This window comes from Amycolatopsis sp. NPDC000009, assembly GCF_055563465.1.
This window is the reverse complement of record NZ_JBVHDI010000007.1, coordinates 113384-224995: the sequence shown is the minus strand read 5'-3', so window position 1 is coordinate 224995 and position 111612 is coordinate 113384. Positions and strand designations below refer to the sequence as shown.

The 111612-nt window shown below is 69.0% G+C and carries 110 protein-coding genes and 1 pseudogene (2 of these 111 only partly in view); 46 read left to right on the top strand and 65 right to left on the bottom strand.

Translation table 11 applies throughout. From position 1 onward, the window contains the following. Positions 1–264, bottom strand: the start of a protein-coding gene (locus ACZ3HL_RS21315) for a zinc-dependent alcohol dehydrogenase family protein (protein WP_465533003.1). The gene continues 741 nt to the left of window position 1, outside the view; the window shows 264 of its 1005 coding nt (coding positions 1–264); it begins with the start codon at positions 262–264; its stop codon lies beyond the left edge, outside the window. A 144-nt stretch (positions 265–408) separates the two neighbouring features. Here ACZ3HL_RS21315 and ACZ3HL_RS21310 point away from each other — a divergent pair, with 144 nt between their 5' ends. After that, positions 409–1389: a sugar-binding transcriptional regulator gene (locus ACZ3HL_RS21310; RefSeq protein ID WP_465533001.1), complete on the top strand. Its 981-nt coding sequence runs from the start codon at positions 409–411 to the stop codon at positions 1387–1389. Between the two features lie 26 nt (positions 1390–1415). Here ACZ3HL_RS21310 and ACZ3HL_RS21305 read toward each other — a convergent pair whose 3' ends face one another. Beyond that, complete coding sequence (locus tag ACZ3HL_RS21305; RefSeq protein ID WP_465417322.1) at positions 1416–1781, bottom strand: winged helix-turn-helix transcriptional regulator; 366 nt, start codon at positions 1779–1781, stop codon at positions 1416–1418. Between the two features lie 69 nt (positions 1782–1850). Between ACZ3HL_RS21305 and ACZ3HL_RS21300 the strand changes: the two are divergent. Together ACZ3HL_RS21300 and ACZ3HL_RS21295 are read left to right on the top strand one after the other, a co-directional pair. Continuing rightward, positions 1851–2447: pseudogene (locus ACZ3HL_RS21300) on the top strand (NADPH-dependent F420 reductase); the annotation flags it as partial. Between the two features lie 54 nt (positions 2448–2501). Then, a complete protein-coding gene (locus tag ACZ3HL_RS21295; protein ID WP_465532999.1) occupies positions 2502–3128 on the top strand; it encodes a hypothetical protein in 627 nt (208 codons plus the stop codon). 25 nt (positions 3129–3153) lie between these two features. On the opposite strand, the gene ACZ3HL_RS21290 is transcribed toward ACZ3HL_RS21295, so the two are convergent. Next, positions 3154–5658: a DEAD/DEAH box helicase gene (locus ACZ3HL_RS21290; RefSeq protein ID WP_465415057.1), complete on the bottom strand. Its 2505-nt coding sequence runs from the start codon at positions 5656–5658 to the stop codon at positions 3154–3156. 151 nt (positions 5659–5809) lie between these two features. On the opposite strand from ACZ3HL_RS21290, the gene ACZ3HL_RS21285 reads away from it, so the two are divergent. Next, entirely contained in the window at positions 5810–7048 is a 1239-nt protein-coding gene (locus tag ACZ3HL_RS21285; RefSeq protein ID WP_465532997.1) for a primosomal protein, read from the top strand. Between the two features lie 21 nt (positions 7049–7069). Here the strand turns inward: ACZ3HL_RS21285 and ACZ3HL_RS21280 are convergent, their stop codons facing one another. Then, on the bottom strand, positions 7070–8278 hold the full coding sequence (locus ACZ3HL_RS21280; RefSeq protein ID WP_465533168.1) for an MFS transporter: 1209 nt from the start codon (positions 8276–8278) through the stop codon (positions 7070–7072). A gap of 27 nt (positions 8279–8305) precedes the next feature. Beyond that, positions 8306–9445: an adenosine deaminase gene (locus ACZ3HL_RS21275; protein WP_465532995.1), complete on the bottom strand. Its 1140-nt coding sequence runs from the start codon at positions 9443–9445 to the stop codon at positions 8306–8308. Between the two features lie 209 nt (positions 9446–9654). Between ACZ3HL_RS21275 and ACZ3HL_RS21270 the strand changes: the two genes are divergently transcribed. Further along, positions 9655–10743, top strand: coding sequence for a PA containing protein (locus tag ACZ3HL_RS21270; protein ID WP_465367547.1), 1089 nt, complete (start codon positions 9655–9657; stop codon positions 10741–10743). Positions 10744–11150: 407 nt separating this feature from the next. On the opposite strand, the gene ACZ3HL_RS21265 is transcribed toward ACZ3HL_RS21270, so the two are convergent. From ACZ3HL_RS21265 to ACZ3HL_RS21240, 6 genes are all read right to left on the bottom strand, one after another. Then, positions 11151–12434 carry a thymidine phosphorylase gene (locus ACZ3HL_RS21265; protein WP_465532993.1) on the bottom strand — a complete coding sequence of 428 codons (1284 nt, stop codon included), beginning with the start codon at positions 12432–12434 and terminating at the stop codon, positions 11151–11153. Beyond that, positions 12431–12820 (bottom strand): cytidine deaminase, encoded by a 390-nt coding sequence (locus ACZ3HL_RS21260; protein WP_465532991.1) that lies wholly within the window; start codon positions 12818–12820, stop codon positions 12431–12433. The genes ACZ3HL_RS21265 and ACZ3HL_RS21260 overlap by 4 nt, the downstream gene beginning before the upstream one ends. Before the next feature lies 1 nt (position 12821). Beyond that, on the bottom strand, positions 12822–14051 hold the full coding sequence (locus tag ACZ3HL_RS21255; RefSeq protein WP_465415881.1) for an ABC transporter permease: 1230 nt from the start codon (positions 14049–14051) through the stop codon (positions 12822–12824). A 38-nt stretch (positions 14052–14089) separates the two neighbouring features. Next, on the bottom strand, positions 14090–15187 hold the full coding sequence (locus ACZ3HL_RS21250; protein ID WP_465415067.1) for an ABC transporter permease: 1098 nt from the start codon (positions 15185–15187) through the stop codon (positions 14090–14092). Continuing rightward, positions 15184–16761 (bottom strand): ABC transporter ATP-binding protein, encoded by a 1578-nt coding sequence (locus ACZ3HL_RS21245; RefSeq protein WP_465532989.1) that lies wholly within the window; start codon positions 16759–16761, stop codon positions 15184–15186. The genes ACZ3HL_RS21250 and ACZ3HL_RS21245 overlap by 4 nt, the downstream gene beginning before the upstream one ends. Before the next feature lie 118 nt (positions 16762–16879). Further along, entirely contained in the window at positions 16880–18016 is a 1137-nt protein-coding gene (locus tag ACZ3HL_RS21240) for a BMP family lipoprotein (RefSeq protein ID WP_465415071.1), read from the bottom strand. Positions 18017–18561: 545 nt separating this feature from the next. Here ACZ3HL_RS21240 and sdhC point away from each other — a divergent pair. The 5 genes from sdhC to ACZ3HL_RS21215 all read left to right on the top strand — a co-directional run bounded on the left by sdhC (position 18562) and on the right by ACZ3HL_RS21215 (position 23107). After that, positions 18562–19011, top strand: coding sequence for a succinate dehydrogenase, cytochrome b556 subunit (gene sdhC, locus ACZ3HL_RS21235; protein ID WP_465415075.1), 450 nt, complete (start codon positions 18562–18564; stop codon positions 19009–19011). A gap of 2 nt (positions 19012–19013) precedes the next feature. Continuing rightward, complete coding sequence (locus tag ACZ3HL_RS21230; RefSeq protein ID WP_034304594.1) at positions 19014–19433, top strand: succinate dehydrogenase hydrophobic membrane anchor subunit; 420 nt, start codon at positions 19014–19016, stop codon at positions 19431–19433. Positions 19434–19465: 32 nt separating this feature from the next. Then, positions 19466–21220: a succinate dehydrogenase flavoprotein subunit gene (sdhA, locus tag ACZ3HL_RS21225; protein WP_395877767.1), complete on the top strand. Its 1755-nt coding sequence runs from the start codon at positions 19466–19468 to the stop codon at positions 21218–21220. Beyond that, complete coding sequence (locus tag ACZ3HL_RS21220; protein WP_125691319.1) at positions 21220–21990, top strand: succinate dehydrogenase iron-sulfur subunit; 771 nt, start codon at positions 21220–21222, stop codon at positions 21988–21990. The genes sdhA and ACZ3HL_RS21220 overlap by 1 nt, the downstream gene beginning before the upstream one ends. Positions 21991–22141: 151 nt before the next feature. Then, positions 22142–23107, top strand: a complete 966-nt coding sequence (locus ACZ3HL_RS21215; RefSeq protein ID WP_465532987.1) for a hypothetical protein — start codon at positions 22142–22144, stop codon at positions 23105–23107. A 64-nt stretch (positions 23108–23171) separates the two neighbouring features. Here the strand turns inward: ACZ3HL_RS21215 and ACZ3HL_RS21210 are convergent, their stop codons facing one another. The 3 genes from ACZ3HL_RS21210 to ACZ3HL_RS21200 form a co-directional block, all read right to left on the bottom strand. Next, complete coding sequence (locus ACZ3HL_RS21210) at positions 23172–24389, bottom strand: M14 family zinc carboxypeptidase (RefSeq protein WP_465532985.1); 1218 nt, start codon at positions 24387–24389, stop codon at positions 23172–23174. 132 nt (positions 24390–24521) lie between these two features. Continuing rightward, complete coding sequence (locus tag ACZ3HL_RS21205) at positions 24522–25934, bottom strand: S8 family peptidase (RefSeq protein WP_465532983.1); 1413 nt, start codon at positions 25932–25934, stop codon at positions 24522–24524. Positions 25935–26012: 78 nt separating this feature from the next. Continuing rightward, on the bottom strand, positions 26013–26267 hold the full coding sequence (locus ACZ3HL_RS21200) for an SCO4848 family membrane protein (protein ID WP_465415087.1): 255 nt from the start codon (positions 26265–26267) through the stop codon (positions 26013–26015). A gap of 43 nt (positions 26268–26310) precedes the next feature. Here ACZ3HL_RS21200 and ACZ3HL_RS21195 point away from each other — a divergent pair, with 43 nt between their 5' ends. Next, positions 26311–27549 (top strand): D-alanyl-D-alanine carboxypeptidase family protein, encoded by a 1239-nt coding sequence (locus ACZ3HL_RS21195; protein ID WP_465532981.1) that lies wholly within the window; start codon positions 26311–26313, stop codon positions 27547–27549. Positions 27550–27551: 2 nt separating this feature from the next. On the opposite strand, the gene ACZ3HL_RS21190 is transcribed toward ACZ3HL_RS21195, so the two are convergent. Both ACZ3HL_RS21190 and trpS read right to left on the bottom strand, forming a co-directional pair. Next, positions 27552–28580, bottom strand: coding sequence for a YhjD/YihY/BrkB family envelope integrity protein (locus ACZ3HL_RS21190; RefSeq protein ID WP_465415091.1), 1029 nt, complete (start codon positions 28578–28580; stop codon positions 27552–27554). A 35-nt stretch (positions 28581–28615) separates the two neighbouring features. Then, a complete protein-coding gene (trpS, locus tag ACZ3HL_RS21185) occupies positions 28616–29635 on the bottom strand; it encodes a tryptophan--tRNA ligase (RefSeq protein ID WP_034304577.1) in 1020 nt (339 codons plus the stop codon). Positions 29636–29798: 163 nt separating this feature from the next. Here trpS and ACZ3HL_RS21180 point away from each other — a divergent pair, with 163 nt between their 5' ends. Beyond that, positions 29799–30545, top strand: coding sequence for a S1 family peptidase (locus tag ACZ3HL_RS21180; RefSeq protein ID WP_465415095.1), 747 nt, complete (start codon positions 29799–29801; stop codon positions 30543–30545). 505 nt (positions 30546–31050) lie between these two features. Here the strand turns inward: ACZ3HL_RS21180 and ACZ3HL_RS21175 are convergent. Next, entirely contained in the window at positions 31051–31380 is a 330-nt protein-coding gene (locus ACZ3HL_RS21175; protein WP_465532979.1) for a hypothetical protein, read from the bottom strand. Positions 31381–31778: 398 nt separating this feature from the next. On the opposite strand from ACZ3HL_RS21175, the gene ACZ3HL_RS21170 reads away from it, so the two are divergent. Next, positions 31779–32666 carry a glycoside hydrolase family 19 protein gene (locus ACZ3HL_RS21170; RefSeq protein WP_465532977.1) on the top strand — a complete coding sequence of 296 codons (888 nt, stop codon included), beginning with the start codon at positions 31779–31781 and terminating at the stop codon, positions 32664–32666. Between the two features lie 55 nt (positions 32667–32721). Here the strand turns inward: ACZ3HL_RS21170 and ACZ3HL_RS21165 are convergent, their stop codons facing one another. Then, positions 32722–33222 carry a MarR family winged helix-turn-helix transcriptional regulator gene (locus ACZ3HL_RS21165; protein ID WP_465532975.1) on the bottom strand — a complete coding sequence of 167 codons (501 nt, stop codon included), beginning with the start codon at positions 33220–33222 and terminating at the stop codon, positions 32722–32724. A gap of 65 nt (positions 33223–33287) precedes the next feature. On the opposite strand from ACZ3HL_RS21165, the gene ACZ3HL_RS21160 reads away from it, so the two are divergent. Continuing rightward, a complete protein-coding gene (locus ACZ3HL_RS21160; RefSeq protein WP_465415102.1) occupies positions 33288–33788 on the top strand; it encodes a cupin domain-containing protein in 501 nt (166 codons plus the stop codon). Here the strand turns inward: ACZ3HL_RS21160 and ACZ3HL_RS21155 are convergent. Next, a complete protein-coding gene (locus tag ACZ3HL_RS21155) occupies positions 33782–34657 on the bottom strand; it encodes a hypothetical protein (protein WP_465532973.1) in 876 nt (291 codons plus the stop codon). The two genes, ACZ3HL_RS21160 and ACZ3HL_RS21155, sit on opposite strands and share 7 nt — an antisense overlap. A 12-nt stretch (positions 34658–34669) precedes the next feature. Next, positions 34670–35476, bottom strand: a complete 807-nt coding sequence (locus ACZ3HL_RS21150; protein ID WP_465415106.1) for an exodeoxyribonuclease III — start codon at positions 35474–35476, stop codon at positions 34670–34672. Positions 35477–35521: 45 nt separating this feature from the next. Between ACZ3HL_RS21150 and ACZ3HL_RS21145 the strand changes: the two genes are divergently transcribed. Continuing rightward, a complete protein-coding gene (locus tag ACZ3HL_RS21145; RefSeq protein ID WP_465532971.1) occupies positions 35522–36265 on the top strand; it encodes an MBL fold metallo-hydrolase in 744 nt (247 codons plus the stop codon). 15 nt (positions 36266–36280) lie between these two features. Here ACZ3HL_RS21145 and ACZ3HL_RS21140 read toward each other — a convergent pair whose 3' ends face one another. Continuing rightward, on the bottom strand, positions 36281–36586 hold the full coding sequence (locus ACZ3HL_RS21140; RefSeq protein WP_465415110.1) for an SH3 domain-containing protein: 306 nt from the start codon (positions 36584–36586) through the stop codon (positions 36281–36283). Positions 36587–36775: 189 nt separating this feature from the next. After that, a complete protein-coding gene (locus ACZ3HL_RS21135) occupies positions 36776–37999 on the bottom strand; it encodes an NADP-dependent isocitrate dehydrogenase (RefSeq protein WP_465367525.1) in 1224 nt (407 codons plus the stop codon). Positions 38000–38241: 242 nt separating this feature from the next. Between ACZ3HL_RS21135 and ACZ3HL_RS21130 the strand changes: the two genes are divergently transcribed. From ACZ3HL_RS21130 to ACZ3HL_RS21120, 3 genes are all read left to right on the top strand, one after another. Then, positions 38242–38742, top strand: a complete 501-nt coding sequence (locus ACZ3HL_RS21130) for a hypothetical protein (RefSeq protein WP_465532969.1) — start codon at positions 38242–38244, stop codon at positions 38740–38742. An 82-nt stretch (positions 38743–38824) separates the two neighbouring features. After that, complete coding sequence (locus tag ACZ3HL_RS21125; protein WP_465532967.1) at positions 38825–39409, top strand: hypothetical protein; 585 nt, start codon at positions 38825–38827, stop codon at positions 39407–39409. A gap of 21 nt (positions 39410–39430) precedes the next feature. Continuing rightward, the gene (locus ACZ3HL_RS21120) at positions 39431–40426 is read left to right on the top strand and encodes a DUF2203 family protein (RefSeq protein WP_465532965.1); all 996 of its coding nucleotides are present in this window, start codon (positions 39431–39433) and stop codon (positions 40424–40426) included. A gap of 13 nt (positions 40427–40439) precedes the next feature. Here ACZ3HL_RS21120 and ACZ3HL_RS21115 read toward each other — a convergent pair whose 3' ends face one another. After that, positions 40440–41294, bottom strand: coding sequence for an esterase/lipase family protein (locus ACZ3HL_RS21115; protein ID WP_465532963.1), 855 nt, complete (start codon positions 41292–41294; stop codon positions 40440–40442). 108 nt (positions 41295–41402) lie between these two features. Next, positions 41403–41837, bottom strand: a complete 435-nt coding sequence (locus ACZ3HL_RS21110; RefSeq protein WP_465415121.1) for an Lrp/AsnC family transcriptional regulator — start codon at positions 41835–41837, stop codon at positions 41403–41405. Between the two features lie 115 nt (positions 41838–41952). Between ACZ3HL_RS21110 and ACZ3HL_RS21105 the strand changes: the two genes are divergently transcribed. After that, positions 41953–42792: an NAD-dependent epimerase/dehydratase family protein gene (locus ACZ3HL_RS21105; protein ID WP_465532961.1), complete on the top strand. Its 840-nt coding sequence runs from the start codon at positions 41953–41955 to the stop codon at positions 42790–42792. After that, positions 42789–43622, top strand: a complete 834-nt coding sequence (locus ACZ3HL_RS21100; protein WP_465532959.1) for an aldo/keto reductase — start codon at positions 42789–42791, stop codon at positions 43620–43622. The genes ACZ3HL_RS21105 and ACZ3HL_RS21100 overlap by 4 nt, the downstream gene beginning before the upstream one ends. On the opposite strand, the gene ACZ3HL_RS21095 is transcribed toward ACZ3HL_RS21100, so the two are convergent. Further along, a complete protein-coding gene (locus ACZ3HL_RS21095) occupies positions 43623–44237 on the bottom strand; it encodes a LysE/ArgO family amino acid transporter (protein ID WP_125680071.1) in 615 nt (204 codons plus the stop codon). It abuts the gene before it with no gap. A 66-nt stretch (positions 44238–44303) separates the two neighbouring features. Between ACZ3HL_RS21095 and ACZ3HL_RS21090 the strand changes: the two genes are divergently transcribed. Together ACZ3HL_RS21090 and ACZ3HL_RS21085 are read left to right on the top strand one after the other, a co-directional pair. Beyond that, complete coding sequence (locus ACZ3HL_RS21090; RefSeq protein WP_465532957.1) at positions 44304–45182, top strand: LysR family transcriptional regulator ArgP; 879 nt, start codon at positions 44304–44306, stop codon at positions 45180–45182. A 38-nt stretch (positions 45183–45220) separates the two neighbouring features. Next, on the top strand, positions 45221–45808 hold the full coding sequence (locus tag ACZ3HL_RS21085) for an HhH-GPD-type base excision DNA repair protein (RefSeq protein ID WP_465415131.1): 588 nt from the start codon (positions 45221–45223) through the stop codon (positions 45806–45808). Here ACZ3HL_RS21085 and ACZ3HL_RS21080 read toward each other — a convergent pair whose 3' ends face one another. From ACZ3HL_RS21080 to ACZ3HL_RS21065, 4 genes are read right to left on the bottom strand one after another with little or no spacing between them, the layout of a single operon-like run. Further along, positions 45809–46387 (bottom strand): GNAT family N-acetyltransferase, encoded by a 579-nt coding sequence (locus tag ACZ3HL_RS21080; RefSeq protein ID WP_465532955.1) that lies wholly within the window; start codon positions 46385–46387, stop codon positions 45809–45811. A 7-nt stretch (positions 46388–46394) separates the two neighbouring features. Beyond that, positions 46395–46949 carry a hypothetical protein gene (locus ACZ3HL_RS21075; protein ID WP_465532953.1) on the bottom strand — a complete coding sequence of 185 codons (555 nt, stop codon included), beginning with the start codon at positions 46947–46949 and terminating at the stop codon, positions 46395–46397. An 8-nt stretch (positions 46950–46957) separates the two neighbouring features. Further along, positions 46958–47602 carry a spermine/spermidine synthase domain-containing protein gene (locus ACZ3HL_RS21070; RefSeq protein ID WP_465415137.1) on the bottom strand — a complete coding sequence of 215 codons (645 nt, stop codon included), beginning with the start codon at positions 47600–47602 and terminating at the stop codon, positions 46958–46960. A 22-nt stretch (positions 47603–47624) separates the two neighbouring features. Next, positions 47625–48167 carry a TrmH family RNA methyltransferase gene (locus ACZ3HL_RS21065; RefSeq protein WP_465532951.1) on the bottom strand — a complete coding sequence of 181 codons (543 nt, stop codon included), beginning with the start codon at positions 48165–48167 and terminating at the stop codon, positions 47625–47627. Between the two features lie 77 nt (positions 48168–48244). Between ACZ3HL_RS21065 and ACZ3HL_RS21060 the strand changes: the two genes are divergently transcribed. Next, complete coding sequence (locus tag ACZ3HL_RS21060; protein ID WP_126735321.1) at positions 48245–48433, top strand: DUF1918 domain-containing protein; 189 nt, start codon at positions 48245–48247, stop codon at positions 48431–48433. A gap of 3 nt (positions 48434–48436) precedes the next feature. On the opposite strand, the gene ACZ3HL_RS21055 is transcribed toward ACZ3HL_RS21060, so the two are convergent. After that, on the bottom strand, positions 48437–49606 hold the full coding sequence (locus ACZ3HL_RS21055) for an MFS transporter (protein WP_465532948.1): 1170 nt from the start codon (positions 49604–49606) through the stop codon (positions 48437–48439). A 224-nt stretch (positions 49607–49830) separates the two neighbouring features. On the opposite strand from ACZ3HL_RS21055, the gene ACZ3HL_RS21050 reads away from it, so the two are divergent. After that, entirely contained in the window at positions 49831–50145 is a 315-nt protein-coding gene (locus ACZ3HL_RS21050) for an ArsR/SmtB family transcription factor (protein ID WP_465415143.1), read from the top strand. Between the two features lie 184 nt (positions 50146–50329). Further along, entirely contained in the window at positions 50330–51502 is a 1173-nt protein-coding gene (locus tag ACZ3HL_RS21045; protein WP_465415145.1) for an MFS transporter, read from the top strand. 68 nt (positions 51503–51570) lie between these two features. Here the strand turns inward: ACZ3HL_RS21045 and ACZ3HL_RS21040 are convergent, their stop codons facing one another. After that, the gene (locus ACZ3HL_RS21040; protein ID WP_465532946.1) at positions 51571–51870 is read right to left on the bottom strand and encodes a DUF3017 domain-containing protein; all 300 of its coding nucleotides are present in this window, start codon (positions 51868–51870) and stop codon (positions 51571–51573) included. A 153-nt stretch (positions 51871–52023) separates the two neighbouring features. Here ACZ3HL_RS21040 and ACZ3HL_RS21035 point away from each other — a divergent pair, with 153 nt between their 5' ends. Further along, complete coding sequence (locus ACZ3HL_RS21035) at positions 52024–54636, top strand: TNT domain-containing protein (protein ID WP_465532944.1); 2613 nt, start codon at positions 52024–52026, stop codon at positions 54634–54636. 58 nt (positions 54637–54694) lie between these two features. Here the strand turns inward: ACZ3HL_RS21035 and ACZ3HL_RS21030 are convergent, their stop codons facing one another. From ACZ3HL_RS21030 to ACZ3HL_RS20995, 8 genes are all read right to left on the bottom strand, one after another. Further along, positions 54695–55282, bottom strand: a complete 588-nt coding sequence (locus ACZ3HL_RS21030) for a pentapeptide repeat-containing protein (protein ID WP_465532942.1) — start codon at positions 55280–55282, stop codon at positions 54695–54697. 22 nt (positions 55283–55304) lie between these two features. After that, on the bottom strand, positions 55305–56375 hold the full coding sequence (locus ACZ3HL_RS21025; protein ID WP_465532940.1) for a reverse transcriptase family protein: 1071 nt from the start codon (positions 56373–56375) through the stop codon (positions 55305–55307). A 139-nt stretch (positions 56376–56514) separates the two neighbouring features. Next, positions 56515–56997: a VOC family protein gene (locus tag ACZ3HL_RS21020; RefSeq protein WP_465532938.1), complete on the bottom strand. Its 483-nt coding sequence runs from the start codon at positions 56995–56997 to the stop codon at positions 56515–56517. 68 nt (positions 56998–57065) lie between these two features. After that, entirely contained in the window at positions 57066–57575 is a 510-nt protein-coding gene (locus ACZ3HL_RS21015; protein ID WP_465532937.1) for a hemerythrin domain-containing protein, read from the bottom strand. Positions 57576–57681: 106 nt separating this feature from the next. Beyond that, positions 57682–61038 (bottom strand): error-prone DNA polymerase, encoded by a 3357-nt coding sequence (locus tag ACZ3HL_RS21010; protein WP_465532935.1) that lies wholly within the window; start codon positions 61036–61038, stop codon positions 57682–57684. A gap of 3 nt (positions 61039–61041) precedes the next feature. Next, positions 61042–61194 (bottom strand): hypothetical protein, encoded by a 153-nt coding sequence (locus ACZ3HL_RS21005; RefSeq protein ID WP_465415161.1) that lies wholly within the window; start codon positions 61192–61194, stop codon positions 61042–61044. A gap of 2 nt (positions 61195–61196) precedes the next feature. Beyond that, the gene (locus ACZ3HL_RS21000) at positions 61197–62798 is read right to left on the bottom strand and encodes a DNA polymerase Y family protein (protein ID WP_465533166.1); all 1602 of its coding nucleotides are present in this window, start codon (positions 62796–62798) and stop codon (positions 61197–61199) included. Between the two features lie 14 nt (positions 62799–62812). Beyond that, positions 62813–63487 carry a hypothetical protein gene (locus tag ACZ3HL_RS20995; RefSeq protein WP_465415887.1) on the bottom strand — a complete coding sequence of 225 codons (675 nt, stop codon included), beginning with the start codon at positions 63485–63487 and terminating at the stop codon, positions 62813–62815. 229 nt (positions 63488–63716) lie between these two features. Between ACZ3HL_RS20995 and ACZ3HL_RS20990 the strand changes: the two genes are divergently transcribed. Together ACZ3HL_RS20990 and pip are read left to right on the top strand one after the other, a co-directional pair. Beyond that, the gene (locus ACZ3HL_RS20990) at positions 63717–64535 is read left to right on the top strand and encodes a hypothetical protein (RefSeq protein ID WP_465415163.1); all 819 of its coding nucleotides are present in this window, start codon (positions 63717–63719) and stop codon (positions 64533–64535) included. Between the two features lie 286 nt (positions 64536–64821). Next, complete coding sequence (gene pip / locus ACZ3HL_RS20985; RefSeq protein WP_465532933.1) at positions 64822–65769, top strand: prolyl aminopeptidase; 948 nt, start codon at positions 64822–64824, stop codon at positions 65767–65769. On the opposite strand, the gene ACZ3HL_RS20980 is transcribed toward pip, so the two are convergent. Genes ACZ3HL_RS20980 through ACZ3HL_RS20970 form a run of 3 tightly spaced genes read right to left on the bottom strand, consistent with a single transcriptional unit; the run spans position 65766 to position 68102 of the window. Further along, positions 65766–67106, bottom strand: a complete 1341-nt coding sequence (locus tag ACZ3HL_RS20980) for a hypothetical protein (protein ID WP_465532931.1) — start codon at positions 67104–67106, stop codon at positions 65766–65768. The two genes, pip and ACZ3HL_RS20980, sit on opposite strands and share 4 nt — an antisense overlap. 58 nt (positions 67107–67164) lie before the next feature. After that, positions 67165–67614, bottom strand: a complete 450-nt coding sequence (locus tag ACZ3HL_RS20975) for a VOC family protein (protein ID WP_465532929.1) — start codon at positions 67612–67614, stop codon at positions 67165–67167. 2 nt (positions 67615–67616) lie between these two features. After that, a complete protein-coding gene (locus ACZ3HL_RS20970; RefSeq protein ID WP_465415172.1) occupies positions 67617–68102 on the bottom strand; it encodes a pyridoxamine 5'-phosphate oxidase family protein in 486 nt (161 codons plus the stop codon). 182 nt (positions 68103–68284) lie between these two features. Between ACZ3HL_RS20970 and ACZ3HL_RS20965 the strand changes: the two genes are divergently transcribed. Continuing rightward, on the top strand, positions 68285–68989 hold the full coding sequence (locus ACZ3HL_RS20965; RefSeq protein WP_465532927.1) for an SRPBCC family protein: 705 nt from the start codon (positions 68285–68287) through the stop codon (positions 68987–68989). Here ACZ3HL_RS20965 and ACZ3HL_RS20960 read toward each other — a convergent pair. The 9 genes from ACZ3HL_RS20960 to ACZ3HL_RS20920 form a co-directional block, all read right to left on the bottom strand. Then, the gene (locus ACZ3HL_RS20960; protein WP_465532925.1) at positions 68986–69747 is read right to left on the bottom strand and encodes a hypothetical protein; all 762 of its coding nucleotides are present in this window, start codon (positions 69745–69747) and stop codon (positions 68986–68988) included. The two genes, ACZ3HL_RS20965 and ACZ3HL_RS20960, sit on opposite strands and share 4 nt — an antisense overlap. 233 nt (positions 69748–69980) lie before the next feature. Continuing rightward, positions 69981–71543 (bottom strand): bifunctional phosphoribosylaminoimidazolecarboxamide formyltransferase/IMP cyclohydrolase, encoded by a 1563-nt coding sequence (gene purH / locus ACZ3HL_RS20955; protein WP_465532923.1) that lies wholly within the window; start codon positions 71541–71543, stop codon positions 69981–69983. Next, positions 71540–72157 (bottom strand): phosphoribosylglycinamide formyltransferase, encoded by a 618-nt coding sequence (purN, locus tag ACZ3HL_RS20950; protein WP_465415179.1) that lies wholly within the window; start codon positions 72155–72157, stop codon positions 71540–71542. The genes purH and purN overlap by 4 nt, the downstream gene beginning before the upstream one ends. A 76-nt stretch (positions 72158–72233) precedes the next feature. Further along, positions 72234–73682, bottom strand: coding sequence for a cell division protein PerM (locus ACZ3HL_RS20945; RefSeq protein ID WP_465532921.1), 1449 nt, complete (start codon positions 73680–73682; stop codon positions 72234–72236). A gap of 142 nt (positions 73683–73824) precedes the next feature. After that, positions 73825–74640: a DUF5336 domain-containing protein gene (locus ACZ3HL_RS20940; protein WP_465532919.1), complete on the bottom strand. Its 816-nt coding sequence runs from the start codon at positions 74638–74640 to the stop codon at positions 73825–73827. A 297-nt stretch (positions 74641–74937) separates the two neighbouring features. After that, the gene (gene sucD / locus ACZ3HL_RS20935) at positions 74938–75825 is read right to left on the bottom strand and encodes a succinate--CoA ligase subunit alpha (RefSeq protein WP_005165134.1); all 888 of its coding nucleotides are present in this window, start codon (positions 75823–75825) and stop codon (positions 74938–74940) included. Position 75826: 1 nt separating this feature from the next. Beyond that, a complete protein-coding gene (gene sucC, locus ACZ3HL_RS20930; protein ID WP_125788902.1) occupies positions 75827–76996 on the bottom strand; it encodes an ADP-forming succinate--CoA ligase subunit beta in 1170 nt (389 codons plus the stop codon). Between the two features lie 117 nt (positions 76997–77113). Next, entirely contained in the window at positions 77114–77473 is a 360-nt protein-coding gene (locus ACZ3HL_RS20925; protein WP_465532917.1) for a hypothetical protein, read from the bottom strand. Beyond that, positions 77470–79305, bottom strand: coding sequence for a hypothetical protein (locus tag ACZ3HL_RS20920; RefSeq protein ID WP_465532915.1), 1836 nt, complete (start codon positions 79303–79305; stop codon positions 77470–77472). The genes ACZ3HL_RS20925 and ACZ3HL_RS20920 overlap by 4 nt, the downstream gene beginning before the upstream one ends. A gap of 587 nt (positions 79306–79892) precedes the next feature. Here ACZ3HL_RS20920 and ACZ3HL_RS20915 point away from each other — a divergent pair. Beyond that, complete coding sequence (locus ACZ3HL_RS20915) at positions 79893–80579, top strand: M23 family metallopeptidase (RefSeq protein ID WP_126736643.1); 687 nt, start codon at positions 79893–79895, stop codon at positions 80577–80579. A gap of 759 nt (positions 80580–81338) precedes the next feature. Here ACZ3HL_RS20915 and pcrA read toward each other — a convergent pair. Further along, positions 81339–83744, bottom strand: coding sequence for a DNA helicase PcrA (gene pcrA / locus ACZ3HL_RS20910; RefSeq protein WP_465415191.1), 2406 nt, complete (start codon positions 83742–83744; stop codon positions 81339–81341). A gap of 90 nt (positions 83745–83834) precedes the next feature. On the opposite strand from pcrA, the gene ACZ3HL_RS20905 reads away from it, so the two are divergent. From ACZ3HL_RS20905 to ACZ3HL_RS20875, 7 genes are all read left to right on the top strand, one after another. After that, positions 83835–84254: a DUF1707 SHOCT-like domain-containing protein gene (locus ACZ3HL_RS20905; RefSeq protein WP_465532913.1), complete on the top strand. Its 420-nt coding sequence runs from the start codon at positions 83835–83837 to the stop codon at positions 84252–84254. A gap of 171 nt (positions 84255–84425) precedes the next feature. Then, on the top strand, positions 84426–84713 hold the full coding sequence (locus ACZ3HL_RS20900) for a chorismate mutase (RefSeq protein WP_016331191.1): 288 nt from the start codon (positions 84426–84428) through the stop codon (positions 84711–84713). A 152-nt stretch (positions 84714–84865) separates the two neighbouring features. Further along, complete coding sequence (locus tag ACZ3HL_RS20895; RefSeq protein ID WP_126736640.1) at positions 84866–85171, top strand: hypothetical protein; 306 nt, start codon at positions 84866–84868, stop codon at positions 85169–85171. A 338-nt stretch (positions 85172–85509) separates the two neighbouring features. Next, positions 85510–86724, top strand: coding sequence for a hypothetical protein (locus tag ACZ3HL_RS20890; protein WP_465532911.1), 1215 nt, complete (start codon positions 85510–85512; stop codon positions 86722–86724). Between the two features lie 256 nt (positions 86725–86980). Further along, positions 86981–87826, top strand: a complete 846-nt coding sequence (locus ACZ3HL_RS20885) for a hypothetical protein (RefSeq protein ID WP_465415198.1) — start codon at positions 86981–86983, stop codon at positions 87824–87826. 219 nt (positions 87827–88045) lie between these two features. Continuing rightward, positions 88046–89659: a serine/threonine-protein kinase gene (locus ACZ3HL_RS20880; protein ID WP_465415200.1), complete on the top strand. Its 1614-nt coding sequence runs from the start codon at positions 88046–88048 to the stop codon at positions 89657–89659. Positions 89660–89672: 13 nt separating this feature from the next. Continuing rightward, positions 89673–90728, top strand: a complete 1056-nt coding sequence (locus ACZ3HL_RS20875) for a serine/threonine-protein kinase (RefSeq protein ID WP_465532909.1) — start codon at positions 89673–89675, stop codon at positions 90726–90728. On the opposite strand, the gene ACZ3HL_RS20870 is transcribed toward ACZ3HL_RS20875, so the two are convergent. Both ACZ3HL_RS20870 and ACZ3HL_RS20865 read right to left on the bottom strand, forming a co-directional pair. Beyond that, complete coding sequence (locus tag ACZ3HL_RS20870) at positions 90725–91393, bottom strand: alpha/beta fold hydrolase (protein ID WP_465415204.1); 669 nt, start codon at positions 91391–91393, stop codon at positions 90725–90727. The genes ACZ3HL_RS20875 and ACZ3HL_RS20870 overlap by 4 nt on opposite strands. Before the next feature lie 62 nt (positions 91394–91455). Continuing rightward, on the bottom strand, positions 91456–92388 hold the full coding sequence (locus tag ACZ3HL_RS20865; RefSeq protein ID WP_465415206.1) for a LysR family transcriptional regulator: 933 nt from the start codon (positions 92386–92388) through the stop codon (positions 91456–91458). Between the two features lie 102 nt (positions 92389–92490). Here ACZ3HL_RS20865 and ACZ3HL_RS20860 point away from each other — a divergent pair, with 102 nt between their 5' ends. Further along, positions 92491–93432: a DMT family transporter gene (locus tag ACZ3HL_RS20860; protein WP_465532907.1), complete on the top strand. Its 942-nt coding sequence runs from the start codon at positions 92491–92493 to the stop codon at positions 93430–93432. 86 nt (positions 93433–93518) lie between these two features. Here ACZ3HL_RS20860 and ACZ3HL_RS20855 read toward each other — a convergent pair whose 3' ends face one another. Genes ACZ3HL_RS20855 through ACZ3HL_RS20845 form a run of 3 tightly spaced genes read right to left on the bottom strand, consistent with a single transcriptional unit; the run spans position 93519 to position 95952 of the window. Continuing rightward, positions 93519–93887: a DUF4345 domain-containing protein gene (locus ACZ3HL_RS20855; RefSeq protein ID WP_465532905.1), complete on the bottom strand. Its 369-nt coding sequence runs from the start codon at positions 93885–93887 to the stop codon at positions 93519–93521. Continuing rightward, entirely contained in the window at positions 93888–94562 is a 675-nt protein-coding gene (locus tag ACZ3HL_RS20850) for a response regulator (protein ID WP_005165099.1), read from the bottom strand. A 40-nt stretch (positions 94563–94602) separates the two neighbouring features. Next, positions 94603–95952: a PspC domain-containing protein gene (locus ACZ3HL_RS20845; RefSeq protein WP_465532903.1), complete on the bottom strand. Its 1350-nt coding sequence runs from the start codon at positions 95950–95952 to the stop codon at positions 94603–94605. 117 nt (positions 95953–96069) lie between these two features. Between ACZ3HL_RS20845 and ACZ3HL_RS20840 the strand changes: the two genes are divergently transcribed. Further along, entirely contained in the window at positions 96070–97341 is a 1272-nt protein-coding gene (locus ACZ3HL_RS20840; protein WP_465532901.1) for a PspC domain-containing protein, read from the top strand. After that, a complete protein-coding gene (locus ACZ3HL_RS20835) occupies positions 97334–97567 on the top strand; it encodes a hypothetical protein (RefSeq protein WP_465532899.1) in 234 nt (77 codons plus the stop codon). The genes ACZ3HL_RS20840 and ACZ3HL_RS20835 overlap by 8 nt, the downstream gene beginning before the upstream one ends. A 236-nt stretch (positions 97568–97803) precedes the next feature. Here ACZ3HL_RS20835 and guaA read toward each other — a convergent pair whose 3' ends face one another. After that, complete coding sequence (gene guaA, locus ACZ3HL_RS20830; protein WP_465532897.1) at positions 97804–99360, bottom strand: glutamine-hydrolyzing GMP synthase; 1557 nt, start codon at positions 99358–99360, stop codon at positions 97804–97806. Between the two features lie 125 nt (positions 99361–99485). On the opposite strand from guaA, the gene ACZ3HL_RS20825 reads away from it, so the two are divergent. The 4 genes from ACZ3HL_RS20825 to ACZ3HL_RS20810 all read left to right on the top strand — a co-directional run bounded on the left by ACZ3HL_RS20825 (position 99486) and on the right by ACZ3HL_RS20810 (position 103039). Continuing rightward, on the top strand, positions 99486–100016 hold the full coding sequence (locus tag ACZ3HL_RS20825) for a DinB family protein (RefSeq protein WP_465532895.1): 531 nt from the start codon (positions 99486–99488) through the stop codon (positions 100014–100016). Between the two features lie 206 nt (positions 100017–100222). After that, entirely contained in the window at positions 100223–100729 is a 507-nt protein-coding gene (locus ACZ3HL_RS20820) for a hypothetical protein (protein WP_465532893.1), read from the top strand. 31 nt (positions 100730–100760) lie between these two features. Next, on the top strand, positions 100761–101549 hold the full coding sequence (locus ACZ3HL_RS20815; protein WP_465532891.1) for a hypothetical protein: 789 nt from the start codon (positions 100761–100763) through the stop codon (positions 101547–101549). A gap of 44 nt (positions 101550–101593) precedes the next feature. After that, a complete protein-coding gene (locus ACZ3HL_RS20810) occupies positions 101594–103039 on the top strand; it encodes an aldehyde dehydrogenase family protein (protein ID WP_465532889.1) in 1446 nt (481 codons plus the stop codon). Here ACZ3HL_RS20810 and ACZ3HL_RS20805 read toward each other — a convergent pair. Genes ACZ3HL_RS20805 through ACZ3HL_RS20790 form a run of 4 tightly spaced genes read right to left on the bottom strand, consistent with a single transcriptional unit; the run spans position 103036 to position 107369 of the window. Continuing rightward, positions 103036–104478, bottom strand: a complete 1443-nt coding sequence (locus ACZ3HL_RS20805) for an FAD-binding oxidoreductase (protein ID WP_465532887.1) — start codon at positions 104476–104478, stop codon at positions 103036–103038. The genes ACZ3HL_RS20810 and ACZ3HL_RS20805 overlap by 4 nt on opposite strands. 37 nt (positions 104479–104515) lie before the next feature. Then, the gene (locus ACZ3HL_RS20800; RefSeq protein ID WP_465532885.1) at positions 104516–105310 is read right to left on the bottom strand and encodes an ABC transporter ATP-binding protein; all 795 of its coding nucleotides are present in this window, start codon (positions 105308–105310) and stop codon (positions 104516–104518) included. After that, entirely contained in the window at positions 105307–106365 is a 1059-nt protein-coding gene (locus ACZ3HL_RS20795) for a FecCD family ABC transporter permease (protein WP_465415233.1), read from the bottom strand. Before ACZ3HL_RS20795 ends, ACZ3HL_RS20800 begins: the two co-directional genes overlap by 4 nt. Continuing rightward, positions 106362–107369: a FecCD family ABC transporter permease gene (locus ACZ3HL_RS20790; protein WP_465532883.1), complete on the bottom strand. Its 1008-nt coding sequence runs from the start codon at positions 107367–107369 to the stop codon at positions 106362–106364. The genes ACZ3HL_RS20795 and ACZ3HL_RS20790 overlap by 4 nt, the downstream gene beginning before the upstream one ends. A gap of 53 nt (positions 107370–107422) precedes the next feature. Here ACZ3HL_RS20790 and ACZ3HL_RS20785 point away from each other — a divergent pair, with 53 nt between their 5' ends. Next, on the top strand, positions 107423–108406 hold the full coding sequence (locus ACZ3HL_RS20785; protein WP_465532881.1) for an ABC transporter substrate-binding protein: 984 nt from the start codon (positions 107423–107425) through the stop codon (positions 108404–108406). Positions 108407–108425: 19 nt separating this feature from the next. On the opposite strand, the gene ACZ3HL_RS20780 is transcribed toward ACZ3HL_RS20785, so the two are convergent. Together ACZ3HL_RS20780 and ACZ3HL_RS20775 are read right to left on the bottom strand one after the other, a co-directional pair. Continuing rightward, on the bottom strand, positions 108426–109148 hold the full coding sequence (locus ACZ3HL_RS20780; RefSeq protein WP_465532879.1) for a maleylpyruvate isomerase N-terminal domain-containing protein: 723 nt from the start codon (positions 109146–109148) through the stop codon (positions 108426–108428). A gap of 10 nt (positions 109149–109158) precedes the next feature. Next, entirely contained in the window at positions 109159–110865 is a 1707-nt protein-coding gene (locus ACZ3HL_RS20775) for a GMC oxidoreductase (RefSeq protein ID WP_465532877.1), read from the bottom strand. 119 nt (positions 110866–110984) lie between these two features. On the opposite strand from ACZ3HL_RS20775, the gene ACZ3HL_RS20770 reads away from it, so the two are divergent. Then, positions 110985–111362 carry a hypothetical protein gene (locus tag ACZ3HL_RS20770; protein ID WP_465532875.1) on the top strand — a complete coding sequence of 126 codons (378 nt, stop codon included), beginning with the start codon at positions 110985–110987 and terminating at the stop codon, positions 111360–111362. A 111-nt stretch (positions 111363–111473) separates the two neighbouring features. On the opposite strand, the gene ACZ3HL_RS20765 is transcribed toward ACZ3HL_RS20770, so the two are convergent. Further along, positions 111474–111612, bottom strand: the 3' portion of a protein-coding gene (locus ACZ3HL_RS20765) for a GuaB3 family IMP dehydrogenase-related protein (protein WP_126736622.1). The gene runs 995 nt beyond the window's last position; the window shows 139 of its 1134 coding nt (coding positions 996–1134); the start codon falls outside the window, past its right edge; the stop codon is at positions 111474–111476.

Below are 111612 nucleotides of genomic sequence, written 5' to 3'. Positions count from 1 at the left end.
CAGCGACGGGTCGACGGCCACCCGGTCGCCGACCTTCCAGCCGCCCGGGACATCCGCGCCGAGTTCGACGATCTCGCCGGCGAACTCGTGGCCGGGGACGATCGGATAGGGCGTCGGCGGGAAGTGCCCGTCGGCGATGTGGAGGTCGGTCCCGCAGATCCCGCAGGCACCCACCTTGACGACGACCTGGCGATCCCCCGGTTTGGGATCGGGCACCTCGCCGACCCTGATCTCCCCGGGCTTGTCCACGATCGCGGCACGCATGCCAGCTCCTCTTCTCTCCGCTCAAATGAGCGGGACGGGCCTATGCTTCGGTCTGCATGTCACTGCTGTTGATGTCCCCGCATGGTGAACTTTTCCCTGGTGTTACGTCAACCTTTCGCGAAGATTTCGCGATATAGTGCTCAGATGAGCGGGAAGAAGCAGGGTCCCGGCCTGGTGGAGTCACTTCACCTGGCCGCGGTGGCCCGGCGGTTCTACGACCAGGGCGCCTCGAAACTCGAGATCGCCGAAGAGTTCGGGATCAGCCGGTTCAAGGTCGCGCGCATGCTGGACGCGGCCAGGGAAAGCGGCATCGTCCGGGTCGAGTTCCGCTTGCCGGCGCCGGTCGATCTCGTGCTGTCCGAGGAGATCCGCGCGGCGTACCGGCTCGACCGGGTACTGGTGCTCGAACGAGCGCCGGAACCGGAATCCCGCGAAGTGGCGCGGCGCAAGATCGGCACGCTCGCCGCCCGCCTGCTGGCCGAGATCGTCACTCCCGGCGACGTCCTCGGCCTGTCGTGGGCACGTTCGGTGAACGCGATGACCGACGCGATCGAGTCACTGCCGAAATGCCCGATCGTGCAACTGTGCGGCGTGCAGGCGGGGATGGACATGCGCGACCGGTCGGTGGAGACGGTCAGCCGTGTCGCGTCGGTGTCCGGCGGCCAGCCGTACCCGATCTTCGGCCCGCTCGTGCTCCCCGACCGCCGCACCACCGAGACCCTGCGCCGGCAGCCCGGGATCGCGGAAACCTTCGGGCAGTTCAAGAACCTGACCAAGGCCGTCGTCAGCATCGGCGCGTGGAAACCCGAGGAGTCGACGGTTTACGACGCGCTCGACGAAGCGGAGCGCGGCGCGATCGCGAAACGCGGCGCCAAGGCCGAGGTCTCCGCGCGCCTGTTCGACGCCGACGGGAACCCGATGTCCACCGGGCTGGCCCACCATGTGCTGGCCATCAGCGCCGAGGACCTGCTGGCCGTCCCCGAAGTGATCGCGCTGGGCTACACGGAACCGAAGGCCGAAGCGATCGATGCCGTCTTGCGCTCGGGCATGGTCTCGACGCTGATCACCGACGCCGCCGCCGCCGTCCCGCTGCTCAAGCTGGCCGAGGCGCGCCCACCCGCCTGACCACCTCGTGAGTGGTAAGGACTGTTCTAACCGTCCTTACCACTCACGAGACCCAGCGCCTCGTCCTGCGCCGCCATCACCTCGTCGCCGTGCCTGAACGCCCACTCCCCGAAGGCTTCGATCGGCCCCAGCAGCGTGGTGCCGAGGTCCGTCAGCGAGTACTCGACCTTCGCCGTCCGGCCACAGTCGCGCCTGCTGACGAGCCCGTTGAACTCCAGCCGCCGGACGGTCTCCGTGAGCACCTTCGTGCTGATCCCGCCGAGCCGTCGCCGCAGTTCGGCCGGGCGCAGCGGTCCTTCGCGCAGCGCCCACAACACGACCGGGTTCCACGTGTTCGCCATCAGGTCGAAGGCCAGCCGGGCACGGCAATCGGCGAGGAAGACGTCGTTCATCGCACCTCCGGTAACCAATCGGTACCCGCACGGCTTTCTACGGTCATGGGGTAACTAGATCTTAGGGAGCAGCACATGCGTATCGGTATCTTCGGCGCGGGCGGGATGGCGGAAGCGCTCGGCGGCCAGTGGGCCGAGGCCGGGCACGAGGTGATGGTCGCCGCCCGCGACCGGGTCAAGGCCGCCACGATCTCCCCGCGGGTGGGGACCTGGGAGGAGACCGCCCGCGCCAGTGACGTGATCCTGCTCGCCATTCCCGCCGCTTCGGTACCGGAAGTCCTTGCCGCGGCGGGGAATCTCACCGGGAAGGTCCTGATCGACTGCACCAACGCGGTCGGGCCCGGTGCCGAACTCACCGTCCCCGACCAGGCCGCGCGGATCGCCGCCGCCGCACCGGAAGCGCACGTGGTGAAGGCGTTCAACCTGTGCCACGTGGACGTCTGGCGGATGACTCCGCCGGTGTTCGGCGGCCGTCCGCTGGCGGTGCCGATCTGCGGCGACAGGGTCGGCGAAGTGAGCGAGCTGGTCCGCGCCATCGGGTGCGTTCCGCTCGTCGCGGGTGGTCTCGACCGGGCCGCGCTCATGGAGGCGACGATGGCGTTCGTGGTCGGGCTCTGGTTCGACGGCCACGACGCCCAGGCCTGTTTCCCACCCCTTCCGGTGTGATTTCAGGGTCGTCCCCGATGCGCCGCGCGAGGCGGTCACGCGAGCCTGTCCGGCATGGGGACGAAGACCTGGCGGCGACTGACCGTGTGGTTGCACGTCGTCACTTCGGTGGGCTGGATGGGGCAGGCCCTGGCGCTGTTCACCCTCCTGGTGATCAGCCGGACGAGCGAGGACGGCGCGATCCGCGTCGCGGCGACGTCGATGGCGCACGAAATCGACACCCTCCTGCTGGCGCCCCTTGCCAACGCTTCGGCCTTCACCGGGTTCATGCTCGCCGCGGGGACGGCATGGGGGTTCACCCGGCACTGGTGGGTGCTGGCGAAGTTCGCGATCACGCTGGTCCAGCTCTACGCCGGGATCTTCCTGCTGTCGGGGGCTTTGCGGGACTCCGTGGGCAGTGAACCACCGCCGGTGGCGCTGGTCGGCGGGACCGCGCTGATGGCGAGCGCGCTCGCGTTCCAGGCGTGGCTTTCGGTGGCGAAGCCGTGGGGCAAGGTCCGCTCGGGCGCGAAGCTGCCGACCGCGCCGACGTGGGTGTTCGTCGCCGCGGTCCTCGCGCCGCTCACCGACATCGCGGTGGGCCTGCTTCTGGGCTATCCCATGCCCGCGCTGTCGCTGGTGGTGCTGATAGGGCAGCTGGTGCGGCGCCGCTTGGGGCTCGTGAGTGGCAAGGACGGTTAGAACCGTCCTTGCCACTCACGAGGCGTCAGAGCTGGTCCACCGCCGTGATCCGGATGACCGCCGAACCCGCCTCGTCCGAAGCCGCCAGGTCGACCTCGGCGCTGATGCCCCAGTCGTGGTCGCCCGCCGGATCGTCGAAGATCTGCCGCACCCGCCAGATCTCCGCCTCCTGCTCGATGATCAGCAGCTTCGGCCCGCGCGCGTCCGGCCCGATGCCGAGCGTTTCGTGCTCGTCGAAGTAGTCCTCGATGGCGTCTTCCCACGCGTCCGCGTCCCAGCCCGACGCGGCGTCCAGCTCGCCGAGCGTGTCGTAGGCACGCCGCGACGCCAGCTCCACTCGCCGGAACAGCTCGTTCCGCACCAGCACGCGGAACGCCCGCTCGTTCCGCGTGACCGCGGGCGGCTCGGACGGCGGCCTCGTCGAAACCGGGCCTTCCTCTTCGGGATGCCGCAAGGCTTCCCACTCGTCCAGGAGGCTGGAGTCGACCTGGCGCACGAGTTCGCCGAGCCATTCGATGAGGTCCTGCAACCCCTCGTTCTTGGCCTCGTCCGGAACCGTGTGCCGCAGCGAATCGTAGGTGTCGGTGAGGTACCGCAGCACCAGCCCTTCCGAGCGGGCCAGCTGGTAGAAACCGATGTACTCCACGAAGTTCATCGCGCGCTCGTACATGTCGCGCACGACGGACTTCGGCTTGAGCTCGTAGTCCTCGACCCACGGATGCCCTTGCCGGTAGCGGGAATACGCCGCCTCCAGCAGTTCCTCCAGCGGCTTCGGGTACGTGACGTTCTCGAGCAGCTCCATCCGCTCGTCGTACTCGATGCCCTCGGCCTTCATCGCCTGCACGGCCTCGCCACGCGCCTTGAACTGCTGCTGCGACAGCACCGGACGCGGATTGTCCACAGTGGATTCCACAATGGACACGACGTCGAGCGGATAGGACGGCGACTCGACGTCGAGGAGCTCGATCGCCGCCAGCGCGAACGGCGAAAGCGGCTGGTTCAGCGCGAAGTCGAACTGCAGGTCCACCGTGAGCCGGACGATGCGGCCCTGCTCGTCGGGCTCGTCGAGCCGTTCCACGACGCCCGCCGCGAGCAGCGCGCGGTAGATCGCGATCGCGCGCAGGATCAGTTTCCGCTGGGCGGGACGGTCGGAATGGTTGTCCTCCAGCAGATGCCGCATCGAGTCGAACGCGTTGCCCGGCCGGGAGATCACGTTCAGCAGCATCGAGTGGCTGACGTGGAAACTCGACGTCAGCGGCTCCGGCTCGGCCGCGATCAGCCGGTCGAAGGTGCTCTCCGTCCAGTTGACGAACCCTTCTGGCGCCTTCTTGCGGACGATCTTCTTTTTCTTCTTGGGGTCGTCGCCCGCCTTCTCCAGCGCCTTGGCGTTTTCGACGACGTGGTCCGGCGCCTGCACGACGACGTAGCCGTCGGTGTCGTACCCGGCGCGGCCCGCGCGGCCGGCGATCTGATGGAACTCACGCGCCTTGAGATGCCGCTGCCGCACACCGTCGTACTTCGTCAGCGCGGAGAAGACCACTGTGCGGATTGGTACGTTGATGCCGACGCCGAGCGTGTCGGTCCCGCAGATCACCTTCAGCAGCCCGGCCTGCGCGAGCTGCTCGACCAGGCGCCGGTACTTCGGCAGCATGCCGGCGTGGTGCACGCCGATCCCGTGCCGGACCAGCCTCGACAGCGTCTTCCCGAACCCGGCCGAGAAGCGGAAGTCGCCGAGCATCTCGGCGATGGCCTCCTTCTCCGCCTTCGAGGTGACGTTGATGCTCATCAGCGTCTGCGCGCGCTCGATCGCGGCGGCCTGCGAGAAGTGCACGACGTAGACCGGCGACTGCCCGCCGTGGAGCAGCTCGGACATCGTCTCGTGCAACGGCGTCAGCGCGTAGCGGAAGGTGAGCGGCACCGGCCGCTGCGCCGAGGTGACCACCGCGGTCGGACGGCCGGTCCGGCGGGTGAGATCTTTTTCGAAGAACGAGACGTCGCCCAGCGTCGCCGACATCAGCACGAACTGCGCGCCTCCCAGCTCCAGCAGCGGCACCTGCCAGGCCCAGCCGCGATCCGGCTCCGAGTAGAAGTGGAACTCGTCCGCGACGACCTGGCCGACCGGCGCGTCGGCACCGAACCGCAACGCCATGTTCGCCAGGATTTCCGCCGTGCAGCAGATGATCGGCGCGTCGGCGTTCACCGCCGAGTCGCCGGTCATCATGCCGACGTTCTCCGGGCCGAAGATCTCGATCAGCTGGAAGAACTTCTCCGAGACGAGCGCCTTGATCGGGGCCGTGTAGTAGCTGCGGCGGCCGTGCGCGAGCGCGGTGAAGTGCGCCCCGACGGCGACCAGGCTCTTTCCCGAGCCCGTGGGCGTCGACAGGATCACGTTCGCCCCGGAGACCACCTCGATGATGGCCTCTTCCTGCGCGGGGTACAGCTCCAACCCGCGCTCGGCCGTCCAGGTGGAGAAGGCTTCGAACAGCGAGTCGGGGTCGGGATCCGCAGGCAGGAGGTCTGTAAGTGTCATCAGAGGACCTATCGTGCCATCCGTTGGTCGCTTCTTGCCCAGGGGTGATCGCGCCCTCCGCCGGAAACCCGTAGGCTTCGCGGTACCGCGCACCTTCCGGGCACCATCACCCGGCCGCGCACACAGGCGGTAATCCGAGAGGGCTATAGGAATGGCACAGGACATCATCCCGATCGAACTCGGCCTGCCACAGGGTGACGTCGTCACTCTCTGGGCGCCGCGCTGGCGGGAAGACGGCGAGGAATGGGAAGCCTTCCTCGGCGACGAGGAGGACCTGTACGCCTTCCCGGACGCCGCGCATCTCGCCGCCTTCGTGCGGACCTCCGAGCAGCACGACCTGCTCGACCACCCCGCGTGGGAGGTCGTCCCCGCGCTGAACGTGCCCGAGCTCATCCCGGACGACGACCACACCTACGACCTGGTGGGCGTCCCCGAGCTGGTCGCCGAGAAGCCGGACCAGTGGACGCTCGGCGAGCTGGCCGAGATCATCGGCATCGTGCGTTCGCTCGCGGACGTGTGCGAGCTGGACGAGGTCCACGAAGTCCTCGACGCGCACGAGAGCTTCTCGCTGCTGGATCAGGGCACACTGCCCTTCTCCGGCCGTGACGGCGAGCGCCTCTGGGCGGACCTGTCGCAGGCGGTCTCCGAGAAGTGGGACACCGTGCTCGACGCGATCGACAGTCTCGTGACCGTCCCCGACGTCGACGAGAAGGTGCTGGAGCAGACCGCGGAGGAGCTCGCGACCTTCCTCGCGGAGTCCGCCGAGGCCGAAGCGGCCGCCGTCGACGAGGATCTCGTGGACGACGAGGACGACGACGAAGACGACGAGCCCGTCGGCTTCTGGGGCGAGGTCGGCATCGACCCGATCAAGATCATCACCTCGGGCGCCGAGTACTACACGCTGCGCTGCTACCTCGACGACAAGCCGATCTTCCTCGGCAGCGAAGGCGAGATCGACGTCTTCACCTCCGAGAAGGCCCTGATCCGCGCGATCGCGGACGGGAAGGACCTGGCGGACAACGACCTCGCCCAAGTGTCCACTTGGGACGAGGTGACCACGAAGGCCACCGCGGGCGAGCTCGAAATCGACGTCGACGCCGAGAACACGTACGTGCTCAACGGTATCGCCGACGACATCGCCGAAGGTCCCGAGGCGATCGACCCGATCCAGCTGGAGCTGGCCGTCGAGCTGATCACCGACGCCGCCGAGTGGGCCGACGACGACAGCGTCGAAACCGCGCTGGCCGCCAACGAAAGCCTCGGCTGGCTGGTGTCGTTCGTGCTGCGGCCGGACCCGTCGCGCCTCGAGCCGAGCGCTCCGTTCGACGCCGAGCAGTCGGAGTGGCGCAAGCTCGTCGAGACCTTCGAGAACCGGCTCACGGTCATCTGATCCACCCCGTGAAAGGGCCCCTCAGGTTCGTCCTGAGGGGCTCTTTTCGTGCCGGACGGGCACCACTGCCACAGCGAGCATCGGGAAGACCGCGGCTACGCAGAACGCCAGCGCGTACCGCGAATCACCGATCACCAAGCCCAGCATCGGCGGGGTCAGCGCCGCGGCGATGTTCTGGCCGGTGTTCTGCGTGCCCATCGCCCGTCCCGCCCACGCGAGCCCGGCCATCTCCGCCGACGCGGTGAACCCGAGCCCGTTGTCGGACACGGTGATCACCGCGGCCAGGACGAGCGCGAGCATCACCAGCCACGGCCACGTCGCGTCGCCGAGCGCGACCAGCAGCATCACCGCGGCGCTCGCGATCGCCAGCTGCCGCATCGGCCGCAGCCTGCTGCCCGCGCGGTCGGACCAGTAACCCGACGCGATCCTGCCCAGCGCGCCGAGGATCTGGACGGCGCCGACGAACCAGCCCGCGGACGCCGCCGTCCAGCCGTGCACGGTCACCAGGTAGACGGGGGTGAACGCGGAGATCGCGAACTGCGGGACGACGAGCAGCGCGCTCGCGCCGTGGACCCGCCACAGCGCGGGCTTCCGGTACGGCGACGGCGGTTTCTCCGTCTTGCCCGCTTCGGCTTCCGGACGCGGCGGATCGACCAGGAGCCAGGCGACCAGGAGTGCGACACCGATCGCGGTCAGCGCGGGCAGCATGAGCGAGACCTGGAAACCCCAGCGGTCCGCGAGCGGCGGGAGCCCGAAGGCCGCGACGCCCACCCCGAGCGGCTGGGCCATCTGGCGGATGCCCATCGCGAGGCCGCGTTCGGCCGGGCCGAACCAGCCGAGGACGGCCCGGCCGCTCGCGGCGTTCACTGACGCGGTGCTCGCGCCGGCGAGCAGGAACACCCCAAAGAGGGTCACGAGCGAGTGGTCACCGATGGCCGCGTACACGAGGAGTAACCCCGAGACGCCGAGCCCGATGGCCATTACCAAACGCTCTCCGTAACGGTCCGCCGCCGCACCCCACAAGATCAAGGTGAACAACAGGCCAAGGCTCGGCGCCGCGACCACGGTCCCCGCCTCGGCGAGCGAGAGCCCCTCCGCGCGCTGCATCGACGGCACCAGGAACGGGATCCCGTAAAGGAACGAACAGCTCGCGGTCTGCGCGGCGAGACCGAGCGCGAGGATGAGCCAGCGCCGTTTGCCGCCGATCCTCACGTCCACGACCTGCGCCATCATCGCCACCATTTCACTATATGGGAATCAACTCCTACATAGTGAACAATAGTTGGCTATGCTAACGAACGCAAGGACGCATACCCCCGGCTTGATGACCGTGTTGATGATGTCGAGCCGCTGGTCGAAATCGAGGAAGGCGGATTTCATCGCATTGATCGTGAACCACTCGAGATCGGCCACCCCGTAGCCGAACGCGTCGCTCAGGGCCGCGAATTCGCTGGTCATCGAGCAGCCGCTCATCAGCCGGTTGTCGGTGTTGACGGTGACCCGGAACCGCAGCCTGGCGAGCAGGCCGAAGGGATGTTCGCCGATCGAACGCGCCGCTCCCGTCTGGACATTGGACGTGGGGCAGATCTCGAGGGGGATCCGCCGGTCGCGGACGTAGGCGGCCAACCGTCCCAAATGGACCGTGCCGTCGCTGTCGGTCTTGATGTCGTCGACGATGCGCACGCCGTGGCCGAGCCGCTCGGCGCCACAATGCTGAATCGCCTCCCAAATGGACGCGAGCCCGAACGCCTCGCCGGCATGAATGGTGAAATGCGCATTATTCGTCCGCAGGAACTCGAATGCGTCGAGATTTCTGGTAGGCGGAAATCCGTCTTCCGGTCCGGCGATGTCGAACCCGACCACACCGGCGTCGCGGTAGCGGACGGCGAGACCGGCGATCTCGAGCGCCCTGGCGTGCTGGCGCATCGCGCAGAGCAACGTCCCGACGCGGATCCGGCCGCCGTCGGCCGCCACTCTCCGTTCACCTTCGGCGAAGCCGGCCTGAATCGCCTCGACCACCGCATCGAGTGACAGTCCGCGTTCGACGAAGAGTTCGGGGGCGTAGCGCACCTCGGCGTAGACGACGCCGTCGGCCGCGAGGTCTTCCACCGCCTCGGCGGCCACTCTGACCAGCGCTTCCTCGGTCTGCATGACGCCGCACGTATGCGCGAACGTCTCAAGGTACGAGACGAGGGAGCCGGAATCGGCCGCATCGCGGAACCATCGGCCGAGTTCGACGGGATCGCTGGTCGGCAGGGCCCGATACCCGGTCTGCTCGGCGAGTTCGGCGACCGTGGCGGGCCGCAATCCGCCGTCCAGGTGGTCGTGGAGGAGAACCTTGGGAGCGCGGGCCAGTACCGCCTCCGGGATGCTGGGTCTGCTGCTTTCAGAGGACATACGTAACGGTAACCAGGCTGTCATTCCCCTACATGGCTGTAAGTCTCATGCTTGACTTAACCCTCGGCTTTGTGGATCACCGGCTGAATCGGCCATCAGGGCAGAGCTCGGCATTGTCCGATAGCCGGGGGCCATACGCAGAGCAATTTCGCAATGGATAAGCTTCACGTCACGTCCCTCCCATTTCCCCGCCCACGAAGGACACCGCAGTGACCACTGACAACCACATTGCCGCCCCGTCCTTCGACCGGATGCGCAACATGCTGGTGCGCGCGGCCGAAGTGCGTGAGAGCGAACAGCAGCAGATCTTCGACGCGCTCGACGACATCTACGCACGTCTGGCCCCCGTCGACTCGCTCGGCGCGGTGCGCAAGCGGCTCTCCGAGATGCCCGACCGCACCGAGACCAGCGTGCTCGCCGAGCGTCTCGACGAGACCATGTCGCGGCTCGAAGCGCAGGACACCGCGATCGCCGCGCTGACCCGCGCCGTCGAAAGCATCGTCGACAAGCTGGCCAAGCCGTTCGCTCAGCTCGACGGCCGCCTCGACGGCATGGCCGCGCGCCTGGAAGGCGTCGGGGGCCGGATGGACGGGCTCGAGGACAAGCTCCAGAACATCCACCGCCGTCTCGACGAGCTCGGCGCGCACCTCGACAAGCAGGACGTGAAGACCGACGCGCTGCCGCAGTCGGTGATCGGCCCGGTGCGCGAGCGCGTCGAGCAGGCCGAGTCCACCCTGCGGGACCGCGTCGACACCGTCGACCGCGAGCTGCGCACCCGCGTCGAGAACCTCGACAAGGCGACCAAGGAAAGCCTCACCGCGAACACCGAGGCGCTGAAGACCGCGCTGACCGAGACCGGCGAGATGATCGACGCCTCGGAGCGCCTCGACGGCCTCGGCGACCGCCTCGAGAAGGTCACCTCGCGGCTCGACGACCTGGCGGAGCGGCTCGACAAGGTCGAGGACGGCTTCACCGGGCGCCTCGGCGACCTCGACGGCTCGATCCGCTCCGGCCTGTCGAAGGTCGAGAGCACGCTGCAGAAGCAGCCGGACACCGACTCGGTCGACTCGCTGGTGCGCAAGAGCAACGACGAGTCCGTCCGCCGTATCGGCGGTCAGCTGGACGAGGCCATGGCGACCTTCGCGGAGCTGATGCTCGGCGGCGGCCCGGCCGTGCAGCAGATCTCCCCGCCGCCGCCCGCCCCGCGTCAGCCGCGCCGCAGCTCGCGCAACGGCCGGGCGCCCAAGGCGGCCGACGCCAAGGCGAAGGCCGACGGCGGCGACGAGTCCACGGACTGACGCTCTCTCCCCGCGTTTCGTCCTCTGAGTGCTGAAGTGCGTACTGCGAACTACCGCACTCAGAGGACGAAACGCGGCGGATGCGGGTGACGCTCTCTTAGCGCGTGAAGGCCCCCTTCCCTCGGCTGAGCCGAGGGAAGGGGGCCTTCACGCTGTTCCGGCCCGGTTGCCCGCGCCGACCTGCGTTTCGCGGGCTAAACGCGATCCGCCTGGCCTGCGCCGGGAGCTGGCATCGCGGACCTCCCGCCCCGGATCGCGTTTAGCCCGCTAAATGCAGGTCGGGACGCCAGCGGCCCCCAGCCGAACCCCGAAGTACATGAAGGCCCCCTTCCTTGCGCCTAGAGCAAGGAAGGGGGCCTTCATGTACTTCGCGACCTCCGGATCGCGTTTAGCCCGCGAAACGCAGGTCAGGGCCGCACGGTCTCCAGGACGAGCGGAGCGGAGGCCGGAGCCCCAGCGGAGCTGACCGCGTAGGCGTCTTCGAGCGCAGCGAGAGCCGAGGGGACAGCGTCCGGCGTATCGGTGTGCAGCTCCAGCAGCGGCTGCCCGGCCGACACGGCATCGCCCGGCTTCGCCAGGCACAGCACGCCGGCCGCGGCCTGCACCGGGTCCTCCTTGCGCGCCCGTCCGGCCCCGAGCCGCCAAGCGGCGACCCCGACCGCATAAGCGTCCAAACGCGACAAAATCCCATCGGCGGGCGCCGGAACCACGTGCACATGGCGAGGCCGCGGCAAAGCAGCCTCCGGATCCCCGCCCTGAGCGGCGATCATCCGGCACCAGGTCTCGTAAGCCCGACCAGAAGCCAGCACCGCCGCCGGGTCCACATCGGACAATCCGGCCAGCGCCAGCATCTCCCGCGCCAAGGCCACGGTCAGCTCGACGACGTCGGCCGGGCCGCCGCCGCGCAGCACCTCGACCGACTCCGCGACCTCGATCGCGTTCCCGACGGCGTTTCCCAGCGGCACGTTCATGTCCGTGATCAGCGCCGTCGTCGCGACGCCGTGCGCGGTCCCGATCTCCACCAGCGTCCGCGCGAGTTCCCTGGCCTGCGGAAGCGTCTTCATGAACGCGCCCGAACCCGTCTTCACGTCGAGCACCAGCCCGGCCGAACCCTCGGCGATCTTCTTGCTCATGATCGAGCTCGCGATCAGCGGGATCGACTCCACCGTCGAAGTCACGTCCCGCAGCGCGTACAGCTTCTTGTCCGCGGGAGCCAGCCCGGACGTCGCCGCGCAGACCACCGCGCCGACCTCGTCGAGCTGCCGGATGATCTCCGACGTCGACAAAGAGGCACGCCAGCCGGGGATCGACTCCAGTTTGTCCAGCGTCCCGCCGGTGTGCCCGAGCCCGCGCCCGGACAGCTGCGGCACGGCCGCGCCACAAGCCGCGACGAGCGGCGCCAGCGGAAGCGTGATCTTGTCGCCGACGCCGCCGGTCGAATGCTTGTCGATCGTCGGGCGGCTGACCTTCAGGTCCAGCCGCTCCCCCGACGAGATCATCGCGCCGGTCCAGCGCGCGATCTCGCCGGAGTCCATCCCCCGCAGGAAGATGGCCATCGCGAGTGCGGCCATCTGTTCCTCGGCGATGTCGCCGCGCGTGTACGCGTCGATCGTCCAGTCGATCTGTTCATCGGTGAGCCGTCCACCGTCCCGCTTCGCGCGGATGACGTCGACGGCGGCGAACGCGCTCACGGCAGATCGTCCGGCCCGAAAGCGTCCGGCAGCACCGAAGACATCGGCAGGATGCCGCTCGGGGTGTCCACCAGGCACTCCGCGCCACCGTGCTCGAACAGGATCTGACGGCAGCGCCCGCACGGCATCAGCAGGTCACCGGCGCCGCTGCGGCACGCGACGGCGACGAGTTTGCCGCCGCCGGTCAGCCGCAGCTGCCCCGCCATCGTGCATTCGGCGCACATCCCCAAGCCGTACGAAGCGTTCTCGACGTTGCAGCCGACGACGATCCGGCCGTCGTCCACCACAGCGGCGACGCCCACGTGCAGACCCGAGTACGGCGCGTACGCCGACTTCGCCGCCTCGACGGCTTGAGCCCGCAAGGCTTCCCAGTCGTACTCAGCCATGTCAGTCCTCACCTCGCCGATAGGTGGCGCCGATCGCCTTGGGCGGCCGCAGCCGCTGCGAAGCCACCGCCAGCACGATCAGCGTCACGAAGTGCGCGGTGTACGGGATGAGGTCGCTGGGCAGGTCGTCGTTGGTCCAGTAGATCGCGTACAGCGCGCCGGCGCCGACGACACCGAGCGCGGAAGCGATCCACTGACGGCGGAACAACTGCACCGCCACGATCACGGCCAGCAGGATCACCGCGCCGTACAGCAGCGCGAGCACCGCGGTGCCGCCACCGGCGAGCTGGAGGCCGTCCGCGTACCCGAACAGCGCCGCGCCGCCGAGCAGGCCACCCGGCCGCCAGTTGCCGAAGATCATCGCCGCGAGGCCGATGTACCCGCGGTTGTTGGTCTGGTTCTCCAGGTAGTCCGCACCGCCGGCGAGCAGCACGAGCGACGCGCCACCCATTCCGGCGAGCCCGCCGGAGATGATCATGGCGACGTACTTGTGCAGGTAGACCTTCACACCGAGGGACTCGGCCGCGACCGGGTTCTCGCCGCAGGACCGCAGCCGCAGGCCGAACCGCGTCCGCCACAGCACGAAGTAGCTGATCGGGACCAGCGCGATCGCGATCATCGTCAGCGGCGCGACCTCGGTGACCAGGCCGTTGAGGATGCCGGCCAGGTCGGAGATGAAGACGCGCTGCATCTTCTCCAGATCCGAGAGCCAGTCCGAGAGGAACGTCGCCGAATAGGTGTCGAACTTCGGCACCGGCGGCGACTGGCGCGGGTTCCCCGAAAGCGGGGTGAACACCAGGTTCGCCAGGTACTTCGCGACCCCGAGACCGAGCAGGTTGATCGCCACACCGGAGACGATGTGGTTGACGTTGAAGGTCACCGTCGCGACGGCGTGCAGCAGCCCGCCGAGCGCGCCGAACACGACCGCCGCGATCAGCCCGGCCCAGACACCGCCGTGGTACGCGCCCCAGGCGGCACCCCAGGTGCCGAGGATCATCATGCCTTCGAGGCCGATGTTGATCACGCCCGCGCGTTCGGCCCAGAGACCGCCGAGCGCGCACAGCAGGATCGGCAGCGCCAGCCGCAGCGCGGTATGCGCGGTGTTGGTCGAGGTGAGCGTGTTGACGCCGGTGGCGTACGACGCGATCGCGAGCACGCCGACCGCCAGCAGCCCCCAGATGGCGCCCTTGAGCCAGCCGGGGATGCGGCGCTTCGGCGACTTCACCGGCATGGTGGTCCCGCCCGTGTTGGGCGAAAGAACATCCGTGCTCACACCGCACCTCCCTCGGAAACGCTCGAACCCTTGCGGCCGTTGCCTGCCAGCGCGCGACCGACGCGACGCTGTTCGGCGGCCAGGTCCGCGCGGCGCACGATCTCGTACGCGATGACGACCGACAGCACGATCACGCCCTGCATGATCGTGGCGATCTCTTTGGACACGTTGATCTGTTCCAGCGAAACGGCGGACCGGTCGAGGAACGCCCACAGCAGGGCGCCCAGCGCGATCCCGGCCGGGTGGTTACGCCCGAGCAGGGCGACCGCGATACCGGTGAAGCCGTACATCTGGGTCGAGGTGATGCCGTAGCTGAAGTCGCGGCCGAGTAGTTCCGGCATCGCGACCAGGCCGGCGACACCGCCGGACAGCAGCATCGCGATCAGCGTCATCTTCTTGGCGTTGACGCCACCGGCGGCGGCCGCCGTGGTCGATTCACCGGAGGCCTTCAGCTCGAAACCGAACCGGGTGCGGTTGAGCATGAACCAGTAGGCCGCGCCGATCAGCGCCGCGATGACCACGAAGCCGAACAGTTCACCGGACCCGATCGGGATTCCGGGGATCCGGCCGGTTTCGGCGATCTCGCGGGTGGCGATGTTGTTGCCGGTCTGCACGCCGAACTGGTCCGCGTTGACCAGGAACGCCACGATGCCGCCGACGATCGCGTTCAACATGATCGTCGAGATGACCTCGGAAACACCGCGAGTCACCTTCAGCACGGCGGGGATAGCCGCGTAGAGCATGCCGCTGGCCACCGCGACGATCAGGATCGCGAGCACGTGGATCACCGGCGGCAGCTGCAGCGCCCCGCCGATGATGGCGGTCACGATGGCGGCGAACCGGTATTGGCCCTCGACACCGATGTTGAAGAGGTTCATCTGGAAGCCGATGGCCACCGCGAGCCCGGACAGGTAGTAGACCGTCGCGAGGTTCACCGTGTCGACGGCCGTCGAGCCCTTGAAGAGCTGGCCGATCATCGTGCCGTAGGCCTGGAGCGGATCCGCCCCCGAGATGATCAGCGCGATGGCCGTCAGGATGACCGCGAAAACGATCGCGAGCAGAGGCGGCAGCAGCCTCGTACGCCAGGAACTCACGATGCACCTTCTTCGGAGTCTTCGGAGGCACCCGTCATCGCGGAGCCCAGTTCCTGCGGGGTCACGGTCGCGGGGTCGGCCTCGCCGACCAGCCGTCCGCGCAGCATGACCTGGATGGTGTCGGAAAGCCCGATCAGCTCGTCGAGGTCGGCCGAAACCAGCAGGACGGCCAGCCCGGCGGCGCGCGCCTGACGGATCTGTTCCCAGATCAGCGCCTGCGCGCCGACGTCGACACCGCGCGTCGGATGCGACGCGATCAGCAGCACCGGATCGCCGGAAAGCTCGCGCCCCACGATCAGCTTCTGCTGGTTACCACCCGAAAGGGCGGCCGCGGGAACGTCGATGCCCGGCGTGCGGACGTCGTACTCCTCGACGATGCGGCGGGTGTCCTCACGCGCGCTGTCGATGTCGAGCAACTGTCCTTTCGCGACCGGCCGGCGGGTCTGGTAGCCGAGGATCCGGTTGACCCACAAGGGTTGCGTGAGCAGGAGGCTGTGCCGCGTGCGGTCTTCGGCGATGTACCCGATCCCGGCCTCGCGGCGGGCGAGCGTCCCCAGTTTGTGCAGTTCGACGACCTTGCCGTCGACCTCGGTCAGTTCGATCCGGCCGCCGCCCTTGCACATGCCCATGATCGTCTCGACGAGTTCGGTCTGGCCGTTGCCCTCGACGCCGGCGATCCCGAGCACCTCGCCCGCGTGCACGGTGAACGAGATGTGGTCGAGGACGTTCCGCTCGGAACCCTCGACGCTCAGGCAGACGTCGTCCAGGCGGAGGACGGCCCGATCGGTCACCGTGGACTCACGGGTCTCCGGGCTGGGCAGCTCCGAGCCGACCATCATCTCGGCCAGCTGACGTGACGTGATCGTCTTCGGATCCGCCGTGCCGACGGTGGTGCCACGGCGGATCACGGTGACCGTGTCGGCGATCGCGCGCACCTCGTCGAGCTTGTGCGAGATGAAGATGAAGGTGAAGCCGTCCTTCTGCATGGCGCGGACGGTCTCGAACAGCGCGTCGACCTCCTGCGGCACGAGCACCGCGGTGGGCTCGTCGAGGATGATGATCCGCGCGCCGCGGTAGAGCACTTTGACGATTTCCACGCGCTGGCGGTCGGCGACGCCGAGCTCTTCCAGCAGCGCGTCCGGGCGGGCGCGCAGGCCGACGCGATCGGCGAGTTCCGCCAGCTTCGCCCTCGCCGCGCGGCCGATGCCGTGCAGGTTCTCCGCGCCGAGGAAGACGTTCTCCCCGACGGTCAGGTTGTCGGCCAGCATGAAGTGCTGGTGGACCATCCCGATCCCGGTCTTGATGGCGTCCTGCGGGTTGCGCAGTTTCACCGGTTCGCCGTTGATCGCGATGTCGCCCTCGTCCGGCTGCTGCATGCCGTAGAGGATCTTCATCAGGGTCGATTTGCCCGCGCCGTTCTCGCCGCAGACGGCGTGCACCTCGCCCTTGGTGACGGTGAGGTTGACGTCGGAGTTGGCGACGACACCGGGGAACCGCTTCGTGATCCCGGTCAGCTGCACGGCCGGTTCACCCCGGTCGGGGGCGTCGGTGACCTCGGCCTGGGGAGCGCTCATGAAAAGCCATCCAGTTCTGGGTAAACAGGTTGGGGCTCGGAAGGGTGGTCAACCCTCCCGAGCCCCGCGGTCACAATTGGCCCTCAGCGGGAAAACGTACTTCGGGCCATGGTGAAGCTTACTTCTGCGGCTTGTCCGAGACGGTGATCGCCCCGGAGACGATCTGCGCCTTGTAGCCGTCGAGGACGTCCTTGATGTCGTCGACCTTGCCACCGGAGGTGGCGTAGCCGACACCGTCGACCTTGAGGTCGAAACGCTTCGGCAGCGACGACAGGTCACCCTTCGCCAGCGCGCGCAGGTAGTCGAACACCGCCACGTCGACGCGCTTCAGCATCGAGGTGATGATGACGTCCTTCGACGCCTCGACCGTCTTCTGGTTGTACTGGTCGGAGTCGACACCGATGGCGAGCGCGTTGCCCGACTTCGCGGCCTCGAACACGCCCTTACCGGAGGCGCCGGCGGCGTGGTAAAGCACGTCCGCACCCTTGGCGATCTGGGCAGCGGCCTTCACGTTGCCCTTCGCGGGGTCCTGGAACCCGGAGAAGTCACCGGCCGGGGTGAGGTACTCGTCCTCGATGACGGCCTTGGACGAAGCGGCCTTCACACCCTGGATGAAGCCGGCCTCGAACTTCTGGATCAGCGGCGTGTTGACGCCACCGACGAAACCGACGTGGCACTTCTTCGACTTGTACGCGGCGGCGACGCCTGCCAGGAACGAGCCCTGCTCCTCGGCGAAGACGAGCGAGGTGACGTTCGGGGCCTCGACGGACTCGTCGACGATCGCGAACTGGGTGTTCGGGTACTTCGGCGCGACGGCCTTGACGGCGTTGGCGTAAGCGAAGCCGACCGCGATGACCGGGTTGAAGCCCTGCGAGGCGAGCTGGTCGAGCCGCTGCGACTTGGCGGCCTCGTCCTCGGTCGCCGCGGCGGTGCTCTCGGTGACCGTGGTGACGCCGAGCTCGGCCTTGGCCTTGTCGGTACCGGCGGCGGCGGAGTCGTTGAACGACGCGTCGCCGCGGCCGCCGACGTCGAAGGCCAGCGCGACCTTCAGCTTGCTGCCGTCGACCTTCTCACCCGACTGCGCGGAGCTGCTCGACGCGGCCGGCGCGGCCGGCGGCTTCGGCGCCGTCACGCAGCTGGCGGACTGATCCCCAGAGCCCGCGTTGTTGTTGTTCCCCGCACCCGAATCCTTCGCGCACCCGGCCAGTACGAGTGCACCGGCCATGGCGGCGGCGGCCAGCGCGGTTCCACGCATGCGACGCAACGTGTGTCTCCCTCCCCGCTGATCCAGCGGATGGTCCGAAGAAAGCGACCCGGCGACGCTGCCGGGTTCGACCGAGAGACGGTACCTAACGGCCGCTTTGCTGCCATAGGAAAGGCACGCTACGTAACACAAACGTTTACTCATGAGTCTCAAGCGCGACGAACGGAGTACGCACGGTGATCGGAATGGAGTAATCGCAGGCAGTGCGCGGCCCTCGGACCGCGTGACGCGCCGAAGATCGTCACGCACCGTTCAGGCCCTCCGGCGGGGCCGTCCACGCGTCCACAGTGGACGAACCGGTGAGTTACCGGCCCTCGTCACTCGATCGTGCGACGGTCCCGATGTCTGGTCCATCACACAGAGGAACCCGGAGGTGAGCCCACCGTGAGGTGCGGGTCTAGCATCCTTTTCATCCACGCTCGATGACCATGATCTCGGCACCGTCGCCGGAGCCGTCCCCAGGTGGACGTCCCGGCGGCAGGCGCGGAAACCAGCGGTCAGCGGGCCCAAGCCATGACGTTGGAGGCCGTTCACCGATGTCCACCACGGCTACGCCTAGCACCGCCACTGAGGCGGGTGCGAGCGCCTCCGCGGGTGCCTCACGCCGGCAAGGGACGTTCTACCGGGGAGACCCCGGTATGTGGTCCTGGGTGCTGCACCGCATCACCGGCGTGCTGACATTCTTCTTCCTCTTCGTGCACGTGCTCGACACCGCGCTCGTGCGCGTGTCGCCCGACACGTACAACGAGGTCATCGAGACCTACAAGACCCCGCTGGTCAACCTCCTCGAGGTCGGCCTCGTCGGCGCGGTGCTGTTCCACGCGCTCAACGGCATCCGGGTCATGCTGGTCGACTTCTGGGAGAAGGGACCGAAGTTCCAGAAGCCGATGCTCTGGACCATCCTGGCCATCTGGGTCGTGGTGATGATTCCCGGTGCCTTCTTCATGATGAAGCGCACCGTCGAAGTTATGTTCGGGGGGCACTGACCATGGCGACCGAAGTTCTCGCACTCGACAAGCCGCGCTCGCCGAAGCGCCCCGCTGCCCGTCGCAGCAACTTCGAGCTCTACAGCTGGCTGTTCATGCGCATCTCGGGCCTCGCCCTGATCGTGCTGGTGCTCGGCCACCTGTTCATCATGAACATCCTCGACGGTGGCGTGCACCGCATCAACTGGGGCTTCGTCGCCGGCCGCTGGGCCTCGCCGTTCTGGCAGTTCTGGGACCTGTCGATGCTCTGGCTCGCCGAGATCCACGGCGGCAACGGGCTGCGGACGATCATCGACGACTACGCCCGCAAGGACAGCACCCGGTTCTGGCTGAAGATCGTGCTCTACGTCTCGATGGTGCTGATCCTCGCCGTCGGCACGATGGTGATCTTCACCTTCGATCCCGGCATCTCGGCCAACTGACGGCCCCACCACACACGTAAGCGGAGTTCTCAATGCAGTTCCACAAGTACGACGTGGTGATCGTCGGAGCCGGTGGCGCGGGCATGCGCGCGGCCATCGAATCCGGCCAGCGTGCCCGCACCGCGGTCCTCACCAAGCTCTACCCGACGCGTTCGCACACCGGCGCCGCCCAGGGCGGCATGTGCGCCGCGCTGGCGAACGTCGAAGAGGACAACTGGGAGTGGCACACCTTCGACACGATCAAGGGCGGCGACTACCTGGTCGACCAGGACGCCGCCGAGATCATGGCGAAGGAAGCCATCGACGCGGTCCTCGACCTCGAGAAGATGGGCCTGCCGTTCAACCGGACGCCCGAAGGCAAGATCGACCAGCGCCGCTTCGGCGGGCACACCCGTGACCACGGCAAGGCCGCGGTGCGCCGCGCCTGCTACGCCGCGGACCGCACGGGTCACATGATCCTGCAGACGCTGTACCAGAACTGCGTCAAGCACGGCACCGAGTTCTTCAACGAGTTCTACGTGCTCGACCTGGTGCTGACCCCGGACGAGAACGGCAACCCGGTCGCTTCCGGCGTCGTCGCCTACGAGCTGGCGACCGGCGAACTGCACGTCTTCCAGGCGAAGTCGATCGTGTTCGCCACCGGCGGCGCGGGCAAGATCTTCAAGACGACGTCGAACGCCCACACCCTCACCGGTGACGGCCTCGGCATCATCTTCCGGAAGGGCCTGCCGCTGGAGGACATGGAGTTCTTCCAGTTCCACCCGACAGGTCTGGCCGGGCTCGGCATCCTCATCTCCGAGGCCGTGCGCGGTGAGGGCGGCATCCTCCGCAACGCCGACGGCGAGCGGTTCATGGAGCGCTACGCCCCCACCATCAAGGACCTCGCGCCGCGCGACATCGTCGCCCGGTCGATGGTGCAGGAAGTGCTGCAGGGCCGCGGTTGCGGGCCGAACAAGGACTACGTCGTCCTCGACGTCACGCACATCCCGGAAGAGACGCTGAACGCGAAGCTCCCGGACATCATGGAGTTCTCGCGGACGTACCTGGGCGTCGACCCGGTCACCGAGCCGGTGCCCGTGTTCCCGACCTGCCACTACGTGATGGGCGGCATCCCGACCAACATCCACGGCGAGGCGTTGCGGGACAACGAGAACGTCATCCCCGGCCTGTACGCCGCGGGTGAGGTGGCGTGCGTGTCCGTGCACGGCTCGAACCGGCTCGGCACCAACTCGCTGCTCGACATCAACGTGTTCGGCCGTCGCGCCGGTATCGCCGCCGCCGAGTACGCGCTGGCGCACGAGCACATCGAGCTGCCGGAGAACCCGACTCGCGTGGTGGAAGACCAGCTCGCGCTGCTGCTTTCGGAGCACGGTGACGAGCGCGTCGCCGACATCCGCACCGAGCTGCAGCGGACGATGGACTCGCACGCTTCGGTGTACCGCACGGAGGACACGCTGAAGCAGGCGCTGACCGACGTGCAGGCGCTGAAGGAGCGGTACAGCCGGATCACCGTGTCGGACAAGGGGAAGCGGTACAACACCGACGTCCTCGAGGCCGTCGAGCTGGGCTTCCTGCTCGAACTGGCCGAAGTCCTCGTCGTCGGCGCCCTGGCGCGCAAGGAATCCCGCGGCGGGCACGCGCGCGAGGACTACCCGAACCGCGACGACACGAACTTCATGCGGCACACCATGGCCTACAAGGAGGGCGAAGGCCTCACCGCCGACGTCCGCCTGGACTACAAGCCGGTGACCTTCACCCGCTACGAACCGATGGAGCGGAAGTACTGATGACCACGGCAACTCCCGAGAAGTCGGAGGCCGTGTCCTCCGACCACACGCCGATCACCGTCACGCTGAAGATCCTCCGGTTCAACCCCGAGATCGACACCGAGCCGCACTGGGAGTCCTACGACGTCCCGGCGCAGCGCACCGACCGGCTGCTGAACCTGCTCTTCTACGTGAAGGACTACATCGACGGGACGTTCTCGTTCCGGCGCTCGTGCGCGCACGGCGTCTGCGGCTCCGACGCGATGCAGATCAACGGCATCAACCGGCTGGCGTGCAAGGTCCTGATGAAGGACCTGCTGTCGCAGGACGGCAAGAAGACGACCATCACCATCGCGCCGATCAAGGGTCTGACCACGCTCAAGGACCTTTACGTCGACATGGACCCGTTCTTCGAGGCGTACAAGGCCGTGAAGCCGTACCTGATCGCCTACGGGAACGAGCCCACTCGCGAGCGGATCCAGTCGCAGGCCGACCGCGACCGGTTCGACGACACGACCAAGTGCATCCTGTGCGCCTGCTGCACGTCCTCGTGCCCGGTGTACTGGAACGACGGCTCGTACTTCGGCCCGGCCGCGATCGTCAACGCGCACCGGTTCATCTTCGACTCGCGTGACGAAGGCGCCGAAGAGCGTCTCGACATCCTGAACGACTCCGAGGGTGTCTGGCGCTGCCGGACGACGTTCAACTGCACCGACGCGTGCCCGCGTGGCATCCAGGTCACGAAGGCCATTCAGGAGGTTAAGCGCGCTTTGCTCTTCAAGCGCGTCTAACGGAGCGGTCCGTGAAGGCCTCCTTCCCTACCCTCAAGGTAGGGAAGGAGGCCTTCACGGCGTTTCGGGAGTTATCCACAAGCACCCGGTTGTCCACAGGTTTGCGAAGTGAGGCTGTCGAGGACGGCCACCGGCGGACAGGCTGGGCCACGTGGTCAAGAGGGGAAGATGGGCACAGCATCCCGAACTGCTGCTAGCGCAAAGCCGAAATGGCGTCGTCCGGGTCGCCGACCTGGAATCACTGGAGATGCCCAGTAAGACGATCTACAGTCGATGTTTGCCTGGTGGGCCTTGGCAGCGGCTCCTTCCCGGGATCGTCCTCCTGCATGATCAGAAGCCGACCTCGTCGGAACTGGTGACCGCGGCCCTTCTCTACTCGGGCGCGAAGACAATGCTCACCGGCGTCGAAGCCTGCCGACTACACGGATTGCGTCCGTCCGCGCTGCCGGACGACCCGGGGCTGCATGTGCTGATACCGCACGATCGAAAGATCCGAAGCGTCGGCTTCGTGACCACGGAGAGAACACTGCGTCTGCCCGAACCGGTGATCCGGAACGATGTACCGCTCGCGCCGCTGATCCGAGCAACGACTGACACCGTCCGTCGGCTCGTTGATCCGCTGGTGTCGGAAGAGCTGCTCATCGAGGCGATCCAGCAGGGCAGATGCCATCCCAAGGCGCTGTTAGGGGAACTGAATCACGGAACTCAGCGAGGAACAGCGGTGCCTCGAAGGCTCTTGAACGAGTGGGTGGACATCCGCTCGATGGCCGAGTCACGGGCGAAGGCGCTCAGCCGGCAACTGGAGATGCCTCCCAGTCATTGGAATGCCGAACTCTTCGACGTTTCCGGCAAATATCTGGGTCGGCCGGACGCATGGTGGGACGACGTCGGACTCGTCTGGGAGATCGACTCGTTCGACTTCCATTTCCGCCGGGCGGGTTACCAGCGGACCGTGGACCGGAACACCAGGTATGCGACCGCCGGGGTCGTCGTCGTGCAAACGTTGCCTTCGCGACTGCTGGACGATCCGGCCGGCGTGATCTCGGATCTGGAAACCGCCTGGCAGGTCGCGGCCTCTCGTCCCCGTCCTCAGGTCCGCCTCGCCGTCGCCGCCTGATGGTCCGTGAAGGCCTCCTTCCCTACGCTCAAGGTAGGCAAGGAGGCCTTCACGGACAGACGCGCTACTCCAGGACGCGCGCGAGGTGCGAAGAGCCGGCGGTACCGGGCAGCCGGTCGAAAGCCTCCGGATCGATGTACCCGACAGCACCCGTGCTCACGTCCCGCAGCATGTTGTACAGCCCCGCCGTCACCGCGCGGGTGAAACGCTCCCGGTGCTGCTGCCCGAGCGTCTGCGTCTGCCCGCGCACCTCGAACAGCACCGTCCCGGTCCCGTTCAAAGCGAACGAACACCGCGCCTGCCCCGGCAGATCCCGGTCCGGGGCGTGCGGATACCGCGCCCCGACGAAACCGCGCGACGTCATCCCGTTGAAAGCGCTGATCGCCAGCTGCCGCGATTCGTCCTTTGTGTACGCGTCGCGGTACTTCGCGTACTTCTGGCCGGGCTCGAAGAACTTGTCGGGCAGCGGCGGGTAGTCGATGCCGACGTCGAGCAGCCGGTCGCTGCCCTCCTGCCGGACGCAGGCGCCTTGATGGTGCAGGTCGACGTAGACGTCGGGCACCTTCCCCCGCAGAGCTGTCAGCTCCAGGTACACCGAACGCAGCGCCCGTGCCTCTGGCGTGATGAACCAGCCCGGCTGATCCGGCGCACCAGGGAAGTCCTCCGCGCGTGGGACGTAGTTCAGCTCGGGATTGAAGTCGCGGTTGACGTCGAATCCCGGCCGCTTGCGGTAGTCGTCGCCCTGGAGGACGTCGCTGAGGTAGTTCCACGCGGGCGGCCGGTCCTTCAGCTGCGGGAACTTCCGCTGCACCTCGGCCCACGACAGGTCGTTGCCGCGCCGGTCGAGTTCGGCGCCGTCCGGGTTCAGTTTCGGCACCGCGACGAAGGTGATGGTCTTCCGCAAGCGCTCGGCGTCCCGCGACTCCGACGTGCCGAGGTAGTCGAGGATGCGCAGCAGGGCGTCGGTGCCGGTCTTCTCGTTCCCGTGGATCTCGCTGGAGACCACGAAGACCTTCGGCCCGGTCCCGACGGTCGCCTGGTGGATCACCCGGCCGCGGTTCGACCGCCCGACCTCCTTGACCGCCACCCGCCCGTGGCTCACCCGTTCGAGCCTGCCGAGTTCCCGCACCATCTCGCGATAGTCGGTGAACTCGTTGATGGGCAGCTCTCGTGGCTCGTCGCTGCAGGGTGCCACCGGAGCCGCCACCGCCGCGGGTGCGCTCAAGAGTGGGAGCATCGCCAGCCCCGCCACCACGGGAACCAACCGTCTGGACAACGACATCGTGAACTCCCCACTGTCGAAGGTGCTCACAACGGAGCGAAACGGACCCCGATCGCGGATCCGGCGAAAGTTCCCGAAAACGAAACCGGGGCCGGTCCACGAACGTGGACCGGCCCCGGTGATCGCAAAGAACTACTTCACCGCGTCCAGGGCGTTGACGCGGCCGTGGCCGTAGTACGAGTTGTCCTTCGCCGGACCTTCACAGACCGGCGCCGCGGTCCCGCAGGGCACCGTGTCCGCCTGGTGCTCCAGCAGCCAGGTCAGCAGCCGCGGCGAAGCGTGGCGGTAGCGGGACGCCAGCAGAGCGGCGACACCGGCGGCGTGCGGGGACGCCATCGAGGTGCCGCACTTGGCGCCGTAGCCGCCGTTGAAGATGGTCGACAGCGGACAGCCGACACCCTCGCCGGTGGGCGGAAGCTGGGCGCGGTCGCCGCCGGGGGCGGTGACCGAAACGTCGTCACCGTAGTTGCTGTACGACGACTTCGTGCCCGCGTAGCCGATGGCCGAGACGTTGACGACACCGTCGATGGCCTTGGGCAGGATGCCGCAGCTCGTGTCGACCGGGTGCGGGCGGTTCGGGTCGGTGGTCTGCTTGTCCGGGTCGAAGCCGCTGTTGCCGGCGGCGGCGACGTTGAGCACGCCGCGGCCGGTCGAGTAGGTCACAGCGCGGCGGACGGCCTCGAACGCGGCCGCGTCGCCCGGCTCCTTGGAGCAGTAGAACATGCCCGGGTCGATGTAGTAGCTGTTGTTCGTGACCGGGAAGCGGTGCTTCGCCGCCCACATGAACCCGCACACCGCGGCCTCGGGGAGGATCAGGCCGTCGTCGTTCACGACCTTCACCGACGCCAGCTTGACGCCGGGCGCGACGCCCGTGAAGCCGCGTGCGGCGTCCTTGCCCGCGATCGTGCCGGCGACGTGCGTGCCGTGGTCGGAGTTCGTGGGCGCCCAGGCGGCGGGCGTGGTGTCGGGCGCGCCGCTGTTGCAGCCTGCCGACACCTTCGGGTCGAGGGCCGCCTTCAGCGCGGGGTGGGTGGGCTCGATGCCCGAGTCCAGCACGCCGACGGTCACCGAGCGGCTGCCGCCGGAGATCTTGTTCGCCTCGGGAGCCTGGATCGCCCGCATGTCCCACTGCTGGGCCGACAGGTCCTCTTCGACGGCGACGCTGGTGGTCTCTTCGTTCTCCTTGGTGTCGACCACGGCGGAGCGGGTCGAGCGGGTGGTGGCCGCCGGCGGGAACGCGACGTCACGGCCGCCCGAGTAGGCGCGGAAGACGCCGATCCTGGCCTGGAAGTCGGCGTTGCGCGAGGTCGCCACCGCGACCCCGATCTCCGGGTAGTACGCGACCTTCTCGCCGCACTTGGCGCGCAGCTCGTTGTCGACCTTGCGCTCCGGGGTGCGCGGGTCGTAGAGCACCACGTAGTTGAACGGGGCGCTCGCGGTGTCGCACTCGGGCGCGGGCGCGGCGCTCGCCGACGGGGCCGCGAACACGCTTCCCGCCGCCGCCGCGACGAGCGCGGGGACGAGCAGGCGTCTGATCCGGGACATTCCACCTCCATGATTCGGTGGAGTGAACCTAAGCGAGCCGGAGCCTGCCCGACACCGTCAAAAGGACGACAAACCCGATCAGGCGTCAGTCTTTTCCCCGTCCCGTGACTTGGCGCCACGAAGCGTGCGCAGACCGATGAGCCCGATGATGGTGCCGAGCACGAACGAGACCACCGTCAGCACCGCGTGCACGATGAAGTAGGCGGTGGGCGAGCCGTCCGCGGCCCAAGCGCGGTCGCTGTCCCAGAGGTTCTTGGCGAACGTGATCCAGATGATCCACGACCACACGCCGAAACCCAGCAGGAACATCGAAGTACCTCGCGAAATGCGCATGCCCCTGAGTATGCAGCGAGCCCGGCGACGCTACATTGCTCGGGTGCACAGCGCTATCTCCCGGTCGCTCCTGGTCCTCGTTTCCGGTGTGCTCGCCCTCGCGGTGACGCCGGTGGCCACAGCCGCCCCGAAGCCACCAGTCCAGGCGCAGCCGTGCGCGAACAAGGTCACGCCTCCCCCGCCCGTCGACACCTCCGAGAAGCCGCGCCCCGGCGAAGCCGCTCCGGCGCCGCTGCCGGTGCCGCCGGTTCCGGTGGGCGGCGACCGGATGGCCGAATGCGGGCTCGTGCTCCCGAAGCGCGCGCTGAACCCGCCCGAGGGGAACACCTCGGCGTCGTGGGTGCTGCAGGATCTCGACACCGGTGACGTCATCGCGGCGAAGGATCCACACGCCCGTCAGCGGCCCGCGTCGCTGATCAAGGTCCTGCTCGGGCTGGTCGTGGTCACCGAACTCCCGCCGGGCAGGATCGTCGTGCCGACCAAGGAGGACGCCGAGCAGGAGTGCACCTGCATGGGCATCGCCGCGGGCGGTCAGTACACAGTGGACCAGCTACTGCACGGACTGCTGATGCACTCGGGCAACGACGCGGCGCACGCGCTGTCCACCGTGCTCGGCGGCCTGGACGCGACACTCGCGAAGATGAACGCGCTGGCCACCCGCATCGGCGCCACGGACACCCGGGCCGCGACACCGTCCGGGCTCGACGGCCCCGGTATGTCGACCTCCGCCTACGACATGAGCCTGATCTTCCACTACGCGATGAAGAACCCCGAATTCGCCAACGTGGTCAAGACCAAGAGCTTCGAAGTCCCGGCCACCGCGGGAAAACCGGTCGTCACGATCTACAACGACAACAAGCTTCTCGGTAACTACCCCGGGTTCACCGGCGGGAAGACCGGCTTCACCGACGACGCGCGCCACACCTACGCCGGCAGCGCGGTCCGGAACGGTCACCGAGTCGGGGTCGTGATGCTGCGCGCCGAGCAGCGTCCGACCCGGGTCACCGAGCAGGCCGCGAAGCTCCTCGACTACGGCATCGCGCTGCGCGAGTCCAAGGCCGAATCGGTGGGGCGCATCGAATACCGGTCACCGGAAGCCGTGAACGCGGACCCGGCCACCGCCGCGCCGAACGCCGACGGCGCGTCGAACAGCGGAGCCGCGGCCGCGGCGGAAGACCCGTTCGGCGTGACGGGCTGGATCATCACGCTGGTCGTCTTCCTGATCATCGTGGCGTCGTTCGTCGTCGGCCACCAGCGCAAGAAGGCCATGGCCGGCGAATAACGTCAGGACCTGCGGCGGCCGAGCCAGCCCAGCAGCGCGCCGGTCGCGAAAGCCCCGCCGACGGCGCCGAGTCCCGGCCCCTGCTGAACGGTCACCCTCGGGTGGATCAGCACCGGGGCGGGCGGCTCGATGACCGTCTTCAGGTTCTCCTTCGCCGTCGCCGTCCACGCGGTGACGAACAGCAGGAACCGCGAAACGAGGTTCGCGAACACGAGCAGGCCGATCACCGGGCCGAACAACGTGAACGCCGGTGATTTCGTGACACTGCCGAGGTAAAGGGTCGCGGCCTGCTGGAGCACGATGAACCCGACCGCGGCGAAGATCGCGCCCTTGACGGCGCTGCGCAGCGCGACGTGCTCACGAGGCAGCCTCGCGATGACCCACAGGAAGACCAGGGTGTTCGCGAGCAGGCCGAGCACGATCGTCGCGACCTTCAACAGGAACACGGCCCAGCCCTGGTTCTCGAGGCCGACCAGTTCGAGCAGGAACCGCCCGACGCCGCTGCCCGCCGCGGTGAGGCCGAACGAGACCACCAGCGCGAGGCCGAGCCCCACCAGAGACAGCAGGTCTTTGATGGTCGTCGAAACCAGCGGGAGCTTCTGCTTTTCCTGGCCCCATTGAGCGGTCAGCGCGTCACGCAGGTTCGACATCCAGCCGATGCCCGAGTACAGGGCGAGCAGCAGACCGAACACCCCGATACCGCCGCCGGAATCCAGCGCCGCCTTGATGATGCTGCCGACGAGATCGCTCAGCCCTTCGGGGACGGACTTCTTGATGCCGTCGACGAGCTGGTTCGTCACCACCTGGTCGCCGGCGAGCACGATCTTGATGATCGCGAAGGCGACCATCAAGATCGGGATCACCGAAAGCACGCTGAAGTAGGTGATGGCGGCGGCATAGTGATTGCCGTAGCGCTCGGTGAAGGCGTCGTTCGCCCGGATGAGGTGATCGAGCCAGCCGTATTTCCGCCTCAGGCGCGGTAACAGCTTGTCCTGTTCCGGCTTCGCGCCGTCATCATTCGCCACCGTCAAACGCTAACCACACCGCGACGACATCGCAGCGCGAATCAGCCCGCCGGGGGAAGGAACCCGATGTTCTCGTAGACGTTCCGCAACGTCACCGAAGCGACTTCCCTGGCCCGCTGCGCACCGAGCGCCAAGGCCTTGTCGAGCTCGGCGACGTCATCCAGATAGGACTGGACACGTTCCTGCACCGGCGTCACCCAGTCGACGAAAGCCTCGGCGACACCCTTCTTCAGATCGCCGTAACCCTTGCCCTCGTACGAGTTCTCGAGTTCGGCGACCGGCTGATCGGTCAGCGCGGAGAGGATCGTCAGCAGGTTCGAAACGCCCGGCTTGTTCTCGGCGTCGAAGACGATCTCGCGGCCGGTGTCCGTGACCGCCGAGCGCACCTTCTTCGCCGACTTCTTCGGGTCTTCGAGCAGTTCGATGAGGCCGTTGCCGGTCGACGAGGACTTGCTCATCTTCGCGGTCGGGTCCTGCAGGTCGTAGATCTTCGCCGTGTCCTTGACGATATGGGGCTCCGGCACGGTGAACGTCTTGCCGTAGCGGTTGTTGAACCGCTGCGCGAGGTTGCGCGTCAGCTCCAGGTGCTGCCGCTGATCCTCGCCGACGGGGACCTCGTTCGCCTGGTACAGCAGGATGTCGGCGGCCTGCAGGACCGGGTACGTGAACAGGCCGACACTGGCGCGATCCGTGCCCTGCTTCGCGGCCTTGTCCTTGAACTGCGTCATCCGGCTCGCTTCGCCGAACCCCGTCTGGCACTCGAGCACCCAGCCCAGCTGGGCGTGCTCGGGCACGTGGCTCTGGACGAACAGCGCGCTACGGGCCGGATCGACGCCGAGCGCGAGCAACTGCGCGGCCGAGCGGCGGGTGCGGTCCAGCAGCACCTTCGGATCCTGCTCGACGGTGATCGCGTGCAGATCGACGACCATGTAGAAGGTGTCGTGGGTGTCCTGCAGCCGCACCCATTGCCGCAGCGCACCCAGGTAGTTGCCGAGGTGGAACGAGTCGGCAGTGGGCTGGATCCCGGAGAGCACGCGCGGGCGCTTCTGTTCGTCGGACACGCCCGGATTCTCTCAGGCCACGCCACGGCGGGTCACTCGGCCTCGCCCCGGCCGAACGGTCTAAACGGTTAAACGCCACATACTTCCGACGGTTCTGGCCAGAGTGCCCGATTCCTAGCGTTCATGGCACCGGATCTTCCGGCCACACCGAAGGAGAACCCAGATGAAGGCACGATCCCTACTGATGGGCTTGGCCATGGCGGCCGCGGCCGTCTTCTCGCTTTCCGGCGTCGCGGCTGCGGCCGAGCCCACCGGAGGCGTCCAGCCGAACATCGTCGGCGGCGGCAACGCGACCCAGGTCTACTCGTTCATGGTGTCCCAGCAGTCGAGCTCCGGCGGCCACCAGTGTGGTGGCTCACTGATCAGCTCGACCTGGGTGGTCACCGCGGCGCACTGTGGCACGCCGTACCAGGTGCGCGTCGGCACCACGAACCGCACCAGCGGCGGCACGGTCGCCCGCGTCGCCCAGCGCATCGCCCACCCGAGCGCCGACCTGGCGCTGCTGCGCCTCTCGACGGCGGTGTCGCAGGCGCCGGTCACGATCGCCGCTTCGTCCGGGGCCGTTGGCACCTCGACGCGGATCATCGGCTGGGGCCAGACCTGCCCCGTCCGCGGTGGTTGTGGCGCCCCGATCAACCTCCAGGAGCTGAACACCTCGATCGTCGCCGACACCCGGTGCAGCGGCATCAGGGCCGCCAGTGAGATCTGCACCAACAACCCCAACGGCAACTCGGGTGCCTGCTACGGCGACTCGGGCGGCCCGCAGGTGAAGCAGGTCAGCGGTGTCTGGCAGCTGGTCGGCGCCACCAGCCGCGCCGGGAACAACAGCAGCACCTGCGCGACCGGGCCGTCGATCTACGTGGACGTCCCCTACTTCCGCAGCTGGATCCGCACCAACTCCGGCGTCTGATCCGGTTCCCGCGTCGCCCCACCGCCCCCGGGGGCGACGCGGGCCCAGCCGGTTCAGCAAGGAACCGTGTGGAAGTTCGAAGAGCCGCTCCAGCAGCGCGACCGCCTTCAGGGAGTCGCACCGCTCGGGGCGGCTTCTTCCTGTCCGCCAGTAGCTCAAGGTCGCGACGCTGACCCGGACGCCCTCCAGGGCGAGCCGGTGCCGGATCCGGTCGAGGCCGAGGCCGCTGTCCGTGATCGCCCGGTCCAGGGCGCGGGGGAAGGGGTCACCGGGCCGGCTGCGACGCCGTGTCACCGTCATGGACCCGAGCGTGGCGATCAGCGCGCGGCTAAACAATCCGGGCGGGACTAGGTGTACCTACCCAAAAATCCGCCGACCTGCGTTTCGCGGGCTAAACGCGATCCGCCCGGCCGCGGGCACCGACCTGCGTTTCGCCCCCTAATCGCGATCCGGGCGCGCGTCGCGTTTAGCGGGCTAAACGCGATCCGGAGCCGGGAGGCGCAGGTCAGGGGCGCGGCTGGCGAGTGAGGGCATCGTCCGCGAGCACGGCCTCGGCCATCGCGGCGACGTGCGGGGCGGCGGGCTGGGGCGGGGTGGTGACCACGGGGGCGTCGGCGGCCGCGCGGGCCTTGCGGCGCTGGCGGAACACGCCGAAGGCCATCCCGACGACGCCGAGCGCGACGGCGATCAAGCCGACCGGGCCCAGAAGACCGAACGCCATCTCCGATCGCGACGTCATGTCCGCGGCCGATGCCGGTCCCGCGCCCGCGACGAGCAGCGCGACCGGGATCGCGACGACCGCCGCGGCCCTCGCCGCGGACAGGGTCGATCGCATCAGGAGATGAACTGGGTTCCGCACCGGAGTGCCTCCCGTGACGTGACTTTGCCGAACCGGAACGCTAACCCGAACGAGTGAGCATTTCCATGCTGCTGGTCAAAAAACTACCGAGCGTGTCAAGACCTGTGGGTTCTGATCAACTCGGGGCACGAGACTAGCCCCTCACAGGGGGGATGTTTCGAGCACCCCTCGTCTCAGAGTTGCCGTGGTCAAGATCGCTTTCTGACAAAACCGGACAGGGTTAGGCCATTCGACTGTCACACACGGCCGAACAGGCAGTATTCGACTTTCCCCGGTTGGTTTCTTGACCACAATGGTCTATACCTGTTGGCCATACCCTCTAAAAGGTATAGACCAATCTCCCTGCATGGTCCCCTCGTACGAAGGAGCCACCGATGTCTCTTCGACGTATTCTCGCGGCGGTCGCCGCCACCTTCGCCGCCACCACGGTCGCCGTGGTCGTCCCGGCCCAGTCCGCCTCCGCCGCGGACTGCGTGGCGCCGTGGAACGCGAGTTCGGTCTACTGGGGCGGCAACACCGCCTCCTACAACGGGCACAACTGGTCCGCGAAGTGGTGGACCCAGAACGAAACCCCCGGAACGGCGCAGGTCTGGGCCGATCAGGGCTCCTGCGGTGGCGGCACCACCAACCCGCCGAACCCGTCCGGCTTCGTGGTCAGCGAGGCCCAGTTCAACCAGATGTTCCCGAGCCGGAACCCCTTCTACACCTACAACGGCTTGGTCACCGCCCTGAGCGCGTACCCGGCCTTCGCGGGCACGGGCAGCGACACCGTGAAGAAGCAGGAAGCGGCGGCCTTCCTGGCGAACGTCAGCCACGAGACCGGCGGCCTCGTCCACATCGTCGAACAGAACGAGGCCAACTACCCGCACTACTGCGACACGAGCCAGTCCTACGGCTGCCCGGCGGGTAACGCCGCCTACTACGGCCGCGGCCCCATCCAGCTGAGCTGGAACTTCAACTACAAGGCCGCCGGCGACGCGCTGGGCCTGCCGCTGCTGACCAACCCGTGGCTGGTGCAGAACGACGCGGCGGTCGCCTGGAAGACCGGCATCTGGTACTGGATGACCCAGAACGGCCCCGGCACGATGACCCCGCACAACGCGATGGTCAACAGCCGCGGCTTCGGCGAGACCATCCGCAGCATCAACGGGAGCATCGAGTGCAACGGCGGCAACCCCGCCCAGGTGCAGAGCCGCGTGAACAAGTATCAGCAGTTCACCGGCATCCTCGGCGTGAGCCCGGGCGGCAACCTGTACTGCTGATCCATCCGAGGTCCTGAAGGGCCCTTCGCCGCATGTGACGCGGCGAAGGGCCCCTTCAGTGTTCGAGGGAAACCAGCAGCCGTCGCAGCGAAGCATCCAGGACGGCGAGGTCCTCGCCGAGCGGCGAAAGCAGCTTCGCGACGTTCGCCGCGTGCTCGGTCATCGCGGCATCGACGACTTCGAACCCGCGCTCGGTCAGCGTGACCCGGAAGCTGCGCCGGTCTTCGGGATCCAGGGCACGCTCGACCAGGCCCGCCGACTCGAGCCTGTCGATCCGGCTGGTCATCCCGGCCCTGGACATCATCAGCGTCGCCGAGAGCTCGGACGGGATCAGCGTGTACGGCTTCCCGGATCGCCTGAGCGCCGCGAGCACGTCGAACTCCCCCTGTTTCAGGCCGTGCTTCGCGAACACGGCTTCCACCATGGGAGTGGTCAGCATCGCGACGCGACCGAGGCGCCCGGCGACCCCGATCGCGGTCAAGTCCAGCTCCGGCCGTTCACGCCGCCACGCGCCGACGACCGCGTCGATCGCGTCCTTGTTCCGTTCTTCGCTCACGGAAGCAGTCTATTCGACAGAAGATAGTTTGACAGCGAACTATCAGCGATGGAACTATCGCAGGCATGACCGAGCGCATCGAAACCCGTGAACCCGTCCTCGTCCGCGCCGCCGAAGCCGAGACCGTCGGCGCGGCACCCACCCTTGTCACGCTGCTCGCCGACGTCTCGACCACAGGCGGAGCCATGAGCAGCGCGCGAACGCGGTTAGGTGTCGGCGCCGACGGAGCGGCGCCGCACTACCACACCGGCTCCTCCGAGATGTTCTTCATGCTCGGAGGAAAGCTGGAAGTCCTTGTGGGAGAAGAGATCGTCACTGTTTCCGAAGGCGACATGCTGGTCGTCCCGCCACTGACCACACACGCATTCCGCGCGGCCGTCGACTCGTCGGCGGACGTCCTGATCGTGTTCGTCCCCGGCGTGGAACGGTTCGGCTACTTCCGGCTGTTGGAGAAGGTCGGGCACGGCGAGGCGACCGTCCAGGATCTCTTGGACGGTCAGGAAAAGTTCGACAATCACTTCGTCGAGAGTCCGGTGTGGACGGAGAGCGCGAAGTCCCGTCAGTAACCGCGCGGTGGATACCCCGGCGGCGGATATCCCTGGGGCGGGTACCCGGGCTGCGGGTACTGCGGTGGCGGGTATTGCGGCGGCGGATACCCCTGATATTGCGGTGGGTACGGCTGCTGACCGTACTGCGGCGGAGGCGGGTACTGCTGCGGATAGCCGGGATTCTGCGGCGGATACGGCTGATGCGGGTACTGGGGCTGCTGCGGGGGTGGCGACGCGGCGAGCTGACCACCGCCGAGGTGGAACGGTAGCTGTGCCACCAGCTGCGCGAGACGCCCCAGTGTCGAGAGAACGTCATCCGGTTTGGTCCGGCCGAAGGTCGGATTCTCGACGTACACCAGTTCCGCGCCCGCCAGCGACCAGGTGTGCAGCTTCAAGGACCGCATGGTGGCGGCGACCTGCGGCGTGAGCACGCCGACCGCGACGTTCGGGTCGGTGTCGATCAGCTTGTACCAGCGGTTGAACTTCCGGTCCGCGGTGGCGGGCTCCGGGTATTGCTCGACGTCCCAGGCGGATTCGATGCTCGACACGATCTGGAAGTTCGGCATCGGCGCGGGCAGGCTGACGACCCAGACCGTGTCGATCGAAATCGTGTCGAGCTCGTTGACCTTCTTGTTGGTCCACCGCGTGTGCACGCTCGTGACCGTCGGGCGGCGGTGGTAGTCGAAGACGCTGAACCGCAGCCCTTGATACGTGCCGCTCAGCGCACCGAACGCCATCCGCTTGTCACCGCGCTGGTTGAACGGCAGCACCGTCCACCGTTCCAGCATGTTCGGCGCGTCCGGGCTGAACTCCCAGCCGTACTGGCCGGACATCGCGTAGCGCTCGGCGTTCGTCGCCTCGATACGCCTGGCTTCGTTCGTCTCCATGACCGGACCGGGCTATCCGGAGTACGTCGCCGTCACCGGCGCGTGGTCGGACCAGCGCTGGTCGTAGGACTCGGCGCGCTCGACCACGACGGAGGTGCACCGCTCGGCCAGGCCGGGGGTGGCGATCTGGCAGTCGATGCGCCAGCCGGTGTCGTTGTCGAACGCCTTCCCGCGGTACGACCACCAGGTGTACGGGCCGGGGCCTTCCGGGTCCAGCTTGCGCTGCACGTCGACATAGCCGGCCTCGCTGAACACACGGCCGAGCCACTCCCGCTCCTCCGGCAGGAAGCCCGAACTCTTCTGGTTCCCTCGCCAGTTCTTCAGGTCGATCTTGTCGTAGGCGATGTTCCAGTCGCCCACGACGACGACCTCGCGGCCGCCGGCCTCGGCCTTGGCGCGCAGGTCGACGAGGTACGGCAGGAACGCCGCCATGAAGCGCTCCTTTTCGTCCTGACGCGGCGTCCCGACGTCGCCGCTGGGCAGGTACAGGCTCGCGACCACGACGTTCGGCAGGTGGATCTCGGCGTAGCGGCCGCTGTCCTCGAACTCGGGCTCGCCGAAACCGATGCGGACCTCTTCCGGCTCCGCCCGGCTGAAGAGCATGACGCCGTTGCGCCCCTTCTGCGCCGATGGCGCGTGCACCACGTGCCAGCCTTCGGGCGCGGCGGCACCGGCCGGCAGCTCCTTGAGCTCGGCCCGGACCTCCTGGCAGGCGACGACATCGGCCTTCGTCGAGCCCAGCCACTCGACGAAGCCTTTTTTCGCGGCGGCACGGAGGCCGTTGACATTCACAGTGGAGACGGTCAGCACCCGTCGCACGCTACCCGGGGGGTCCGACAGAATCGGCACTGGGAGACTGCGCGCATGAGCGAGCTGACCGTGCTGGGCAGCTGCGGCGTCTGGCCGGAACCGGGCCGGGCCTGCGCCGGCTTCCTCCTGGTGCACGAGGGTTTCAAAGTCGTGCTCGACCTCGGCTACGGCGCCGCGTCACGACTGTTCGAACACTGCCCGGGCGGACGGGTCGACGCCGTGGTGGTGACGCACGAGCATCCCGATCACTGCGCCGACGTGAGCGCGCTCGGCCGGGCCCGCGCCTACGGCCTGCCGGACGAGCCACGGGTCCCGCTGCACTGCACTCCGGGCACGGTGCGCCGGCTCGAAGCGCTGGAGCCGCGACCGCATCCCACGACGATCTTCGACGTGCGCGAACTCGGTCCGCCGCGCGAGGTCGGCCCGTTCCGGATGACGACGTTCCTGCTTCCGCACCACGTGCCGAACTACGGCGTCCGCCTGGCCGCGCCTGGGCTCACCGTCGCCTACACCGGCGACAGCGGACCCAGCCCGATCCTCGCGGAACTGGCGCGCGACGCCGACCTCCTCATCGCCGACGCCACGCTTCAGGGCCCTTCGCCCGACGAGACGCCGCGTCTGGTGTCGACGGCGGGCGAAGTGGGGTACTGGGCCGAGCGCGGCGGTGCCCGGCGGTTGCTGCTGACCCACTTCTGGCCCGGGTCCGACCGCGCGATCTCGGTGGCCGAAGCACGAGAAGTGTTCAGCGGCGAGGTGCTGGCGGCCGAGGAAGGCGCCCACCTGCGTTTCGCGGGCTAAACGCGAAGCCGCAGGTCACGGGCCGCATTTCGCGCCTTCGACCGGGGGCGCGAACTCGGCGGAGACCCACTTGCCCTCGGCGATCTTGCGGAAGCCGTTCTCGACCACCGGCTGCGCGTCGATCTTCGTGTCCTTGACGTACTTGCCGACGATCTTCTGCCCGCCGGGGGCGTCGCGCGCGTTGAGCACGTCGGCCGTCACGACGACCTGGCAACCGGTCGGGCTCGAAGCGCTCGACTCCCTGTCCTGTCCCGAGATGGCGACGACGACGATCAGCGCCAGTCCGCCGCCGATGAACAACATCGGTTTCGAGATGGCCATGGTGGTCACTCCTCGAACAAGGGAATCGTTTTCTGTCCGGTCCAGAGTGGCAGAAGCCGGGGCGGGCGCCCAGATCCCGGATTGCCAACCACCCGGAGGCGCCAACCGGACCGCCCCCGTGCTACCGACCGTCACAACGCCAAAGGCCCCCTTCCACGAGGGAAGGGGGCCTTCAGGCGCTTATGCGACTCAGCCCTGGGCGATCTTCTTGGCCAGGTTGGCGTCCAGCGTCGCGAGGAACTCCTCGGTGGTCTGGAACGCCTGGTCCTTGCTGATCAGCAGCGCGAGGTCCTTGGTCATCTTGCCGCTCTCGACGGTCTCGATGACGACCTGCTCCAGCTTGTTCGCGAAACCGATCAGCTCCGGGTTCGAGTCCAGCTTGCCGCGGTGCTCGAGGCCACGGGTCCACGCGAAGATGGACGCGATCGGGTTGGTCGAGGTCGGCTTGCCCTGCTGGTGCTGGCGGTAGTGCCGGGTCACCGTGCCGTGCGCCGCCTCGGCCTCGACGGTCTTGCCGTCCGGGGTGCGCAGCACCGAGGTCATCAGGCCCAGCGAGCCGAAGCCCTGCGCGACCGTGTCGGACTGCACGTCACCGTCGTAGTTCTTGCAGGCCCAGACGTAGCCGCCCTCCCACTTCATCGCCGCGGCGACCATGTCGTCGATCAGGCGGTGCTCGTAGGTGATGCCCTTGGCGTCGAAGTCGGCCTTGAACTCGGCCTGGTAGATCTCCTCGAACACGTCCTTGAACATGCCGTCGTAGGCCTTCAGGATGGTGTTCTTGGTCGACATGTAGACCGGGTACTCGCGGTCGAGACCGTACTGCAGCGAGGCGCGCGCGAAGTCCTCGATGGACTTGCGGAAGTTGAACATCCCCATGGCGACGCCGCCGCCCTCGGGGTACTGCGCGACCTGGAACTCCATCGGCTCGGAACCGTCGGCCGGGGTGTAGGTCATGGTCAGCGTGCCGGGACCGGGCACCTTGAAGTTGGTCGCCTTGTACTGGTCACCGTGCGCGTGACGGCCGATGATGATCGGCTTGGTCCAGCCCGGTACCAGGCGCGGGATGTTCTGGATGACGATCGGCTCGCGGAAGATCACGCCGCCGAGGATGTTGCGGATCGTGCCGTTGGGCGAGAGCCACATCTTCTTCAGGCCGAACTCTTCGACGCGCGCCTCGTCCGGCGTGATCGTGGCGCACTTGACGCCGACGCCGTGCTTCTTGATCGCGTTGGCGGAGTCGATGGTGATCTGGTCGTCGGTGCGGTCCCGCTCCTCGATGCCCAGGTCGTAGTACTCCAGGTTCACGTCCAGGTACGGGTGGATCAGCCTGTCCTTGATGAACTGCCAAATGATGCGGGTCATCTCATCACCGTCGAGCTCGACGACGGTGCCCTGGACCTTGATCTTGGCCATGAGCAGCGGTGCTCCTTCCGCGGATCTTCGCGTTCTACTTCAGTCTCTCCGGTAGCGGTACAAGCGTACTGCTTAACGGTGCTGGATGGTTCCAGTAGTGGTCGGTATCAAGTCTCCACGAGGCAGATGTGTCCGACGTCACCCGGTCGTACGACGGCCATCCAGCCGTCACGGGAACGACGGCGACCGCGTCATCATCGAACAACACACTCCTCCGCCGGCCCACCGGAAAGGGCGATCCCATGTCGACCAACCCCTACGCCGTGCAGCCGCACGAGCAGCCGGAGCCCTACGTCCAGCCTAGGCAAAGCGGCCGCGCGGTGCCCCGGGTGCTCAGCGGGCTCGGCGGCGTCCTGCTCACACCGGTCGCGCTCGGCCTGACCATCTACGGCGGCTCTCTGCTCCAGCGGGGTTTCTCGCGCTCCTTGTCCGTCAGCGAGGACCCGCTCGGCATCGTCCTCCTGCTCCTGGGCGGACTGCTCCTGCTCGGCGTCGCGTTCCTCGGGGCGCTGTCCGGGCTCGGGCCGGTGCTGGGCGGGCTGGTGTGGGGCGTGCTGCCGGGCGTGGCGTTCTTCCTGAGCCCGCGCGACGTCATGAGCCTCACCTACGACGTCGGCGGAAGGGGGCTTGGCGTCGGCCTGGTGACCTGGCTGGTGATGGGCGCGCTGGTCGGGAGCGGTTTCCTCCTGATCGGGGCCGGTCTGGTCGGCACTCTCTCCCGGCGCCGCTCAAATCGCGTTTAGCGGGCTAAACGCGCTCCGGGGAGATCGAAGTGAACCGGAGGGGGCCGGCGTCCGTAGTCCGGTGCAGGGAGGTGACCCGCCCATGTCATCGCACCGGTACGCCGCGGAGTACGACGACGAGGACTACCAGGAGTACGGGGAGTACGAGCAACCCAAAGATCCGCGAAGGCCGTACGAGGACGTCGAGTCGTACGAACCGTACGAGCCCTTCGACGACGACCTGAGCCCCGAAGACACACGCGCCGGTCGAGGCGTGCGTCGCGTCCTCAGCGGCGCGGGCGGCCTGATCCTGACGCCGGTCGCCCTTGGCCTGCTGGCCTGGGGCGGCTTGCGGCAGCAGATGCTCGTCCAGGCGACGCTCAGCACCCAGCGCGACGTCCTCAGCATCGGCCTCCTCGTGGGCGGCGGGATCCTGTTGCTGTCGGTCGGGCTGCTCGGCGCGCTCTCGGCGACCGGCCCGATCCTCGGCGGCCTCGTCTGGGGTGTCGCCCCCGGCGTGGCCACGATCGCGGTCCCGGAATGGGGCTTCCGGCTGGTGAAGTACCTGCCGCAGAACGACGTCACCTACGGCGTCACGAGCTGGTTGTTCATCGGCGGACTGCTCGCGACGGGGTTCCTCCTGATCGGCGCGGGCCTCGCGTCGAGACTCGCCCGGCGGCGCCGTTGAGCGTGCTGGGACCATCGGCGCATGGGTCTGTTCACCGTTCCCGAAGCCCGCGCCGAGCTCGCCCGGCTACGCCCCGTGCTCGAAGAGTTGATCCGCCTCCGCGCCGACGCGGCCGAGCTCGCCGCATCCCTGCGCCCTGGTGGCCGCGAGACCTCGCTCGGCGGGATGCCGGAATGGAAGGCCGCGCAGGCCCGGCTGGACGACCTGATGACCACCGTTCAGCGGACGGGCGCGGAGCTGAAGGGATTCGCCCCGCTCCTGATCGACTTCCCCGCCGAGCTCGACGGCGTCGACGTCCTGCTCTGCTGGCTCGAAGGCGATCCGGAGCTGGCCTGGTATCACCGCACCGACCTCGGTTTCGCCGGACGCCGCCGCCTCGCGGATAGGGTCGCCGTCGTGAGCGAAGAGATCGCGGCCGGGCTGTTCGACGGCATCGCCGCCCGCTACGACGAAGACACCTTTCACGGCTTGGTCGCCGACGCGCTCGTCGACGGCCTCGGCCGCACGGCGCCCGAGCGCGTTCTCGACGTCGCGACCGGGACCGGGGTGGCCGCGTTCGCCGCGCTGCGGCTGGACCCGGGCGAAGTGCTCGCGATCGACATCTCGCCGGGCATGATCGCCCAGGCCGAGACGAAGGCGGCCACGCACGATCCCGGCAAGCGCATCACCTGGCAGGTCGCTTCCGCGGTTCCGTCGCCGGTGGAGGACGAGGGTGCGGACGCCGTGCTGTGCGCGTCTTCGCTGCACTTCCTCGGCGCGGCCGCGCTCCGCGACTGGCTGCGGGCGCTGCGCCCCGGCGGCAGGGTGGCCTTCAGCCTGCCGCTCGCGTCGGCGTTCCGGCCGTCGGAGGCGTTCGCCGCCATCGTCCCCACCGACCTGAAGCTGCCGGAAACCGAGGACGACGCGGCGGAACTGGCCTCCGAAGCCGGCTTCACCGAGGTGACCGTGAAACGCCTCGACGTCGAGACCGAGGATCGGGTCCGGTCGGTGTTCGTGGTGCACGCGACCAGACCCTGAGCCCTACAGCGTTCTATAGCGGAGCGAAGAACGGCACGCACTTCGGCGCGGGCGCGTTCTCCGGGTCGAGCGCCTTGAGGATCAGGCCCGTCACGTTCGGGTCGATCGCCTGGCTCAGATGCCCGGAAACGTCGGATCCGCACCGGTCCTGCAGCACGATGTCGGTCGCACCCGGCTCGTCCAGCACCCCGCTGGTGTACGGCGTGACCACGAGGTCGTACCGGCTGACGATGCTCGTGTACGTCGGACCGGGCACCGTCACGCCTCCGCGCGCGAGGTCGTCGAGGAAGTCCGACGGCGCCAGGTATTCGCGGCACGCTCCGCAGACGCCGTCGGCGAGCAGATCGATGCCGGGCAGCGAAAGCACGGCCTTGGCCAGGCCGGAGAAGCCGTTGAGCGACGTGCCCTTGAAGTTCGAGCCGAAGCCGACAAAATGCTTCACCTTCTCCGCGCCTCCCTCGAATTTGAGGTAGTACGCGGGCATCGTCGTGCCTTCGGAATGCCCGACGATGTCGACCTTCTCCGCGCCGGTGCTGGCCCGCACGCGGTCCACGAACGCGCCGAGTTCGACGGCACTCTTCCGCATGGAAGCGAGGCCGCCGAACACCTGTCCGCCCAGGGCGGTGGCGCCGTAGGTCAGCGAATAGACGCAGTAACCGGCGTCCTTGAGCTTCGGCGCGTGGTGGAACCAGTTGGTCGTCGCGTTGCCGCCGAGGCCGTGCACCAGCACCACGGGCTCGGGATGGCTCGCGCTCGGTGCGCACGACCAGTCGTTCCAGCCGCTCGACGGCGCCGCGCTCGCCGCCGCCGGGACGGCGATCGTCAACGTCAAGGCCGCGACCAGCATGGTGAGGATCCGAGCCCGCATCCTTGCCTCCGGTTACTCGTCAGTATGTGATGCGAGTCATCATGCGTCACAACTCGACGACCGGGACCAGGAGAACGACCAGACTTACCCGTCAGTTCTTGTGAAGGATCACAAAGGCAGCAGGACCCGCCGTTCGATCGGGCTGGACATGACGATCGACGTCGTCGTGGCGCCCAGCACGGAAAGATCCTCCAGCAGTTCTTCCAGGTGAGTGGTGTCGCGCACGGCGATCTTCAGGATCCAGCAGTCCTCGCCCACCACGTGGTGGAGTTCGAGGATCTCCGGCCGGTCCATGATCTTCCGCGTGCGCGGATGCCGGACGGTGAACCCGCTGTGCGGCGCCATCCGCACGAACGCCCGCAGCCCCAGGCCGATCCCGATGGGCGAAACGAGCGCCGCGTAGCCGGTGATCGTGCCGTCGGCCTCGAGTCGCTTGACGCGCTCGCCGACAGCGGCGGGGCTCAGCGAAACACGTCGCCCGAGCTCGCTCAGGGTGATTCGGCCTTCCTCCTGAAGGAGTTCGAGGAGTCGCCGGTCGATCACGTCCAGTGAGCTTTCGGTGGATGCTCGATTCGACCGAGAATCTTTCAGTGATTCCGCCATTTCGCCCATGTTCTCCCCTTCAAGCGCCCGGATCGCCACCGTAACACTGGTGGACATGAAGAAAGTGCTCGTTCTCGGCGGAAGCCGGTACTTCGGCCGCGGGGTGGTCGAGCGGCTGCGTGACGCCGGCTCGGACGTCACCGTCCTCAACCGTGGCTCCGCACCTGCCCCGTCCGGCGTCGCTCACCTGATGGCCGACCGCGACGACGAAGCCGCGCTGAAGGTCGCGCTGGGTTCCCGTTCCTTCGACGTCGTTCTCGACCAGGTCTGCTACACGCCGGTCCAGGCGGAGATCGCGCGCCGTGTCTTCCGCGCGGACCGCTACGTGATGACGTCCACGATCGAGGTCTACGACCAGGTCCGGACGGAGGCACCGATGACCGAATCGCTGGTCTCCCCCGTGCCGGTCGACCTCGGGGCACCTTCGTACGACTACGGCGAAGGCAAGCGGCAGGCCGAGACGGTCTTCGCGGCGGGAGACACACCGTTCGCTTCGGTGCGCGTCGCGCACGTCCTCGGCGGCGAGGACTTCACCGGGCGGCTGCGGCACTACGTCGAGCGGCTGGACGCCGGGGACGCCGTGGACATCCACGCGGAACCGCGGCCGTCGACGTTCATCCACGCGAAGGAGATCGCGGACTTCCTGACCTGGGCCACGCTCGCGGACTTCACCGGCCCGGTCAACGCCGGCTCGCACGGCGAACTCTCCGCCGTCGACATCGCCCGCGCGATCTCGATCGAACCCCGGTTCCGGATCGTCGAGCGGGACGCCTCACCGTTCTCCTTCGACCGGTACGCCGTCCTGGACACCTCGCGCGCGACCGACCTCGGCTTCTCCTTCTCCACCACCACCGATTGGCTCGGTGAAGCCATCGAAGACACCAGAAAGGCATGACCCCCATGCGTTACCGCAGCATCGGAGACGTCGAAGTGAGCGCGATCGGGCTGGGCGCGATGCCGCTGTCGATCGAGGGCCGCCCGGATCGCGACCGCGCGATCGCCACGATCCACGCCGCGCTCGACGCCGGTGTCACGCTGATCGACACGGCCGACTCCTACCACTGGCACGCGGGCGAAATCGGGCACAACGAGGAGCTGATCGCCGACGCGCTGGCCGTCCGCGGCGACTCGGACGCGGTGCTCGTCGCGACCAAGGGCGGGCGCGGCCGTCCCGGTGACGGTTCGTGGACCGTCACCGGAACTCCCGCCCACCTCCGGAACGCCTGCGAGGGCTCGCTGAAGCGGCTCGGCGTCGACGCCATCGGGCTCTACCAGCTGCACAAGCCCGACGAGAACGTGCCGTGGGCGGAGTCCGTGGGCGCGATCAAGGAGCTGGCCGACGAAGGCAAGATCAGGCTCGCCGGGATCTCCAACGTCTCCCGCGCGCAGATCCTCGAAGCGCGGGACATCCTCGGCGAGCCCCTGGTTTCGGTGCAGAACGAGCACGCGCCCGCACAGCTCGCGCACGAACCGGAACTGGCGCTGTGCACCGAACTCGGGCTCGCCTACCTGCCGTGGGGCCCGCTCCGCGGCATCGACGGGGAATTCCTCACCGTGGCCGAAGAACTCGGGGTCAGCCCGCAGCGGGTGTGCTTGGCGTGGCTGCTCGCGAAGTCGCCGTCGATGGTCGCGATCCCCGGTTCGACGAGGCCCGCGACCATCCGCGATTCGGCGGCCGCGGCCGATCTGGTGCTCACCGCCGAAACGCTGGCCCGCTTGCCGTGATCAGGCCCCGGCCACCAGAGCCACGCCAAGGCCGATCATCGTCGCGGCGACCAGACCGTCCAGCACCCGCCACGACGACGGTTTGCGGAAGAACCCGCTGAGCAGCCTCGCGCCGAAACCGAGCGCGAGGAACCAGATCACGCTGGCCGAGACGGCACCCACGCCGAACGCCCACCGGTCGCTGCCGTGCCCGGCCGCGATGGCGCCGAGCAGGAGGAGGGTGTCGAGGTAGACGTGCGGATTCAGCCAGGTGATCGCCAGCGTGGTCAGCACGATGCGGCGCAACGATCCGCCGGTCTCCGGGCCGCCCGTCTCCAGCGTGGACGGCTTGAACGCGCGACGGGCCGCGAGGGCGCCGTAGCAAAGCAGGAAGGCGCCGCCGACCAGCGCGACGATGGTCAGCGCTTCGGGTGACGTCCCCACCAGCGCGCCGACCCCGCCGACGCCGAGGCTGACCAGGATGGCATCGGAGAAGATGCAGATCAGCACCACGACGAGCACGGCTTCGCGCCGGATGCCCTGGCGCAGCACGAAGGCGTTCTGCGCGCCGATCGCGACGATGAGGGCCATGGTGGCGCCGAATCCGGCGACCGCGCTGAACAGAACGTCTCCCATACGGATGACACTAGGAAGCGAATCGTCAACAGTACAGCTAAAGATTCTTACGTAAGATTAGCGCTCGTGATGACAGATCTGCCCCTCGACCTGGTCCGCACGCTGCTGGTGGTCGCCGACGAAGGCACGTTCGACGCGGCGGCCTCGGCGCTGCACGTGACGCCGTCGGCGATCAGCCAGCGCGTCAAGGCGCTCGAACAGCGCACCGGCCGGGTCCTGCTGATCCGCACGAAACCGGTGCGGCTGACCGAATCCGGGCAGGCGGTGGTGCGGTTCGGCCGTCAGATGGCGCTGCTGGAGGCCGACACCCGGGCCGAACTCGGCCTGACCACCGGCGACGAGCCCGTCCGGCTGACGATCGCGGTGAACGCCGATTCGCTGGCGACCTGGTTCCTGCCCGCCCTCACGAGGGTGCCGCCCGAGCACAAGATCTGCTTCGAACTGCATCGCGAGGACCAGGACCACACCACGACCCTGCTACGGGAGGGCCTGGTGATGGCCGCCGTGACGTCGTCACCCGATCCGGTCGCGGGATGCTCGGTGCACCGGCTCGGGTACATGCGCTACCTGGCCGTCGTGAGCCCGGCGCTCGGCACGGACCTCGACCTCGCCGAAGCACCCGTCGTCGTCTTCGACCGCCGCGACGACCTCCAAGACCGCTTCGCTCGTGAGCGCGGCACGATCGCGAGCCGGCTGCGGCACCACGTCCCGTCGTCCGAAGGGTTCTTCGACGCCGTCGCGGCCGGGATGGGCTGGGGCATGGTGCCGCTCGCGCAGATCGGCGACCGGCTGCGCGACGGCACTTTCGTCTGTCTCGACGCCGATCACCCGATCGACGTACCGCTGTTCTGGCAGCAGTGGAAACTCGACTCCCCCGCGCTGGCGGCGGTGTCGGCCGCCATCACCACGGCGGCCGCGGACCTGCTGTTCGACCCACACAGATGAAGACGCGCGGATCGGCCCGGTCGTGAGATCCTGGGCGTATGACGCGCGCATTGCACCTGGTCGGGGACGAGGAAGCGGACCGGCTGCTCACCGAAGACCCGTTCGCACTGCTCGTCGGGATGCTCCTCGACCAGCAGTTCCCGATGGAACACGCGTTCCGCGGTCCGCAGAAGATCGCGGATCGGATGGACGGTTTCGACATCGAGAAGATCCACGCGATGGACACCGAGACGTTCGTCGAACTGTGCGTGATCCCGCCCGCGATCCACCGCTACGGCGGCTCGATGGCCCGCCGGGTGAAGGATCTCGCCCAGCATGTCGTCGAGGTCTACGACGGCGACGCGGCCGGCATCTGGACCGCCGGACGGCCCAAGCCGGACGGCCCCGAAGTCCTCAAGCGGCTCAAGGCGCTGCCCGGCTACGGCGACCAGAAGGCCGCGATCTTCCTCGCGTTGCTCGGCAAGCAGCTCGGCGTGCAGCCCAAGGGCTGGCGCGCGGCCGCGGGCGTGTACGGCGACCGCGGCTCACGGCGCTCGATCGCCGACGTCACCAACGCGAAGACCCTCGGCGAGGTACGCGCGTTCAAGAAGGCGGCGAAGGCTGCCGCGAAGGCGCCTGCGAAGTAGCTACTTCTTCCCCGCTCCCGGCCACGGCCCCGGGGTCTCGGCAGGCAATTCGGCTTGCTCGACCTCGGTGCGGAACAGCCGGAACCCGCGAGCCTGGTAGTTCTTGAGCGCGGCGGGGCCGTCCGTGGTGCAGGTGTGGACCGTGACACGGCGCGTCGGCGTCTTGCCCGGCCAGCGCTCCGCGAGCGCCCACGCCTCCCGCAGCGCGACGGTCAGCAGGTGCCCGCCGACGCCTTTGCCGACGAAGGACGACATCAAGCCGAAGTACGCGAGTTCCACTGTGCCATCAAGATCGCCGTCGACAGTGCCGTCGAGTTCGAAGTAGCCGCACGGCGTCCCTTGCGCATACGCCACCCACGTCTCGACGCCCGGCCTGTCCAGCCACTCGACCCACTGCGCCCACGTCCAGCCGAGCCGGTCGATCCAGAACCAGTCGCCGCCGACGGCGGTGTAGAGGTAGCGGTTCAGCTCCGGGCTGACCAGCTCGGCGCGGGTGACCGTCACCGGGACGGCCGGCGGTTTCGCCGCGCTCAGCTCGTCCGGTGAGGTCTGCTCGAGGTGCCAGGTCGTGATCTCCATACGGCGATCATTTCAGCCAGACCCGCAACGGCCCCAGCGCCGTGTAGCCGGCGCGGAGGGCGGCGTCGAGATCCTCGCCGTGTTCGTAGCCGGTGATCGGCAAGCCGGGGAAGCTGGCCGCGACGGCCGAGGTCGCGCCGCGCCAGGCGTCGTCCAGGTCGCCTTGACTGTACAAATTGGACAGTCCGGCGAAATCGCCGTCCCGGTTGGCCGTGACTCCGGCGGCCCCGTTCGACCACACGGCGACGGACGGGTCGTCGAAGGGGTCGTCGACCCTGGACCAGCCCGGTTCGAGCGGCACTTGCCCCGTACGCGTGATCCAGGTGGCCTCGAAGAGCACCTCGAAACCCGACGGCGTGAGATCCAGGCAGGCGAAGCTGTCCTTCACCGCGCAGCCCGGCGAGGTGTCGATCCCGTCCAGCACTTCTGCCGCCGTCGCGTCCGGGGTCAGGGTCATCGCGTCCGGGTACGACGGCGGGGTCCGGCGCGCCGACTTCCAGACGCGGGCGGAGAAAGTGCCCGTCCGGCACACCGTGTCGCACCAGCGGGCGTTGACCCGCACGGCGTCGGCTACCTCCGCGCGAACCACAGCACGTCCGGTTCCCCTTGCGGCACCGGGATCTTCAGCTCCCGCACCTCGCCGAACCGCGCCCGGAGCCGCTTCGCGAACGACGGCACCGACTCGGCGCTCCACACTCCGAGCACTCCGCCGGGCCGCAGCCGCTCGGCGAGCATGTCGAGCCCTTCGTCCCGGTAGAGCTTCGCGTTGCCGTCGGTGACTGTCCACTCAGGACCGTTGTCGATGTCGAGGCACAGCGCGTCGAAGCGTTCTTCCGTCCGGCGCAGCCACTTCACCAGATCGGCCTCGACGACGGTGACCCGTTCGTCGGACAGGGCGTCGTCATGGACGGCCCTGAGCGGGCCCTCGCGATTCCAGCCGATCACGGCGGGTTCGCGCTCGACGACCACGACCTCGCCGACACCGGGATGATCCAGCGCGGCGCGCAGCGAATAGCCGACGCCGAGGCCGCCGATCAGCATCCGGGCCTTGCCGGGCACCAGGTCCGCCGCCACCGACACGAGCAACCGTTCGGATTCACCGTTCCGGGTGTCCATCAGGAAGACGCCGTTGGCGATGACCTCGAAGTCGTCTCCTGCCCGGCGGAGCACCAATTCGCCGCTCTTCCCGGCGACTTTGTCGAGTACGTCGGTCATCCGGGCAGCTTATCGGCGACGGTCACAGCAGGCCCGCCAATTTGTACAGGACGAGGCTGCCGGCGACGGCGACGTTGAGACTCGCACCGGTGCCCACCATGGGAATTTCGACGACGGTGTCGAGAAGGTCGAGCGCGTCCGGCGGAATACCCTGCTGCTCGTGGCCGAGCACGGCGATCGTCCGGCCGCGTGCGGGTGCGAGATCGGCGAGACGCACGGCCTCGTCGGCGAGTTCGACGCCGACGATCGCCGTACCCGCCGCCTTTTCCCGCTTCAGCCAGCCCGGAGGATCGTGCACCCAGTGCACACAAGCCGGACGGCGCAACGTGTTCCCCCGGCGCAGCGCCTCGGGCACCCACGGGAACCGCGGCACGGCGAGGCAGGCGCCCACCGCGTCACAGGTCCGCAGCAGCGTGCCGAGGTTCGCTCCGTGCAGTGGCCACAGCGGCGCGGCGACGAGATGTCCCAGCAGGAGTGGGCTTTCCTTCTTCTGGCCGCACGCAGTTCCGACGGTGTGCGGACCCGGATCGACGGGCTCACCGGACGTGAGGCGTCGCGCCTCCAAGGATTTCGAGGATCATGCCGCCACTGTAGCGGGATCACTCCGACGCTCCTAACCTTGAAACGTCGGAGGTGGTTCTCATGCAGGCGACCGTCGGAGACGAGATCCACGTGCACGGACGCACGGTGGGCTCGGCCGAACAACGCGGCGAGATCCTCGAGGTACGCGGCGAACACGGTGCCCCGCCGTATCTCGTCCGGTTCGCGGACGGACACGAAGGGCTGGTGTTCCCGGGCCCCGACTGCGAAGTCCAGTCGCGCGCCGAATAGACGTCATTCGGCCAACGCGGGCCGCTTCACGCGGTTCCGCCAGCCCGCCACGACCACGGCCGCGCCGAGCGCGGTCAGCACCGCCGCGACCTCGGGCAGCAGGAGCGGCCCGCCGCCGCTCAGCACCGCTCCCCCGACCACGCCGGAGAGGCCGACGCCGAGATAGATCGCGGACGCGTTGAGCGAGAGGACGAGCCCGGCATTCTGCTTGGACAGCTCGATCAGCCGGTGCTGGATCGGCGGATTCACCGACCAGGTGGCCAGCCCCCAAAGGAAGAGGACGACTGCCGCGCCCGCGACGGTGGTCGCCACCAGCGGCAGCAGTGCGAGCACCACGGTGATCCCGCCGAACACGACCAGCAGCGGTCCCCTGGCGCCCCAGCGGTCGGCCGCGCGGCCGCCGAGGACGTTGCCGAGCGCGCCGCCCGCGCCGTAGACGAACAGCAGGAGACTGACCGTCGTGCCGTGGACGCCCGCGGTGGCGGACAGGACCGGCGAGATGAAGGTATAGACGGAGAACGCGGCGAGGCAGCCGAGCACCGTCGCGCCGAGCATGGCGAGGACGCGGGGATCCTTGGCGACGGTGAACCGTTCGGCCAGCCGGACCGGAGGTGGCGCCGGGACGGCGGGCAGGACCAGCCGGACCGCGAAGGCACCGAGAAGCGAGAAGGCCGCGACGAGCGCGAAGACGGCCTGGTAGCCCACGCTCTGCGACAGGACGCTGCCGAGCGGGACACCCAGGATCGTCGCGACGGTGAGCCCGCCGAAGACGAGCGCGACCGCGCGGCCCCGGCGTTCCGGCGAAGTGAGCTCGGCTGCGACGGCGCTCGCGGCCGGAGTGAAGACCGCCGCGCCGATCGCGGTGACGACCCGCGCGAGCAGCAGGGTCACGTAGCCGGGCGCGAGGGCGGCGAGGGCGTTGCCGATGGCGGTGACGACGAGGGCGGCGACCAGGAGCGTGCGCCGCTCCCAGCGACCGGTGACCGCGGCGAACAGCGGTGAGCCGACCGCGTACGCGATGGCGAAGGCGGTGACCAGCTGGGCGGCGGCCGCCTCGGTGACCGCGAGCTCGCCGGTCAGCGCGGGCAGCAGCCCGGCGACGACGTAACCACTGGTGCCGACCGCGAACGTACCGAGCGCCAGCACCGCGGTCCTGGGTGGTGCGAAAGTCATGAGTCCCCAGCTCCAGACCCCCACAGATCGCGTTTAGCCCGCGAAACGCAGGTCGGCGCCGGAGCGCGATTAGCCCGCGAAACGCAGGTCCGCGCGGGAGGCGACCGGATCGCGTTTAGCCCGCGAAAGGCGACATGGGGGTCGTTGTTCGATGGTTGTCGTAGTTCGATGCAGACCGTACTACGAACTCGCCGGAAGTTCGAGAGGCGTCGTACTATGGACGAATGGCCGCGACGCAGCAGTACGTCTATCCCGATCAGGACGAGATCCGGATCGAGGCGGTCCTCGCCGCGCTCGCGGACCCGGTCCGCCTCGACATGGTCCGCCAGCTGGCCGAGTCCGGCACCGAGATCTCGTGCAGCGGATTCGACGTCGCCGTGACCAAGTCCACACTCACCCATCACCTGCGCACACTGCGCGAAGCGGGCATCATCATGGGCCGCCAGCAGGGCACCGCCCGCTACAACTCCTTGCGCCGCAAGGATCTCGACGAACTGTTCCCCGGCCTGCTCCAGGGCGTGCTCGCCGCCCGCCGCTGAGGGTGGTCAGCCTCACCTGAAACCGGGATGACAAAGACACCCTCCATCGGTTGAACTGGACGCAGGACAGCGGGGCCGCACGCGCTGTCTTCTTTTGTGTCCGAGACCTAAATCGATTCAGCTGCCCATCCGCGACGCTGGGCGAGTAATCGTTTACTCACGTACGACCCTCGAAGGGAGAGCCGTGCCCGTCGCGCTGCTCGCGCTCGCCATCGGTGCCTTCGGCATCGGGACCACCGAATTCGTCATGATGGGCGTGCTGCCCGAAGCCGCCGCGGACTTCGGCGTGTCGATCCCGTCCGCCGGTTACCTCATCTCCGGCTACGCCCTCGGCGTCGTGGTCGGTGCTCCGCTGCTCACCGCCGCCGCCGTCCGGCTGCCGCGCAAGACGATGCTGCTGGCGATGATGGGGCTGTTCACGCTCGGCAACGCCCTCTTCGCGCTCTCGCCGAACCAGGAGTTCGGCGTCGCCTTCCGCTTCCTCGCCGGCCTGCCGCACGGCGCGTTCTTCGGCGCCGGCGCGGTCGTCGCGTCCAGCCTGGCCAAACCGGGCGAACGCGCGAAGGCCGTCTCGATGATGTTCATGGGCCTGACCCTGGCCAACGTCGTCGGCGTGCCGCTGGGCACGCTGCTCGGCCAGAAGGTCGGCTGGCGCGCGACCTTCGGCGTCGTCGCCGTGATCGGCCTGCTCGCCATGGCCGCGATCGCGAAACTGGTCCCCCACCAGGGCAAACCGGTCGAGCCGTCGCTGCGTGGCGAACTCGGCGCCTTCCGCCGCCCGCAGGTGTGGCTCGCGCTCGCGATCGTCACCTTCGGCCTCGGCGGCGTGTTCGCCTGCCTGTCCTACATCGCGCCGATGCTGACCGACGTCACCGGCTATTCGCCGTCCAACGTCACGCTGCTGCTCTCCCTGGCCGGGGTCGGCATGACGATCGGCAACTACCTCGGCGGCAGGCTCGCCGACAAGGCGCTGATGCCGAGCCTCTACGTCTCGCTGATCGGGCTCGCGTCGGTGCTGGCGATCTTCACCTTCACCGCGAACGGCAAGGTCGGCGCGGCGGTGACGATCTTCTTCGTCGGCCTCGCCGGATTCATGATCGGACCGATGATGCAGGCCAGGATCATGGAGAAGGCGGGCGGGACGCCGTCGCTGGTCTCCGCCGCCGTGCAGTCGGCGTTCAACATCGCGAACTCCATCGGCGCCTACCTCGGCGGCCTGGTGATCGCCGGCGGGCTCGGCCTGGTCGCACCCAACTGGGTCGGTGCGTCGCTGGCCGTCCTGGGGCTCTCGCTGGCCGTGGTGTCCGGCGGTATGGACCGCCGCGAAGCCCGGCTCGCCCCCGCCATGGCTTCCTGACCTCGTCGGAAAGCGCGTGAAGGCCCCCTTCCCTCGGCTCAGTCGAGGGAAGGGGGCCTTCACGCGCATCAGGACAGGGGTCCGCCGGTGATCGTGAACGCGATGAACAGGATCAAGACGGAAAGCGCGCCGTAGGTCAGGACGTCGACCGGTTTCCCCCGGATCGCCAGCAGCCCGGCCTTCGCTTCGGGCAGTACCGCCCGGAGCAGGCCGGCGAGCAGCAACGCACCGCCGATCAGCGCGGCCCCCTGCCGCCAGTGGTACTGGCCGATCCGGAGGGCGGCGACCGCCACCACCAGCATCACCAGCAGGAACGGCAGGTGACGGAGCAGTGCCCCACGGTCACGCCGTAGTCCGGCCACCGCCATCAGTCCTCGTCCTTCGGGTTCGCGCGGGCGATTCGGTTCACTCGGTCAGTATCCCGGGTGAGTGACCCGGCACCAGGTCAGGGCGTCTTCCGGCGAGTCAATAGCGGCAAAACCCACATGCGGGGTGCACAGGAGCGCGGATACGGTCAAAATGTGACCGTGGCACAACCGACGACTCAGTTGAACGCGACCGAGCAGGACACCCTGGTCAAACAGATCGGCCTCGCCCTGCTGCGGGCCGCTCCGCGTGATTGGCGGAAGGTGACCGCCGAGTACCGAGCCGTCGGCAGGTACCACGAGATGACCGGGGAGATCATCACCGAGGACGGCACCTCACACGAATGGGTCGCGACGCACGACATCGCGACGCTGTTCGGCAGACTGCGCGCCGGGATGTACCGCGACGGCCGCGGCACCTGGTTCAACGCCCGTTACCAGCTCGACCACCCGTCCAGCTACAACCTCGAGTACAACCGCGACGAGCCGCAGTGGCGCCTCGCGCCGCCGCCGCAGGCGCTCTCCGACGAGCTGCGCATGTTCCCCCGCTCCGAGGAGAACGTGCCCGAATGGCTGATCCGGCGCATGTCCGGCCTCGGCCCCGAGCAGCCCGGACCGCATTTCCGCATCGCCCGTATCTTCGACACCATCGGCCCGGCCGGTCGTCCGGTGATCAACCGGCCCGATCTGGAGATCGAGGAGCAGGACAGGCTGCTCGAGTACCTCGACCGCGCGCCGCTGGTGGTCACCGAACGCGGTTACGACATCGACCGGCTCGCCCAGACCCCCGAGGCCACCGTCCCGGTCGCCTTCCACAGCGACGGGCAGTGGATCTGGCCCGCCGCCGTGAACTTCTACCTGCGCCAGTACGGCGTCTCGCCGGAGCTCGACCTGATCGAGCACGTCCGGCAGAACGACTTCGTGCTGCCCGAGGTCGACGACCCGACGCTGCAGGCCGCGGCGGGGTACCTCACCAGGGGGAACCAGCCGCCGCAGCAGCGCCCCAACGGCCCGGGCGGACCTGGTGGCCCCAACAACGGCGTGCCCGCGGGCCCGCCTCCGCAGAGGCCGCCGCAGAACGGCCCGGTGCCGCCCCAGCAGGCCGCGCCCGGTCAGCCGGGACCCGGTGGTCCCGCGGGCCCCGGCCCGAACCAGGCCGTACAGCCGCCGCACCAGCAGGGTCCGGACCAGGCCGCGGTGGCCGCCGCGGCCGCTGCTCCGGTCGCCGCGGCGGCGGCCGTCCCCTCCGCCGAAGCCACCGTCCCGGACCAGGCCGAGCAGGCGCAACGGTACGAAGACGACTACGACACCCAGGACTACCAGGCGCAGGACTTCCACGAAGCCGCCGCCGAGCAGCAGTACGAAGACGGCTACGAAGACCCGTACGCGTCCGAGCAGGACGCCTTCACCGACGAGGAGCGGCAGGGCACCGCGCCCGAGCCGCAGCTCGCCGACCCGGAGGCCACCACGTACGCGCGGGTCCCGCAGGCCGGCGCCTACGAGCAGCCGCCGCTCGAAGAAGAGCAGGCCGCGTACGCCCGGCAGGAAGAAGACCAGCCGTACGCGCCGCCTGAGGAGGAGACGACCACCGGCTACACGCCGGTCGAGCAGGCCGACGCCGGCCCCGAGCTGCCCCTTCTGACGCACGACGCGGAGCCGGACGTGGCGCCCCCGCCGTCGGACACCGAGATCACGCAGGTCGACGCCCCGCCGCAGGAGCGGGGGACCTTTGCTACCACCCCCGTGCCCCACCCGGAGCCCGAGCCGCGCCGCGAGGAAGCGCAGCCGCGCCGCGCCGAGCATCCCGAGCCGGTGTTGAACGAGTTGCAGGCGAAGTTCGACGAACTCGACGTGCCCGGTGACGTCTACCGCATCGGCTCGCCCGCCGAGCACGGCTGGAGCGTCGAGCAGGTCGACGGCGGCGGCTGGCGGGTCGGCTGGTACGACGGGAAGCTGACCAATCCGGCGGTGTTCGGCGACGCCGAGGACGCGGCCGCGTTCATGCTCGGCAAGGTCCTGCTGAACCCGAACGGCGCCCCGCCGCCCGCGGAACAGCCCGCCGTCGAAGAGGAACCGGTCGAGGAGCCTGCTCCGGCGCCGCCCGTGACGGCGACGCTGTCCCCCGAGATCGCGACCGGTTCGCATCCGGTGCCGCCGCGGGAGTCGATCCCGGCACAGGAACAGACCGCGTTCACCACGGCCGAGGAGCTGCTCGGGGACGATTTGGACGACGAGCCCGCCCCCGCACCGGTCCCGCCCGCGCCCCCCGCGCGGCCGAACCCGGTGCTGGCGAGCCCGCCGCCCGCGCCGCCGCGGCGTGAGCCGCCGGCGACGCCGCCTCCGCCGCCGATGCGGCGCGAGGAACCGGCCCGTCCGGCCGCGGCGGCCGGCGCCGGGGCACCCGACGCCAAGCAGAACTGGCCGATCTCGCCGCTCAACGGTGAGCCGCCGCTGACGCTGTTCCGCGGCAAGGAGCTTCGTGAGCTGCCCGCGGGCAGCGAGCTGGACCGCTTCGGCGGCCCGAACGGCAACCTGACCTACGCGGCCGGGACGCCCTTCGAGGAGCGCTCGCTCGTGCCGGAGTGGGTGAACCGGCCGTACCACGTCTACCGCGTGCAGCGTCCGCTCGAAGCCCTCGCCGGTGTCGCGATCCCGTGGTTCAACCAGCCCGGTGGCGGGTCCGCGTACCTGCTGCCGGCGTCCATCGAGGAGTTGCTGGCCGAGGGCGACCTCATCGAGCTGGACCCGGGTGAACCGCCGATCGACTAAGCCCCTCAGGCGCGATGAACGGGCCGTTCCTTGCGAAATTCGCCAGGAGCGGCCCGTTTCAGTGGATGACGAGACCGTGCGCGGCGGCGTAGGCGATCGCGGTCTCGGTGTCCACGTGGACCCCGGAGAGGTTCGCCTGCACCAGGCCGTTGGCGTCGAGCCGCGCGCCACGCAGGTCCGCGCCGTCGAGCTTCGCGCCCGCCAGCCGGGCGCCGGTGAGGTCCGCGCCACGCAGGTCGGCGCCGGTCAGGTCGGCGTCGATCAGGTTCGCCTCCCGCAGCCGCAGGCCACCCAGGTCCACTTTGGACAAACGAGCCTTGCTGAGCGAGACCAGCGAGAGATCGCATTCGGTGAAGGCGATCTTCTGGAACCGGCAGTCCACAAAGGACGATCCGAGCATCGAGCAGGAGCTCCACCGCGCGCTCGCCAGCACACTGCGGTCGAAGGTGCACGAGCGGAACGCCGACGCCTCGTGGCGCGAGCCCTCGAAGTCCGTCTTGGTGAAGTCGCACTGGTCGAAGGTGCAGCCCTGGGTGCGGAGGCCGCGCAGGTCGGCTTCGGTGAAATCACAGCCGACGAAACTGCGTTTTTCCCACCATTGCCGGGAAAGGACGGCTTCTCGGTAATCCTCGGCAGTCTCGATCACCCGTCCAGGATCGCATACCCGCTCATGACCAGGTGATCCCGCCGAACAAGGCACGCAACTTCGCCGCCCGGCGCTCCGAAGACGCGGCGATCCAGCCGATCCGGCCGAGCAGATGCGCGCGAAAGTCCGGGTGACCGGCCCGGTTCTGCTCCTCCGGGCCGGTCCGGACGCAGTTGTGGAGCAGCGCGCGCAGGGCGTCGTAGTCGGCACGTGTCGCGGCGGGCGAGCTGTTGACCACCAGTCCCGCGACCCGTTGCCGCTGGTGCGCGGCGGCGATCGACGTCTTGTCGTCCCGGAGCCGGAAGCCCTCGTCGGTCACGATCCGCCGGACCCCGGGCAGCAACCGGTGCAGCGGCAGGGAATCCCCGGAGAACGCCAGATCGTCGGCGTACCGCGTGTAGACCGCGCCCAGTGCGCGGGCGAGGCCGTCGATCCGCCGGTCGAGCTGGTGCGTGATCGCGTTCGCGACCGCGGGCGAGGACGGCGCACCCTGCGGCAGATGCGTGGCCGCCAGGTTGTTCAGCAGCCGCACCCGTGCTGGGTCCCGCCGCCCGTCGGGGACGGTGGCGAGGACATCCGGCGGAACAGCCGTGGTGAGCACCCCCGCCAGCGCTTCCGCCACGGCGGGCGGATAGCCGGCGAGGGCGAGCAACGCCGAGATCCGGCGCGCGGACACCGTCGGGAAGAACCCTTCGAGATCCATCCTGACCACGGTCTCCCGGCCGGCATGCGGTGCCGCGCACGACATCGGCGACCGGCCGCGCCGGAATCCGTGCGCGGCCTCGTGCACCGGCAGCGCGTCGACGACGTGCCGCACGATCCGGCGTTGAAGTTCGGCGATGCGCGGCTTCGGCCGCTCGATGAGCCGCACTCCGCCCGAAGCGGTCGGGATCCAGCGATAGGTGTAATGCCGGGCCGGGCCGGCCGCACGCCTGTTCCAGCCCTTCACGTCGGCGAACCACGAGAGTTCGCCCGGTGTCAGGTCGAGACCGGCGGCGCACTCGTCGAAAGTCGCCCAGCGGGCCACCTGGAATCGCCAGACCGGCGGCAGGGGTTCGAGGAGCGACGCGGAGGTGACTCTTTCTCCTGTCATCCGCGCGGACTCGCACGCGAAGCATGCCGCGCTCGCGCGGGGCGCCTTGTCTCGCTGACTTCGTACTCCCCGGGGTTGCCCCGGAGTGGGTGGCGATCCACCGGCTCACCTCCGCGTCGCTATCGCCACCCTACCGACTTCAGCGGCTCGGGATGATCTCCGAGCCGGAGACGTAGCGCATGGCCTCGATGAACTTCGGGTCGTTCATGCGGCGCTCCATTTCCGGGTAGTCGAGGTCGACCAGCCGGGTCTGGATCCACCACAGGTTGCCGAACGGGTCGCGGACCCGGCCGACGCGGTCGCCGAAGAAGAGTTCGGTCTGCCTCGTCACCTCTTCGGCGCCCGCCTCGATGGCCCGGCGCTGCGTCTCCACGCTGTCCTCGACGTAGAGCCGCAGGTACGCCGGGGTGTCGACCCAGTGGTCCCGCGAGTCGAACAGCATGACGACCGAGTCGCCGATCCGGACCTCCGCGTGCCCGATCTTCCCGCCTTCGACGTACACCGGTTCGCCGATCGGCTCGGCGTCGAAGACGCGCTCGAGGAAGTCGATCATGCCCGCGGTGTCGCGCGAGATGATCCACGGGGTGACCGAGTGGTAGCCGTCGGGGATCGGGTTGGTCATCGGAGTTCTCCTCAGTCGTCGTGGTGCGATGAGAAGAACACTAAAACCCGTATAGGACAGATCATGTCCTAATGGGATTTCAGCAGGAAAGAAGGCTTCGACTCCTGCCACTCCGGCATGTCCAGCGAGTTGAGCACCTCGACGATCCGCTTCTCCTCGTAGCGGAAATGCGTCTCCATGATCGCCGTGAGCCCGTCCAGTTCGCGTTGGACGTCGAGGATCTCGGCCTGACTGGACCCGGGGCCGACAGCGGCGACCAGCTCTTCGATCCGTTCGATGATCCCGGTCATGACCTCGTGGTCGTGCGCGAGCTCTTCGAGCGACGGCCGCAATTCGGGGAATTTGTCCGCCAGCACGAGGAAAGCGCCGCCGTCCTCGCCGGTGTGATGCCTGGTCAGCGCCGAGCAGAAGGTGAGGCAATGCGCGCGGAGATCGCGTAGCCGCTCGGCACGCCCCTCCGCGACCGACCCGAGGTCGTCGTGCAGCAGGGCCAGCTCTTTACGCAGCCAGTCGTGAACCTGAACAAGTTGATTTCCGAACGCCGTCAACCGGCCGTTCGTCCGAGAAGGGGTTTCCATGATTTCCCATGGTCCGGCGCCTCCATGCCCGCGACGGTCTCTTTGCCGGGTGCACTGCGACGCTGGAGAAACTTCAGCACGAGCCCCGGGTGATCGTCAAGAGGGTTCAGCGGAAGTCACGGGACTTGGCGGTGATCCGCAGCGGCAGGTGCCGGATCTGCTCGGCGAGGACGTTCACCACCTCGCCGGTGCGTTCGACCACACCCCGGACCAGCAGCGCGGGGCTGCCGCGAGCGACCCGGTGGTAGCGCTGCCACACCCCCATCGTGCAGATCACGTTGATCATCCCCGTCTCGTCTTCGAGGTTCATGAAGGTGACGCCGCCCGCCGTCGCCGGCCGCTGGCGATGGGTGACCGCGCCGCCGGTCAGCACGTGTGCGCCATGCGGGACCTCGCGCAGGCCCACCGCCGTGACGACGCCGATTTCGTCGAGGTGCTCCCGGATGAACTGGGTCGGGAAGCTGTCCGGCGACACCCCGGTGGCCCACACGTCCGCGGCCGCGACGTCGATTTCGTCCATCCCCGGCAACATCGGCGCCTTGGCCCCGGTGATGAGTCCCGGCAGTTTCTCCGGGCTTTCGTCCGCGACCGCGCCCGCCGCCCAGAGCGCGCTTCGCCTGCTCTCGCCGAAACAACCGAAGGCACCGGCCGCGGCCAGCGCCTCGACCTGCGGTCTGGTCAACCGAACCCGCCGGGCGACCTCGGACAGATCCGTGAACGCGCCGCCGCTTTCCCGCTCCTCGACGATCTTCTTCGCCAGGCTCTCGCCGATCATCCTCACGGTGGACAGCCCGCCCCGCACGGCGAGCAGCTTTCCCCCTTCCGGCAAGGGTTCCAGCGTCGCGTGCGGAAGACTCGCGTTGATGTCCGGGCCGAGCACCCGCACCCCGTGCCGCCGCGCGTCGGCGACCAGCGACTGCGGCGAGTAGAACCCCATCGGCTGCGCACGCAGCAAACCCGCCAGGAACGCGTCCGGGTGGTAGTACTTGAAGTACGCGCTCGCGAACACCAGCAGGGCGAAACTCAGCGCGTGGCTCTCCGGGAAGCCGAAATTCGCGAACGCCTTGAGCTTGCCGAAGATCTTCTCGGCGAGCTCGTCATCGATGTCGTTCTTCGCGGCGCCTTCGAGGAAGCGGCGTTTGAGCCGCTCCATCTTCTGCTCGGAACGTTTCGCCCCCATGGCGTGCCGCAACTGATCCGCCTCCGCCGGCGTGAAATCGGCGATGTCGAGGGCGATCTGCATCATCTGTTCCTGGAACAACGGGACACCGAGGGTCTTCCCCAGCGCGTTGGCCAGTTTCGGATGGTCGAAATCCCATTTCTCCTGGCCGTTCTTGCGCCGGATGTAGGGATGCACCGAACCGCCCTGGATCGGGCCGGGGCGGATGAGCGCGACCTCGACCGCCAGATCGTAGAACTTCTTGGGGCGCAAGCGGGGCAGCGTGGCCAGCTGCGCACGGCTCTCCACCTGGAAGACACCGATCGCGTCGGCGCGGCAGAGCATTTCGTAGATGTTCTGATCCTTGAGATCCAATTCGGAGATGTCGACCTCTTCCCCCTTGTGGTCACGAACCAGATCGATCATGTAGTGCAGGGCCGACAACATCCCGAGCCCGAGCAGATCGAATTTGACCAGCCCCGCGGCGGCGCAGTCGTCCTTCTCCCACTGCACGACACTGCGATCTTCCATACGGGCCCATTCGATCGGGACCACCTCGCTCACCGGCTGCTTGCAGATCACCATCCCGCCGGAATGGATACCCAGATGCCGCGGGAAGTCTTCGAGCGCGCAGGCCAGTTCCACGACCTCTTCCGGAATGTCGTGATCGTGATCCTTCTCCGTGGCCCGCAACGCTCCCCAACGGTCGATCTGCTTGCTCCACGCGTCCTGCTGGCCGGGCGTGTATCCCAGCGCCCGTGCCGCGTCCCGGACCGCGGATCGCGCCCGGTAGGTGATCACGTTCGCGACCTGCGCGGTGTTCAGCCGCCCGTATTTCTCGTAGACGTACTGGATCGCCTCCTCGCGGCGATCCGATTCGATATCGAGGTCGATGTCCGGGTAACCGTCGCGATCCGGGGCGAGGAACCGTTCGAAGAGCAGGCCGTAACGCACGGCGTCGACCTTGGTGATGCCGAGCGCGTAGCAGACCGCCGAGTTCGCGGCCGATCCCCGGCCCTGGCAGAGGATCTTGTTCTCCCGGCAGAAGTTCACGATGTCCCAGACGATCAGGAAGTAGCCGGGGAAACCCAGTTCTTCGATGATGTCCAGTTCGTGGTCGATCAGCTTGCGGGCCTTTTCGCGGTACTCCTCGTCTTTGTTCTTCTCGTGCTCCTTCGCACCCTTCCTGGTGAGGTAGCGCAAGTAGGACGCTTCGGTGGCGTGCTCCTCCGGAACGTCGAACGGCGGCAGCTCCGGCTGGATGTGGTGGAGTTCGAACGCGCACTCCCGGCCGAGCAGCGCCGCCCGCTGCACCGCGCCCGGGTACCGCTCGAAGATCTCGGCCATCTCCTCCCCCGACCGCAGGAACGCCGTCCCCGCGGCGGGCAGCCAGCCCTCCATGTCCTCCAGACCCCGCCGGGCACGGATCGCACTGAGCGCGTCGGCGAGCGGGGCCCGCTCCGGCCGGGCGTAATGCGCGGCCGTGGTCGCCACCGTCGGCAGGCCGAACTCGACGGCCATCTCGCTCAGCAGGTCGTTGTGCGTGCTGTCCAGGGGGAGGCTGTGGTCGATGAGTTCGACGTAGACGTTCTCCCGGCCGAAGCAGTCGATGAGTTCCTTCAGCCTCACGACGGCCGCCGCGGGGCCTTCGGTGACGAGCGCCTTGCGCACCGCGCCCTTGCGGCAACCGGTGAGCACCACGCATTTCCCGCGTACCTCTTCGGCGACCGCGCGCAGGTCGTAGACCGGCCTGCCCTTCTCCGCTTTTTCCTTGGGGGACGACGACTGCCTGTCGAAGCCGTACAGCTGGCCGGCGGTGATCGCCCGGTTCAGGCTCAGGTACCCGTCCTGTTGCTTGGCCAGCAGAAGCAGATGCTCACCCTCGGGATCGGCGAACCCGTTCTGCGGCCCCGAAAGACCGAAACTGAGCTCCGTGCCGAAGACGGTGTGCACGCCCAGCTCCCTCGCCGCCTCGGCGAAGCGCACCACGCCGTACATGCCGTCGTGGTCGGTGAGCGCGATCGCGTCCAGGCCCAGCCGCGCCGCCTCCTCCACCAGTTCCTCGGGATGGCTCGCCCCGTCGAGGAAGCTGAAGTTCGAATGACAGTGCAGTTCGGCGTACGGCACCCGGCGCGCGGTGGCGCCGTCGTCTTCACCGATCAGCCCGGTCAGGTCCGCGGGCCGCTGATACCCCTGCCGCTTGGCACTCCAGGCGGGGCTGTCACCGCCGTCGCCGGGCGGCACCTCGCCCGCGAGCTCGCGGGCGAGCTCCTTCCACGGCCGCGGAGGGTTGTTCCAGCCCATGGGTCACCGATTCTCGGTCGAGCTTCTCGGCGCGGGGACGAACACTTCCGCGCGCGGGACGCATGCCGCCCAGGCCGTGTCCAGCTCGGCACGTTGCACCGGGATGACCGGCTCCTCCAGCCAGCGCCGCACCAGCCGCGTGTACTCCTCGTCCATGGTCAGTCGTACTTCCCTTCCAGTGTCCACATCGGATTCTTGTGGTGCTCGAAGCGCAACAGCACCGCCTCTTCGGCGTCCTGCCCGTCGGCCAGCAGCACCTGCAACCGCATCCGGGTCCCCGACCGGGCGTGCCCCGCCCCGGCCCGGACACCGACGAACCACGGCCCGGCCCAGGCGATGACCTCGCGCGGCTCACCGCCCTCGAAACCCACGAGGAACGGCGCGGCGGTGACCCGGCGCCGCGCGGTGATCTCCACGACACGCCCGTTCTCGTCCAGCACCTGAGCGGGCACCGGACGGGCGAAGACCGTCGCCGGAGAGGGGGACGGGAGCCGCCCTGCCCAGTTCGCGTCCGCCTGCGCCGACTTCTCCCGCCTGTCGCCCCACGGCACCAGCCGGACCCGCTCGGCGGGACCTCGACCGCCGTCGAGCACCGCGGTGAAGACGCTCTCCGGACCGAGCAGGCCCTGCACCCGCACCAGCGCGCGGCCTGCCCGCTCGCCGGACACGCCTTCGTCCTCTGTGGACGGTCGCAGCACACCTGTCGCGCCCGCCTGCCACAACCCGAGCTGCAGCGACCGCCCTTCGACCGTCTCCTCCGGCTCCAGCCGCAACCGCACGACGCCGGAATGGGGGCGCGCGGAGGTGTCCCGGACCTTCAGCCAGCCTTCGAACTGCCAGCGCACCCTGTCCGCGACGCCGAGCGGGGTCAGCGGCTCGGCGCAGCGCCACACCCGGCCGAGCTGTTCGCCGGTCTCGGTGGTGGCGTAGATACCGAGCCGGGTGCAGGCCAGCCCGTGCGCGGCGAGCCCGGCGTGGAAGCGTTCACCGAGCCCTTTCGCCACGAACGCGGCGGCGTCGACCCGGTCGATCGGCGGGTCGAACGCCTTCGCGAGGGAGAGTTCCGGTGGCGGCCGCCGACGCGACGGCGGACGTTCGGACCGTCCTTGCGCCAGCCTGTGCGCGAGCACGCCCTCCGCCCCGAAGCGCGCGGAGACGTCGCTTTCGTCGAGGGCCGCGAAGGCGCCCAGCGTGTGCAGGCCGAGCTGTTTGAGCAAGGTGACCAGCTCGGCGCGGCCCGCCTCGGGCTGATCGAGCTCACGGATGGGCAACGGGGCCAGGAATTCCGCCGTGCCGCCGGGTTCGACCAGCGTCGAACGGCGGGCGGCGAGCGTCGCGGCGAACAGGCCGTCGGCGACGCCGACCTGGCTTTCCACTCCCGCCGCCACGGACACCTCGTCGACCAGTCTTTCGAGAAGGCCGTGCTCACCACCGAAGTACCCGGCGGCGCCGTCGACCGGGACGGCGACGATCCCCGGGCGCACCACCTCGACTCCGACGGCCAGCTCCTCCACCGCCCGTGCGACGGCCTCGAAGAGCCGTGCGTCACGACCGTCGTCCTCGCCGAAGACCGCCAGCTCCGGGCAGCAGGACTGGGCCTCGCGCCGCCGCATCCCGCGGCGGACGCCGTATCCCCTGGCCACCGCGGTGCAGGCGACCACGCGGTTCGCCGAGAAGACCGCGGCCGGGCGGCCGACGGGTTCGCCCGCGGCGGCCGCGGCGGCGACCGCCGGCCAGTCCGGGCACCACAGCACCAGCATGCGTACAGGTGGGTTCACGCCGTCCCCCACCTGGTCGTGGGGAAGTCCGCCCGCTCGACCTCGCCCTGGCCGGGGAACCGCAGCAAGGCCGACATCGGCCGGGCGGCCGCACCCCGGCCGCCTGTCCGCACCTCCACCTCACGGCTGCGGAGGTAACCCGCACCACCGCTCTCGAAGCCCGTCCATCGCGTGCGACGACAGCTCAGTTCGACCTCCGCACCGGGCCAGGAGCCCAGCGAAAGCAGCACCGAACCACGGTTGCGCGCGCGGGCGGACAACCTTCTCGCCACCTCGGGCCGGGCGAGCCCCGGACCGACGACCACGAGATCGAAACCGTCGAGCAGTGCCGCGGTCACCGCCGGGAACTCGGCACCGGGACGGGGGACCAGCGCCAGCCTGCCCACCTCGACCCCGAGTTCCGCGGCGGCGACCACCCCGAGCGCGGGCAGGCCGACCGCGACCGCCCACGCACCGCCGGCGGTCGCGGCGGCCAGCAGGGTGAGCATCAGTGACGTGGACCCCAGCACCGAAACGGTGCTCCCGCGCCGGAGCCCCGCGGCGGGCAGCAGACCGGACAACGCCGGGGACACCGGGAGCACCCTTCCCGTCGTCCTCGCGTGTTCGGCCGCGGAGGCCACGCCACTGGCCGTGCTCACTCCTGGCAAGGCCGCCAGCCTCGCCAACGGCAAGGCCCGCGCCTCGACCACCTCCGCTGTCACCGGACCTCACCTCCCCACGACACCTAGACCGTCCTTTGTGGACGGCACCGGCGTGCCACGGGGAAGGCGACACTTCGAACGCTTGTTCGATGACTCCAGTAGACCGGGTGGCGCAGCGGTTGTCAAGCGAGCCGGAACGATCACCGGACCTGTCACGTCCGATGTCCGGAATCACCGCGTCAGGAAAGGAAAACCCGCAGTGGACGACGCTTGGCCCGAGACGGTGAACGGCTGGGAACTCGCCAGGGAAGGCCATATCGAGAACTACCGCAAACGCCTGGCCAACCGGGTCACGGTCACCGCGATCTGGGAGAACGGGACCGGGCGGGGCCAGGTGGACGCCCGGACCGAGCCGCTGGGCGGCGGCCGGACCCTGACCAGCAGCCGCAAGGACTTCCGGGACAAGGACGCGTTCTGGACCGCCGCGACGTGCGTGCTGGAGATGGCCGCGAACCTGCCGTCGCTGGACTGGGGCACGAGCCCGGCGCCCACGGCGCTGGCGGGAACCGTGGCGGGCATGGTCGAGGCGGAGCCCGGCACCAGTGGCCACCCGGAGGCCGAACTGACGTTCACGTTGACCGAAGGGCAGACCGTGACCCTGGTCATGACCGACGAACAGGCCTTCGACCTGAGCAACAGCATCTCGCGGCTCGATCACCACGTCTGGTCCGAAGAACGCGAGGACGACGAAGAAGATGAAGACTACGAGGACTACGACGAACCCGTCGTAGTCGAAGAAGTGCCTGACGTCAGCGAAGTCCGGCCCGGTCCGGACACCGGGCACGACCTGGTCACGGTTCTGGAGGAACGGTTCGGGGTCACCGAGGACGATCTGCTGGCGCACGTCGATTGGTCCGCGCTCATCGTGGTGGGTGAACCCGCGGTGAGCTCCCTCATCGAACGGGGTGGCGAGCTGACCGAGGCGGTCGCACCGCGGTGGTATCCGGTCGTGGCGGACCGGCCCGGTGAGCGCTGGGTCGTCCTGAAGCGCACCGGCCTGCGCTACCACGGGGAATGAAGCCTCGTGAGTGGTAAGGACGGCTAGAACCGTCCTTACCACTCACGAGACCGGATCCGCTTGGTACCGGGGTTCTGCTGGGTGCTGGGCTTGGCCGGCGGGTTGCGAAAGCCACTTTCGCAACGTTGAAGGTTGCGAAAGTGGCTTTCGCAACGTCGGCCGTGGCCGGAGCCAGTAGGTACCTGAGACACCCTCGGCCAGAACCGTCCTTACCGCTCACGAGACCGCACCGATTTCGGGCGGCCCCGTCTCCCGCGAACCGGGCCGTGTGCCCGACGATGGGCCCATGTACCCGGAGATCGAACCCCACGCGTCAGGCCACCTGGACACCGGTGACGGCAACCTCGTGTACTGGGAGGAATGCGGGAATCCCGACGGAAAGCCCGTGGTGTTCCTGCACGGCGGGCCCGGTGGCGGCTGCTCGCCGTCGCACCGCCGGCTGTTCGACCCAGCCGCCTATCGGATCGTCCTGTTCGACCAGCGCGGGTGCGGGCGGTCGCTGCCGCACGCTTCGGCGTCGGGCGATCTTTCGGCGAACACGACCTGGCATCTCGTCGACGACATGGAACGCCTGCGGGAGTCGCTGGACATCTCCCGGTGGCAGCTGTTCGGCGGGTCCTGGGGGTCGACACTGGCGTTGGCGTATGCCGAGAAGCACCCGGAACGGGTGTCCGAGCTGGTGCTGCGCGGCGTCTTCACGCTGCGTTCGTCCGAAGTGGACTGGTACTACCGGGGTGGCGCGGCGCACGTCTTCCCGGACCTGTGGGAGAAGTTCACGGCGCCGATCGCCGGGCTCGACGGCGACCCCGTCGAGCTGTACGCGAAGCTGCTCGCCGACCCCGACCCGGCGGTGCACGGGCCCGCCGCCGTCGCGTGGAGTACCTGGGAGGGCGCAACGGTGACGCTGCTCCCCCGGCCCGAACTGGTGGCGGATTTCGCCGTGCCGGAGTACGCACTGGCGTTCGCGCGCATCGAGAACCACTATTTCGTGCACAACGGGTGGCTCGAGGAAGGGCAGCTGATCCGGGACGCCGCCGCGTTGAAGGACATTCCCGGCGTGATCGTGCAGGGGCGGTACGACCTCGCCACGCCCGCGGTTTCCGCGTGGGACCTGCACAAGGCATGGCCGGAGTCGGAACTGGTGATCGTGCCGGATGCCGGGCACGCGTACGACGAGCCCGGCATCCTGGCCGCGTTGCTGGAGGCGACGGACCGGTTCCGCGATCAGCCTTAGCGAGGAAGCGGGGCCGGGTGGTACCGCCGGAACGCGGATGCGGCGGTACCACCTTCACCGTGCAGCCAGTCATAGAGGAAGCGGAACTCCGGGCCGAACCGGTTCGCCTCGGCGTTCAACCGTTCCGGCGACGTCGACGGCCAGCGACCGGTCTCGACGCGGTCCCGCAGCACGCGCAACGCCGTCAGTTCCTCCGCGGCGGTGTGCTGGCAGTGGCCGCCCCGGTTCACGAACAGCTGCCGGATCCGGCCGGGATCGACGCGGTCGCCGTAGGTCCGCTCGTGTTCGGGGGCGACGCCGTCGCCGATGGGGTGCAGCGTGACGACGGGCGGCCGGCCACGTCCAGTCGGTGTCCCGACGCGGGTGAGCCATCGGGCGGCGGCGTTGTCGGCCTTGACCCGGCGTGCTTCGGCGAGCGTGACCAAATCGGCGCCGAGGTCGAGGCCGGCCTCCCGATAGGCCTGGTCCACGAGGTCGCGTTCGCTGGATCGGGCGAGCACGGCACGGTAGTCCACGCCGGTGTTCCCGATCGGGTTCCCGCCTGCCTGAACCTCCAGGTCAGCCCGGTGCGCACCCCAGGCCAGCTGGTCGTAGACGGCCAGGACGAACTCCGTCTGCTGACGGATCTGCGCGGCGACATCGGCGGATCGGGGATGGTGAGCCGTCGACCAGCCGGGGACGTCGGCGAACGCGTTGGCGAGGGCGAGCCGCGCCCGTCCATCGGGTGATTCCAGCGCCTTCGCGATCACCTGACGGGCTTTCGCGAGGTTCGTCCCGGGGTCGGCGATGCGGGCGACCTCCAGTTCCGGCGCCAGCAGCGTCCGGACCGCGAACCCCAGGTCGAGCGCCTGATCGAACAACGCGGAGCCGCCCGCGACGGGACCGCACATCGCCAGCACGCCGTCGATCCGGTGCGGAAGCCGCTCGGACAGCAGGACCGCGTTGAGCCCGCCACCGGAAGCTCCCCAGGTGAGCACCTGCTCCGGACGGCCGACGGTGCGGTCGAACCAGGAGAGCAGCGCCGTCTGGTCATGGACGGCTTCACGGGCCGAGAAGCCGTTCGGCTTGCTGTAGAGCGACGCGGCCAGCGCGTAACCCTCGCTGAGAAGAACGGGCTTCGCCTCCTCCCGGTTGGCGAGCTCGATCTCCTCGGGCACGTAGCCCGGCGGATAGATGCCGTGGTTGTACAGCAGCAATCTGCCGTTCCAGTTCGACGGCACCTCGACCCGGTACCGGGCGCCGTCGATCACTCCGGTGTGCACGCGGACGTCGTCCGTCACGATGGCGGGCGCGCCGGTGACGATCAGCGCGGCGGCTAGGATTCCTGTCACTGTCATGGCGGAAATGCTGACAGCGCGGGGCTTCGCGGGAATCCGTCGAGGCGCGGCTTCTCGTCTACGCCTCCCGGCGTACGAGCTCCTCCGCCAGCTCGACGACGATCCCCTCCGGACCGCGGACGTAGCAGAGCCGGTAGCTGTCCTCGTATTGGACCAGCTCGCCGACGAGTGTGCCGCCGTGCGGCCGCAAGCGCTCGATGACGTCGTCGATGCCCTCCACCGAGAACACGAAATGGCGGATACCGGGCGTGTTCATCGGTGCGCGCGGATCGGCTTCCGGCCCGTCCGGCGCGTGGTATTTGATCAGCTCCAGGCCGCCGTGGCCGTCCGGCGGGCGCAGCACCGCTATGTCCGTCCGGACTCCTGCCAAACCGGTGAGCCGATCGACCGTGTCGCCCTTGAGCGACGCTTCGCCTTCCAGTTCGAGGCCCAGCGCGGTGAAGAACGCCTTGGCCGCTTCGAGGTCGTGGACGACGACACCGACGTGTTCCAGCTTCTTGAGTGTCATGCTCAGGCACCCTTCCGGCGGATGAGCTCCTCGACCGCGGAGGGCAGGGTGGTCTCGAAGTCGATGAGCTTGACCCAGGTCGGGGTCAGCACGATGCGGACCATGCCGTCGTAGAGCGAGCGCACGTTCTCCTCCCATTCGACCCGTTGTTCGGGTGTCATCTCGTAGGTGCCGTTCCACTGCAGGTACTCCTCGGGGATGCCGTCGACGTAGTCCAGCTCGACGGTGCCGCGGACGAGCAGGATCTTCGGTGGATGCGATTCGGTGTCGATCGTCAGCGCGACGGCGGGGTTGCGGCGCAGCGCCGGCAGCTTCGGGGCGTTCGTCGAGGTGCACATGACGATCTCCGTGCCGTTCCAGTGGATGCCGATCGGGATCGCCCGCGGCGTGCCGTCGAGCGCGGTGTAGGCCAGCCGGGCCAGGTCGCGCGCCAGGAGCTCCTGGCTGAGCGGGCGGTTCAGGATCTCGTCGATCGTGTTCTGCTGCATGTCCCTCTCCTCGGGTCGCCGTCTTCGCGGACACCCCAGGGACGCCGCTGTCCGGCGCACTTCGACACTCCAGATTGTGACCCGCGTCACATCGCCTTTAGCGGGCTAAACGCGATCTGATTGTCGAAAGTGCCCCTGGCCAGGCGTCGCTCTTGTGAAGACAGACGAGAGAGGGACAAGTCATGGCGAAGGAATCCGAGGTCCGCTTCGAGGGCTTCCTCCCCACCACACCCGCGGACACCTGGGCCGCGATCACCACGGGCACCGGCGGCTGGCTCTGGCCGATCCAGTACGAACCCCGCGACGGCGGTGCCGAGTCCGGCCTCACCCCAGACGGCGGCATGGTCACCGTCTGGAAACCGTCACAGCGTTTCGTCACCTACGCGGAAGACGAGAGCGGCTGGTTCAACACGCTCGAATACGTCCTCGAACCGAGGGACGGGGGCACCTACCTGCGCTTCGAGCACACCACCGTCCTCGACGACTGGGACGTCGAATACGACGCGTGCGTGCAGCACACGTCGTTCTACTACCACTCGCTGGGCGAGTACCTGACGCACTTCAACCGTCGCCAGGCGAAGTACGTCAAGGCCGACGCACCCGAAGCGTCGACGGCCCCGGAGGCATTCGAGGTCGTCCGGACGGCGATAGGCGCGAAGGCCGTGGGTGACCGCGTGTACCTCGACGTCCCCGGCGTCGAGGGCGTCGTCGACTACCTGACGCCGGCCTTCATCGGCGTCCGGACCGAAGACGCGCTTTACCGCTTCTACGGCCGGAGCGTCTGGGGCTGGCCTGTGGGCATCGGGCACCACCTGTTCGCCGAAGACGCCGACGCGGACGAAGCCGAGAAGGCATGGACTGCCTGGCTGAACGGCCTGTACGCCTAGCGGGGCAGGTTCTTCACGAGCTCGGCGCCCACGGACTTCGCCACTTCGGCGGACTCCGCGGGCGGGATCGGCGAGTTCGTGAAGAACCCTTTGTCCCATCCCTTGTAGGTGACGATGACGACGTACACGCCCTGGGTGACCCGCAGCTCCGCGCCGCTGAAGGCGCTGTCGGTGTCGAGGGAGACGAGGACCGCCTTCTCCCCGATGCCCTGCACCTGCTGCTGGCGCTCGGACGGCGCGGCCGACCCGGTGGACGACTCCGACGCGCGCCTCTCGGCGTCCGGCCCCTCGTAGCGGTACACCATGACCTGGAGTGCGCGGTCGTGGACGTTGTCGCTCTCCGGTGGCAGCCAGGAACAGCCCTGCTGCTTGGTGACGATGTCGCCCGCTTTGATCTCGTTGTCGCGGACGCCCTGGAAGCTGCTGGTGAAGGTCTTGTTCAGGATCTCCGGGGAGAGGGCGCACTCGGCGGGCGGCTGCTGCGAGACCGGCGCCTTGCCGACCGACGAGTAGTACTCGGACGCGAAGATGGCGCCGGGGATGCCCAGCCCGAGAAGGACCACTCCGCCCACGATCAGACCGACGATCAGCCCGGTCTTTTTCTTCTTGGGCGGCTGTCCGTAGCCGGGCGGGCTGTACCCGGGCGGCGGACCGTAGCCAGGCTGAGACGGGCCGTAACCCGGCTGCTGTCCGTAGCCCTGCCCAGGCGGCGGGCCGAAACCCGGCCCCTGGCCGTACCCCTGCGGCGGCTGGTGCACCGATCCTCCCCTACCGATTCGCGTACGTCCGCGTCGCGTTTAGCCCGCTAAAGGCGACGCGCGCCCGGACCTGCGTTTCGCGGGCTAAACGCGATCCGCGGCCAGCATGGCACGACCGCCGCGGCCGGGCACCGACATGCCCGTGGTCCTGTCCGCCCCGCCGGATCGCGATTAGGGGGCTAAACGCAGGTCCGGGCCCGGATCGCGATTAGCCCGCTAAACGCAGGTCGGCGTCAGTGGGCGAAGTGGCGCGTGCCGGTGAGGTACAGGGTGACCCCGGCGGCCTCGGCGGCGGCGATGACCTCGGCGTCGCGGATCGAGCCGCCCGGCTGGACGACCGCGCGGACGCCGGCCTCCAGCAGGACCTCGAGCCCGTCCGGGAACGGGAAGAAGGCGTCCGAAGCGGCGACGGAGCCCTTCGCCCGCTCCCCCGCACGCGACACCGCGAGCCGCGAGGAGTCGACCCGGTTGACCTGGCCCATACCGACGCCGACGGTCGCGCCGTCGTTCGCCAGCAGGATCGCGTTCGACTTCACCGCGCGCAGCGAACGCCACGCGAACTCGAGGTCGGCCAGCGTCCGCTCGTCGGCGGGCGCGCCGGTCGCCAGGGTCCAGTTCGCCGGGTCATCGCCCTCGGCGGCGATCGTGTCGACGGTCTGCACCAGCATGCCGCCGGAGATCGGCCGGAACTCGATCGGATCCGGCGACGTGATCGCGGGCAGCTTCAGCAGCCGCACGTTCTTCTTGCGCTGAAGGATCTCCAGCGCCTCGGCGTCGAAGTCCGGCGCCAGGACGACCTCGGTGAACACCTCGGAGATCTGCTCGGCGGCCTCGCGGCTCACCGGCCGGTTGGTCGCGATCACCCCGCCGTAGGCCGAGACCGGGTCGCACGCGTGCGCCTTCCGGTGCGCCTCGGCGATGTCCTCGCCGACCGCGATCCCGCACGGGTTGGCGTGCTTGATGATCGCGACGGCCGGGGCCTCGAAATCGTAGGCGGCGCGGCGCGCGGCGTCGGTGTCGACGTAGTTGTTGTACGACATGGCCTTGCCGTGCAGCTGTTCCGCGTGCGCGAGGCCCGGCCGCCAGTGCTTGTACAGCGCGGCCTTCTGGTGCGGGTTCTCGCCGTAGCGCAGCACGTCGCCGCGCTCCCAGGAAGCGCCGGTGAAGTCCGGGAACCCGGAGTCGTCCGCGGGCGCATAGACGTTGGCGAACCACGCGGCGACGGCGGTGTCGTACGCCGCCGTGTGTGCGTACGCCTGCGCGGCGAGCCGCTTGCGGTCGGCCAGCTCGAAACCGCCCGCGGCGACACACTCCAGCACCCACTCGTAGCGCGACGGGTCCACCACGACGGCGACGCTGTTGTGGTTTTTCGCCGCGGCACGCACCATCGCCGGGCCGCCGATGTCGATGTTCTCGACACAGTCTTCGGGGCTCGCACCCGAGGCGACGGTCTGCGTGAACGGATACAGGTTGACCACGAGCAGGTCGAACGGCGCGATGTCGAGCTGCTTGAGCTGCTCGACGTGCTCCGGGCGGTCACGGTCGGCGAGCAGGCCCGCGTGCACGCGCGGGTGCAGCGTCTTGACGCGGCCGTCGAGGGACTCGGGGAACCCCGTGACCTCTTCGACCGGCGTCACCGGCACCCCGGCGTTCGCGATGACCTTCGCCGTGCCGCCGGTCGACACGATCTCGACACCCGCCGCGTGCAGCCCGGTGGCGAGTTCGAGCAGGCCGGCCTTGTCGGAGACGCCGATCAGCGCGCGCCGGACGGGACGCTGTCCCTGTGCGGTACTCACGAAAACCTCACCTTTCGTCCCTCGACCGCGCACCCGCTCCGGCCGAGTTTTTCGATCGTTTCCACCAGGAGCCTGCGTTCCACGGCCTTGATCCGCTCGTGCAGGACGTGCTCGTCGTCGTCGGGCTCCACGATCACCGGCTCCTGCGCGATGATCGGCCCGGTGTCGACTCCGGCGTCGACGAAATGGACCGTCGACCCGGTGACCTTGACGGCCATCGCCAGCGCGTCGGCCACGGCGTGCGCGCCGGGGAACGACGGCAGCAACGCCGGATGGGTGTTGATCACGCGGCCGGGGAACCGCGCGAGGAATTCGGCGCCGAGGATCTTCATGAACCCCGCCGAGACGACCAGGTCGGGCTGATAGGCGGCGACGGCTTCGGTGATCGCCTTGTCCCACGCCGCGCGATCCGGGTGGTCGGCCATCCGGACGGTGAACGACGGCACGCCGGCGCGTTCGGCCCTGGTCAGTGCCTCGACCCCGGTGCGGTCCGCTCCGACGGCGACCACCTTCGCCGGGAAGTTCGGCTTTTCGACGGCGTCGAGCACGGCTTGCAGCAGCGTGCCGGAACCGGACGCGAGGACGACGAGCTTCACCGGAGTGGGCAGGTCCAACCGACTAGCCAGAACGGGCTCCTTGCCACGGCGGTACGCACTCGGGCGTACGGCGCTTCACCTGGTCGCGACAACCCTAACGGTCGTCACCGGGGGCGCTTTCGTCGCCGGACCCCTCGGTGGAGTCGGTCACAGCGTCGTCGACGGCATCGTCGGGCTCGGGCTCGGGTTCCGGCTCCGTTTCGGGCTCGGGTTCGGCCTCGGGTTCGGGTTCGGGTTCCGCCAGCGCCTCGTCGGCGTCCTCCGCCGGTTCCTCGGTTTCAGGCTCTGTTTCTTCCTCGGCTTCGGGCTCGACGAGGTCTTCCTCGACTTCGGGTTCACCCGGCGGTTCGGGGGGTTCGTGCGCTCCGGCGAAGAACGCGACGAAGCCGCCGGGGACGACGATCCAGCAGAAGGCGATCACGGACGCGACCCCGACCGGCACGCTGACCGGATCGAACGGACCGTCGCCGAGCCTGCCACCCGAAAGGGTCCCGAGGATGACGCAGCCGAACGCGACGAGCGCGCCCGCGACGGCGACCGCCCGCATCCGCAGCATCGGGTCCTCGTCGATCGCGCGGATCCGCCAGCCGACCAACGCGCCGACCAGCGCGGGCAGGAGCAGCAACGCGGGCCACCAGACGGCGTGGTGCGACGGGACCCCCGCGAGCACCGGCACCCCTGGCAGTTGCCCCTCCTGGTAGCCGAACATGCCGACCGTCAGCGAACCGACCGAGAAACCCGGCCCGGTGGTGAACGACAGCGCGGCGACGACCGCGTTCGGCAGGTAGGCGACGGAAAGCAAGAACAGGCCGAAGCTCGCACCGGCTCCCGACTCGAACAAACTGTCCACAGTGGACCAGGAGAGCGCGGTGGCCGCGGTGAACACCACGGCACCACAGGCGATCAACGCGGCGAGGCCGAGCGCGCCCGCCCGCAGGCCTTGGACGGCCACTGGATCGAACCGGTCCCACACCGCGGCAAGCAGCCCGCAGACCTTGGCGACCCCCGCGATGGCGGCGATTCCGGCGAGGAGGCCGGGTACGCAAAAGGCGGTCAGCGGGTTCACGTCGACCGGCGATCCCCCCGCCAGCATGGCGACGAGCACCCCGAACAGGGCGTGGGCGCCGGCGATCACCGTCACCACCGGAACGGCGTCCGCCGGCGTCCGGCCGCCGGTCCGGCGAGCGGCGCGCGCGGCCGCCCTCGCCACGAGGCAGCCGACGAGGAGGGTCGGCAGCAGCGGCAGCACGCCGAGCGGATGACCGCCGAGGTCGAGTTCCACCTGCCACGAGGCGAGCCAGCCAGGGCCGGCGGCGAGCACGGCGCCGGTGGCGGAGAAGCGGGACCGGTCGGCGGCGAACGACACCACCGCGAGAACGGCCGCGATGGCGGTGAAGGAGAACAACAGGGGCGCACAGGCCGCCGCGAGCAACACACGAACCCGCTTCGCCCTGGAGACCTCCAGCTCGGGGACGAGGTCGCTCACCGGCTCTTCGCCCGGCGGGCGTTCGTCGCGGGTGAGCAGCTTCATGAACCGCACCATGACATCCGGACTGGGCCGTCCGGGTGAGGCACGCCGCCACCGGACAGCGCACGTGGCTCAACCCACCCGGTCGGGTAACCCGGAAAAGAAAAACACCCGCCGTGACACGGAGAGTCACAGCGGGTGTTTTTGGTGCCAGAGGTCAGCTCTGCTGGCCGAAACCGCCGGGCGGCGTACCCGGGTTCTGACCCGACTCCGAGGAGGAGGAGGACGGCGGCTGCTGGAAGAACTGGCCCTGCTGCGGCGCGTACGTCGTGGCCTGCTGGCCCGGCGGCTGCGTGACCGGCGGCTGGAACCCGCCCGGCTGCGAGAACGGGCCGGACTGCTCACCCGGCTGCTGCTGGCCCTGCTGGCCCGAGCCGGCGAACGGCTGGACCTGCGTGGCGGCCGGACCCTGCTGCCCCTGCTGACCGAACGGCCCCTGCGGGCCCTGCTGCGGGAACTGTTGGCTGTACGGGGCCTGCGGCGCCTGCTGCTGCGGCTTCGCGGCGGGCAGCTTGATGACGTCGTGCTCGAACAGCAGCGCGGCGACCGCGACGAGCATCTGCAGGATGCCGAGGATCAGCACCACGGTGAGGATGCCGGGGACCGAGATGTCCTCGCGGCCGCTCCCGTAGCCGATGACCAGGTCCAGTGCCCCGAACGCGCCGATGACGCTGAACAGCGCGGCGAACGGCAGCGTCTTCGGGCCGCGCGGCAGCGCGTGCAAGGCCGCGAGCAGACCGCTGACCAGGAGGAAGAGCGAGACCTGCCCGGCGGCGTCGGCCTCGTCGGAGAAGCCGATGAAGAACTGCACCAGGCCGAGGACGGTGACGGCGAGCGCGAGCAGCAACGCCAGGTTCAGCGGGGCGGCCGGTGACGGCGCCTGCTGCTGGGGAAAGGCTCCCGAGCTGGGGTTGGGGTGTTGCTGGCCGCCACCCTGCTGGGGGTAGCCGGGCCCACCGCTGGGATAGGACATCCGAATGCTCTCCTGTCGTTCGACCGGCACCCCGGGGCGCGCGGGACTCCCGGGACAAACGAGGCGGCTGTGATGCTCGAACGCTAGCGCACACGCGGACACCCCACGCCTCGGGCTCTGAGACGTCTGTACACCCGGGGAGGTTCCCCACGGAACCCCCTCGCCGCCCCCGGATCGCGATTAGGGGGCTAAACGCACGTGCGTTTAGCCCCCTAATCGCGATCCGGGGCGAAAAGGGGCGGGCCGGGCACCGGTGAGGGTGCCCGGCCCGCCGGGGAAAGCGTCAGTCTCCGAAGATCAGAGGCTGTTGTACAGCTCGCGCGCCAGGACGGCGGTCTCGCTCGGGGTCTTCCCGACCTTGACGCCGGCGGCCTCGAGGGCCTCCTTCTTGGCGGCGGCCGTGCCGGAGGAGCCGGAGACGATGGCGCCGGCGTGGCCCATGGTCTTGCCCTCGGGCGCGGTGAAGCCCGCGACGTAGCCGACGACCGGCTTCGTCACGTTGTCCTTGATGTAGGCCGCGGCGCGCTCTTCGGCGTCGCCACCGATCTCGCCGATCATCACGATGACCTTGGTCTCGGGGTCGGCCTCGAACGCCTCGAGGGCGTCGATGTGCGTCGTGCCGATGACCGGGTCGCCGCCGATGCCGACACCGGTCGAGAAACCGATGTCACGCAGCTCGTACATCATCTGGTAGGTCAGCGTGCCCGACTTCGACACGAGACCGATCGGGCCGGCACCGGTGATGTCGGCCGGGATGATGCCCGCGTTCGACTTGCCGGGGCTGATCACGCCGGGGCAGTTCGGCCCGATGATGCGGGTCTTGTTGCCGGTCGCGACGGCGTGCGCCCAGAAGTAGGCGGAGTCGTGCACCGGGATGCCCTCGGTGATCACCACGGCGAGCGGGATCTCGGCGTCGATCGCCTCGATGACCGCGTCCTTGGCGAACTTCGGCGGCACGAAGATGACCGAAACGTCGGCGCCGGTCTCCTTGATGGCCTCCTCGACCGTGCCGAACACGGTGAGGTCCTTGCCCTCGATGGAGACGGTCTGGCCTGCCTTGCGGGCGTTGACGCCACCCACGATGTTCGTGCCGGACTTCAGCATCTTGGTCGCGTGCTTCATGCCCTCGGAGCCGGTGAGCCCCTGGACGATGACCTTGCTGTTCTCGTTGATGAAGATCGACATCTCACGCACCTGCCGCGGCGAGCTCGGCGGCCTTGTCGGCCGCGTTGTCCATTGTGTCCACCACGGTGACGAGCGGGTGGTTCGCGTCGGCAAGGATCTGACGTCCCTCGACGACGTTGTTGCCGTCCAGCCGCACGACGAGCGGCTTGGTGGCCTCGTCGCCCAGGATCTTCAGCGCTTCGACGATGCCGTTCGCGACCGCGTCGCAAGCGGTGATGCCGCCGAAGACGTTGACGAAGACGCTCTTGACGTCGGTGTCGTTGAGGATGACGTCCAGACCGGCCGCCATGACCTCGGCCGAAGCGCCGCCGCCGATGTCGAGGAAGTTGGCGGGCTTGACGCCGCCGTGCTTCTCGCCCGCGTACGCCACGACGTCCAGCGTGGACATCACGAGGCCCGCGCCGTTGCCGATGATGCCGACCTCGCCGTCGAGCTTGACGTAGTTGAGGTCCTTGGCCTTGGCCTTCGCTTCGAGCGGGTTCTCCGCGTCCTTGTCGACCAGGGCCTCGTGGCCCGGCTGACGGAACGAGGCGTTCTCGTCGAGGGTGACCTTGCCGTCGAGGGCGATGATCTTGTCCTGCGGGTCACGGACCAGCGGGTTGACCTCGACCAGCGTGGCGTCCTCGGAGACGAAGGTCTCCCAGAGCTTCACGACGACGTCGGCGGCCTCGTCGACGACCTTCTCCGGGAACTTGCCCGCGGTCAGGATCTCGACGGCCTTCGCCTTGTCGACACCGATGATCGCGTCGACCGGGATCTTCGCGAGCGCTTCGGGACGCTCGACGGCCAGCTGCTCGATCTCCACGCCGCCTTCGGCGGAAGCCATCGCGAGGAAGGTGCGGTTCGCACGGTCCAGCAGGAAGGAGAAGTAGTACTCCTCGGAAATGTCCGAGGCTTCGGCCACCAGCACGCGACGCGTGATGTGGCCCTTGATGTCCAGGCCGAGGATCGCCTCGGCCTTCTCGGCGGCCTCATCCGGCGTCTGGGCCAGCTTGACGCCGCCTGCCTTGCCGCGGCCGCCGGTCTTGACCTGCGCCTTGATGACGACCTGGTTGCCGATCTTCTCGGCGGTGGCCTTGGCTTCTTCGGGGGTGTTTGCCACGGCACCCGGCAGAACCGGTACTCCGTGGGCGGCGAAGAGATCCCTCGCCTGGTATTCGTAGAGGTCCACTACTCCAGTCTCCTGACGACACGCCACTGTGGTGGTCCGTTGCCGGACCGCGCTGTCGGACCAGTCGAGGTTAGCGACCTGCGTAGAAGCAGGGGACTCCGCACCTGGTGAAGTCGGTCACCGTACGCGGTCAGACGGTGTTTCCACGGTGTGAGACCGCACACCGGAGACCCAGTTCGCCGCGTTTTCCAGGCTTTCGAAGGCGTTCTCGAACCCGCTCGGGCCGTTACCGACCGCGAAGACGAGAACGCCGGGGACCGCGCCGGCCAGTCCCTCCGGTTCGCTCAGGCCACACAGGACGCCGAGGATGTCCGGATCCTCCTGCTCGACCGTTCTGACCATTTGGTCGACCGTTTCGAGACGCCCGGCGTAGACCACCTCGACGCCGTCGTCACGCAGCAACCGTCCGAGCGCGATCGCCGCGCCTTCCTCGACGTCGAACTCGGCCAGCACGACCCGGAGAAGACGGCGCGTCATCCGGCCCGCCGCGCGCCCGCGACGGCCATCCCGGCCGTGACGAGGGTGACGACGGCGGCGGCCAGCGCGAGCCAGAACCCGATCCCGGCCGAGGAGCCGTCGTACTCCGAGCCGACGAGCGGGAGTTCCGCCGCACGCAGGCCGAGCACCAGCGCGGTCCCGGCCAAGACGGACGCCGCCGCGGCCGGCCGGGAGCGCGGAACGAGCGCGTACACGCCCAGAACGACCGCGAGCGCGCCGAGCAGGCCCCACGACGCCGCGCCGAAGTCCGACCACAGGCCGGGAGCGGTGTAGCCGGGCGCGGTGAACACCGGCGTGCCGAACGCGGCGATCGCCAGCACCGCCGCCGCGACGAGTGGCGTGAGCACGTTCCCGCTCGCCCGCGTTCCGTCCAGGCCGGTGTCGTTTTCGTCGTCGGAGACGTCGCGCTCCACGACGCCGGTGATCACCGCGGCGAGCGCGGCGACGGCCGCCAGCACGAGCGCGATGAACGTCCACGTGACCCCGGGGCCCGCCGAAAAGCCGACCTTGTCCGGCAACGGCACCGGCAGGTCGACCCCGAACAGCGTCGGGTCCACCGCCTTGTCCTCGGTCACGGACAAGGCCGCGCTCAGCACTGCCGCGCCCGCGAGGACCACACCCGCCCACGTGGCCGCGACGACTCCCCTGGCGAACGCCGAGAGCCGCGGCACGAAGACGAACAGCGCGGGCACGGCGAGCACGACCGCGGCGCCGAGCAGCAGCCAGCGCGCCGGTGTCTCGGGTACCGGCGTCGGCCCGTTGGCCTTCAGCACCGGGGCCAGCGCACCCGCCGCCGCGGCCGCGGCGGCGAGCAGAGCCAGGCCGCCGGTGGCCAGCCGCCACCAGAACAGCCCCGGCAGCTTGGCCTCGCCCGCCAGGTCGCCGGTGACGGCATCGCCCGCATCCGCGACGTCGAACCGGGTGAAGGCCAGCCCCACCAGAGCCAGGCCCGCGACGGTCACGACCACCGGCCCCGGCGCGACCGAAAGCCGGTCCACGACCAGCCCCGCGATCACGGGCGGGACACCGACCGCGAGCGCGGCCAGCCCGGCTCCGGCGAACCCGCCCTTGCCGACCTCGGCCGAGGGCGAACTCACCGCAACGAGCGCGGTCAGCGGCAGCAAGGCCGCGAGCAACAGGTACCCGGCCATCGCGACGGTCGGGCCCTCGAAGGCGTTCTTGGCCAGGAGGTACGCGTTGCCCGAACCGAACGGCGCGAGGAGCAGGCCGACCCCGCCCACCACTCCGAGCACGGGCCCGAGCAGCCGCCAGCGGCGCCGTCCGTCGAGTTCGCCCGCCAATTCCGCCTCGTCGCGGGCGGCTCCGGCGGCGAACGCGCCTGCCGCGAGCGTGAGCAGGTGGCCCGCCACCAGCGGCCACAGCCCCGGCCCCGCCGGAGGCAGCGCGAGCAGCCTGTCGGCGAGGAACAGTTCCGGGCGCGCGGCGAGGGAGCCGTCGGCGAGCAGCTGCAGATCCAGCAGCAGCCGTCCGGGCGCGAGCGCGGTGAGCCCGAGCACCAGCCCCGCCGTGAGCCCCGAGCGTCCGGTGACCACCGCGTAGAGCACGGCCGCCGCGGGCGCCAAGGCCAGCACGACCAGCAGAGGAGCGGCGGTGAAACCAGGCGAACCGCCCTGGATGACGGGCAGCAGCGCGCCGGCCGCCAGCGCGACCGCTCCGGCCGACACCAGTCCCGCCGACAGCAGGAGCGCTCGTGGGCGGGAGCCCGGTTCGCTCCGGAGAAGTTCGGCGGACGCGGTACCGGGGACGGCTTGCCCGGCGGAGTCACCAGGGTGCCGTGAGCGCGAAGTCATCGACGGCGACGCTAGCAAGCCGGGGTCGGCGCGGCCCGGCAGCAGGGGCGGGCCAGCGCTCAACCAGGCCGTTCAAGAGGGCCGGACGAGGCCTAGTCCGGGTAAACCTCCTTCAACACCGTCGAGCAACCGCTTATTTCCCTCATTTGCCCCCTTCCCGGCCCTCCGGTACCCCCGAACGGCCCCCTGAACCTGTAACGCAAGTCACACGGTTGCGAGTAAACCTGGTTTAACTTTGGGTAATCCTCACTGGACAACGGCCAGATCGCCGTCGCCCGATCGGCCGAGAGCGCCGCCAGATCTTGCTGATCGGGGTGCCGCTTCGTTACTGTCCCGGGGTCCCCATTACAGTCAGATCACGAATGAGAGCACCGAACGAACCACCCCCGAGGTTCTTCACCGGGATCCCCCGCCCGGGCTCTTGATCCGACTCCCCGAACACGGAAGGCCCCGTCTTGGCTTCACACCGCTCCCCCGGCGGCCAAGCTCCTTCCCCGGCGCTCGAGAACGCACTGGATGGTGCGGTCGTCCGCGTCCGGGGCTCGCACCGCCTGTCGCCCCCGTCCTCGGCCCTTCGCGGTCGTGTCGTGGTCGCAGCCGTCGCTGCCGGCGCCTTCGCGGCCGCCGCTGCCGGGCAGACCCTGAAGTCCGTTTCGGAATCCTCCGACGCCGCCGTCACGCCGCTGGCCAGCACCCAGGACGCGAGCGCCTCGTTCGCCCTCGGTGGCGGAGCCGGTGGTGGCGCACCCGAACTGCTGCCGACGAGCCAGTCGACGAACGCCTCCGCCGAAGCCCAGAAGCTTTCGGAGAACAACAGCATCACCCAGGCCCGGGTCAAGCGTGAGGCCGAAGCGGCCCGCAAGGCCGAAGAAGAGGCCAAGCGTCCCAAGACCTGCATGCCTGCCAAGGGCACCTTCACCTCGGGCTTCGGCGCCCGGTGGGGCACGAGCCACCTCGGCATCGACATCGCGGCCCCGATCGGCACGCCGATCGTCGCGGCCTCCGACGGCACGGTCATCGAAGCCGGCCCGGCCAGTGGTTTCGGCCTCTGGGTCAAGGTCCAGCTCGCCGACGGCACCATCCACGTCTACGGCCACATGAACTCGTTCTCCGTCCGCGAAGGCCAGAAGGTCAAGTGCGGCGAGGAGATCGCCGAGGTCGGCAACCGTGGTCAGAGCACCGGCCCGCACCTGCACTTCGAGGTGTGGCAGAACGGCACGAAGAAGATCGACCCGCGCCCGTGGCTCGCCGCCCGTGGCGTGAGCGTCGGCTGATCGAGCCCCGGCTTTCCTTTCACCACAGCACCTTTTCACCACACCGGTGATTCCGCCCGTGGCAAGGGCGCGCCGGGCGACGACGCTCTGGCGCGCCTCCAGGACCTTCGCTTCCCCTTTCGAGGACGACGGCTTCGACGGCAAAGGGTTCTTCGAGGGCAAGGGTTTCGAGGACAAGGGTTCCGAGAGCAGCCGCTTCGAGAGCATCTGCTTCCAGAGCATCGGGAAGCGTCGTAGGCCATCCGGCTCGGAGCATGCGTGGCCTTCCGGGGCCTCAAACCCCTCACGACGCGCCGGAAGGCAGCTTCTGGACGAAGTACCCCACGGCGATCTGCCAGACCGTGCAGAGACCGGCCGGGCGCCGTCCGGCGAAAAGTCCCCGAGGAAGAGTTCGGCACCCGGCTGGCCGCGGCCCGAACAGCCATCGCCGCGCGTGCCCGCATACGACGCACCGTCCGGCCCCGTCCGGTTCGTGCGTCCGCAGTAACGCGCGCCAGGCCGCGACCAGCCTGAGCACTTCCGGCGGTTCCGGACCCCGATCCGTCCCCGCCCCTTCTTCAACACCCCGCAAGTACTCGAGTACCCCATTCGAGAGAACCCCAAACAAGACCCCGTCCACACCGTGTGCCCCCTCCTCCTGATCGGGGGCACACCGGCTCGTCCAGCCTACCCCAGCTCATCGAACTCGTGTTCGATGACACAGGTATACGGGAGGGGTCCGACAGTTTTCGCGCGCGGCGAAGAAACCGCAGGTCAGAGCTAGAGTTTGACCATCGGGACGCTGCCGATGAGCATCAGCCGGACCTTGCCGGCGGCGCCGAAGTCGATCGTCGCCGTGGCCCGCGGCCCCGCGCCGTCACAGGCGACGACGGTGCCGAGCCCGTACTTGTCGTGACTGACCCTGTCGCCGACGTCCAGTTTGAGCGCGACGGTGTCCTTCCAGCCCTTGCCGAACGGGCTCGTGCTCGCCTGCCTCGATGACGACGAGCCACCGCCGCGGCTCCCCCACGTCGTCGCGGCACGCGGCGACCCACCCGACGAACCGAAACCGCTGGAGGACGAGGAAGGCGCGAGCCTGCGCCAATCGACCAGGTCGGCGGGAAGTTCGTCGAGGAACCGCGAAGCCGGGTTCATCTGCGGCTGGCCCCAGGCGGAACGCACCATCGAACGGGAGACGTACAGCCTCTTCCTCGCCCGCGTGATCGCGACGTAGGCGAGCCGTCGCTCTTCGGCCAGCTCGGTCGGGTCACCGAGCGCGCGCATATGCGGGAAGATCCCGTCTTCCCAGCCCGTTCCGAAGACGACCGGGTATTCGAGGCCCTTCGCGGTGTGCACGGTCATCAGCGTGACCACACCCGCGTCGTGCCCCTCGCCGTCTTCGCCGCCGTCGGGCGACGGGACCGAATCCGCGTCCGCCACCAGGGAAACCCGCTCCAGGAACGCGGGCAGCGAGCCCGGCTCCGGCACCCCCGGCTCGGCCTCCGGCAGTTCACCCTCCGGACCGGCGACCTCGGTGGTGAATTCGGTGAACTCCCGCGCGACGGTGACGAGTTCCGTCAGGTTCTCCACCCGCGACGCGTCCTGCGGGTCTTCGGATTCCTCGAGTTCCGTGCGGTAGCCCGTGCGCTCCAGGACCGCTTCGAGGATGTCGGCGACCTCCGCACCGCTCTCGACGACCTCGCCGAGCTCGTCCATCAACTCGACGAAACCGGTGATCGCCTTGGCGGAGCGCGGGTTCAGCAGCGGTACCTCGCCGTTGACGGCACCGCGCAACGCCTGCGCGAACGAGATGCGCTCACGCTCGGCGTACGTCGCGATGACCGCTTCGGCGCGGTCGCCGATGCCTCGTTTGGGGACGTTGAGGATGCGGCGCAGGCTGACCGTGTCCTCCGGGTTCGCCAGCACCCTCAGGTACGCGAGCATGTCGCGGACCTCGCGCCGTTCGTAGAACCGCACCCCGCCGACGACCTTGTACGGCAGGCCGAGCCGGATGAAGATCTCTTCGAAGACACGGGACTGGTTGTTGGTGCGGTAGAAGACCGCGACGTCGGAGTAGTCCGCTTCGCCCTTGTCCGCCAGCGCGTCGATCTCGCCCGCGACGAACGCCGCTTCGTCGTGCTCGTTGTCCGCGACGTAGCCGACGATCTTCTCGCCGTCACCGGAATCGGTCCACAGCCGCTTCGCGCGCCTGTTGGGGTTTCGCGCGATGACCGCGTTCGCCGCGTTCAGGATCGTCTGGGTCGAGCGGTAGTTCTGTTCCAGCAGCACGGTCCGCGCGTTCGGGAAGTCGCGTTCGAATTCCTCGATGTTGCGGATCGTGGCGCCGCGGAAGGCGTAGATCGACTGGTCCGCGTCACCCACGACGCAGAGTTCGGCGGGCTCGATCCCGGCCTCGTTCGCCTCGGTGCCGACCAGTTCGCGGACCAGCGTGTACTGCGCGTGGTTCGTGTCCTGGTACTCGTCGACCAGCACGTGCCGGAACCGCCGCCGGTAGTACTCGGCGACGTCCGGGTACCGCTGCAGGAGTTCGACCGTCCGCATGATGAGGTCGTCGAAGTCGAACGCGTTGGCCTGGTTCAGCCGCCGCTGGTACTCGACGTAGACCTCGGCGACGCGGCGTTCCAGGTCGTTGCCCGCGTCGGCGACCGCCGTCTCCGGATCGATCAGCTCGTTCTTGAGGTTCGAGATGTGCACGGCCAGCGTGCGAGCCGCGTACTTCTTCGGGTCGATGTCGAGATCCCGGGCGACGAGGGTGATGAGCCGCTTCGTGTCGTCCGAGTCGTAGATGGAGAAACTCGACGACATCTCCAGTGTTTTGGCCTCACGGCGCAGGATCCGCACGCACATGGAGTGGAACGTCGACACCCACATGGCGTTCGCGCGGCGGCCGACGAGGTCGCTCACCCGCTCCCGCATCTCCGCGGCCGCCTTGTTGGTGAACGTGATCGCCATGATCTGGCCGGGGTGCACGTCCCGTTCGGCCAGCAGGTACGCGATCCGCCGGGTCAGCACCCGGGTCTTGCCGGAACCCGCGCCCGCGACGACCAGCAGCGGCGAGCCCGCATGGGTCACGGCCTCGCGCTGCGCCGGGTTCAGGTCGTCGAGCAGGTCCGAGTGCCGGGACTTGGCCGGACCGTCCGCTGGGAGATCGAAGAGGGTGTTCATCGCCGGTCCACGCTACAGCGCCGGGCGTAGGCGATGTTGCCGCCTGCCGTCCGACGCGCGAGCGGTGTTCGCGGCGGAGGATCGGTCGCCATGGACACCAACGGAATTCCCTCCCGGCTCAGGGCCGCCGACGTCGACCGCGAGCGGGTCGCCACCCGCATCCAGGCCGCCGGCGGTGAAGGCCGTCTCACTCTTCAAGAGGTGGAAGACCGGCTGAGCGCTGTGTATTCCGCCAAATACACCGACGATCTCGTCGCTCTCACGTCGGATCTGCCGAAACCCGCCCCGAAGCGGCGCCTGGTCGCCTTCGGGCATCCGGCGGTGCGGATCCACCTCGTGGTCGCCGTGGTGCTTTCGGTGCTGCTGATCGTCCGCTGGACGGCTTCGGGCGTGCCGTTCTTCTGGCCCGCGATGCCGATGTTCTGGCTGGCGATGAGTGTCCTCGTGCACGCCCGCGTCCGCGGAGCACGCCGCCGCTTCGGGCCGGAGGACCGTATCGCTGTGGCATAATGATCGGCATGCGGCACCACGCGACGCGATTTTTTTACGGGACCCGGACTCCGGCTCCCGTGATCGCATAGTGCCGCCAATGCCATCACCCGAAGCCCCGGAGTCCACGGACCCCGGGGCTTTACGCTGTTCCGGGGGCCAGCAGGGAATCCGGACCGAAGAGAGGTCCCGATGAACACCACACAGAAGCCGGACGCCGAAGAACCCACCGCCACCGCCGAAGAGATCGGTGAGCTCCGCAAGGAGATCGACTTCCTCGACGGCGAGATCCTGCGGCTGGTCAAACGCCGCGTCGAAGTCTCCAAGACGATCGGTGCGGCCAGGATGGCCGCGGGCGGCACCAGGATCGTCTACAACCGCGAGATGGACGTGCTGGCGCGTTACCGCGAGCTCGGGCCGGAGGGACGGCAGCTGGCGATGGCGCTGCTCAACCTCGGCCGGGGCAGGCTGGGGCGGTAGGTGGTAGCAAAGGTCCCTTGCTCCCCCACGACGCACCCGGATCGCGTTTACCGGGCTAAACGCGATCCGGCCACGTCACGATCCTGTGCCGTGAGGCGGAACTCAGGGTGTTCCCCGAGCCACGACGGCGCGGGACAGGGCAAACTGGACACATGATTAACCTCATCGCCGTGATCATCGCGATCGCCGGTGTCCTGGCGGCATTGGGCCATCTCGGTTATCTCGCCATGCTGAACAACGCGGCGGGTAAGCGCGCGGGCGGGACCCCCATCGCCCAGTACGTCAAGACGCGCTGGCCGATCGCAGCGGGTACCACCGCCGCCTCGCTTTTCGCCTGGCTGCTCACGAGTGGGGGAACGACGCTCGACATCATCGCCATTCTGCTTGCAGCGGGTAGCGGGATCACCGCCACGAAAGCCCTGCAATCGACCCAGCAGAAGTACCGCAGCGGCAACTGAACGGCTTCACCAGCACCGATAGCACTCCGTAACGTCACCAAGGCCCGTTCGGCCGCGCCCGACCGAGTGAAACATCTGCAACTTGCAGAGTGGGTGAAGACTTGCGGGTGTCGAACTTTTAATGTGGTCCTCGTGTGGACCCTTGCGTCTGGGTCGGGCGATGCCCGGATGGCGCGCGGGGGCGATGGCCCCGCGCGCCCCCAGTCGTATGCGCGTGCATTTGCTCACGAGAGTGCTTGGGAGTCTGCAAGCGAGGGATCCCGTGAACCCGCTGCTCCGTTCGGCTTAACCGATGTCACATCGCCGTCAGGGCCGGCCCGTGAGGGGGTCGCTCGGACATGAACGGCTGGGCGGAACATCAGGGACGCGACGGCACCACACAGACGGGTCGCCACCGGGCGGGCGGCGCCGAGAGCTGGACTCCGCCCGTGCCGCCGAGGCGGCAACGGCCAACCGGGCACGGGCATCACGCGCACCGCGAGTTCGCCCCGCCTTCCACCGGCTCCCTTCCCCTGCCGCCACCGCGGGACAGGAGGGCGCCGAGCCCCGGCTACGCCCCATCGAGCGGCCGCCTGCCGCTTCCCCAGCCCGCCCGCGAGGTCCCAGCCCGCGTCGAGGTCTCCTTCACCGAACCGGTCCCTTCTCCCGCCGAGAAACGGACCGCGAAGGTCGCGCAGCGCACGAAGGTGACGCTGACCGCCCCCGCTCCCCGCCGTCCCGAGCCGGTGGAGGTCGACGACACCGACGACGTCCGCGTCTACCTCGCCCCGGAGGTCGACGGTCTGAGCACCTTCGACCTCGGTTCGGTGCCCGCGTCGGTGACCCCGCCCAAGACCTGGCGCAAGGCCGCGTGGTTCGCGGCGGCGGCTTCGGCGCTGGTCGTGATCGGCCTGCTCTTCGCCGGCTCGTACCTGGTCGGCAAACCCCTCCCGGAGCAGCAGAGCCAGGGCGGCTGGCCCGGATACCGCGGTGGCAGCCCGCTGACCCAGGACGGTGTCGCCGGCCATCCGGCCACGCCGCCGCAGGGTGGCGCGGCGGGCAACCCGTCCGAATCCGAGACCGAGTCCGCCACCAGGGACGACCGCAGCTCCGCCAACTCGGGCACCCCCACGGACGACGAAACCGGCTCGTCGCGGCCCGGCTCCAGCGGACCGGTGACCTCCGGGCGGCCCGTGCCGCCGTCGAGCGACCGGCCGCAGAAGCCGCCGATCGTCCCGGCCAACCGGACCACCACACCGGCCCCCTGGTACGCGTCGCAGCCGGACGCGGAGGCCATGGGCGACAACACCGAGATCTTCCTCAACTCCGTCACCACCGACCCCCAAGAGGCGTCCTCGGTGACTTCCGGCAGCCTGGGCGAAGAAGGCGCTGAAGGCCTCCGTGAGCGCTACGCCGACGTCGCCTACTTCGAGGTCAAGAAGGTCAGCATCGACCAGCGCCGCGGCGTCACGGTCAACACCGTCGAGGTCACGCACAAAGACGGAACGAAGACCATGGAACAGCGCACGTTCACCTTCGGCGACGACGACAAGATCGTCGACGACGGCATGTAGGCGACCACGCACGTGCAAGTGTCCTGTTCCTCTGCACGTGCGGTGCGTTGAGCGGTCGTCCCCTGGTCCGGGTGGGTGACCTAAGCTGCCGTTCGTCGTATCGCGACGGCATTCCGGCGATGGAGTCTGGCCGTGGACCGTCCGCACAGGGTTACCTGACGACTGCAGGGTCCGCACCGTTCAGAAGACGGCCGCGCGGACCAAAGGCGTCGGCCGAACGGCCCAGCGCCTGCCCCGGACCAGAGCGAGGAATTTCGTGCTTGATCGACAGCGCATACGGCGTGAGGACGCCGTACGTGTCGAGGACGTCATCCCGGAAGAGATCCTGAACGACACCCGCGTCGACCGCGAGTATCTCGAGCAGGTCTTCCGCGAGCCGCAGAAGTTCGTTCCCGCGCGCACCCGCGAAGAGCGGTCGCCGCGGCCCGAACCCGAGGTCGACGAGCCGGAAAGCCGCGCCGTCCGCCGGGCCAAGCTGGCCGGCCTGGTCGCCGCCGGGCTCCTGGTCGCGGGCGCCGTCGTCACCGCGGGCGTGCTCGCGGGCACGCAGCCGCAGGGCACCGTGCCGGGTGCCGCCGCACCCGAGGCCATGAGTGGAGCCGCCGCGCTCGGCGGGCTCGCCGTCCCGGACTCCACCGAGCCGCAGCGGAAGCAGGAGACGCCGACGCCGTCGGGCACCAGCACGACACCTCACCCGTCTTCGGGCACCGGTCCGGGTTCGCTCCCGCCGCAGGGCTCGTCGTCCAGCAGCACCAGCTCGCAGCCGGCCGTCAAACCCGCCGCGGTGAGCACGGTCGAGGACAAGATCGACGCGGTCCGGAAGTTCTACCAGACCGTCGACGCCGATCCCTACGGCGCGATGTCGCTGATCACGCCGGTGCTGGCCGAGTCCGAGGCGGGCAAGCTGATCGAGGCGTGGAGCGCCATGGACGCCATCCAGATCCAGGACCTCCGCGAACAGGCCGACGGCACCATCCTCGCCGTCGTGACCATGCGCAACCCGGACGGCGGCCTGCTGCGGGTCACGCAGGTGCTCGAATTCGCCGACGAGACCTCCGGCCTGATCACCGACGCGCGGCTGCTGTCCGCGCAGCACATGTGACGGACACCGCGCGTGCAACAGCCCTCCACCCAGGGCGATCAGAGTGTGCCGCGTGTGTGTGCGCAGAGTGAGCGCCTAGCCTTGTCACGAGTCGGTCTCGGAAAAGCCGGCACAAAGACCACTACATGTGCATACGCTCCAACGCTGTGGCGTGCTGAAGGCCGCACCGCGCACGCGGACGATTCCGCGTCGTGAAGACGGAGCCCAAAGGGAGGTCGCGTGAGCGACGAGGGTCGCCTGGTCGCCGGTCGATATCGCATCGCCGGGCGGATCGGCACGGGCGCGATGGGGGCCGTGTGGCAAGCGCACGACGAGGTACTCGGCCGCACGGTGGCGATCAAGCAGTTGCTTCTGCAACCCGGGCTTGAGGCTCACGACGCCGAAGACGCCCGTCAGCGCACGATGCGCGAGGGGCGTATCGCCGCCAGACTGCACCATCCGAACGCCATCTCGGTGTTCGACGTCGTCACCGACGACAACGGCCAGCCGTGCCTGATCATGGAGTACCTGAACTCCACCAGCCTCGCCCAGGTGCTGCAGGAGGAGCGGACGCTGCCGCCGACGGAGGTCGCGCGGATCGGCGCGCAGGTCGCGGCGGCGCTGACCGAGGCCCACGCGGTCGGCATCGTGCACCGGGACATCAAGCCGGGCAACATCCTGCTGGCGCCCAACGGCACCGTGAAGATCACCGACTTCGGCATCTCGCGGGCCAAGGACGACGTCACGGTCACGAAGACCGGGATGATCGCCGGGACCCCCGCCTATCTGGCGCCCGAGGTGGCCATCGGCGGTGACCCGGGCCCGGAGTCCGACGTCTTCTCGCTCGGCTCGACGCTCTACGCCGCCTGCGAAGGCCAGCCGCCGTTCGGCCTCAGCGAGAACACGCTGAGCCTGCTGCACGCGGTCGCGGCCGGGCAGATCATCCCGCCGCGCCAGTCCGGCCCGCTCGCCAGCGTGCTGGCCGTGCTGCTGCACCCGGAGGTCCGGCACCGCCCCACCGCCGAAGAGTGCGAAGAGCTCCTCGCCGCCGTCGCCCGGGGTGAAACGCCGCTGGGCGGCCCCGCGGACGACACCGTGCTCGCCGCCCCGATCGCGGGCGCGCTCGCCGGCGGTGGCGTGACCCAGGCGCTCGACAGCGAGGCCGCCGGTCACTCGGGCTCGCTCCTCGACGAGCAGGACGCGGCGGGCTCGTACTACGACGACGAGGACGACTACCAGCAGCCCGCGTCGGGCTACCCGGAAGACGACTACGACGGGTACGACAACTACGACGAGACGGCGTTGCTGGCCGAACGCGGCCATCCCGGCGCCGGCCCCGCGCCCACGCGTGCCGTCCCGATCCCCGCGGGCGACTACGACGACGATCCCTACGACGACGATTACGACAACCCGCCCCCGCCGCCCGCCCGCGCGCAGACCAGCCCGGTGGACGAGGACGACGACGAGAAGCCGGGCGCGTGGAAGAAGCCCGCGATCATCGGCGGTGTCGTGGTCGTGGCGCTGGCCGCGCTGGGTTTCTGGCTGCTGAGCCCGAACAACCCGGAGACGCCCGCGCAGGTGGGGAACTCGTCGACGAAGCCGTCTCCGTCAGCGACGTCTTCGGCGCCCGAGACGACGGAAACGCCGACGGAGACGGAATCCTCGGAGCCGCCCAAGGAGACGACTTCGTCGAAGAAGACGTCGACCAAGGCGAGCCAGACGGACGAGCCGGACCCGCCGACGCCGACGAAGACGCCCTCCAAGACTCCGACGAAGACGTCGACCCCGACGAGTTCCAGCAAGTCTGTAGAGCCGTCCGACCCACCAGTGAGTTCAACCCCGGCCGGCGCGTGATCCGAGGATTGCATTGAGTTCTGAAGGTTCCATCGTCGGCGGCCGGTACCGCCTGGACCAGCCCATCGGGCGCGGCCGGGCGGGCATCGTGTGGCTGGCGTTCGACACCCGCCTGCTGCGCACGGTCGCGATGAAGCGCATGTATCTGCCCGTCGGCCTGCCGCCGGACCGGGCGGAGCAGGCCAAGGCCGTCGTCGTCCAGGAAGGCAAGGACGCGGCCAAGTTCGAGCACGCCACCGCGATCAAGGTGTACGACGTGCTGCCCGACGGGCCGGACGTGTGGCTGGTGATGGAGTACATCCCGTCCCGCGGGATGGCGACCTTCCTCGCCGAGCACGGCAGGCTGACCGCGGAGCAGGCCGCCGGGCTGGGCATCGTGCTCGGCCGCGCGCTGGCCGCGATGCACGAGGCCGGGGTGGTGCACCGGACCGTCGAGCCGGGCACCGTTCTGCTGGCCGACGACGGCGGCGTGAAGCTCACCGACATCGGCATCACCGGTGGCGGTGCGAGCCCGGCGTACCGGGCGCCCGAGGTGGCGCGCGGCGAACCGGCGACTTCGGCGTCCGACGTGTTCTCGCTGGGCGCGACGCTGTACACGGCCGTCGAGGGGGTGCCGCCGTTCGGTGAAGACGGCGAGTCCTCGGAACGGCCGCCGCAGACCGCCGGGCCGCTGGCGGGCGCGCTGCGCAAGATGCTGCGGGCGGAGCCGGACGCGCGGCCGACGATGGCCGACACGGTGCGCTCGCTGAACGCGATCACGGAGGGGCGGCAGACCGCGTTCATCCCGCCGACCGCGCCGGCCATGCCGACGGTTCCGGCCTCGATGCCGATGCCCATCCAGCAGGCACCGCATCAGCCGATGCAGCAGCAGGCGCCGCAGTTCCCCCAGCACCAGCCGCAGCAGTACCAGCCGCCGCAGCCGCTGTACGCGCCGCCGGCGCAGCAGTACGCGCCCGCCGCGCCGGTGGCGGCGAAGTCGCCGGACACCCGGAAATGGCTGATCGTCGCGGGTGCCGTCGTGGCGGCGATCCTCGTCGGCGTCCTGTTCGCGGAACTGTTCCTTGTCTAGAGGAGTTCGAGGACCAGCGTCGCCAGCTCGACCGGACGGCTGAGGTACGGGCTGTGGCTCGCCCGCCAGGTCACCGTCGTGTCGCAACGCGCGGCGAAGTGGACGACCATCTCCGGAACGAGCGTCCGGTCTTCGGTGCAGGTGATGTAGGTGGTCGGGGTGTCCTTCCACGCCGCGCCTTCCGGTGACTCGTCGAAGATCGTGACGGGCTCGGGACGCAGCAGGGCCGTGGCGCGCTCGACGACGGCGTCCGTGCAGTCTGCGTACATGGCCTCGCGGACGGCGGCGAGGTCGAGATGGGTCCAGCCTTCATCATCGAAGATCAAGGGCAGCTGCTGGGGTTCGCGGCCGGTTTCCTCCTTGGTCCGCTCGATCCAGTACTGGGCGGTTTCCCCCGGCTCGCTGACGATCGCGGCCAGGTAGATCAGGTGCGCCGCACCCTGGAGGCCGCTGGCGGTCAGCCCGCCGAAGGAGTGCCCGAGCACCACCGGCGGCTCGGCCGCCCGGTCGACGAGTTCCTGGACGGCCCGGGTGGTTTCGGCGATCGGACGCGCGCCGAGGTCGGGGACGGTGACCTCGGCGCCCTCCCGGCGGAGGCGTTCGACGACGTCGTCGAAATGGGCGGGCTGGTGCCAAGAGCCGTGCAGGACGATGAGGGGACGCACCGGGGTCCTTTCGCTGGCGGGTTCCCTGCCAGGTTGTCGACCGCCGGCGCGGCTGATCAAGCTCAGCCGGTTTTCGTGCCCACTCGGCCATTCCCGCTTACCTGTCCGGCCCCTTCGCGGATCGCGCCGAGGAAACGGCGCACCGCGGGGTGTTCCCTGGCGTGCGCTGCCACGGCGGCGTGGATGGACCGCACCGGATCCGGCCGCCGGACCTTGCGGATGGCGACGCCGGGATGCGGGGCGCCGAGACCGAGCTCCGGGATCAGCGCGACCCCGAGCCCGGCGGCCACGAACCCTTGCGCCGTCTGGTAATCCTCGGATTCGACGACGTGGTTCGGGGCGAATCCGGCCGCGCCGCAGGCGTCGAGCAGGATGTCGCGGCAGGCGCCGGGGAGACCGTCGACGCCGACCCACGGATCCTCCGCGAGTTCGCCGAGATCGAGGACGCGTTTGCGGGCGAGCCGGTGGTTCTTCGGCAGGATCGCGCGGTACGGATCGTCGAGGAGGTGGACGTACTCGACCCCCTTGATCCGGGGATGGCTGCTGGGGAGCACGATCATCGCGACGTCGGCCTTGCCCGACTCGATCTCGGGCAGCGAATCGTCGGGCTCGACCAGTTTCAGGTCGAGGCGGACGCCGGGGAAGTCCCGGCGCAGCGCGGCGACGGCCAAGGGAACCAGCGAGGCGCCTGCCGTGGCGAAGTAGCGGATCGCGAGCCTGCCGGTGCGGCCTTCCTTGAGTTCGGTGAGCGCCGCCTCGGCCTTCGCGAGCTGGGTGCTCAGCGTTTCCGCGTGTTCGGACAGCAGCGAACCGGCGGGTGTCGGCCGCACGCCGCGGCCGACGCGTTCGAGCAGTTCGACGCCCGCTTCCCTTTCCAGGGTGGACAATTGCTGGCTGATCGCGGAAGGTGTGTAGCCGAGATTCCGGGCGGCGGCGGTGATCGAACCACTGCTGATCACGGCTCGGAGGACCTGCATGCGGCGGACGTCCAGCATGCCCCGATCTTACAGTTTTTCTTAAGGCTTCCTGCAGTTATTTTCGCTTGTCCTTACGCGTCGGCGCGGCGAAGCTGGGCCAGGCACTTAAGGAGGACTGGGGTGGGCGAGACGAAGACCCTGCTGCGGATCGGCGCGCTGGCGCTCATGTGGGGATCGAGCTTCTTCTGGATCAAACTGGGGCTCGGCGCGTTCTCGCCGGTGCAACTGGTGCTGGCGCGGGTGGCGCTCGGCGCGGCGGTGCTGATCGGGCTCTGCTACCTCGGCCGGGGCCGGCTGCCGTCGGGGCGGCGGATCTGGGGACATCTGGCCGTCGCGGCGTTCTTCCACAACGCGCTGCCGTTCCTGCTGTTCGCGTGGGGTGAGCTGACCGTCGATTCCGGGATCACCGGGGTGCTGAACTCGACGACACCGCTGTGGGTGCTGCTGGCCGCTCCGATGATGGGCGCGCGGACGAAGATGACCGCGGTGCGGGTCACCGGGCTCGTCGTCGGTCTCGCCGGGATCCTGCTGATCTTCGCGCCGTGGGAGGCTTCCGGCCTGCTCAGCTGGGGCGCGCTGGCGTGCCTCGCGGCGGCGGCGAGCTACGGGTTCGCGTTCGTCTACGAGGGCAAATACCTCACCGGCACCGGCGATTCGCCGCTGTCGCTGGCCGGCGGGCAGATGCTGCTGGCGACCGGGTTCCTGCTGCTCGCGATGCCGATGGGCGGTTTCGAGCAGGTGCACCTGAGCACCGGCGCGGTCGTCGCGGTGGTGATCCTGGGGATCGGGTCGACCGGGATCGCGTTCGCGCTGAACTACCAGCTCCTCGCGAGCGAGGGCGCCGTCGCGGCGTCGATCGTCGGCTACCTGCTTCCGGTGGTTTCGGTGCTGCTGGGCGCGGTGTTCCTGGCCGAGCCGCTGAACCTGCGGGTGATCGCGGGGATGGTCGTCGTGCTGGGCGGGGTCGCGCTGACCCGGCTCCGCCCGAGGGAGCAAGGGACCTTTGCTACCACTCCGCAGGTCGAGCGCCCCTTGGCCGCCGCCGGGGAGGCCGCGCCGTGACCGCGACGACCTGCGTTTAGCGGGCTAATCGCGATGCGGTGGGGCCTGGGGGCTCGCCGGATCGCGTTTAGCCCGCTAAACGCAGGTCAGAGGGTCGCGACGATGAGCAGAGCGGCGAGGACGATCTCGACCCAGAAGTAGAGCCAGCTCGGATAGAACCGCTCGGGCCGCTCCGCGAACCGGGCGACCAGCCGCCCGAAGGCCATCCCGCCGAGCGCGACGGCCACCGCGATCGCGGCGCCCCGCTGGATCCCGCCGACGTCGAAAGCCGCGAACCCGAGCAGCACCGCGACAGCCACACCGAATCCGCCGTACACGGCGCGCACCTCGGTTCGCGCCGTCGCCGACTCCAGCGAAATGCCGAACGGCCGGATCAGCCGCTTCGGCGCGACGAGCCCGAGCAGCCCCATGCCCAGGAAGAACACGGCCACCAGGCCGATGAGAACAGGCGCCACCTAGACGAGACGCCGGTCGGAAGCCCAGCGCGAAAGCTCGTACCGGTTCGAAAGCTGCGTCTTCCGCAGCACGCTCGACACGTGGGTCTCGACGGTCTTCACCGAGATGAACAGCTCCGACGCGATCTCCTTGTACGCGTACCCGCGCGCGAGCAGCCGCAGCACGTCACGCTCACGCGGGGTCAGCAGGTCGAGATCCGGGTCGCTGATCGGCGCGGAACCCGGCCGGTCGGCGAACGCGTCGAGCACGAACCCGGCCAGCCGCGGCGAGAACACCGCGTCCCCGTCCGAGACCCGTACGACGGCGCGCACGAGTTCCTTCGACGAGATCGTCTTCGTGACGTACCCCCGCGCCCCCGCGCGGATCACGGCGATCACGTCCTCCGCGGCGTCGGAAACCGACAGCGCGAGGAACACGACGTCCGGCAGTTCCGGCCGGACCCGGCGCAGCACCTCGGCGCCGCCGCCGTCCGGCATGTGCACGTCGAGCAACACGACCTGCGGTTTGGTCCGGGCGATACCCGCGACCGCTTCGGCCACCGAGCCCGCCTCACCGACCACGCGGACGTCGTCGGTGATCGAGTCCAGTTCGGTGCGCACACCCGCCCGGAAGAGCGCGTGGTCGTCGACGAGGAAGACCTTGACCGGCTCCCGCGTCTGCTGGTTCTCCGTCACGATGCTCCCTCACTCGCCCTGTCCCGTGAGCATAGCGACCTCACGCCGCGCCCTTCCCCACCTTGACCGGCATCTCCAACTGGACCTCGGTTCCTTCACCCGGTGCGGTACGCAGTTTGAGCTTCCCGCCGTGCCGTTCCATCCGGCCCCGGATGGAATCGGCGAGCCCGTGCCGATCGCTCGGCACGACGTCGGGGTCGAACCCCTTGCCCCGGTCGCGCACGAAGACCGTCACCGCCGTCGGCTCGACCTCGGCGTACACACTGACCTCGTCGACACCCGCGTGCTTGGCGGCGTTGACGATCGCTTCGCGCGCCGCCTGGACCAGCGCGGTCAGCGGCTCGTTCAGCGTCGCCTCCCCCACGACGACCTGCTGCACCGAGATCGCGAACGCGTCCTCGACCTCGCCGCACGCGGCAGCGAGCACTTCGGACAGCTGACCGCTGACGGCCTCGTCCTCGGTCTTCTTGTTCTTGCCGTACCCCGACGGCCCGTACAGCCAGCCGCGCAGCTCCCGTTCCTGACCACGCGCGAGCCTCGCGACTTCACGCGGCGATTCCGCCTGCTTCTGGATCAGCGCGAGCGTCTGGAGGACCGAGTCGTGCAGATGCGCGGCGATCTCGGCGCGTTCGTCGGTGCGGATGCGGGCCATCCGCTCGTCGGACAGGTCGCGGACCAGGCGCAGCCAGAACGGGACGGTCAGCACGGCCACCCCGAACAGCGTCGCGATCACGGCGACCAGCGCGAACTTGACCTGGTCGATGCTGCCGCTCTCCAGCACGACGACACCGATACCGGTCATCACCAGTGCGACACCGGCGACCACGCGGATCGCGGCCGACCAGCCACCGCCGCCGAGGAACGCCGTGGCGACACCGCCCTTGGCACCGAGGCGCCAGCGGCGGCGTTGCGACTCGTCCGCCTCACGCCAGACGACCGCCGCGCCGATCATGGCCAGCGCCAGCGGAATGGCGACCCAGCCACTGATGAAGCCGGTCAGCGTGCCACTGGCGACGGCGAGGCCGACACCCAGCGCCATCAGGCCGAAAGCCTGCTGCTTCTCCTTCGGCGCGGGCTTCTCCGGTTCGACCTCACCGGATTGCTGCTGCACGAAAACCCAAAGCAGGCCGTACGCGAGCAGACCGACGCCGTTCAGCGCGGCCAGCAACGCGAACGCGGTCCGGACCCAGAGCACCCTGACGCCGAGGTGGTCGGCGAGACCGCCGGCGACACCCGCGATGGCGCGGCCGGAGCGGCGGCGGTACATCTTGGGCGGCTCGAACGGTGCCGGGGACAGGCTGCCGGCGACGGGCACCGGCGGGCGCTCGATGATCGTCGGCTTCACCGGTCCGGCGAGGTCGTTGGGGGCGGATTCCTGCACGTTCTCCATGGTCACACGGAGTGGGGTACTGATCCATCGGGGAAACCCCTGACTCTTCCCGCTGGGGGAAACCTCAGGGACGTTCCCGGATGTGGCGGGGGCCCGGCGGGGCGCATTCTTTGTGGCATGAGTGGGAGTGAGACACAGGTTCCGAAGCGCGGCCCCGCGGCCGGCTTCGAAGAGACCGTCAAAGATTTCTGGCGGAGCAGGCCGGTCCGCCCGGTGGCGGGCCGGAAGTTCGCCGGTGTGGCCGCCGGCATCGGCTACCGGTACGGCATCGACCCGACCGTGGTCCGGGTCGCGCTGGTCGCCGCGACCGTGTTCGGCGGTTTCGGCGTCTTCGTCTATCTGCTGGGCTGGCTGTTCCTGCCGCAGGAGGGCGACCCCGTTTCCGCGTTCGAGAGCCTGATCGGCCGGGGGCGCGCGTCGAGCTCGCCGGCTTTCGCGGTGATGCTGCTGCTCCTGCTGTTCCCAGGTCTCACCTGGACCTTGAGCGGCGGCTGGATGACCGACGGCACCGGGCTGATCGGGTTCGCGCTGATGGCCGTCGCGCTGTACCTGCTGCACCGCAACCGCGGGCAGTTCAACCGGCCGTCGATTCCCACCCCGGCTCAGCCCGCCGCCGCGTTCTCCATGGCTTCGGCCTCGGCGGCTTCCACCGCGCAGGCGACGGAGGGCGGCTGGGACCCGCTCGCTGCCGACCCGTCGGCCTGGGACCTGCCGAATGCTTCGCCGTCCGGCGGTCTGCCGCCGCAGACGCCTCCGCCGCCTCCCGCGCCGCCGGCGCCTCGCGGCCGGAAGTCGAAGATCGGCGCCGCGACCTTCGGGATCGCCGTACTGGTCGCCGGGGTCGGTACCGTCCTCGGCCTGGACGGCGAGGCGTGGTTCACCCCGCAGCACGTCGTCGGGCTCACCCTGGGTGTGGTCGGCATCGGGCTGGTGGCCGGCTCGTTCGTCCGGGGCGGCCGCGGGCTGATCGGGCTGGCTGTGCCGCTGGCGATCGTCGGGATGGCGCTGACCACGGTCCCGTTCGAGAACTTCTCCGTGAAGGGCGGTGTCGGCGACCTGACGGCGACGCCTAGCCAGGTGTCCGACGTGCTCCCGGAGTACCACCGCTCTGCGGGGAACATCGACATCGACCTGACCAAGTTGCCTCCTGGTGCGTCGGTGAGCACGAAGGTCTCCAACGGAGCGGGCAACTCGACGGTGCTCGTACCGGCAGGTGCCGAAGTGAAGGTTTCCTGCGAGACGGGCGCGGGTGAGGTCGACTGCCTCGGCCACTCCCGCTCGGGGGTCGGTGAGGACGCCGTCGACTTCACCGCGCCGGGCGACAACGGGCAGAAGATCACTCTGAAGGTCAAGAACGGTGTCGGGAACGTGGAGGTGCGCCGTGGCTGAGTACGACTACGACAGCACGCAGACCCAGTCGTCGCCGCCCGCTAAGCGCGGGGTGGACGTCTTCACGCTGATCATCGGAATCGCGACGCTGCTGGTGTCGGGTTACGTCCTCTCGGACGGCTCCACGTGGCTCCCGCAGTTCGACTTCCGGTGGGTCATGGCGGGCGGGGCGATCTTCGTCGGCGTCCTGCTGCTCGCCGCTTCGCTGCGCAAGAGCCGCCGCTAGCGGCGCCGCTGACGCTCCACCCCACTCCGAAGGCCCCGGCCCCTCGCCGGGGCCTTCGCCTTGCTGTACCCCTGCGCCCGGACCTGCGTTTCGCGGGCTAAACGCGATCGGGGCACGGCAGGTGCCCACGGCCGCCGACCTGCGTTTCGCGGGCTAAACGCGATCCGGGTCGCCCGGGTGCCCAGGGACGACAGATCGCGATTAGGGGGCTAAACGCAGGTCCGGGCCGGGGCCGGTCACTCCCACTCGATGGTGCCCGGCGGCTTGGACGTGACGTCCAGGACCACTCGGTTCACCTCGGCGACTTCGTTCGTGATGCGGGTCGAGATCCGCTCCAGCACCTCGTAGGGCAGCCGCGTCCAGTCCGCGGTCATCGCGTCCTCGGACGACACCGGCCGCAGCACGATCGGGTGCCCGTACGTCCGCCCGTCACCCTGGACACCGACGCTGCGGACGTCGGCCAGCAGCACCACCGGGCACTGCCAGATCTCGCCGTCCAGACCGGCCGCCGTGAGTTCCTCACGCGCGATGGCGTCCGCCGCACGCAGCGTCTCGAGCCGCTCGGCATCGACGGCGCCGATGATCCGGATGCCGAGCCCCGGGCCGGGGAACGGCTGCCGCTGCACGATCGTCTCCGGCAGCCCGAGCTCCAGCCCGACGCGCCGCACCTCGTCCTTGAACAGCAGGCGCAGCGGCTCGACGAGCTCGAACTGCAGGTCGTCGGGCAGCCCGCCGACGTTGTGGTGGCTCTTGATGTTCGCCGCGCCCTCGCCGCCGCCGGATTCGACGACGTCCGGGTAGAGCGTGCCCTGGACCAGGAACTTGTAGTCGCCCTCGGCCTTGAGATCGCGCTCGGCCTGCTCGAACACACGGATGAACTCGCGGCCGATGATCTTCCGCTTCTCCTCGGGGTCGGTGACCCCGGCCAGCGCGTCGAGGAACCGGTCCCGCGCGTCGACGGTCACCAGGTTCACCCCGGTCGCGGCGACGAAATCGCGCTCGACCTGGGTGCGCTCGCCGGAGCGGAGCAGGCCGTGGTCGACGAACACGCAGGTCAGCCGGTCACCGATGGCCCGCTGGACCAGCGCGGCGGCCACGGCGGAGTCGACGCCGCCGGAGAGCCCGCAGATCGCCCGGCCGTCACCGACCTGCTCGACGATGCGCTTGACCTGGTCGTCGACGATGGACGACGTCGTCCACTGCGGCTTGATGCCCGCGATGTCGTGCAGGAAGCGGCGGAGCACCTCCTGGCCGTGCGGCGAGTGGTGCACCTCCGGGTGGTACTGGACGCCGGCGAAGCGGCGCTCGACGTCTTCGAACCCGGCGACGGCGGCGCCGTCACTCGAAGCGGTCACGACGGCGCCCTCGGGAGCCTTGGTGACGCTGTCGTTGTGGCTCATCCAGGCCGGCTGGTTGCCCGGGAGACCGGCGTGCAGGACACCGCCCTCACCGGCGACGCGAACCTCGGTGCGGCCGAACTCGCGGATCCCGGTCGGCTCGACCGTCCCGCCGAGGGCCTGCGCGAGCACCTGGTGGCCGTAGCAGATGCCGAGGATCGGCACGCCCGCGTCGACCAGCCCGGGAGCAAGGGCGGGGGCGTTCTCCGCGTACACGCTGGAAGGGCCACCCGAAAGAATGATCGCGGCGGGGTCCTTGGCGAGGATGTCCTCGGCGGTGGCGGTGTGCGGGACGACCTCGGAGTAGACCTGCGCCTCACGCACGCGCCGCGCGATCAGTTGCGCGTACTGCGCCCCGAAGTCCACGACGAGTACCGGACCGGTGGGACTGGGCACCTGAAACCTCCAGATCAGAGCAGCACGCTTCCCCACCATCGTCCCAGGTGGGCCGGGTCACCTCGCCGCCAACCCCCTCACGATTCAGGACAGCGGATGACCGCGAGGCGTCCTACCGTCCGGACATGGGCATCGACTGGAGCAAGGAACTCTCCGAACAGCTCGACTGGCATTGGCAGAACCATCTGCGGCCCCGGCTGGACACCCTCACCGACGACGAATACCTCTGGGAACCCGTTGAGGACTGCTGGACGATCCGGCCAGGCGAGGACGGCGAGCCAGTGATCGACTGGGCGTACCCGGAGCCGTCACCGCCGCCGGTGACGACGATCGCCTGGCGCCTCGCGCACGTCATCGTCGGCGTCTTCGCGATGCGGACCGCGTCGCATTTCGGTGGCCCGCCCGCCGACTATCAGACCTTCCCCTACGCGGGCTCCGCCGAAGAAGCTCTGAAGCAGCTCGACGACGCCTACGCGCGCTGGCGTGACGGCGTCCGCGGTCTCACCGCCGCCGACCTCGAGCGCCCCTGCGGCGAGGCCGAGGGCCCCTATGCCGAGTACCCCTTCGCAGCCCTCGTCCTCCACATCAACCGCGAGGTCCTCCACCACGGCGCCGAAGTACTCCTGCTGCGTGACCTTTACACGCGTCGCGTTTAGCCCGCTAAACGCGAGTGCCGCAGGAAAGGGAGCGGGTCTTGCGCTAAACGGATGAAGCTCGATGGAGGGCACCCGCGATACGCCTGGAATCGCTAGCCTGGCTGTTCCAGGGGGTTTTCACGCGGCATTTCACTGGGGTGAGCCGCGTCCCCTTTCATATTTCTCGAAAAGGGGGCAGGGAAATCATGAGAAACCGTGCACGTTTCTTGGCGGGCGCCGCGGCCGCGCTCTTGCTGACCGCGATTCCGGTGTCCGAGGCGGCGGCCGTCTCCTACGCGGAGGCCGTTCCAGGCCTCGCGCCACCCGGGCTGACCAGCGGTACCTATACGGACGAGAACGGCGCCGCGCTCGCCGGATGCACGCCCGACACGGGAGTCGACAACCCGCACCGATCCGGCACCGGCTTCGCGGTATCGGGCCATGGCTGGTGGAACAAAGGGAATTGCACCGGAGACACCGCGACGGTCAAGACGTGTCTGTACGAGTACTACACGGACAACACCTGGCGCCGAAAAGCATGCGGCGAGAACGGCAATCTCAAACCGGGCGGCGGCAGCGCCCGGCGAGTGCCCGCGCGACGTGACTGCGACACCGCCGATATGACGTCCTGGCGCAATCACGTGGATGTCGACGTAAACTGGGAAGTCGACAGCGGAGAAGTGCGCAATCGCCAAGCGGACGTGGCGTGCCGGGTCACCGGGCCCGATCAGTGAGCTGACGCGATCGCGATCAGGCAGGGGTGAAGTGACGAACAACGGCGACGAAGTCCTCCCTGGCCTGACGCCGGGTGCCCGCGGGTTCGCGGGCACCCTGTTCGCGGCCCTCTATGGCGAGTTCACGCCACACCCGTGGCGCGCCCCGGACACGGATCGCGACGCGTACCTGGTGTTCTACGAATGTTCGGTCGCGATGGGCTGGCTGCGCGAAGACGGCCCGGCGGGTTCGTGGGCCATGAACGACGCGGGCCTGGAACACCCGCTCGCCGACAAACAGCTCGCCGCATGGTTCCAGGTGGAGGCCGAATCGGTACCGGGCGATCGGCCGCTGCCGGTGCAGCCGTTCCTGAGCTGCGCCGCCGACGCGGTAGCGCGCATCGGAAGCCTGACGTGGGACGCGGTGCAGGTACTGCTGCCGGTCCAGTGCCTCGACACGACATCACGCCCGGAGATCGCCCGCTCGCCCTCGTTGCTCACCACGGCGTGGTTCGAGGACAGCGATCCGGCGTCGAGGACGGCCGTCCGCGTGACGCTGGACGGCGGGAAGTCCCCGGCGGTCCTGTCGATCGCGGACCGGCTGGCCGAGGTCGATCAGGGCGTGTTCGTGTGCGAGTCGTACGCGGACGGCCAGGCCGATCTCAGGCCCCCGTTCGACGATGACTTCTGGAACGGCCCGCCCCGGCACGCGATCACCTTCCACGGAACGCTCGCCGAGTGGTCACCGGAGGCGGTCGGCTGGCTCGCCGGCCTCCTCGCCGACCTGAGCGCCCGGCACGGCGTCGCCACCCCGCTGCTGTTCACCGCGAGCCGGGCGTAGCGCTCGAGGTGCTCGTCGAACCCTGACTGGAATACCTTGTCCCCATGGACATGATCACCCCGGAGCCGCGCCCCGCCTGGATCGCCGGACGCCCCGAGCAGGGCGCTTCGACGATCACCGTGCACCACCCCTACGACGGCAGTGAAGTCGCCACCGTCGCGGTGCCCGGACCGGAGCAGGTCGAACGAGCGGTGAGCGCGGCGGCGAGCGTCGCGAAGGAGTTCCGGCGTTCCTCGGCGCACAGCCGCGCCGCGGCGCTCGACCACGTTTCGCGGGTCATCGCCGGCCGGGCCGAGGAGATCGCCGAGGTCGTCACCGCCGAGAACGGCAAACCGCTCAAGTGGGCCGAAGCAGAGGTCCGGCGGGCGGTTTCGGTGTTCCGGATCGCGGCCGAAGAGGCCCGCCGGTTCAGTGGCGACCTGCAGCGCCTGGACACCGACCCGGCGGGCGAAGGCAGGCTGGCGCTCACCCGCCGGATCCCCCGCGGCCCGGTGCTGGGCATCGCGCCGTTCAACTTCCCGCTGAACCTGGTGGCGCACAAGGTCGCGCCGTCGCTCGCGGTCGGCGCTCCGATCATCGTCAAACCCGCTCCGCGCACGCCGTTGTCCGCGCTGATCCTCGGCGAGATCCTGGCCGAGACGGACCTGCCGGAGGGCGCGTTTTCGGTGCTGCCGCTCGGCAACGAGGAAACGTCGGCACTGGTCGCCGATCCCCGGCTGCCGGTCGTGTCGTTCACCGGTTCGGGTCCGGTCGGCTGGTCGATCGCGGATGCCGCGCCGCGCAAGCACGTCGTGCTCGAACTCGGCGGCAACGCGGCCGCCGTCGTGCTCCGCGACTGGCCGGATCCCGAAGGTGCCGCGGAGCGCATCGCGACCTTCGGCAACTACCAGGCCGGGCAGTCCTGTATCGCCGTGCAGCGGGTCATCGTCGAACGCGAAGTCGCCGAGGAATTCGTGCCCGCCCTGGTGGAAGCCGTGCGGGCACAGCGAACCGGCGACCCGTACGACAAGAACACCGACGTGGGACCGGTGGTCGACGAGGCCGCCGCCGAACGGATCGTCGCCTGGATCGACGAGGCCGTCGCCGCGGGCGCGAAGATCCTCACCGGTGGCAAGCGGGACGGCGCGACGGTGGAGCCGACCGTGCTCACCGATGTTCCACCGTCCACAAAGGCCTGGGCGGAGGAGATCTTCGGCCCGGTACTAGCAGTGTCTCTTGTGGACGGTGTCGACGAGGCTTTCGCGTCGGTCAACGAGTCCGCCTACGGCTTGCAGGCCGGAGTGTTCACCCGCGACGTGCATCTCGCCTTCTACGCGTCGACGGAGCTGGAAGTCGGCGGCGTGATCATCGGCGACGTTCCGAGCTACCGCGCGGACCAGATGCCGTACGGCGGCGTCAAGGGATCAGGCGTCGGCAGGGAGGGCGTTCTCGCCGCGATGCACGACCTCACCGAGGAACGGGTCACCGTCTTCACCGGTATCGACCTCTAGTCCGGGGTGACGGCCTGCGCGAACCCGAACACCTTGTCCGGGTCGTAGGTCTTCGCCATCTGCTTGAGGCGGGTGGCGTTGCCGCCGTAGTAGGCCGTCATCCAGTCGGGCAGGGCGGGGTCGATGTAGTTGACGTAACCCCCGCCCAGTCCGAGCCCCGCCACCACCTCCGCGACGGAATCCGTTGCCACGGAACGGTTGTTCACGTCCGCCTGACCGTAGATCTGCACACTCCCGATCGCCTTCCGGTGCCAGAACGCGGTGGCATCCGGGGCGACGTCGGCGACGGCGCCGCCGAGACCGTCGATCAGCAGGTCCATTCCTTGCCTGCCGTTGAGGACGGACGTCAGCTTCGCGGGCTCCACCGGTACTTCGAGTATCCGCGATGAGGCCACGAAGGACTGACGATTCTCGCTGCCGGAGAAGTACTTCATGGCACCGAGATAGTCGAGCTGCTTCACCGTCCGTGTCCCGCCGATCTTGTCGAGCAGCTTGGCCAGCGAAGCGGAATCGCCGACGTAGCAACCGGAAATCCGCGCACCGACCGTCGATCCGCCGGACAGCACCACGTTCGCCCACAGCTCGGGCGGCGCTTCGGGAAGCCAACGTTGCCAGTCGGCGACGACGTCGTTCGCACTGCCCGCCGGGAAACGCAGGGAGAACACCGAAACCGCCGACGGCGCCGGATCGGTGCGGAAGGTGAACGAGGTGACGACACCGAAGTTACCTCCTCCCCCGCCGCGCAACGCCCAGAAGAGCTCCGGCTCGGAATCCGCCGACACGGTCCGGATCTCCCCGTCCGCCGTGACCACTCGCGCGGACACCAGATGGTCACAGGTGAGACCGTATTTCCGGGCGAGCACACCGATTCCGCCGCCGAGCGTCAGCCCGGCGATACCGACGCTGGGGCAGGAACCCGCGGGCAGGCATCGGCCCGCACGGCCGAGCGTCGCGTAGACGTCCTTCAGCTTCGCGCCCGCGCCGATCACGACCTGTTCACCTTGGACGTCCACTGAGGACATTCCGCCCAGGTCGATCATCAGGCCGCCGTCGGGAACCGAGTAGCCGGCGTAACTGTGCCCACCACTACGCGCCGCGATGGGAACCCGTCTCGCGGCCGCGGAAACAGCCGCCTGCACCTCTTCGGGTTTGGCGCAGTTCGCGATCGCGGCGGGCTTGAGCCCGTCGAAGGCCGGGTTGAACACGCGTTTTGCGCTGTCGTAACCGGAATCGCCCGGCAAGAGCAGGGAAACCTTGTTCCGCAATGCCGCCCAGTCCGGCGGACCGGGCGGCGTCGTGACGCCCGTGCTCGGCGGCAATGACGTTCCCGGCGCGGAGCTGGGCGCCTGGGCCGGAGGCGCGGCGGAACACGCCGTCGCGGCCACCCCGGCCGCCGTCGCACCGGCGAGTTTGAGGAAGTTCCTGCGCCCCAGCTTCATGTCCGTTAGACGCCCAGGGGGCGGGCAGGTTGCGGCCTTACCCCCGAAGGTGTGCGCTCACCGGCACGACCAAGGGCGTACCGGACACCGGATCCGACATGACCTTCGCGGTCAGGCCGAAGATCTCCTCGAGGAGCGGCTCGGTGAGCACCTCGGCGGGCGAGCCCTGCGCGACGATCCGGCCGCCGCGCATCGCGACCAGCTTGTCGGCGTACCTGGCGGCGAGATTCAGATCGTGCAGCACCATCACCACGGTGGTGCCGCGTTCGTCGTGCAGCCGGTACACCAGGTCCAGCACGTCGATCTGGTGCGCCAGGTCGAGATACGTGATCGGCTCGTCGAGCAGGAGCAGGCCGGTCTCCTGCGCCAGCGTCATCGAGATCCACGCCCGCTGCCGCTGCCCGCCAGAGAGCTGGTCGACGACCCGGCCGGCGTGTTCCTCCATCCCGGTCAGCCGCAGCGCCCGTTCGATCGCCTCGTCGTCGGAGGAGGACCACTGCCGGTACCAGCTCTGATGCGGATGCCGGCCCCGCCGCACCAGATCGGAGACGGTCAGCCCCTCGTGCGCGGACGGGGTCTGCGGCAGCAGGCCGATGATCTTGGCGACCTCACGGGTCGGCAGTTTGTCGATGCGCTCACCGTCGAGCAGCACCGCGCCCTGGCGCGGTTTGAGCAACCTGGCCAGCGCGCGCAGCAGCGTCGACTTACCGCAGCCGTTGGGGCCGATGATCGCGGTGACGGTCCCGTCGAGGACGTCGAGGTCCAGCCCGGTCACGACGGGCGTCTCGCCGTAGCCGAGTTCCAATTCCCGGGCACGCAGTCTGGCGTTCACGCGCGCTCCTCCTTACGGCTGCGGATGAACAGGAAGATCAGGTAGGGCGCACCGAGGATCGCCGTCAGCACGCCGACCGGGAGCCCGGACAGGCCCGGCGTCACCCGGACCACGAAATCCGCGCCGACGGTCAGCAGCGCGCCGAGGACCATCGAGCCGAACAGCGGCGGCTGTGCGGAGCGGACCAGCCTCAAGGCGATCTGCGGGGTGGCCAGCGCGACGAAGGTGATCGGGCCGGCGGCCGCGGTGGCGACGGCGGCCAAGGCCGCGCCGAGCAGCAGCAGGGTGCCGCGGGCGGCGTCGACCCGGATACCGAGGCCGCGCGCGGTGTCGTCGCCGAACTGCAACCCGCCGATCGTGTGCCCGGCGACCAGCGTGATCGGCGCGAGGACGGCCAGCGCCAGCAGGACCGGGGCGACCGATTCCCAGCCGACGTCGGCGAGGCTGCCCACGATCCACGTCGTCGCCCGCGCGGCGTTGTCGACGTCCCCGATGGTCAGCATCCAGTACACGAGGTTGTAGCCGACGGCCGAAAGCGCGATGCCGATCAGCACGAGCCGGTAGCCGTCGATCCCGCGCCGCCACGAAAGCGCGTACAGCAGGACACCAGCGATCACGCCGCCCGCCAGCCCGGCGAGCGGGACACCCAGCGTGCTCGCCAGGCCGCTGACCTGGCCGCCGGTGCCGCCCGCGACGATCACGCCGACCGCGCCGACGCCCGCGCCCCAGGTGATGCCGAGGATGTCCGGGCTGGCCAGCGGATTCCTGGCGATGGTCTGGAACAGCGCGCCGGACAGCCCGAGGGCCGCGCCGACACCGATCGCGGTCAACGTGCGTGGCATCCGCAGGTCGAAGATGATCCCGCGTTCCCGCGCGGTGCCGCCGCCGAACAGCGTCTTCAGGACGTCGCCGAGGCCGATGTGGGAGGTGCCGATACCGATGTTCAGCGCCGCGACCAGCACCAGCGCGGCCGCGGCGAAGACCACGACGGCGAGCGTCCTCGGCCGGACCGTCCAGGCCGCCGGGCCGAGCGAGATCACCTTGGGAGCCGTCATATCCGTGCCAGGCCCTTCTTGCGGACGAGGTGGACGAACACCGGCACGCCGAGCACCGCCAGCATGATGCCGACCTCCAGGTTGTCCGAGGCGACGACGCGGCCGAGCAGGTCCGCGGCCAGCAACAGGATCGCGCCGAGCACGGCGGAGAACGGCACCAGCCACCGGTAGTCGGGTCCGCTGATCGCCCGCGCGAAATGCGGGACCAGCAGGCCGAGGAAGGCGATCGGGCCGCAGGCGGCGACGGCCGCGCCGGTCAGCAGCGTGATCGCGACGACCCCGAGCAGCCGGGTCCGGCCGACCCGGCGTCCGAGTGCGACGGCGACGTCGTCACCGAGCGCGAGCGTGTTCATTCCCGGGGTGTTGATCACCGCGAGCAGCAGCCCCGCGGCCACGAACGGGGCGATCTGGCCGACCATCGCGGGATCCCGGCCCGCGATCGAACCGACGTGCCAGAACCGGTAGGTCTCCATCCCGCGGTCGTCGCCGAGCACGATCGCGGAGATGACGCCGTTGAGCAGGGCGCTCACCGCCGCTCCGGCCAGCGCGAGCGTCACCGGCGTGGCGCCGCGGCCGCCGACCGCGCCGAGCAGGAACACCACGGTACTCGCGACGAGGGCACCGGCGAAGCCGAACCAGATGAACGCGTACAGGTCGTCGATGCCGAGCACGACGACGGCGAGCACCACCGCGAACGCCGCGCCCTGGGTGACGCCGAGCAAACCGGGGTCCGCGAGCGGGTTGCGGGTGTGGCCCTGCATGAGCGCCCCGGCGGCGCCGAGCGCGAGCCCCGCGATGACACCGAGCAACGTGCGCGGCACCCGCAACGAACGGACGATCAGGTGATCCGGCACACCCGTGGGATGGAAGATCGCGTCCCAGACGACGCCCAAAGGAATCGAGCGCGCACCGAGGGCGATGCTCGCGACGCAGATCACAGCCAGAAGGGTGACGAGCAGGGCGCCCGCTGTCGCCTTTCCAACACGAACTTCCACTGTGGACATCCGCCATCCTATGCTCCGGTTAGGAAAGCCTAACCGCACAGAAAGAGTGACCCATGACCCCACCCCGGCGCGCAGTCCTCACCCTCGCCGTGACCGCCTGCCTGGCACTCTCCGCATGCGGTGGCGGAGAACAGGAATCCGCCTCCACGGGCACCGGCCAAAGTGGATTCCCGCGCACCGTCGAACACGTGATGGGGTCGACCACGATCGACAAGCAGCCCACCACCGTCGCGGCCCTCGATTCCAGCTACGTCGACGCGGCGCTGGCGCTCGAAACGAAGGTCGTGGCGTACACGAAGTACCGCAACTACGACAAACTGCCGGACTATCTCGGCGACGACCGCAGGTTCGCCGAGGGCGCCAAGGAGATCGGCGCGCTCGAAAGCCCGGACATCGAGAAGCTCTACGACATCAAGCCGGAGCTGATCGTGTCCGCGAAGGTGCGCCACGAGAAGTTCTACGCGGAGTTCAGCAAGGTCGCACCCACGGTGTTCAGCCAGACCACCGGGGCCACCTGGAAGGACAACGTCCGGATGCTCGGCAAGGCGCTGGGCAAGGAAGCCTTGGCGGAGCAGAAGATCAAGTCCTACGAGGAGCGGGCCCGCAAGGTCGGTGACGCGGTCAAGGCGAAGCTCGGCAAGCCGGTGACCGCCTCCGTGGTCCGTTTCATCGAGGGGGAGCCGACGGTGCGGCTCTACAGCACGGCGTCGTTCCCCGGGAGCGTGATGGCCGACGCCGGGATCCTGCGTCCCGCGGATCAGCCGGACAACAAGGCGAAGATCTCCAACGACCTGAGCCAGGAGGAGATCGGGAAGCTCGACGCCGAGGCGATCTTCATCGCCAGCTACACCGACGAGACCAAACAGGCCGAAAACCCCATGACGAAGTTCCAGTCGAACCCGCTTTGGGGAACCCTCAAGGGAAAAAAGATCGACGTCAACGACACCACCTGGTTCACCTCGGTGAGCCTGCAGGGCGCGCACGCCATGCTCGACGACATCGCCAAGCAGTTCGGCGTGGACTCGTTCCGCTCCTGATCCTTTGTGGACGGTTCCGTCACAGCCAGTGTGGCAGCGGCGGCGCGGTACCGTCCAAAGTGGATCCATCGCTGCGGCCGGTGATCCACGCCAGGACGTCACCCGGGGAGCCGGTCAGCGTGACCGGCTCTCCGGTGCCCATCCGCCATTCGTGACGGGTCCCGTCGGCGCCGACGGCGATCAGCAGGACGGAGGGCAGCTCGCCGCCGTACATGCCGATGGCGTTGCCGACGACGATCTCGAAGTCGTCACCGAGCAGTTCGGCGACGCGGGCGAAGTCGTAGCCGAGATCGAGGTCGGCCAGATGGATCGCGGTCTCCGAGAGCCGGAGCCAGAGCACGAACTCGGCCGGGATCTCGCGCCCCCGCCGGGCGCGCACACGCACCTGCCACGCGTCGTCCGGCATAGTCGAGGCGACCTCGACGAACCGTGCCGCGGACGCGACGACGTCTTCGGCGATCTCCCCGGACGACCGGTACGCACCCTTCTCGATGTCGTCGTCCCTGGCCGCCTCACCGGCGTACATCGGCGTCTCGACTCCTGACTTCGCCCAGGTGAGGAGGTTGACCAGGCCGTCGGCGTTGCGCGCGAGGTGGGACAGCAGATGCGCCCGCGTCCAGCCGGGCAACCCGCTGGGGGCGTGCACGACCTCCTCGTCGAGCCCGCGCACGACGCGCTCCCATTCGTCGTGCAGGGCGCGGACGCGGTTCAGCAGGACGTGTGCGCGTTCGGAGGCTGTCACATCCCCCAAGTTACCGCCGAAGCGCCGCCGGCGCGTCCGCCGGAACCGCGGGGTTCTTCGGCGCGATCGGTTCGAGGCGGGTGTACGGCGAGTCCTGCGCCGGCCTGCTGTCCTGTTCGCCCTTGTTGGGCCAGAACGAGAAGGCCCGCTCGGCCTGCGCGGTGATGGTCAGCGAGGGGTTCACGCCGAGGTTCGCCGTGATCGCCGATCCATCCACAATGGACAGACCGGGGTAGTTGAAGACGCGGTGGTACGGGTCGATCACGCCGTTGTCGGGCGCCGTGCCGATCGGGGCGCCGCCGATGAAATGCGCCGTCAGCGGGATGTCGAAGATCTCGCCCCAGGTGCCGCCCGCCATGCCACCGATACGCTCGGCGGTGCGCAGGTTGGCCTCGTGCCCGGCGGGGATGAAGCTCGGGTTCGGCTCGCCGTGGCCCTGCTTGGACGTGTACTTGCGGCGGCCGAAGAGTCCGCGTTTGGTGTACGTGGTGATGGAGTTGTCGAGGCTCTGCATCACCAGCAGGATCACCGTGCGCTCGCTCCAGCGGTAGCCGTTGAGCAGCTTCACGGTCTGGACGGGGTGCTTGAGCATGAAGTTCACGGCCTGGCGCCAGCGCGGGACCGCCGAATCGCCTTCGGTGGCGATGGTCTGGAGCAGGCTCATCGCGTTGCTGCCCTTTCCGTAGCGGACGGGCTCGATATGCGTGTTCTCGTCGGGGTGGATCGACGACGTGATCGCGACGCCGCGGCTGAAGTTGCGCTCCTCGTCGACCGAGGTCCGGGCGGCGCCGATGATGGCCTCGGAGTTCGTTCGGGTCAGTTCGCCGAGACGCGGTGAGAGCTTCGGCAGCTTGGCGGTGTCGCGCATGCCGTGGAGGAGGTTCTGCGTGCCCCACGTGCCGGCGGCGAGCACCACCTGCGCGGCGGTGAGCTTGTGCCGGAACCTGCGCGATGTGGTCCCGGTCTTCTTGATGCTCACCTCGTACCCACCTGCGTTTAGCGGGCTAATCGCGCTCACGGTGGTGAGGGGGATGACCTTCGCGCCGTCCTTCTCCGCGAGGTACAGATAGTTCTTGACCAGCGTGTTCTTGGCGCCGACACGGCAGCCGGTCATGCAGGCGCCGCATTCGGTACAGCCGGTGCGCGCCGGGCCCGCGCCGCCGAAGTACGGATCCTCGGCACGCTCCCCCGGCTTGCCGAAGTACACGCCGACGGGCGTCGGGTGGTACGAGTCCGGCACGCCCATGTCCTCGGCGACGCCCTTCATGACGACGTCCGACGGCGTGACGCTGGGATTGGTGACGACGCCCAGCATGCGGCTGGCCTGGTCGTAGTGCGGGCCGAGCTCGGACTCCCAGTCGGTGATGTGAGACCACTGCGGGTCGACGTAGAACGGCTTCAACGGGCGGTACAGCGTGTTCGCGTAGACCAGCGAGCCGCCGCCGACGCCCGCGCCGGCGAGCACCATGACGTCCTTGAGCATGTGGATGCGCTGGATGCCGAAGCAACCGACCTGCGGCGCCCAGACGTAGCGGCGAAGGTCCCAGGACGTCTTCGCGAACTCGTCGTCGGCGAAGCGGCGGCCCGCCTCGATGACGGCGACGCGGTAGCCCTTCTCGGTCAGGCGGAGGGCGGCGACACTGCCGCCGAACCCGGAGCCGACGACGATCACGTCGTAGTCGAAGTCGTCTTCAGTGGTGGTGTTACTCGCAGTCACACCCTCGACTGTAACCCCGGCCACCCCTTCTGACCAGAGGTAAGTTACTCGCCGGTTACCTTCCAGCCGGATGTACGAACGCGACTGGGGCATCATCGACCGGTGGATGCTGATGCCCGGTGGCGATCGACCTGACGCGTGACGAGCGCACGGTACTGCGCTGTGGCCTGGCGGAATGGGGTGGGCCGGCCGCCTGCACCGACGACCTTGCCGTCGCGATGGGCTTCAAGGACGTGCCCGACCTCTTCGAACAAGCACGAAGGTTGCGCGCGGCGCTGGCCGACGAAGAACCGCTACCCGCCTCGGGCTGGCGGAGGACCCTCGTGGCCACCGAGATCGTGTTCGCCAGCGACGTCTTCGGCTCCGGGATGGACTGGTCGATCAGCACAGGTTTCGCGGACGACGAAACCCTCCCGATCCTGCGAGACCTACAGCGGAAGATCGCCCAGGCCCTCGGCTCGGCCCACTACCGCCCCCGGCCACCGGAGCGCCTTTAGCGGGCTAAACGTGACGCAGGAGGGACACCTGGGACTGCTGGGGCTCCTGAGACGCCAACGGCCCGGATCGCATTTAGCGGGCTAAACGCGATCCGGGCCGGGAAGCGAGTGTCAGCGGCGGACGGTCAGGCCCACCCGCTGGAACTCCTTCAGGTCCGAGTAGCCCGTCTTCGCCATCGCGCGGCGAAGCGCTCCGAAGAGGTTCACGACGCCCTCAGCGTCCGAGGACGGCCCGAAGAGCAGGGTCTTC

Excerpts from the sequence above, each read along its gene's own strand:
- ACZ3HL_RS21290 (WP_465415057.1), bottom strand. The coding sequence starts at position 5,658 with ATGACACTTACAGACCTCCTGCCTGCGGATCCCGACCCCGACTCGCTG.
- ACZ3HL_RS20865 (WP_465415206.1), bottom strand. The coding sequence starts at position 92,388 with ATGCTGGACGTCCGCCGCATGCAGGTCCTCCGAGCCGTGATCAGCAGT.
- ACZ3HL_RS20980 (WP_465532931.1), bottom strand. The coding sequence starts at position 67,106 with ATGACAGTGACAGGAATCCTAGCCGCCGCGCTGATCGTCACCGGCGCG.
- ACZ3HL_RS20975 (WP_465532929.1), bottom strand. The coding sequence starts at position 67,614 with ATGACACTCAAGAAGCTGGAACACGTCGGTGTCGTCGTCCACGACCTC.
- ACZ3HL_RS21080 (WP_465532955.1), bottom strand. The coding sequence starts at position 46,387 with ATGGAGATCACGACCTGGCACCTCGAGCAGACCTCACCGGACGAGCTG.
- ACZ3HL_RS21105 (WP_465532961.1), top strand. The coding sequence starts at position 41,953 with ATGAAGAAAGTGCTCGTTCTCGGCGGAAGCCGGTACTTCGGCCGCGGG.
- ACZ3HL_RS20795 (WP_465415233.1), bottom strand. The coding sequence starts at position 106,365 with ATGACGGCTCCCAAGGTGATCTCGCTCGGCCCGGCGGCCTGGACGGTC.
- ACZ3HL_RS21020 (WP_465532938.1), bottom strand. The coding sequence starts at position 56,997 with ATGACCAACCCGATCCCCGACGGCTACCACTCGGTCACCCCGTGGATC.
- ACZ3HL_RS21140 (WP_465415110.1), bottom strand. The coding sequence starts at position 36,586 with ATGGCCATCTCGAAACCGATGTTGTTCATCGGCGGCGGACTGGCGCTG.
- ACZ3HL_RS21175 (WP_465532979.1), bottom strand. The coding sequence starts at position 31,380 with ATGCGATCGACCCTGTCCGCGGCGAGGGCCGCGGCGGTCGTCGCGATC.
- ACZ3HL_RS21015 (WP_465532937.1), bottom strand. The coding sequence starts at position 57,575 with ATGGAAACCCCTTCTCGGACGAACGGCCGGTTGACGGCGTTCGGAAAT.
- ACZ3HL_RS21115 (WP_465532963.1), bottom strand. The coding sequence starts at position 41,294 with ATGCGGGCTCGGATCCTCACCATGCTGGTCGCGGCCTTGACGTTGACG.
- ACZ3HL_RS21305 (WP_465417322.1), bottom strand. The coding sequence starts at position 1,781 with ATGAACGACGTCTTCCTCGCCGATTGCCGTGCCCGGCTGGCCTTCGAC.
- ACZ3HL_RS21100 (WP_465532959.1), top strand. The coding sequence starts at position 42,789 with ATGACCCCCATGCGTTACCGCAGCATCGGAGACGTCGAAGTGAGCGCG.
- sdhC (WP_465415075.1), top strand. The coding sequence starts at position 18,562 with ATGTCCACCACGGCTACGCCTAGCACCGCCACTGAGGCGGGTGCGAGC.
- ACZ3HL_RS21125 (WP_465532967.1), top strand. The coding sequence starts at position 38,825 with ATGTCATCGCACCGGTACGCCGCGGAGTACGACGACGAGGACTACCAG.
- ACZ3HL_RS21055 (WP_465532948.1), bottom strand. The coding sequence starts at position 49,606 with ATGACTTTCGCACCACCCAGGACCGCGGTGCTGGCGCTCGGTACGTTC.
- ACZ3HL_RS21025 (WP_465532940.1), bottom strand. The coding sequence starts at position 56,375 with ATGACAGGAGAAAGAGTCACCTCCGCGTCGCTCCTCGAACCCCTGCCG.
- sdhA (WP_395877767.1), top strand. The coding sequence starts at position 19,466 with ATGCAGTTCCACAAGTACGACGTGGTGATCGTCGGAGCCGGTGGCGCG.
- ACZ3HL_RS21210 (WP_465532985.1), bottom strand. The coding sequence starts at position 24,389 with ATGTCGTTGTCCAGACGGTTGGTTCCCGTGGTGGCGGGGCTGGCGATG.
- ACZ3HL_RS21205 (WP_465532983.1), bottom strand. The coding sequence starts at position 25,934 with ATGTCCCGGATCAGACGCCTGCTCGTCCCCGCGCTCGTCGCGGCGGCG.
- ACZ3HL_RS20845 (WP_465532903.1), bottom strand. The coding sequence starts at position 95,952 with ATGGAGAACGTGCAGGAATCCGCCCCCAACGACCTCGCCGGACCGGTG.
- ACZ3HL_RS20840 (WP_465532901.1), top strand. The coding sequence starts at position 96,070 with ATGAGTGGGAGTGAGACACAGGTTCCGAAGCGCGGCCCCGCGGCCGGC.
- ACZ3HL_RS20965 (WP_465532927.1), top strand. The coding sequence starts at position 68,285 with ATGGCGAAGGAATCCGAGGTCCGCTTCGAGGGCTTCCTCCCCACCACA.
- ACZ3HL_RS21170 (WP_465532977.1), top strand. The coding sequence starts at position 31,779 with ATGTCTCTTCGACGTATTCTCGCGGCGGTCGCCGCCACCTTCGCCGCC.
- ACZ3HL_RS20945 (WP_465532921.1), bottom strand. The coding sequence starts at position 73,682 with ATGGTGCGGTTCATGAAGCTGCTCACCCGCGACGAACGCCCGCCGGGC.
- ACZ3HL_RS21005 (WP_465415161.1), bottom strand. The coding sequence starts at position 61,194 with ATGGACGAGGAGTACACGCGGCTGGTGCGGCGCTGGCTGGAGGAGCCG.
- ACZ3HL_RS21000 (WP_465533166.1), bottom strand. The coding sequence starts at position 62,798 with ATGCTGGTGCTGTGGTGCCCGGACTGGCCGGCGGTCGCCGCCGCGGCC.
- sucD (WP_005165134.1), bottom strand. The coding sequence starts at position 75,825 with ATGTCGATCTTCATCAACGAGAACAGCAAGGTCATCGTCCAGGGGCTC.
- ACZ3HL_RS21130 (WP_465532969.1), top strand. The coding sequence starts at position 38,242 with ATGTCGACCAACCCCTACGCCGTGCAGCCGCACGAGCAGCCGGAGCCC.
- ACZ3HL_RS21085 (WP_465415131.1), top strand. The coding sequence starts at position 45,221 with ATGACGCGCGCATTGCACCTGGTCGGGGACGAGGAAGCGGACCGGCTG.
- ACZ3HL_RS21310 (WP_465533001.1), top strand. The coding sequence starts at position 409 with ATGAGCGGGAAGAAGCAGGGTCCCGGCCTGGTGGAGTCACTTCACCTG.
- ACZ3HL_RS20900 (WP_016331191.1), top strand. The coding sequence starts at position 84,426 with ATGAACACCACACAGAAGCCGGACGCCGAAGAACCCACCGCCACCGCC.
- ACZ3HL_RS21180 (WP_465415095.1), top strand. The coding sequence starts at position 29,799 with ATGAAGGCACGATCCCTACTGATGGGCTTGGCCATGGCGGCCGCGGCC.
- ACZ3HL_RS20895 (WP_126736640.1), top strand. The coding sequence starts at position 84,866 with ATGATTAACCTCATCGCCGTGATCATCGCGATCGCCGGTGTCCTGGCG.
- ACZ3HL_RS21200 (WP_465415087.1), bottom strand. The coding sequence starts at position 26,267 with ATGCGCATTTCGCGAGGTACTTCGATGTTCCTGCTGGGTTTCGGCGTG.
- ACZ3HL_RS21135 (WP_465367525.1), bottom strand. The coding sequence starts at position 37,999 with ATGGCCAAGATCAAGGTCCAGGGCACCGTCGTCGAGCTCGACGGTGAT.
- ACZ3HL_RS20810 (WP_465532889.1), top strand. The coding sequence starts at position 101,594 with ATGGACATGATCACCCCGGAGCCGCGCCCCGCCTGGATCGCCGGACGC.
- ACZ3HL_RS20805 (WP_465532887.1), bottom strand. The coding sequence starts at position 104,478 with ATGAAGCTGGGGCGCAGGAACTTCCTCAAACTCGCCGGTGCGACGGCG.
- ACZ3HL_RS20790 (WP_465532883.1), bottom strand. The coding sequence starts at position 107,369 with ATGTCCACAGTGGAAGTTCGTGTTGGAAAGGCGACAGCGGGCGCCCTG.
- ACZ3HL_RS21040 (WP_465532946.1), bottom strand. The coding sequence starts at position 51,870 with ATGGCGGTGGCCGGACTACGGCGTGACCGTGGGGCACTGCTCCGTCAC.
- ACZ3HL_RS20920 (WP_465532915.1), bottom strand. The coding sequence starts at position 79,305 with ATGACTTCGCGCTCACGGCACCCTGGTGACTCCGCCGGGCAAGCCGTC.
- ACZ3HL_RS20925 (WP_465532917.1), bottom strand. The coding sequence starts at position 77,473 with ATGACGCGCCGTCTTCTCCGGGTCGTGCTGGCCGAGTTCGACGTCGAG.
- ACZ3HL_RS21145 (WP_465532971.1), top strand. The coding sequence starts at position 35,522 with ATGAGCGAGCTGACCGTGCTGGGCAGCTGCGGCGTCTGGCCGGAACCG.
- ACZ3HL_RS21050 (WP_465415143.1), top strand. The coding sequence starts at position 49,831 with ATGGCCGCGACGCAGCAGTACGTCTATCCCGATCAGGACGAGATCCGG.
- ACZ3HL_RS21220 (WP_125691319.1), top strand. The coding sequence starts at position 21,220 with ATGACCACGGCAACTCCCGAGAAGTCGGAGGCCGTGTCCTCCGACCAC.
- ACZ3HL_RS21260 (WP_465532991.1), bottom strand. The coding sequence starts at position 12,820 with ATGGCTGAGTACGACTGGGAAGCCTTGCGGGCTCAAGCCGTCGAGGCG.
- ACZ3HL_RS21070 (WP_465415137.1), bottom strand. The coding sequence starts at position 47,602 with ATGACCGACGTACTCGACAAAGTCGCCGGGAAGAGCGGCGAATTGGTG.
- pip (WP_465532933.1), top strand. The coding sequence starts at position 64,822 with ATGTACCCGGAGATCGAACCCCACGCGTCAGGCCACCTGGACACCGGT.
- ACZ3HL_RS20825 (WP_465532895.1), top strand. The coding sequence starts at position 99,486 with ATGGGCATCGACTGGAGCAAGGAACTCTCCGAACAGCTCGACTGGCAT.
- ACZ3HL_RS21240 (WP_465415071.1), bottom strand. The coding sequence starts at position 18,016 with ATGCGTGGAACCGCGCTGGCCGCCGCCGCCATGGCCGGTGCACTCGTA.
- ACZ3HL_RS21160 (WP_465415102.1), top strand. The coding sequence starts at position 33,288 with ATGACCGAGCGCATCGAAACCCGTGAACCCGTCCTCGTCCGCGCCGCC.
- ACZ3HL_RS21295 (WP_465532999.1), top strand. The coding sequence starts at position 2,502 with ATGGGGACGAAGACCTGGCGGCGACTGACCGTGTGGTTGCACGTCGTC.
- ACZ3HL_RS21275 (WP_465532995.1), bottom strand. The coding sequence starts at position 9,445 with ATGTCCTCTGAAAGCAGCAGACCCAGCATCCCGGAGGCGGTACTGGCC.
- ACZ3HL_RS21230 (WP_034304594.1), top strand. The coding sequence starts at position 19,014 with ATGGCGACCGAAGTTCTCGCACTCGACAAGCCGCGCTCGCCGAAGCGC.
- ACZ3HL_RS21285 (WP_465532997.1), top strand. The coding sequence starts at position 5,810 with ATGGCACAGGACATCATCCCGATCGAACTCGGCCTGCCACAGGGTGAC.
- ACZ3HL_RS20905 (WP_465532913.1), top strand. The coding sequence starts at position 83,835 with ATGGACACCAACGGAATTCCCTCCCGGCTCAGGGCCGCCGACGTCGAC.
- ACZ3HL_RS20785 (WP_465532881.1), top strand. The coding sequence starts at position 107,423 with ATGACCCCACCCCGGCGCGCAGTCCTCACCCTCGCCGTGACCGCCTGC.
- ACZ3HL_RS21095 (WP_125680071.1), bottom strand. The coding sequence starts at position 44,237 with ATGGGAGACGTTCTGTTCAGCGCGGTCGCCGGATTCGGCGCCACCATG.
- ACZ3HL_RS21120 (WP_465532965.1), top strand. The coding sequence starts at position 39,431 with ATGGGTCTGTTCACCGTTCCCGAAGCCCGCGCCGAGCTCGCCCGGCTA.
- ACZ3HL_RS21280 (WP_465533168.1), bottom strand. The coding sequence starts at position 8,278 with ATGGCGCAGGTCGTGGACGTGAGGATCGGCGGCAAACGGCGCTGGCTC.
- ACZ3HL_RS21255 (WP_465415881.1), bottom strand. The coding sequence starts at position 14,051 with ATGCCGGTGAAGTCGCCGAAGCGCCGCATCCCCGGCTGGCTCAAGGGC.
- pcrA (WP_465415191.1), bottom strand. The coding sequence starts at position 83,744 with ATGAACACCCTCTTCGATCTCCCAGCGGACGGTCCGGCCAAGTCCCGG.
- ACZ3HL_RS20940 (WP_465532919.1), bottom strand. The coding sequence starts at position 74,640 with ATGTCCTATCCCAGCGGTGGGCCCGGCTACCCCCAGCAGGGTGGCGGC.
- ACZ3HL_RS21060 (WP_126735321.1), top strand. The coding sequence starts at position 48,245 with ATGCAGGCGACCGTCGGAGACGAGATCCACGTGCACGGACGCACGGTG.
- ACZ3HL_RS20890 (WP_465532911.1), top strand. The coding sequence starts at position 85,510 with ATGAACGGCTGGGCGGAACATCAGGGACGCGACGGCACCACACAGACG.
- ACZ3HL_RS20970 (WP_465415172.1), bottom strand. The coding sequence starts at position 68,102 with ATGCAGCAGAACACGATCGACGAGATCCTGAACCGCCCGCTCAGCCAG.
- ACZ3HL_RS21245 (WP_465532989.1), bottom strand. The coding sequence starts at position 16,761 with ATGAGCGCTCCCCAGGCCGAGGTCACCGACGCCCCCGACCGGGGTGAA.
- ACZ3HL_RS21010 (WP_465532935.1), bottom strand. The coding sequence starts at position 61,038 with ATGGGCTGGAACAACCCTCCGCGGCCGTGGAAGGAGCTCGCCCGCGAG.
- ACZ3HL_RS21155 (WP_465532973.1), bottom strand. The coding sequence starts at position 34,657 with ATGGAGACGAACGAAGCCAGGCGTATCGAGGCGACGAACGCCGAGCGC.